General features: G+C 64.8%; 109 protein-coding genes, 2 tRNA genes, 1 other RNA gene, 2 pseudogenes and 1 riboswitch (2 of these 115 cut by a window edge). Of the genes and pseudogenes, 52 read left to right on the top strand and 62 right to left on the bottom strand.

Translation table 11 applies throughout. From position 1 onward, the window contains the following. The 3 genes from W911_RS08550 to W911_RS18355 all read right to left on the bottom strand — a co-directional run. On the bottom strand, window positions 1-1,128 hold the 5' portion of the coding sequence (locus W911_RS08550) for a TonB-dependent receptor (RefSeq protein ID WP_023787144.1). Its footprint begins 1,116 nt before the window's first position; 1,128 of the gene's 2,244 nt are visible here — the first part of the coding sequence; the start codon lies at window positions 1,126-1,128; its stop codon lies beyond the left edge, outside the window. A 64-nt stretch (window positions 1,129-1,192) separates the two neighbouring features. Further along, window positions 1,193-1,597, bottom strand: coding sequence for a DUF2946 family protein (locus tag W911_RS08545; RefSeq protein WP_023787143.1), 405 nt, complete (start codon window positions 1,595-1,597; stop codon window positions 1,193-1,195). Between the two features lie 464 nt (window positions 1,598-2,061). Beyond that, a complete protein-coding gene (locus W911_RS18355; protein WP_158412854.1) occupies window positions 2,062-2,229 on the bottom strand; it encodes a hypothetical protein in 168 nt (55 codons plus the stop codon). An 82-nt stretch (window positions 2,230-2,311) separates the two neighbouring features. On the opposite strand from W911_RS18355, the gene W911_RS08540 reads away from it, so the two are divergent. Then, window positions 2,312-3,058: a chitosanase gene (locus W911_RS08540; protein WP_158412853.1), complete on the top strand. Its 747-nt coding sequence runs from the start codon at window positions 2,312-2,314 to the stop codon at window positions 3,056-3,058. 239 nt (window positions 3,059-3,297) lie between these two features. On the opposite strand, the gene W911_RS08535 is transcribed toward W911_RS08540, so the two are convergent. The 3 genes from W911_RS08535 to recJ all read right to left on the bottom strand — a co-directional run bounded on the left by W911_RS08535 (window position 3,298) and on the right by recJ (window position 5,682). Then, entirely contained in the window at window positions 3,298-3,501 is a 204-nt protein-coding gene (locus W911_RS08535; protein WP_023787141.1) for a hypothetical protein, read from the bottom strand. A gap of 134 nt (window positions 3,502-3,635) precedes the next feature. Further along, window positions 3,636-3,710 (bottom strand) — tRNA-Glu (locus W911_RS08530). 109 nt (window positions 3,711-3,819) lie between these two features. Beyond that, window positions 3,820-5,682, bottom strand: coding sequence for a single-stranded-DNA-specific exonuclease RecJ (gene recJ / locus W911_RS08525; protein WP_023787140.1), 1,863 nt, complete (start codon window positions 5,680-5,682; stop codon window positions 3,820-3,822). A 168-nt stretch (window positions 5,683-5,850) separates the two neighbouring features. On the opposite strand from recJ, the gene W911_RS18900 reads away from it, so the two are divergent. Then, window positions 5,851-5,982, top strand: a complete 132-nt coding sequence (locus W911_RS18900) for a hypothetical protein (RefSeq protein ID WP_023787139.1) — start codon at window positions 5,851-5,853, stop codon at window positions 5,980-5,982. A gap of 310 nt (window positions 5,983-6,292) precedes the next feature. Here W911_RS18900 and glpX read toward each other — a convergent pair. From glpX to W911_RS08505, 3 genes and pseudogenes are all read right to left on the bottom strand, one after another. Beyond that, window positions 6,293-7,281: pseudogene (gene glpX / locus W911_RS08515) on the bottom strand (class II fructose-bisphosphatase). A 19-nt stretch (window positions 7,282-7,300) separates the two neighbouring features. Next, on the bottom strand, window positions 7,301-8,635 hold the full coding sequence (locus tag W911_RS08510; RefSeq protein WP_023787137.1) for a homoserine dehydrogenase: 1,335 nt from the start codon (window positions 8,633-8,635) through the stop codon (window positions 7,301-7,303). Between the two features lie 29 nt (window positions 8,636-8,664). Next, window positions 8,665-9,891 (bottom strand): LL-diaminopimelate aminotransferase, encoded by a 1,227-nt coding sequence (locus tag W911_RS08505; protein ID WP_023787136.1) that lies wholly within the window; start codon window positions 9,889-9,891, stop codon window positions 8,665-8,667. A gap of 285 nt (window positions 9,892-10,176) precedes the next feature. Between W911_RS08505 and W911_RS08500 the strand changes: the two genes are divergently transcribed. Beyond that, a complete protein-coding gene (locus tag W911_RS08500) occupies window positions 10,177-11,982 on the top strand; it encodes a PHA/PHB synthase family protein (protein WP_023787135.1) in 1,806 nt (601 codons plus the stop codon). A 22-nt stretch (window positions 11,983-12,004) separates the two neighbouring features. Here W911_RS08500 and W911_RS08495 read toward each other — a convergent pair whose 3' ends face one another. The 4 genes from W911_RS08495 to W911_RS08480 all read right to left on the bottom strand — a co-directional run bounded on the left by W911_RS08495 (window position 12,005) and on the right by W911_RS08480 (window position 16,919). Next, window positions 12,005-12,460 (bottom strand): YybH family protein, encoded by a 456-nt coding sequence (locus W911_RS08495; RefSeq protein ID WP_023787134.1) that lies wholly within the window; start codon window positions 12,458-12,460, stop codon window positions 12,005-12,007. Continuing rightward, window positions 12,457-12,726 carry a hypothetical protein gene (locus W911_RS08490; protein ID WP_023787133.1) on the bottom strand — a complete coding sequence of 90 codons (270 nt, stop codon included), beginning with the start codon at window positions 12,724-12,726 and terminating at the stop codon, window positions 12,457-12,459. The genes W911_RS08495 and W911_RS08490 overlap by 4 nt, the downstream gene beginning before the upstream one ends. A gap of 30 nt (window positions 12,727-12,756) precedes the next feature. Beyond that, on the bottom strand, window positions 12,757-16,014 hold the full coding sequence (locus W911_RS08485) for an autotransporter outer membrane beta-barrel domain-containing protein (RefSeq protein WP_023787132.1): 3,258 nt from the start codon (window positions 16,012-16,014) through the stop codon (window positions 12,757-12,759). Window positions 16,015-16,235: 221 nt separating this feature from the next. After that, on the bottom strand, window positions 16,236-16,919 hold the full coding sequence (locus tag W911_RS08480; RefSeq protein WP_023787131.1) for a methyltransferase family protein: 684 nt from the start codon (window positions 16,917-16,919) through the stop codon (window positions 16,236-16,238). A 199-nt stretch (window positions 16,920-17,118) separates the two neighbouring features. On the opposite strand from W911_RS08480, the gene rimO reads away from it, so the two are divergent. The 3 genes from rimO to W911_RS08465 all read left to right on the top strand — a co-directional run bounded on the left by rimO (window position 17,119) and on the right by W911_RS08465 (window position 21,677). Continuing rightward, the gene (gene rimO / locus W911_RS08475; protein WP_023787130.1) at window positions 17,119-18,486 is read left to right on the top strand and encodes a 30S ribosomal protein S12 methylthiotransferase RimO; all 1,368 of its coding nucleotides are present in this window, start codon (window positions 17,119-17,121) and stop codon (window positions 18,484-18,486) included. A 191-nt stretch (window positions 18,487-18,677) separates the two neighbouring features. After that, complete coding sequence (locus W911_RS08470; protein WP_023787129.1) at window positions 18,678-19,436, top strand: hypothetical protein; 759 nt, start codon at window positions 18,678-18,680, stop codon at window positions 19,434-19,436. A gap of 42 nt (window positions 19,437-19,478) precedes the next feature. After that, a complete protein-coding gene (locus W911_RS08465) occupies window positions 19,479-21,677 on the top strand; it encodes a CHASE2 domain-containing protein (protein ID WP_023787128.1) in 2,199 nt (732 codons plus the stop codon). 24 nt (window positions 21,678-21,701) lie between these two features. Here the strand turns inward: W911_RS08465 and W911_RS08460 are convergent, their stop codons facing one another. Then, complete coding sequence (locus tag W911_RS08460; RefSeq protein WP_041318092.1) at window positions 21,702-22,700, bottom strand: FecR family protein; 999 nt, start codon at window positions 22,698-22,700, stop codon at window positions 21,702-21,704. A 237-nt stretch (window positions 22,701-22,937) separates the two neighbouring features. After that, entirely contained in the window at window positions 22,938-23,861 is a 924-nt protein-coding gene (locus tag W911_RS08455) for a cation diffusion facilitator family transporter (RefSeq protein WP_081717838.1), read from the bottom strand. A 227-nt stretch (window positions 23,862-24,088) separates the two neighbouring features. Between W911_RS08455 and W911_RS08450 the strand changes: the two genes are divergently transcribed. After that, the gene (locus W911_RS08450; protein WP_023787125.1) at window positions 24,089-24,910 is read left to right on the top strand and encodes a metal-dependent hydrolase; all 822 of its coding nucleotides are present in this window, start codon (window positions 24,089-24,091) and stop codon (window positions 24,908-24,910) included. A gap of 332 nt (window positions 24,911-25,242) precedes the next feature. Here W911_RS08450 and W911_RS08445 read toward each other — a convergent pair whose 3' ends face one another. The 4 genes from W911_RS08445 to W911_RS08430 all read right to left on the bottom strand — a co-directional run bounded on the left by W911_RS08445 (window position 25,243) and on the right by W911_RS08430 (window position 27,660). Further along, the gene (locus W911_RS08445) at window positions 25,243-25,857 is read right to left on the bottom strand and encodes a TetR/AcrR family transcriptional regulator (protein ID WP_023787124.1); all 615 of its coding nucleotides are present in this window, start codon (window positions 25,855-25,857) and stop codon (window positions 25,243-25,245) included. Between the two features lie 208 nt (window positions 25,858-26,065). Then, window positions 26,066-26,734, bottom strand: a complete 669-nt coding sequence (locus tag W911_RS17330) for a TadE/TadG family type IV pilus assembly protein (protein ID WP_023787123.1) — start codon at window positions 26,732-26,734, stop codon at window positions 26,066-26,068. Next, a complete protein-coding gene (locus tag W911_RS17325) occupies window positions 26,734-27,279 on the bottom strand; it encodes a TadE/TadG family type IV pilus assembly protein (protein ID WP_158412852.1) in 546 nt (181 codons plus the stop codon). Before W911_RS17325 ends, W911_RS17330 begins: the two co-directional genes overlap by 1 nt. 296 nt (window positions 27,280-27,575) lie before the next feature. Beyond that, window positions 27,576-27,660: transfer RNA gene (locus W911_RS08430), tRNA-Leu, on the bottom strand. A gap of 176 nt (window positions 27,661-27,836) precedes the next feature. Here W911_RS08430 and lipB point away from each other — a divergent pair. Then, window positions 27,837-28,577 carry a lipoyl(octanoyl) transferase LipB gene (gene lipB, locus W911_RS08425; RefSeq protein WP_023787121.1) on the top strand — a complete coding sequence of 247 codons (741 nt, stop codon included), beginning with the start codon at window positions 27,837-27,839 and terminating at the stop codon, window positions 28,575-28,577. A 60-nt stretch (window positions 28,578-28,637) separates the two neighbouring features. On the opposite strand, the gene W911_RS08420 is transcribed toward lipB, so the two are convergent. Beyond that, entirely contained in the window at window positions 28,638-29,003 is a 366-nt protein-coding gene (locus W911_RS08420) for a hypothetical protein (protein ID WP_041318074.1), read from the bottom strand. 295 nt (window positions 29,004-29,298) lie between these two features. Here W911_RS08420 and W911_RS08415 point away from each other — a divergent pair, with 295 nt between their 5' ends. Beyond that, a complete protein-coding gene (locus tag W911_RS08415) occupies window positions 29,299-30,150 on the top strand; it encodes a LysR family transcriptional regulator (RefSeq protein ID WP_023787119.1) in 852 nt (283 codons plus the stop codon). On the opposite strand, the gene W911_RS08410 is transcribed toward W911_RS08415, so the two are convergent. From W911_RS08410 to W911_RS08395, 4 genes are all read right to left on the bottom strand, one after another. Next, window positions 30,147-30,467: an acylphosphatase gene (locus tag W911_RS08410; protein WP_023787118.1), complete on the bottom strand. Its 321-nt coding sequence runs from the start codon at window positions 30,465-30,467 to the stop codon at window positions 30,147-30,149. The two genes, W911_RS08415 and W911_RS08410, sit on opposite strands and share 4 nt — an antisense overlap. Window positions 30,468-30,484: 17 nt before the next feature. Then, window positions 30,485-30,877: a RidA family protein gene (locus tag W911_RS08405; RefSeq protein ID WP_023787117.1), complete on the bottom strand. Its 393-nt coding sequence runs from the start codon at window positions 30,875-30,877 to the stop codon at window positions 30,485-30,487. Between the two features lies 1 nt (window position 30,878). Then, the gene (locus W911_RS08400; RefSeq protein ID WP_023787116.1) at window positions 30,879-32,894 is read right to left on the bottom strand and encodes an acetyl-CoA carboxylase biotin carboxylase subunit; all 2,016 of its coding nucleotides are present in this window, start codon (window positions 32,892-32,894) and stop codon (window positions 30,879-30,881) included. Between the two features lie 211 nt (window positions 32,895-33,105). Continuing rightward, entirely contained in the window at window positions 33,106-34,077 is a 972-nt protein-coding gene (locus W911_RS08395) for a hypothetical protein (protein WP_144083565.1), read from the bottom strand. A 234-nt stretch (window positions 34,078-34,311) separates the two neighbouring features. Here W911_RS08395 and gltX point away from each other — a divergent pair, with 234 nt between their 5' ends. After that, entirely contained in the window at window positions 34,312-35,682 is a 1,371-nt protein-coding gene (gene gltX, locus W911_RS08390; RefSeq protein WP_041318068.1) for a glutamate--tRNA ligase, read from the top strand. Between the two features lie 73 nt (window positions 35,683-35,755). On the opposite strand, the gene W911_RS08385 is transcribed toward gltX, so the two are convergent. Further along, window positions 35,756-36,859, bottom strand: coding sequence for a DUF2865 domain-containing protein (locus W911_RS08385; RefSeq protein WP_023787113.1), 1,104 nt, complete (start codon window positions 36,857-36,859; stop codon window positions 35,756-35,758). A 461-nt stretch (window positions 36,860-37,320) separates the two neighbouring features. Between W911_RS08385 and cysS the strand changes: the two genes are divergently transcribed. The 16 genes and pseudogenes from cysS to W911_RS08305 all read left to right on the top strand — a co-directional run bounded on the left by cysS (window position 37,321) and on the right by W911_RS08305 (window position 53,197). Continuing rightward, window positions 37,321-38,742, top strand: coding sequence for a cysteine--tRNA ligase (cysS, locus tag W911_RS08380; RefSeq protein WP_023787112.1), 1,422 nt, complete (start codon window positions 37,321-37,323; stop codon window positions 38,740-38,742). After that, window positions 38,739-38,870 (top strand): hypothetical protein, encoded by a 132-nt coding sequence (locus W911_RS18895; protein WP_023787111.1) that lies wholly within the window; start codon window positions 38,739-38,741, stop codon window positions 38,868-38,870. The genes cysS and W911_RS18895 overlap by 4 nt, the downstream gene beginning before the upstream one ends. A gap of 12 nt (window positions 38,871-38,882) precedes the next feature. Beyond that, window positions 38,883-39,377 carry a GNAT family N-acetyltransferase gene (locus W911_RS08375; RefSeq protein WP_023787110.1) on the top strand — a complete coding sequence of 165 codons (495 nt, stop codon included), beginning with the start codon at window positions 38,883-38,885 and terminating at the stop codon, window positions 39,375-39,377. Between the two features lie 22 nt (window positions 39,378-39,399). Continuing rightward, the gene (gene cimA, locus W911_RS08370; protein ID WP_023787109.1) at window positions 39,400-41,010 is read left to right on the top strand and encodes a citramalate synthase; all 1,611 of its coding nucleotides are present in this window, start codon (window positions 39,400-39,402) and stop codon (window positions 41,008-41,010) included. Window positions 41,011-41,031: 21 nt separating this feature from the next. Further along, window positions 41,032-41,889, top strand: coding sequence for a pentapeptide repeat-containing protein (locus tag W911_RS08365; RefSeq protein WP_023787108.1), 858 nt, complete (start codon window positions 41,032-41,034; stop codon window positions 41,887-41,889). Window positions 41,890-41,993: 104 nt separating this feature from the next. Next, complete coding sequence (locus tag W911_RS08360; RefSeq protein ID WP_158412849.1) at window positions 41,994-42,887, top strand: pentapeptide repeat-containing protein; 894 nt, start codon at window positions 41,994-41,996, stop codon at window positions 42,885-42,887. A gap of 58 nt (window positions 42,888-42,945) precedes the next feature. Continuing rightward, window positions 42,946-43,308 (top strand): lysozyme inhibitor LprI family protein, encoded by a 363-nt coding sequence (locus tag W911_RS08355; protein WP_023787106.1) that lies wholly within the window; start codon window positions 42,946-42,948, stop codon window positions 43,306-43,308. 82 nt (window positions 43,309-43,390) lie between these two features. Next, a complete protein-coding gene (locus W911_RS08350) occupies window positions 43,391-44,611 on the top strand; it encodes an aminotransferase class I/II-fold pyridoxal phosphate-dependent enzyme (protein WP_023787105.1) in 1,221 nt (406 codons plus the stop codon). Between the two features lie 14 nt (window positions 44,612-44,625). After that, the gene (locus W911_RS08345) at window positions 44,626-47,367 is read left to right on the top strand and encodes a DNA translocase FtsK (protein WP_023787104.1); all 2,742 of its coding nucleotides are present in this window, start codon (window positions 44,626-44,628) and stop codon (window positions 47,365-47,367) included. 264 nt (window positions 47,368-47,631) lie between these two features. Beyond that, the gene (locus W911_RS08340; protein ID WP_244438642.1) at window positions 47,632-48,417 is read left to right on the top strand and encodes a LolA family protein; all 786 of its coding nucleotides are present in this window, start codon (window positions 47,632-47,634) and stop codon (window positions 48,415-48,417) included. Between the two features lie 490 nt (window positions 48,418-48,907). After that, complete coding sequence (locus tag W911_RS08335; RefSeq protein WP_023787102.1) at window positions 48,908-49,240, top strand: hypothetical protein; 333 nt, start codon at window positions 48,908-48,910, stop codon at window positions 49,238-49,240. 243 nt (window positions 49,241-49,483) lie between these two features. Continuing rightward, entirely contained in the window at window positions 49,484-49,750 is a 267-nt protein-coding gene (locus W911_RS08330; protein WP_023787101.1) for a hypothetical protein, read from the top strand. A 106-nt stretch (window positions 49,751-49,856) separates the two neighbouring features. After that, window positions 49,857-49,965, top strand: a riboswitch (TPP riboswitch). Between the two features lie 71 nt (window positions 49,966-50,036). After that, window positions 50,037-50,279, top strand: coding sequence for a hypothetical protein (locus tag W911_RS08325; RefSeq protein WP_023787100.1), 243 nt, complete (start codon window positions 50,037-50,039; stop codon window positions 50,277-50,279). Next, window positions 50,276-52,208 (top strand): annotated as a pseudogene (gene thiC, locus W911_RS08315) (phosphomethylpyrimidine synthase ThiC). The gene W911_RS08325 and the pseudogene thiC overlap by 4 nt, the downstream one beginning before the upstream one ends. Window positions 52,209-52,359: 151 nt before the next feature. Then, on the top strand, window positions 52,360-52,695 hold the full coding sequence (locus W911_RS08310; RefSeq protein ID WP_023787099.1) for a hypothetical protein: 336 nt from the start codon (window positions 52,360-52,362) through the stop codon (window positions 52,693-52,695). A gap of 73 nt (window positions 52,696-52,768) precedes the next feature. Further along, window positions 52,769-53,197, top strand: coding sequence for a hypothetical protein (locus W911_RS08305; RefSeq protein WP_023787098.1), 429 nt, complete (start codon window positions 52,769-52,771; stop codon window positions 53,195-53,197). 25 nt (window positions 53,198-53,222) lie between these two features. Here W911_RS08305 and W911_RS08300 read toward each other — a convergent pair whose 3' ends face one another. Then, window positions 53,223-53,813, bottom strand: coding sequence for a glutathione peroxidase (locus W911_RS08300; protein WP_041318050.1), 591 nt, complete (start codon window positions 53,811-53,813; stop codon window positions 53,223-53,225). A gap of 166 nt (window positions 53,814-53,979) precedes the next feature. Between W911_RS08300 and W911_RS08295 the strand changes: the two genes are divergently transcribed. Next, a complete protein-coding gene (locus W911_RS08295; protein WP_023787096.1) occupies window positions 53,980-55,107 on the top strand; it encodes an alkene reductase in 1,128 nt (375 codons plus the stop codon). A 329-nt stretch (window positions 55,108-55,436) separates the two neighbouring features. Here W911_RS08295 and W911_RS08290 read toward each other — a convergent pair whose 3' ends face one another. Then, complete coding sequence (locus W911_RS08290) at window positions 55,437-55,760, bottom strand: hypothetical protein (protein ID WP_023787095.1); 324 nt, start codon at window positions 55,758-55,760, stop codon at window positions 55,437-55,439. 126 nt (window positions 55,761-55,886) lie between these two features. Further along, window positions 55,887-56,306, bottom strand: a complete 420-nt coding sequence (locus W911_RS18345; protein ID WP_158412848.1) for a protease inhibitor I42 family protein — start codon at window positions 56,304-56,306, stop codon at window positions 55,887-55,889. Window positions 56,307-56,511: 205 nt separating this feature from the next. Between W911_RS18345 and W911_RS08280 the strand changes: the two genes are divergently transcribed. Then, a complete protein-coding gene (locus W911_RS08280) occupies window positions 56,512-56,913 on the top strand; it encodes a tautomerase family protein (RefSeq protein WP_023787093.1) in 402 nt (133 codons plus the stop codon). Between the two features lie 179 nt (window positions 56,914-57,092). After that, on the top strand, window positions 57,093-57,572 hold the full coding sequence (locus W911_RS08275) for a bactofilin family protein (protein ID WP_158412847.1): 480 nt from the start codon (window positions 57,093-57,095) through the stop codon (window positions 57,570-57,572). Window positions 57,573-57,655: 83 nt separating this feature from the next. Here the strand turns inward: W911_RS08275 and W911_RS08270 are convergent, their stop codons facing one another. Both W911_RS08270 and chrA read right to left on the bottom strand, forming a co-directional pair. Then, window positions 57,656-57,943, bottom strand: a complete 288-nt coding sequence (locus W911_RS08270) for a hypothetical protein (RefSeq protein WP_244438640.1) — start codon at window positions 57,941-57,943, stop codon at window positions 57,656-57,658. Between the two features lie 157 nt (window positions 57,944-58,100). Continuing rightward, window positions 58,101-59,402, bottom strand: a complete 1,302-nt coding sequence (gene chrA, locus W911_RS08265; RefSeq protein ID WP_023787090.1) for a chromate efflux transporter — start codon at window positions 59,400-59,402, stop codon at window positions 58,101-58,103. A 562-nt stretch (window positions 59,403-59,964) separates the two neighbouring features. On the opposite strand from chrA, the gene W911_RS08260 reads away from it, so the two are divergent. Further along, on the top strand, window positions 59,965-60,552 hold the full coding sequence (locus W911_RS08260; RefSeq protein WP_041318038.1) for a septal ring lytic transglycosylase RlpA family protein: 588 nt from the start codon (window positions 59,965-59,967) through the stop codon (window positions 60,550-60,552). A 191-nt stretch (window positions 60,553-60,743) separates the two neighbouring features. Continuing rightward, window positions 60,744-61,520, top strand: coding sequence for a helix-turn-helix domain-containing protein (locus W911_RS08255; RefSeq protein ID WP_023787088.1), 777 nt, complete (start codon window positions 60,744-60,746; stop codon window positions 61,518-61,520). A 13-nt stretch (window positions 61,521-61,533) separates the two neighbouring features. On the opposite strand, the gene W911_RS08250 is transcribed toward W911_RS08255, so the two are convergent. Continuing rightward, a complete protein-coding gene (locus W911_RS08250; protein ID WP_023787087.1) occupies window positions 61,534-62,628 on the bottom strand; it encodes a patatin-like phospholipase family protein in 1,095 nt (364 codons plus the stop codon). A gap of 239 nt (window positions 62,629-62,867) precedes the next feature. After that, window positions 62,868-63,779: a metallophosphoesterase family protein gene (locus W911_RS08245; protein WP_023787086.1), complete on the bottom strand. Its 912-nt coding sequence runs from the start codon at window positions 63,777-63,779 to the stop codon at window positions 62,868-62,870. 114 nt (window positions 63,780-63,893) lie between these two features. Between W911_RS08245 and W911_RS08240 the strand changes: the two genes are divergently transcribed. Both W911_RS08240 and W911_RS08235 read left to right on the top strand, forming a co-directional pair. Then, a complete protein-coding gene (locus W911_RS08240; protein ID WP_041318035.1) occupies window positions 63,894-64,367 on the top strand; it encodes an NUDIX domain-containing protein in 474 nt (157 codons plus the stop codon). A 174-nt stretch (window positions 64,368-64,541) separates the two neighbouring features. Beyond that, window positions 64,542-65,045, top strand: coding sequence for a GNAT family N-acetyltransferase (locus W911_RS08235; protein WP_023787084.1), 504 nt, complete (start codon window positions 64,542-64,544; stop codon window positions 65,043-65,045). A 139-nt stretch (window positions 65,046-65,184) separates the two neighbouring features. Here the strand turns inward: W911_RS08235 and W911_RS08230 are convergent, their stop codons facing one another. From W911_RS08230 to ruvB, 20 genes are all read right to left on the bottom strand, one after another. Further along, entirely contained in the window at window positions 65,185-66,477 is a 1,293-nt protein-coding gene (locus W911_RS08230) for an adenylosuccinate synthase (RefSeq protein WP_023787083.1), read from the bottom strand. 139 nt (window positions 66,478-66,616) lie between these two features. Continuing rightward, window positions 66,617-68,311, bottom strand: a complete 1,695-nt coding sequence (locus tag W911_RS08225; RefSeq protein WP_023787082.1) for a mucoidy inhibitor MuiA family protein — start codon at window positions 68,309-68,311, stop codon at window positions 66,617-66,619. A 271-nt stretch (window positions 68,312-68,582) separates the two neighbouring features. Further along, complete coding sequence (locus W911_RS08220; protein WP_023787081.1) at window positions 68,583-69,416, bottom strand: outer membrane protein; 834 nt, start codon at window positions 69,414-69,416, stop codon at window positions 68,583-68,585. Between the two features lie 213 nt (window positions 69,417-69,629). After that, complete coding sequence (gene glmM / locus W911_RS08215) at window positions 69,630-70,982, bottom strand: phosphoglucosamine mutase (protein WP_023787080.1); 1,353 nt, start codon at window positions 70,980-70,982, stop codon at window positions 69,630-69,632. A gap of 170 nt (window positions 70,983-71,152) precedes the next feature. Continuing rightward, window positions 71,153-72,259 carry a dihydropteroate synthase gene (gene folP / locus W911_RS08210; protein WP_041318029.1) on the bottom strand — a complete coding sequence of 369 codons (1,107 nt, stop codon included), beginning with the start codon at window positions 72,257-72,259 and terminating at the stop codon, window positions 71,153-71,155. Between the two features lie 77 nt (window positions 72,260-72,336). Next, window positions 72,337-74,268, bottom strand: coding sequence for an ATP-dependent zinc metalloprotease FtsH (ftsH, locus tag W911_RS08205; RefSeq protein WP_023787078.1), 1,932 nt, complete (start codon window positions 74,266-74,268; stop codon window positions 72,337-72,339). Window positions 74,269-74,442: 174 nt separating this feature from the next. Further along, window positions 74,443-75,846 carry a tRNA lysidine(34) synthetase TilS gene (gene tilS, locus W911_RS08200; protein WP_023787077.1) on the bottom strand — a complete coding sequence of 468 codons (1,404 nt, stop codon included), beginning with the start codon at window positions 75,844-75,846 and terminating at the stop codon, window positions 74,443-74,445. A 43-nt stretch (window positions 75,847-75,889) separates the two neighbouring features. Further along, the gene (gene ybgF / locus W911_RS08195) at window positions 75,890-76,951 is read right to left on the bottom strand and encodes a tol-pal system protein YbgF (protein WP_023787076.1); all 1,062 of its coding nucleotides are present in this window, start codon (window positions 76,949-76,951) and stop codon (window positions 75,890-75,892) included. Window positions 76,952-77,078: 127 nt separating this feature from the next. Next, the gene (locus W911_RS17320; RefSeq protein ID WP_023787075.1) at window positions 77,079-78,140 is read right to left on the bottom strand and encodes an OmpA family protein; all 1,062 of its coding nucleotides are present in this window, start codon (window positions 78,138-78,140) and stop codon (window positions 77,079-77,081) included. A gap of 253 nt (window positions 78,141-78,393) precedes the next feature. Further along, complete coding sequence (gene pal, locus W911_RS08185) at window positions 78,394-78,828, bottom strand: peptidoglycan-associated lipoprotein Pal (RefSeq protein WP_051388531.1); 435 nt, start codon at window positions 78,826-78,828, stop codon at window positions 78,394-78,396. Beyond that, on the bottom strand, window positions 78,768-78,899 hold the full coding sequence (locus W911_RS19025; RefSeq protein ID WP_425277586.1) for a hypothetical protein: 132 nt from the start codon (window positions 78,897-78,899) through the stop codon (window positions 78,768-78,770). The genes pal and W911_RS19025 overlap by 61 nt, the downstream gene beginning before the upstream one ends. A gap of 719 nt (window positions 78,900-79,618) precedes the next feature. Next, entirely contained in the window at window positions 79,619-79,753 is a 135-nt protein-coding gene (locus W911_RS18890) for a hypothetical protein (protein ID WP_023787074.1), read from the bottom strand. 271 nt (window positions 79,754-80,024) lie between these two features. After that, window positions 80,025-81,311 carry a Tol-Pal system beta propeller repeat protein TolB gene (gene tolB / locus W911_RS08180; protein ID WP_051388746.1) on the bottom strand — a complete coding sequence of 429 codons (1,287 nt, stop codon included), beginning with the start codon at window positions 81,309-81,311 and terminating at the stop codon, window positions 80,025-80,027. 324 nt (window positions 81,312-81,635) lie between these two features. Further along, window positions 81,636-82,712: a cell envelope integrity protein TolA gene (gene tolA / locus W911_RS08175; protein WP_041318012.1), complete on the bottom strand. Its 1,077-nt coding sequence runs from the start codon at window positions 82,710-82,712 to the stop codon at window positions 81,636-81,638. A 193-nt stretch (window positions 82,713-82,905) separates the two neighbouring features. Further along, entirely contained in the window at window positions 82,906-83,376 is a 471-nt protein-coding gene (tolR, locus tag W911_RS08170; protein ID WP_023787071.1) for a protein TolR, read from the bottom strand. A gap of 8 nt (window positions 83,377-83,384) precedes the next feature. After that, on the bottom strand, window positions 83,385-84,098 hold the full coding sequence (gene tolQ, locus W911_RS08165; RefSeq protein WP_023787070.1) for a protein TolQ: 714 nt from the start codon (window positions 84,096-84,098) through the stop codon (window positions 83,385-83,387). A gap of 268 nt (window positions 84,099-84,366) precedes the next feature. Continuing rightward, window positions 84,367-85,023 (bottom strand): carbonic anhydrase, encoded by a 657-nt coding sequence (locus W911_RS08155; protein WP_023787068.1) that lies wholly within the window; start codon window positions 85,021-85,023, stop codon window positions 84,367-84,369. A gap of 95 nt (window positions 85,024-85,118) precedes the next feature. After that, entirely contained in the window at window positions 85,119-85,643 is a 525-nt protein-coding gene (locus W911_RS08150; RefSeq protein ID WP_041318007.1) for a YbgC/FadM family acyl-CoA thioesterase, read from the bottom strand. A 34-nt stretch (window positions 85,644-85,677) separates the two neighbouring features. Beyond that, the gene (locus tag W911_RS08145; protein ID WP_023787066.1) at window positions 85,678-86,601 is read right to left on the bottom strand and encodes a metallophosphoesterase; all 924 of its coding nucleotides are present in this window, start codon (window positions 86,599-86,601) and stop codon (window positions 85,678-85,680) included. Window positions 86,602-86,721: 120 nt separating this feature from the next. Further along, window positions 86,722-87,762: a Holliday junction branch migration DNA helicase RuvB gene (ruvB, locus tag W911_RS08140; protein WP_023787065.1), complete on the bottom strand. Its 1,041-nt coding sequence runs from the start codon at window positions 87,760-87,762 to the stop codon at window positions 86,722-86,724. 314 nt (window positions 87,763-88,076) lie between these two features. On the opposite strand from ruvB, the gene W911_RS08135 reads away from it, so the two are divergent. Then, window positions 88,077-88,580: a GreA/GreB family elongation factor gene (locus W911_RS08135; RefSeq protein ID WP_051388530.1), complete on the top strand. Its 504-nt coding sequence runs from the start codon at window positions 88,077-88,079 to the stop codon at window positions 88,578-88,580. A gap of 60 nt (window positions 88,581-88,640) precedes the next feature. Here the strand turns inward: W911_RS08135 and W911_RS08130 are convergent, their stop codons facing one another. The 5 genes from W911_RS08130 to W911_RS08110 all read right to left on the bottom strand — a co-directional run bounded on the left by W911_RS08130 (window position 88,641) and on the right by W911_RS08110 (window position 91,332). Then, window positions 88,641-88,892, bottom strand: a complete 252-nt coding sequence (locus tag W911_RS08130) for a hypothetical protein (protein WP_023787063.1) — start codon at window positions 88,890-88,892, stop codon at window positions 88,641-88,643. Window positions 88,893-88,896: 4 nt separating this feature from the next. Next, window positions 88,897-89,409 (bottom strand): hypothetical protein, encoded by a 513-nt coding sequence (locus W911_RS08125; protein WP_023787062.1) that lies wholly within the window; start codon window positions 89,407-89,409, stop codon window positions 88,897-88,899. Between the two features lie 111 nt (window positions 89,410-89,520). Beyond that, window positions 89,521-90,144: a Holliday junction branch migration protein RuvA gene (gene ruvA / locus W911_RS08120; protein WP_023787061.1), complete on the bottom strand. Its 624-nt coding sequence runs from the start codon at window positions 90,142-90,144 to the stop codon at window positions 89,521-89,523. Then, a complete protein-coding gene (ruvC, locus tag W911_RS08115; protein WP_023787060.1) occupies window positions 90,141-90,671 on the bottom strand; it encodes a crossover junction endodeoxyribonuclease RuvC in 531 nt (176 codons plus the stop codon). Before ruvC ends, ruvA begins: the two co-directional genes overlap by 4 nt. A gap of 67 nt (window positions 90,672-90,738) precedes the next feature. Further along, complete coding sequence (locus tag W911_RS08110) at window positions 90,739-91,332, bottom strand: HdeD family acid-resistance protein (RefSeq protein ID WP_023787059.1); 594 nt, start codon at window positions 91,330-91,332, stop codon at window positions 90,739-90,741. 219 nt (window positions 91,333-91,551) lie between these two features. Between W911_RS08110 and W911_RS08105 the strand changes: the two genes are divergently transcribed. Together W911_RS08105 and W911_RS08100 are read left to right on the top strand one after the other, a co-directional pair. Further along, window positions 91,552-91,845 carry a GlsB/YeaQ/YmgE family stress response membrane protein gene (locus W911_RS08105; RefSeq protein WP_023787058.1) on the top strand — a complete coding sequence of 98 codons (294 nt, stop codon included), beginning with the start codon at window positions 91,552-91,554 and terminating at the stop codon, window positions 91,843-91,845. Between the two features lie 90 nt (window positions 91,846-91,935). Then, the gene (locus W911_RS08100; protein ID WP_144083563.1) at window positions 91,936-92,277 is read left to right on the top strand and encodes a hypothetical protein; all 342 of its coding nucleotides are present in this window, start codon (window positions 91,936-91,938) and stop codon (window positions 92,275-92,277) included. A gap of 63 nt (window positions 92,278-92,340) precedes the next feature. Here W911_RS08100 and gap read toward each other — a convergent pair whose 3' ends face one another. Beyond that, a complete protein-coding gene (gene gap / locus W911_RS08095; RefSeq protein ID WP_023787056.1) occupies window positions 92,341-93,348 on the bottom strand; it encodes a type I glyceraldehyde-3-phosphate dehydrogenase in 1,008 nt (335 codons plus the stop codon). A gap of 251 nt (window positions 93,349-93,599) precedes the next feature. On the opposite strand from gap, the gene W911_RS08090 reads away from it, so the two are divergent. The 6 genes from W911_RS08090 (at window position 93,600) to W911_RS08070 (ending at window position 97,862) form a co-directional block, all read left to right on the top strand. Next, the gene (locus W911_RS08090; RefSeq protein ID WP_023787055.1) at window positions 93,600-93,947 is read left to right on the top strand and encodes a DUF4164 family protein; all 348 of its coding nucleotides are present in this window, start codon (window positions 93,600-93,602) and stop codon (window positions 93,945-93,947) included. Between the two features lie 35 nt (window positions 93,948-93,982). Next, window positions 93,983-94,146, top strand: a non-coding RNA gene (ssrS, locus tag W911_RS17795) — 6S RNA. 53 nt (window positions 94,147-94,199) lie between these two features. Next, window positions 94,200-94,802, top strand: coding sequence for a 5-formyltetrahydrofolate cyclo-ligase (locus tag W911_RS08085; RefSeq protein ID WP_041318002.1), 603 nt, complete (start codon window positions 94,200-94,202; stop codon window positions 94,800-94,802). 19 nt (window positions 94,803-94,821) lie between these two features. Continuing rightward, a complete protein-coding gene (locus W911_RS08080) occupies window positions 94,822-95,646 on the top strand; it encodes a TIGR00282 family metallophosphoesterase (protein WP_023787053.1) in 825 nt (274 codons plus the stop codon). A gap of 378 nt (window positions 95,647-96,024) precedes the next feature. Next, window positions 96,025-96,774 (top strand): YebC/PmpR family DNA-binding transcriptional regulator, encoded by a 750-nt coding sequence (locus tag W911_RS08075; protein ID WP_023787052.1) that lies wholly within the window; start codon window positions 96,025-96,027, stop codon window positions 96,772-96,774. A 53-nt stretch (window positions 96,775-96,827) separates the two neighbouring features. Continuing rightward, on the top strand, window positions 96,828-97,862 hold the full coding sequence (locus W911_RS08070; RefSeq protein WP_023787051.1) for a class I fructose-bisphosphate aldolase: 1,035 nt from the start codon (window positions 96,828-96,830) through the stop codon (window positions 97,860-97,862). A 97-nt stretch (window positions 97,863-97,959) separates the two neighbouring features. Here the strand turns inward: W911_RS08070 and W911_RS08065 are convergent, their stop codons facing one another. Beyond that, window positions 97,960-100,284, bottom strand: coding sequence for a L,D-transpeptidase family protein (locus tag W911_RS08065; RefSeq protein ID WP_023787050.1), 2,325 nt, complete (start codon window positions 100,282-100,284; stop codon window positions 97,960-97,962). A gap of 467 nt (window positions 100,285-100,751) precedes the next feature. On the opposite strand from W911_RS08065, the gene W911_RS17315 reads away from it, so the two are divergent. From W911_RS17315 to W911_RS08040, 5 genes are all read left to right on the top strand, one after another. After that, complete coding sequence (locus W911_RS17315) at window positions 100,752-101,408, top strand: thiamine phosphate synthase (protein ID WP_023787049.1); 657 nt, start codon at window positions 100,752-100,754, stop codon at window positions 101,406-101,408. A 71-nt stretch (window positions 101,409-101,479) separates the two neighbouring features. After that, window positions 101,480-102,481 carry a tetratricopeptide repeat protein gene (locus W911_RS08055; RefSeq protein ID WP_023787048.1) on the top strand — a complete coding sequence of 334 codons (1,002 nt, stop codon included), beginning with the start codon at window positions 101,480-101,482 and terminating at the stop codon, window positions 102,479-102,481. A 163-nt stretch (window positions 102,482-102,644) separates the two neighbouring features. Beyond that, window positions 102,645-103,433 carry an inositol monophosphatase family protein gene (locus W911_RS08050; protein ID WP_023787047.1) on the top strand — a complete coding sequence of 263 codons (789 nt, stop codon included), beginning with the start codon at window positions 102,645-102,647 and terminating at the stop codon, window positions 103,431-103,433. 116 nt (window positions 103,434-103,549) lie between these two features. Next, the gene (locus tag W911_RS08045; protein ID WP_023787046.1) at window positions 103,550-105,448 is read left to right on the top strand and encodes an inverse autotransporter beta-barrel domain-containing protein; all 1,899 of its coding nucleotides are present in this window, start codon (window positions 103,550-103,552) and stop codon (window positions 105,446-105,448) included. A 65-nt stretch (window positions 105,449-105,513) separates the two neighbouring features. Then, entirely contained in the window at window positions 105,514-105,813 is a 300-nt protein-coding gene (locus tag W911_RS08040; RefSeq protein ID WP_023787045.1) for a hypothetical protein, read from the top strand. Window positions 105,814-105,830: 17 nt separating this feature from the next. Here W911_RS08040 and trpE read toward each other — a convergent pair whose 3' ends face one another. Both trpE and W911_RS08030 read right to left on the bottom strand, forming a co-directional pair. Next, window positions 105,831-107,384 (bottom strand): anthranilate synthase component I, encoded by a 1,554-nt coding sequence (gene trpE, locus W911_RS08035; RefSeq protein ID WP_023787044.1) that lies wholly within the window; start codon window positions 107,382-107,384, stop codon window positions 105,831-105,833. Window positions 107,385-107,399: 15 nt separating this feature from the next. Then, window positions 107,400-109,301, bottom strand: a complete 1,902-nt coding sequence (locus W911_RS08030; RefSeq protein WP_023787043.1) for a peptidyl-prolyl cis-trans isomerase — start codon at window positions 109,299-109,301, stop codon at window positions 107,400-107,402. A 255-nt stretch (window positions 109,302-109,556) separates the two neighbouring features. Between W911_RS08030 and tpiA the strand changes: the two genes are divergently transcribed. The 5 genes from tpiA (at window position 109,557) to W911_RS08005 (ending at window position 113,700) form a co-directional block, all read left to right on the top strand. Then, on the top strand, window positions 109,557-110,321 hold the full coding sequence (gene tpiA / locus W911_RS08025; protein ID WP_023787042.1) for a triose-phosphate isomerase: 765 nt from the start codon (window positions 109,557-109,559) through the stop codon (window positions 110,319-110,321). A 116-nt stretch (window positions 110,322-110,437) separates the two neighbouring features. Further along, window positions 110,438-110,857 (top strand): hypothetical protein, encoded by a 420-nt coding sequence (locus W911_RS08020; protein ID WP_023787041.1) that lies wholly within the window; start codon window positions 110,438-110,440, stop codon window positions 110,855-110,857. A gap of 105 nt (window positions 110,858-110,962) precedes the next feature. Next, window positions 110,963-111,319, top strand: coding sequence for a preprotein translocase subunit SecG (secG, locus tag W911_RS08015; RefSeq protein WP_023787040.1), 357 nt, complete (start codon window positions 110,963-110,965; stop codon window positions 111,317-111,319). 153 nt (window positions 111,320-111,472) lie between these two features. Further along, a complete protein-coding gene (locus W911_RS08010) occupies window positions 111,473-111,961 on the top strand; it encodes a hypothetical protein (RefSeq protein WP_023787039.1) in 489 nt (162 codons plus the stop codon). A gap of 110 nt (window positions 111,962-112,071) precedes the next feature. Then, entirely contained in the window at window positions 112,072-113,700 is a 1,629-nt protein-coding gene (locus tag W911_RS08005; RefSeq protein WP_023787038.1) for a CTP synthase, read from the top strand. Between the two features lie 4 nt (window positions 113,701-113,704). Here the strand turns inward: W911_RS08005 and W911_RS08000 are convergent, their stop codons facing one another. Beyond that, window positions 113,705-113,993: the end of a toll/interleukin-1 receptor domain-containing protein gene (locus W911_RS08000; protein WP_081717680.1), read on the bottom strand. 680 nt of this gene lie beyond the right edge of the window; the window shows 289 of its 969 coding nt (coding positions 681-969); its start codon lies off the right edge, out of view; its stop codon occupies window positions 113,705-113,707.

Here is a 113,993-nt window from a genome sequence, read left to right as displayed (position 1 = left end):
ATGATGGAACTCGTTTCCGATCCGCAGCAAATCCCGCTCCGACAGCGGGATCTCGGCCTTGAGCGAGTATCCTGCGTCCTGCCCTTCGGTCAGCATGGGCATATCGCCGGGCAGCTTATCCTTGAGGAAGTTCATCTCGTGGCGGGTGTTCTGATAGAACGCGCGCGCATCGACCTTGCCCCAACCGAGATCGGCGACATAACGCGAGTTCAGGAACCAGCCCTTGTTCTCGACCATGTCCATCGCTTGGTTCACATAGCCCTGATAGGGAATGTACTGCACGCCGCCCTGCACGATGAAGAGGTCGCCGCCGTTGCGCACAGCGACTTGCACGGAATGGTTCTGCGACTCGTATTCCGACGAGAGCACGTCGCGGCCGCGCCCGTCCTCGTAGTTATCGGAGCGCGTCCACGCGCCGGAGTAATTGACGCTGACGTTGTTGCTCGCCGCATGAGCGGTGGCGGCGGTTCCGACCCCGTTGCCGTTGCTGCGATAGAACGCGGAGATGCTGCCGGAGGTGTGCACGCCCTCTCCAGCGTCGGCGAAATGCGGCGGATGCGATTCTACGATCACGGTCCCGCCGAGGCTGTCGCCGCCTTTCGACACCGGCGTCACGCCCGACAGCACTTCGACATAAGCGATCTGCGAGGGATCGGCGTACGAGAGCGGCGGGTTCATCTGGTTGGCGCACGCGGACGAAACCACCATGCCGTTGAGCAGAACTTTGACGCGGTCGCCGTTGAGACCGTTGATGGCGGGCATCCCCGAAACCCCACCGGCCTGGAAGATGCTGACGCCTGGCGCGGATCGAAGCATCTCGGCGGTGTCGCTCGACTGGGGAAGACGAGACTGGATCTCGGCGCTGTCGATCTGCGTGGTCGAGAGCGGGACGGCGAGACCCGTCGTTGCGACGCTGGGAACCGGCGGAAGCACGGCCCCGCCTCTCTCGCCTTCACCGTCGATATCGTTTCCGGCGAAAGCTGCGCCCTGCGCGACACTCGGCTGTTCGACGACGATTTCCGGTAAGGCTTCTTGTGCGACCGCAGCCGAAAGCGTGGATACGGAAAGAATGGCAACCGACGAAAGCAGGTACGCCTTCGTCCGCGCGCTGTTAAGCGAGCAAAGCATGGTGGATACTCCCTGGATGGTCTGAGAGCGAGCAGCCGTCGTGGGCACTCGCGACAAGCGAACGTCAGACCGAAACGGGAGGCCCTCGCGGAGAGGAAGCGCCCGGCAGAGGCGTCAGGCTATACTGAATGCGCGCGAGCTTGTGCGCGACGGCCGCATAGCGAACCTCCGCCGCAAGCTCAGGCGGATCGTTCGCGAGCGCCGGTAGAGCCGACGCGGCAAACGGGCAGTCGAAGTCCTCGACGGACGACGGAAGCTGTTCGCGCTCGTCTTCGAGAGGAACGTGCTGCACGCCATGCGCCGTGCAGATCACTATCGTCACACCGCCGGCGTCTGCATGCGCCGGCGCAAGCATGAACCCGGCCGGAACGGCGGCCCGGATCAGCAGCACGAAGACGACGATGAAACCGACGGCGCGCACGAAAGCCACCTTGTTGCCTTCGGCAGAAATAGGGAAGAAAGCGGACATCGACAAAGCGCTAATCATCATCCACCTGGCGGAGCGGGAGATCCTGTTGCGGTTCGGTCACATTCCGGCAAGCCTTCGAGATCGCGCATAAGCCGCACCCTGTAGGTGCGGCAACCGCCGATCACTCGCGAACGCACGCGCCGACACAGTTGGCGATCAACGATCTCAGGTTACACGCGCATCTCAAGGGGTCACTTGACCGACGTCATATGACGTCGTCGGAGAATGGCGCCGGAGACACGCGCAGCGAGCCCATGTCCCAGGCTCGCCAACAACCCAGCGCTGGCCGCACTGGCACTGGCACTGGCACTGGCAAGACTGTGGCACCCCAGACACGTCCCTTGCGGCCACCCTCCACGAATTCCCCGTTAGCTGTGGACCGGACCGTCCGGCGTCTTGGCTTCCCCAAATAGCTGATCATTGTCGACGAGCGGTTGGGAACTTCATTTCCGCACCGCACGAACTCAAGCGGCAGCAGCATCGAGGTCACCCGGCTTCGCAACCCAGTGTGCGTATCCGACGCGTCCGGCCAGGTCTTCCAGGTCGGCGCATACGCGCAGCGGGGGCCGGATCGGAGCGGGAATGACGGCCGAAGCCTCGACGCAAGCGCGCGCGCAAAGCGGCGTGCGCATAAATCGTCGCCACATTTTTGTATTGTCCCTTGCATTTGGCGCCGCGCATATTGCGGACCGAAACATCGGGCGAGTCGCAGAGATGGCGCCGCACTCCGAGCGCACCGGGCTAAAGCCGCACCTCGACACGGCCATGGTCCAAAGGATCAAATCGATCTCGAACATTTTCGAGGTCGGCGCACCGCGGGCCGATTTCGGCTACATCGAAGACCTCGGCGACGGCCGCGGCTACACGATCACACAATATGGATTTGTCACGAACGAGCTCGAAACCGGCTGGATCATCGAACGCTATACGGACCTCGCGGCCGCCAACAGCCTGACGCCATTTCTCGCACAGCTCCCGCCGAAAGCCTCTGGAACGGATTCCGCAAAATTGGCTGGCTTCGCGAAAGCCTGGGGCCGCGAACTTGCCCGCGGGCCGTTTCTTCAGCAGGCATGTGACGAGGTCGCCGACCGCTTGTACTTCAACCCTGCGATGGAAGCAGCCCGCACTCTCGGCGTCACCCTCCCCGTCGGGCGGCTTATACTCTACGATACGATCCTCCAGCACGGCGGCGGCGAGGATCCCGATTCCTTCGGAGCCATATTGGAGCGCGCACGGAAAACCGTTGCCGCGCACGAGGAAGACGGGGAAGTAGAATTTCTCAACGCATTTCTGAAGGTACGCCGGCGCGTGCTCGCAGATCCCGCCAATAGCGAGACCGCGGATGTCTGGCGTCAGTCGGTGGGGCGTGTCGATGCGCTATCGGGCCTCCTCGCGCACAATCCTGGCCTCGAACCGCCCGTGCTCGTGATGAGCGACGACTTCAACGCCGAAGTGGCATAAAACGCCAAAATGGGCACCGCGATGCGAAACGCACCGCGGCTGCAATCCCGTATCCAGACTAAGCTGTCGTCAACCGAGCTGTGTTCCCGAACGGCAAGGCACGGGGACATCCACGCGCAAGCAACACGCTCGCGCCGGACAGAACGCACATCCCCGAGACGGGGCTTAGCAGTGCCGCTGCCTTGGCGAGGATGCCGTCAACGTCGAGGGACGTGTCACTCAAGGCGTCACTCCGTTTGCTAGGATCTGGACGTAATTTCGCCCGCAGCGCGGTCGGCGCCGTGGATCCGGCAGAGCTTCGCGCACGTGTCGCGCTCGTCCTGCAGAGCCTTGATGATTGCGTTCTGTAGATCGACTTGCTCTTTCAGAGTTGCGGCCATGCCGAGATTAGGCTTGCCGAAGACCTTTTCAACGATCTCGCCCGCGACGCGCTCGTAACTCATAGCGTCTCTCCGTATTCAGAAGAATGGGCCTCAGTCGGACGCGATCCGGCGTCCGATTGAAAAATAGTCGGACGTTCTAGTATAGTTCGCTTGAAGGATGCGTCACAACGCACTGATATAGAATGATAAATAAATGGCGGTCCCTACGGGAGTCGAACCCGTCTTTTCAGATTGAAAATCTGACGTCCTAACCGATAGACGAAGGGACCGGGCGGCGGGGCAGAGGCCGGCACGCCGCAGCAGGGCGTGGTATAGGGAGGTTTGGCGGAAGACGCAAGCGCGCCAAGAGCGCGCGGGGCCCCTCTTCCTCGGCCGAAATTATGCCTCCTGCGCCCGGGGATCGGCCGCGTCCTCGATCTGAAGCTCGATCCGGTTGCGCCCGCCCCACGTGTCGCGCCGAAGCTGCCCGGCCACGTGAACGGGAAGCCCCCCCGCCGAGGCCATCAGAAGCTCGCCCAGAGGCTGTCCGGCCGCCCGGAAAGCCACCGCGTCGAGCCGCGAGCCGTCGCCAGCCTCAAGCACGCAGCGAATGTGCGCCGTCCCAACCGGCTTCGCAAACTTCACCCGGTGCGCCGGAAACACGAAGCGCGGCTGCGGATTGCCCTGCCCGTAAGGTCCCGCCCGCTCCAGGAGATCGATGAGCGCTTCGTTCACGGCCGAGGGCACAAGCGCCCCATCGACCGACAGCGACGCACGCGCGGCCAGCCGCGCCGCAGATCCGGAAAGCTCGGCCGCAAAAAAAACCTGAAGCGCCGCGAGCCTCTCCTTCTCGACGGTCAGCCCCGCCGCCATCGCGTGTCCGCCACCCTTGAGAAGCAATCCGGCCGCCACCGCGCGGCGCACCGATCCTCCGATGTCGATCCCCGCAACCGACCGCAGCGATCCGGTCCCGTTCACGCCGCCGCCGCGCGCCGCCTCGTCCCAGGAGATCACGCACGAGGGCCGCTTGAAACGCTCGGTCAGGCGGCTGGCGATGAGACCGACGACACCGCGATGCCACTCGGGCGAGCCGACAATCAGAATGCCGAGATCCGGCGTCTCGTCGATCATGCGGTCCGCCATCGCCGTCGCCTCTTCGAGCGCGGCCTGCTCGATCTCCTTGCGCTCCTTGTTGAGACGGTCGAGCAGCGCCGCGATCCGCGCAGCCTCCGTGTCATCCTCCGTCGAGAGCAGCCGCGCGCCGAGGCCCGCATCCCCGATGCGTCCGCCCGCATTGATGCGCGGCCCAAGAATGAAACCGAGATGGTAGGCGGACGGCGCTTCTCCGAGACCCGCCGCATCCTGCAGCGCGCGAAGCCCCACGTTGTCGCGCGCGCGCATCACTTGGAGGCCCTTGGTGACATAGGCGCGGTTGAGCCCCTTCAGCGGCACCACGTCCGCCACCGTCGCCAACGCAACGAGATCGAGTTCGCTCATCAGCGGCGGCTCGCCCTGCTTCGCGCCGTAATATCCGCGCTGCCTGAGTTCGCGCGCGGTCGCGACGAGCACCAGGAACACGACACCCGCCGCGCAGAGATGCCCCTGCCCGGATATGTCGTCCAGCCGGTTCGGATTGACCAGCGCGTGCACCGCAGGCAGCCGCTCGTCCGCCTGATGGTGATCGACCACCAGCACATCGACGCCGCGCGCCGTCGCGCCGTCGAGCACATCCACGCTGGTCGTCCCGCAGTCCACCGTCACGATGAGCTTCGCGCCTTCGCCGATGAGTTGATCGATCGCGGCCGCGTTCGGTCCATAGCCCTCGGTCAGACGGTCGGGAATGTAGATCCGCCGCGGCACGTCGTGATGAGCGAGGAACCGCGCGACCAGCGCCGACGAGGCGGCCCCGTCCACATCGTAATCGCCGAAGATGGCGACCGGCTCCCGCCGCACGACCGCGTCCGCAAGGCGGCGCGCGGCCTTGTCCATGTCGGTCAGCGAGGAGGGGTCGGGCATCAGCGCCCGGATCGTCGGATCGAGAAAAACGGGAACCTCGTCGAGCCGCACGCCCCGCGCCGCAAGAACACGGCCGAGCAACTCCGGCAGCCCGTGCTGCTGGCTGATCGCAAGCGCCTCGTTGGCGCGCTGCGGCTCTAGCGTCTCCTGCCAGCGGTAGCCGCGCGCGGATTGCGTCACGCCGAGAAACGCCGCTCCAGAGCCCTCGCCGACGGACGCTGCCCGCACCTTCCGAAGTGCCGTCATAAGAGAGATCCCCGCCCGATTCGCACCAAGCCCCAGGGTTTCAGGAGATCGCGCCAGAGACGAGCCCGGCGCGGACCGATGGCGCTTTTATCAACAACCGCGGCACGGCTTGTCGGGACTCGGGCCTTGTGGCAGACGTGCACGCACAACGCTCAACATGGGTGCCCCATGAACAACTCGAAGAACGTGCTGATTCTGGTGCTGGTCGCCGCCGTGGCCATCCTGGGCTACCTCTATTACGAGAGCCAGCAGTCGGCCGTCGTCATCGACGCGCCGGGCTTCAAGCTCGAAGCGCGCTAGGCTCCAAACTCAATCAGGATGGCCTCACGACGCGAGGGCTTTTGTTCGGCTGGCAGGAGCGAGGTTGCAGCAAACCTCATGGTTTGCAAGACCTTGCGACGCATCAGACGTACAAAAGGACCGCGCGGCTCCGCCGTGAGGCGAGATGGGCCGATGGCGGCGTCGTGCTGGAAGCACGCCTCCGGCATGAAGCGCTCGACCGATGCGAAGGCATCGCTCGTCGCACTTCTCCTGGCCCTCGGCCCATCTCGTCTCATCGTGACGCCATCCTGATTGAGTTTGGAGCCTAGGACCACACGCGCTTAAGGCCCTATCCCTCGATGGCATGATGCGCGTTACGGAACCGGCTTTTAATGCGCCGCACCGTGCCGCTCTTCGAGCGCATGACGATGGTTTCCGTCTCGGCTGTGCCGTTGCTGAAGCGCACGCCGTCGAGCAGCGAGCCGTCGGTGACGCCCGTCGCCGCGAAGATCACGTCCGGAGACGCCATGTCTTCGAGCAGGAATTTCCGGTTGATGTCGGTGATGCCCATCTTCTGGGCCCGCACGCGCTCCTCGTCGTTCGAGGGCACGAGCCGTCCCTGGATCTGCCCGCCGATGCAGCGCAGCGCAGCCGCAGCCAGCACGCCCTCCGGCGCTCCGCCCGATCCGAGATAGATATCGACGCCCGTCTCGGCCGGATCGGTCGTCCAGATGACGCCGGCAATGTCGCCATCCGGAATGAGCTGCACGCCCGCGCCTGCATCCCGCACCGCCTTGATCAGATCCGCATGACGCGAACGGTCGAGAATGCACGCGGTGATGTCGGAGACCGCCACGCCCTTCGCCTTGGCGAGAGCCGCGAGGTTTTCTTCCACCGGCGCGTCGAGATCCACGACACCGTCCGGATAGCCCGGCCCGATGGCGATCTTGTTCATGTACATATCGGGCGCGTGCAACAGCCCGCCGCGCTCGGAAATGGCGAGAACCGCAAGCGCGTTCGGCATCGCCTTGGCGCAGATCGTCGTGCCCTCCAGCGGATCGACGGCGATATCGACTTCCGGCCCCGTGCCGTTGCCGACCGTCTCGCCGATGTAGAGCATCGGCGCCTCGTCCATCTCCCCCTCGCCGATCACGACCGTGCCGCGGAACGACACCTTGCCGAGTTCGTGCCGCATGGCGTCCACCGCGGCCTTGTCGGCGGCCTTCTCGTTGCCCCGCCCCTCAGCCGTGCCGCGGCGATGGCCGCAACTTCGGTGACCCGCGCAACTTCGAGTACGAGCACGCGGTCGAGCCCGCCGTTGCCGTTATCCTTTGCCATGGCGTCCTCGCCTGTCTCTCTAAAGCTCTTCGATGCGGATCATCTGCGGCGGCTCGGCCACCTTACCATCCTTTTCGATGGCCTGGAGCACGGCCCGGATCGCCGCCTCCGTCGTATCGTGGGTCAGAATGATGACGGTCACCGCCGCCTCGGCCGCGCCGGGAGGCGGCTCATCCGGCTGACCGGGATGAACCGCGCCGGGACGGCGTTGGACGATGCTTTCGAGCGAAACGTTCTCGTCGCTCATGCGCCGCGTGATGGCCGCCATCGCGCCCGGCCGGTCGTAAACCGACAGACGGATGTAGTAGTTGCCCTGGTGCGACGTAAGGTTCATGGGCGCAATCGGCGCCAGCCGGTCCGTCGGGCGGATGAACGGCGGCATCACGATCCCGCGCGCGATGTCGACGATATCGCTCGCAACGGCAGAAGCCGTAGGCTTCCCGCCGGCCCCGGGCCCCACCAGCAGCAGATTGCCGACGAAGTCCGCGTCGATCCCGACGCAGTTCGTCACGCCCGAAACTTCGGCCAGCGGCGATTCTTCGTTCACCAGCACCGGCGTCACCCGCGCTTCGATCCCGTCCGCACTCTGAACGGCCACGCCGAGCAGCTTGATGCAATAGCCAAGCTCGGCGGCCGCCTCGATGTCGGCCCGCGTAATCGTCTCGATCCCCTCGACATGGATCTCGTCGCAAGCGACCGTCGTTCCGAACGCGAGGCAGGTGAGCAACGCAAGCTTGTGCGCTGCATCGAAGCCGCCGATGTCGAACGAGGGGTCGGCTTCCGCGTAGCCCTTCTCCTGCGCCTCGCGGAGCGCCTCGGAAAAGTCCCGCTTCTCGTCCGTCATTTCGGACAGGATATAGTTGCAGGTGCCGTTCAGAATGCCGTAGACACGCCGGACGCCGTTCGCGACCAGCGTTTCGCGCAGCGTCTTGATAACCGGAATAGCCCCCGCGACGGCCGCCTCGAAGTTGAGCGCAACGCCATGCGCTTCCGCAAGCCGCGCGAGCGCCGTCCCATGGCGCGCAAGCAGCGCCTTGTTGGCCGTCACGACGTGCTTACCGGCCTTCAGCGCCGCTTCGACGGCGTCCTTGGCGGGCCCCTCCTCGCCGCCAATCAGCTCGACGAACACGGCATTGGACGGGTCCTGCGCAAGCGCCACCGGATCGTCGAACCACTGGGCGTCGCCGATCAGTGCGTCACGCGCCTTCCCGCGCGAGCGGGCGGACACGCCCGTGACGCGGATCGGCCGCCCCAGCGTCTTTTCCAAGCGCTCGGCGTGGGCTTCAAGCAATTGAATGAGACCCATGCCGACGGTGCCGAGACCGGCAACGCCGAGGGTCAGAGGCTCTGACATGGCGAATTGTATGGCTTGGCTAGCTTTTATTAACGGCTGGCTGTCTGCGGGATGGGGATGACGTTATGCATGGTTTCAGGGGACTGGGCGAGGAACTTTTTGATCGACCGGGCCGCCTGCCGAATACGGTGCTCGTTCTCCACCAGCGCAATCCGCACATATCCCTCGCCATATTCGCCGAAACCGAGCCCCGGCGACACGGCCACGTCGGCTTTCTCGATCAAAAGCTTGGCGAATTCAACCGATCCCAGCGCCCGGAACGGCTCGGGGATCGGACACCACGCGAACATGGTGGCCGGCGGCGGGGGGATCGGGAACCCTGCCCGTCCGAAGCTCTCGACCAGGCAATCCCGCCGGCTCTGATAGACGCGGCGGATCTCGGACACGCAATCCTGCGACCCGTTGAGGGCTGCGGCTGCCGCCACCTGGATCGGCGTGAAGGCGCCGTAATCGAGATAGCTCTTGACCCGCGCAAGCGCCCCGATCAGCCGCTCGTTGCCGACCGCAAACCCCATGCGCCATCCGGGCATGTTGTAGGTCTTTGAGAGCGAGCCGAACTCGACCGTAATGTCGACGGCACCCGGCACCTCCAGCACCGAGTGCGGTGGGTTGTCGTCGAAGTAGATCTCGGAATACGCGAGATCCGACAGGATGATGAGGTCGAGTTTCTTCGCCAGCGCCACGGCTTCCTTGTAGAAGTCGAGCGAGGCCGTCATCGCCGTCGGGTTCGACGGATACGACAGCACCACCGCAATCGGCTTCGGAATCGAATGGCGGCACGCGTGCTCGACCGCGCGCAGGAAGTCGTCGCCGTTGCCGGCCTGCACATGGCGCATCGAAGCGCCCGAGATCAGAAACCCGAACTCGTGGATCGGATAGGTCGGGTTCGGCACAATGATCACATCGCCCGGCGCCGTGATCGCCTGCGCCATGTTGGCGAAGCCCTCTTTGGAGCCGAGCGTCGCCACCACCTGTGTCTCGGGATCGAGCTTCACGCCGAAGCGGCGCTCGTAGTAGGCCGCCTGGGCGCGCCTCAGCCCCGGAATACCCTTCGATGCGGAATAGCGATGCGTGCGTGGCTTAGAAACCGTCTCCACCAGCTTGTCGACGATGTGCTGGGGCGTCGGCAGATCCGGATTGCCCATCCCGAGATCGATGATATCCGCCCCGCGCGCTCGCGCTGTGGCCTTGAGGCGGTTCACCTCGGCGAACACATAAGGCGGCAGACGCTTGATGCGGTGGAATTCCTCGATCACGGGCGGCTCTCGATCACGGACGATTTCTGGGCGTTTGTGCAGTCCGGCATGGACATATTGTCCGGTGACACCCCGCCATCTTCGGCGGGGGCACGCGATCAGCTAAGCATCCGGCACCCAACAAGCCCCTAGGTTTACGCTAAGCGGGCCTCGAACGTCCAGAGGCAGGGACAGCAGGGCACGACGTGCCGCGTGCAGGCCTTGTCCACATCTCTGCCTTAAGTCCTCGCGCCTATGCTTTTCTCCTACTAGGCGTTGTCACACGAAGAGCCTATCTTTGAAGCCATGACCAAGCCGTTCTCCACATCCGCCACCCCCTACAGGATCGAGAACCCGGAGGAGTTCGCAAAGAACATCCTGCGCGTCTTCGAAGAGGGCGGCCGCGCGATGGGCGAGCTCCTGGAACGGCCCGACGCCAAAATCACCCCCTTTTCGGCTGCGAGCGAAGCGAACGAAGCGACAAAGACGCTCACCGAAATCGCCCGCCTCTGGATGGCCGACCCGGCAAAGCTGGTCGAAGCCCAGGGCGCCCTCGTCCGCTCCTATATCGATCTGTGGAACGCCTCGATCCGCCGCGCCCTCGGCGAAACCGTGGAGCCCATCGTCGAGCCCCCGCCGTCCGACAACCGCTTCAAGGACCCCGAGTGGTCCACGAACCCCTATTTCGACTTCTGGAAGCAAGCGTATCTCCTCACGACCCAATGGGCCGAGGACGTGCTTGAGCAGACCGAAGGGCTCGACGAGGCGTCGCGCCAGAAAGCGGAGTTCTATCTCCGCATGCTGTCGAGCGCGCTCTCGCCGTCGAACTTCCCGTTGACGAACCCTGAAGTCGTCCGCGAAACGTTCGCGACCAACGCGCAGAACCTCGTCCAGGGCATGGAGCACCTGGCGCGCGACATGGAGCGCTCGGGCGATCTCCTGAAGATCAGCCAGACGGATACGGAAGCGTTCGAAGTCGGCAAGAACCTCGCGACGACGCCAGGCAAGGTCGTCTTCCAGAACGACATCTTCCAGCTCATCCAGTATTCGCCAACGACCGACGAAGTGCGCGAGGTTCCGCTCCTCGTCGTTCCGCCGTGGATCAACAAATATTACATCCTCGACCTCACGCCCGCGAAGAGCTTCCTCAAGTTCGCCGTCGATCAAGGCTTCACCGTCTTCGTCGTCTCATGGGTGAACCCGGATCATCGCCTCGCTCATAAGACCTTCGAGGACTACATGCTCGAAGGCATCCTGACGGCGGCGGACGCCGTCAAGCGCGAGACCGGAGTCGAGAAGTGCAACGTCACGGGCTACTGCGTCGGCGGCACGCTCTTGGGCGCAACGCTCGCTTACTGTGCGGCACGCGGCGAGGAGCCGTTCCGCGCGGTGACGTTCCTCACCACCCAGCTCGACTTCACGAAAGCGGGCGACCTGCTGCTCTTCACCAACGACGACCAGCTCGCCGCGCTTGAAAAGATGATGGGCGAGCGGGGCTTCCTCGACGGCTCGCGCATGGCCAACGTGTTCAACCTGATGCGCCCGCGTGATCTGATCTGGCCCTACATCGTCAACAATTACCTGCTGGGCAAAAAGCCGTTCCCGTTCGACCTGCTCTATTGGAATCAGGATTCGACGCGCATGGCGGCGGCCAACCACAACTTCTACCTGCGCGAATTCTATAACGAGAACAAGCTGGCCAAGGGCGAGATGTCGCTCGCCGGCGTCAAGCTCGACCTCAAGAAGGTGAAGCTGCCGGTCTTCGAAGTGGCCACGAAAGAAGACCACATCGCGCCCGCCCGCTCGGTCTTCATCGGCTCCAAACTGCTGGGCGGCCCCGTCGAGTTCGTGCTCGCGGGGTCCGGGCACATCGCCGGCGTCGTCAATCCGCCCGACAAGATGAAATATCAGTACTGGACAGCGCCGAAGGCCGCCGCCGACACGCTCGACGAATGGATCGGCATGGCCAAGGACCATCCCGGCTCCTGGTGGCCGCATTGGGTGGAATGGCTCACGAAATACGCAGGCGACTGGGTCGCGCCGCGCGAGCCGGGCGAAAAGCTCGGCGTCATCGAGGATGCACCGGGAAGCTACGTGAAGGCGAAGCCCTGAGGCTCACGTTGCCAACGCCGTCTCAACGCGATGGCAGCGTCTGCAGCATGTCCGCACTGATCTGCCAGCCGCTGTCGCTCCGCACCATGTAGACCATGGAGCGCCCGTCCATGCGGACAACCTCCGCCCCCTCGCGCGCGATTTCCGAAGTCCAGTGCCAAACCACAAGCGCGCGGTTCTCCGCCTGGTCGATCTTGACGTCGAAGAACCGGATCGTGCTGCGGCCGGCGCTCAAGTGGCGCTCGTAAACGCCGCGGATTGCGTCACGCCCGCTTATCATGGGCGAATCCGGGGCGAGATAAACGGCGTTGGGCGTATAGAGCGCCGCGACGGCATTCACATCGCCCGTCAGCATTCCGCGCATGAGAACGTCGGCGGCATCCCGCGGATGCGCGACCCCATCCGCATGCGCACCCATCGGCATTCCAACGAAGGCAACCGCCACGGCAATAACTTTGAGCAGATAGCCGCGTCTCAAATCATGCCTTCCATGTAGAGAGCGAAGACGATCAACGGCGCGAACCCGATCGGAACGAACAGCAGGTGGAGATTCATCTTGCGCCGCAGCCGCTGCGTTTCCGCGTCCCGCGCCACGCCGATGTTGAGCGCAACAGGAAACAGATTGGCGTACTGCGGCCCGTTCTTAACTCCCGAGCGCGCCTCGATCGCATAGCACAAGCGGATAGCCACGATCAGGTTACCGATCATGGCGGCGCCCCATACCAACGTCACGAACTGGGCCAAGCCTTCGCCTCTCGTCCACACGCTTCGGAACTAAAACGGTACGCTGCCCTTGAGGCTGACGCTGTTCTGGCTCGATGTGCTGCCGAAGCTCCCGTCGTATTGCGCGCGAAGCACCGCACCGTCGGCCCCGATCACGTCGACGCCCGCGCTAATGTCGAACAGCACGTCATCCACCTCCGTCACGATCTGGAAGCCCGGCACGCCGGGTGCGGCCGCGAAAGCCGCATGCGTAACCAAATTGTCTTGGTCACGCCACGTCACGCCCGCGCGCACGAACGGCCGCCAGACGGCGAGCGCATCGAAACGAAACTCCGTCCCGACTTCCAGCGCAGGCGACACGCTGAACATCGTATCGCGTGCTCCCGCAATCACGAGCCCGAGCCCGCCACCGCCGGTTTCCCGCGCGCCCGAAAAATCGAGTTCGGTCATCCGCGCTTCGACGAGCGGCTTCAAATACCAACGTCCCAGATCGGCGAGATACGCGGCGTGAAGCCAGCCGGTGACGTAATCCGTATCGCTTTTCGATGTCGCGGTTGCGGCAAAACCTCCAAAGGCCATTCGCCGATCCGTTTCGAACGTTCCCCAACCTACAGCCGCACCCGCAGCCAAGAGGTACGGGCCAGGGTTATACTTCACCACCGCGCCGATGTTCGTGCGATCGCCGTCTGTGGACGCGCCGCTCTGCGTCGAACGCGACACGAGATCGTAACCCAGCGCAACGCCGATCCGCCAATCGGCCGCCATCGCGACCTGAAGACCGGCTGCGAACGACCCCACCCGACTGTTCGAGCCGACATTCGTCGCCGAGCCGTCAACATTGATATCGGTCGCGCGCGCCCGTGCCCAGAGGCACTCGCCCTCGCGGATCGCCGCATTCGGTCCGCCCGCCTCACGGCAACTCATGAGCGTGTTCGAGAAGTCCGCCGAAGCGCTTTGTCCCTCAGCCTGCTGCTGCCCCGCCGCACCCGGCAAAGCCTGATTGTACGCGCGCGCAAGATCCGCGGTCGTCGGCAGGTTCATCAAGGCCGCAAAAGCAGGCGCCATGGCCGCAGGCGCTCCGTACGAGTGGATGCTGTTCAGCATACGGCCGACCCCGGTCTGATTCGCGTTGAGGCCGCCACGACCGCTGAAATCGATGGCAGCGCCAAGGTAGACGTCTTGCCCGTTTGGATCGAAAAGCACGGTGTAATCGACGACCGCAGTATCTTGCGCAGTCAGCCCGTCCGGAACTACACCACCGGCAGCATGCAGGATATGAAACTGATGGTTGAAAACGGCGGCTGGAAGCCCCTCGATCGCATGCGCCACCACCGTTCCGGCAAGCGTCGCCGTGCCTGAAATTCCAAGTCGGTCCGAACCCAGCGTCGCGTAGTCGAGATCGACCGCAAAGCGCCCGCTCTCCGTCTGCACGACATCCCCGTCCACCGCCGTGGTCTGCAAAAGCCCGGCACCACCGGGCGTGAGCAGGCCCGCATTCGTCAGCGTGCCGGACCCGAGAAGAACGATATCGCCTGATACGAACACGCCCGGCGTGTAGTTATGGAATTCGTTGTCGCCGAAGCCGACATCGATACTGCCGATGATCGTGCCCCAGTTCTCGATCACCTCGTCGCCGCCGCCGCCAACCACCGCGAACAGGCCGGAAATCGTGCCGAAGTTCGCAAGCCCATTGTCGCCTTCGCTTGCAAAGAAAATCGCAGCGACGTCGGCCGTGACCGATCCGGACGCCACATGAATGGAAACGTCACCCTGCTCCGCGGTATCGGCGTTCGCCATACCGCCTGCCATAATGCCGAATGAGTTGGCCCCAGCGACGGAAACCGTGCCCGTCGTTTTCACGAGGATATCGCCACCATACGCCGCACTTGAACCGTCGAGGCTTGATGATGACACCATGTTGACGGCCATAATACCCACGCTGTCATCCCCGTTCACAAAGACGTCGTGGGCATTGATTGTGACGTTGGGACCGTGAGCTTGCGCACCGCTGGCGCTGTCGGCCTGTACCGTCTTGTAGACCGAGATACCCGAAACGCCATATCCGGAGGCCCGCACCTCGTGACTGTTCACAGTAACGCCATCCGCGATGGCGACAGCTGCAGCGGTCGCACCCAATGTGTCTGCCGTGATGTACCCTGTGACGAGAATGCCGGAAGACGTATCGCCGCGAACGTCGATCAGGCCCTCGTTGTTGATTTCGACAGCGCCCGCTCTCGCATACGCGGCGGCGTTATCGCTCACCGCGACAAAGTCCGACGACACGACAATGCCATCTGCCGCCTCGCCCCATGTTGTCACGCGTCCCAAGTTGGTCACGGATATTTCACGGCCAAGGATCGTCGCAACGTCTACGGCATCCGCATACCCGAACACCACTGCCAAGAGGCCGTTGGCAAAGTCGCCGAAAGTCTCGACAGTCTCGCTTTCGATCGTGATCGCAGCCGCGCTCCCCGAGGCATTGCCCCCCTGCAACCACGCCGTCGAGGAAACGCCCACACCTGTCGCATACACACCGCGCGTGGTCACGATGCCCGAGCTGACGGCCAAATGCCCTCCCGTAGACGTCGCCAACACGTCACCGATCGCCGAAAGGTTCTGACGGAGAAACACGCCTTTAGCTTCGTCGCCGAATGTCTGCACGCGATTGGCTCGAACCGTCACGTCGCCGCCCACCACGGCGGCCTGGCTCCCGGGCATGGTGGCTGAGGCGGACACCGCGGTAAACGCGTCGATCCCGTGAGCGAACTCGCCGTATGTCGAGATACGGCCCGTACTCGTCGCGTTGATGCTGGCCCCGGTCGCGGAGACATCCGCGGTCGCAGTCGCTTCGACAATGGCGGTCACGACATCGAACCCGATGCCGTAACTCTCCTCGCCCGTTGTCACGATCGTATCGTCGCTGAAAACGACCACATCGGCCGACGTGAAACTGTGCGCTCCGTTGATGATGGTCACGCGGGAAGCGACCTCGATTCCCGGCGCGTCGTCGCCGGTCGTAGAAACGCCGAACGGCCCCGTACTGCTGCGCAGCGTCATGGGCTGGCCGTTGGTCACGAAATAGATGCCCGACAGACTGGACGTCTCAATCGCCCCGCTGAGAGAATTTACGAGCAGCGTCTCGAACGCGCCGCTCCACTCCGCCACACCGTCCGACTGATCGCCGCTGCAGGTGAGCGTCGTGCCGTTCGCAACGCACGGGTCGTTGGCGCGGACGCCCGCAGCACCGGCCGAAAGCATCACGCTTCCAGCAAAGAAGAACAGAACCGCTTGCCGCGTCGGACGCCCCATAACCCCGCCTGATAAATTGCGCGCCTAAATCGCGAGCGGCGCACCGAGCCTGCAAACGCGAAATCTCGCGGCCAATGGACCGCACAGCGCAAACCTAAGGAAAAACCCCGAGGACAAGCGGCACGCCTATCTTCAGCCTTCGTCTCAAAGAGAGGGAAACGCGATTCGCGTTGGGGGGTAAACCTTTGAAGGGACGAATGAGAAAGCCGCAGCAGAGCTTATCAACGGCCAAAACGCTGCCGTATCGCGTTCCGGCGCGCGGGCACCCGGGATCTCCGCGCACCCGTTGCGTCGAGCGCTGCGTGGCGGAGAACCGCGCGCGCTTTCCGCCGCGCGCTTCGCCCAAGCGAGCGCACGCGGCGCACGTTGTAGAAGCGAGAGACGCGCTGCCGGTACGCATCGAACGATGCCCCGTACGTCTCTTTCAGCCATCGGTCTTCCAGCATCGCCATCTGGAAGAAGACGAGCGACACGACAGCCGCCAGAACCAATGCTTCCACCGTTCCGGCCGCCACAGAACCCGCGAGATAGCCGGGGATCGCCGTCGCATATTGCGGATTGCGGCTCCAGCGGTAGATGCCGCGCACCTTGAGGCCCGCCGAGCCGCAGTAGAGATTTTCGCGCCCGAGTTCCAGACACGCAAAGAGATAAAAGCCGGAGCATACGATGCCGAAGGCCGCCGCCGCGATCCGCACCGGGACCTCGAACAGCCCCGGCGTAATCCCGAAGAGAATGATCGCAAGCGCGGCAACGTTGGTCACGCGAAAGAGCGTCCAAAAACTCACCTGCTCCGCGCTCCACGTTTCGGGGCACGGCCAGATTTGAAGCCGGCTGAAGCGCGTAACCACGAGCAGCGCGTTCAAAACAACGCCTGCCACCAGACCGATCGAGAAAATGACGTCCATGGGCTCCTCCCTTGCCGGAGCGAGCGCACGCCCGAGGGCTTGCCGGACGCGCGTATCCGGCAGAATTTTCACTGTTCCGTAACAGCCGTATGAAATTCGCGAGGCCAAAATGACCGGACCGGCCGCCTGCGTCAGCAAGAGGGCTCCACGCCCCCCGCTCCTGTGCTAGAAGGCCGTTTTTCGGCAACCAAGGCCCCAGATGACCGCCCGATCCCAATCTCCCGGCGATCCGACCGCCACAGCCCCGCGCTCCGTCAAGCCCGCCCCCAAGGTCGGCTTCGTCTCGCTCGGCTGCCCAAAAGCGCTGGTCGACAGCGAGCGCATCATCACCAAGCTTCGCTCCGAGGGCTATCAGGTCGCCCCCGACTACGCGAACGCCGACGTGGTCGTCGTCAACACCTGCGGCTTCCTCGACAGCGCCAAGCAGGAAAGCCTGGATGCCATCGGCGAAGCGATGGCCGAGAACGGCCGCGTGATCGTCACGGGCTGCATGGGCGTCGAGGAAGGCCGCATCCGCGAGGTGCACCCCGGTGTTCTCGCCGTCACCGGCCCGCACCAGTACGAGCAGGTCGTCACCGCCGTGCACGACGCGGCGCCCCCGCTCCACGATCCCTACATCGACCTCGTACCCCCCGAGGGCCTGCGCCTCACGCCGCGCCACTACGCCTATTTGAAGATCTCGGAAGGCTGCAACCATCGTTGCAGCTTCTGCATCATTCCAAGCCTGCGCGGCGATCTCGCGAGCCGCCCCGTGAACCACGTCATGACGGAAGCCGAGCGCCTCGTGAAAGCGGGCGTGAAAGAACTCCTCGTCATCAGCCAGGACACGAGCGCCTACGGCCTCGACATCAAATACGCCGAAGCCCCGTGGAAGGGCGCGCCGCTCAAGGCCCGCTTCCTCGATCTCACGCGCGCGCTCGGAGACCTCGGCGCCTGGGTGCGGCTCCACTACGTCTATCCCTATCCGCACGTGGACGACGTCATTCCGCTGATGGCGGAGGGGCGCATCCTCCCCTACCTCGACATCCCCTTCCAACACGCTTCGCCCGCCGTGTTGAAAGCCATGCGCCGCCCGGCTCACCAGGAGAAGACAGCCGAGCGCATCGCCCGCTGGCGCGAGATCTGCCCCGACCTCGCCATCCGCTCCACCTTCATCGTCGGCTTCCCCGGCGAGACCGAGGAAGATTTCTCGATGCTGCTCGACTGGCTGCGCGAGACCCGCCTCAACCGCATCGGCTGCTTCAAGTACGAAGCCGTCGAAGGCGCCCCCGCGAACGCACTGCCGGGCGCCGTGCCCGAGGAAGTCAAGGAGGAGCGCTGGCACCGCTTCATGGAAGCCCAACAGGAAATTTCGGCGGAGATCCAGGTCGCCCGCGTCGGCAGCGAGATCGACGTCATCGTCGACGAAGTCGGCCCTGATGGCGCCATCGGCCGCTCCAAGTGGGACGCGCCCGAGATCGACGGCACCGTGTTCCTGGAAAGCGCACGCACGCTGAAGCCCGGCGACATCGTAAAGGCCCGCGTCACCGGCGCCGACGACTACGACCTCTTCGCAACGGTGGACTGACCGTTAACCGTCGCCCATTCGGCCCGCGTTGACAGTTGTCATACGGCGGTGCGACAGTCCGGCCGCAGACCATGATCGCTTCAGGCCCTACCAGCCTGAAACGTGAATCATTGGTCTCACCTAAGAGACAGAGCGTGATCCCGATTCAATCGAAACTGATCACGCTCTGGGGATAAGGGGGGAAGGCCCGCATGGTCACACCGTCCGATCAGTCCGCCGCGCCCGCACCACAGGGCAGCCCGGAAATTCGCATCTATTCGCACTCCCCCATCGTCTATTGGTGGGTCGTCTGGGCCTACGGATATTTCTGCGCGGCCTTCACCTACTTCCAGGGCGAACGGGTGAACTTCAGCGCCGGCATCAAACCGCTCTTCATCCATCCAAGCGCATGGGTCGGCCTCTCGTTCACGCTGGTGCTTCTCGTCGTCATCGTCGCCACGACCGTCCGCGCGCGCGGCGTCAACGCGATCCTGCTGCTGCTCCTCATGGGCGCTGCTGCGGCGGGCACATATTTCGTCATGGACACGCGGGAATTCTGGGCCGAACCGCCAGCCCTCCTCGTGCACATGAACCTCGCGTTCTACATGCTCGTGTCGTCGGTCCTGTTCGCCGTCTGGTTCGTGATCGTCTTCATCGTGGACCGCCTCTCTTACTGGCGCTTCCGCGGCACGCAGGTGGAGCGCGTGCAACGCTTTTCGAGCATCCTCGGCCGCGCGCCCGAGAGCTGGTCGGTCATGCACATCCGTCTCACCCGCAACAGCGACGACCTGATCGCGCATAAAATCCTCGGCCTCGGCTTTCTCGGTCTCGGCACCAGCGACATCGACGCCAAGCTGACGATCTTCGGCGGCGGCCACGAGCAGTTCCGCATCGAGAACGTGTGGCGCGCATCCGCGCCGCTGCGCGCGATCCAGCAGGCGATGGGCCAGAAGGCCACCGTCGTCGTCTGACGACGCGGGCAGGAGACATCGGCGCGCGGGAGGGGGAGCACCATGAAACGTCGGCTCCCCTGCCTCTCGCTCCATTTCATCCTCACCGCAACCGTGCTCGCGCTTGCCGTTGCGCTACGCATTCTCGATCCCGACCCCGTCGCACGCCTCCGGCTCTCCGTCTTCGACACCTACCTCAACCTCAAGCCGCGCGAAGCCGACCCCACATTTCCCGTCCGCATCGTCGACATCGACGAAGCCTCCCTCGCAAAAATCGGCCAATGGCCCTGGCCACGTTCCGAACTCGCCCGCATCGTCGAACGCCTGGCCAACTCCGGCGCGAAAACCGTCGCCATCGACCTCATCCTTGCGGAGCCCGACCGCCTCTCGCCGGCTGCCCTCGCCCGACAGGCAGAGACCCGCCGCGAACTCGCACCCATCGTCGCGGAACTCGCAGCGCTTCCGTCCAACGACACCCTCCTCGCCAGCGCGATGACGAAACTGCCGGTCGTACTGGGCTTCGCAGGCGACATCGCGCGCGCGAACGCACTTCGCACACCCAAAGTGGCCTTGGTCACCGCGGGAGACGATCCGCGTACCTTCGTCCCGCGCTTTCCCGGCGCCATTGAGCCGCTGCCCGAGCTTGCCGCAGCAGCAGCCGGCGAAGGCGCCGTCAACTGGCTTCCCGCCCGCGACCAGATCGTCCGCTCCGTCCCGCTCCTCGTCTCCGCAGGCGACACGCTCGCGCCCACCCTCGTGCTCGAAGCGCTCCGCACCGGCATGGGCGAAACGACGGCATTCGTGCGCGCCTCGGGCGGAAGCGGCGTGCTGGCATTCGGACAGGAGACAGGCGTCGAAACGGTCCGCATCGGCGCGACCGTGCTCCCCACCACGAGCGACGGCCAGCTCTGGCTCAACTTCGCCCGCGCCGATCCCCGACGCTATCTCTCCGCGCATACGATCCTGGACGGAACCTTCACACCCGAAGAGGTCCGCAGCCGCCACATCCTCATCGGCGCGAGCGCAACGGGCCTGCTCGATCTGCGCGCAACACCGCTCGCCGCCTCCGTACCGGGCGTCGAGATCCACGCCCAAGCCATCGAACAGATGCTGGCGGGGACGCATCTCACGCGCGCCCCATTCGCCACCGGCGCCGAGATCGTCTTTCTCCTTCTGGCAGGCGTGCTCGTCTCGGTCGCCATCCATCGATCGGGCGCGCTCGCAGCAGCCGTCATCGGCGCAAGCGCCGTCGCAGCCGTCGCGACGGGCTCGTGGCTCGCATTCTCGGAAGGCGGCTATCTGCTCGACCCGGTTTATCCCGCGCTCGCCCTCGTCGGAGTCTATCTCACCGGCTCGCTTCTCTCCTACATCCGCACGGAAACCGACCGCGCCCGCGTCAAACGCGCGTTCGGCCACTACGTCGCCGCCCCACTTTTGGAACAGCTCGCGCAAGACCCGTCGCGCCTCAAGCTCGGCGGCGAAATGCGCGACGTCACCCTCCTCTTCGCGGACGTCCGCGGCTTCTCGCGGCTTTCGGAAGGCATGGACGCAGAAACGCTGATCCGCTTCGTCAACCGGCTCTTCACGCCGCTCTCCGAGATCATCCTCGCCGGGCGCGGCACCATCGATAAATTCATGGGCGACGCGGTGATGGCCTTCTGGAACGCACCCGTTCCCGATCCCGGCCACGCCGCCGCGGCCTGCCGAGCCGCCCTCGCCATGCAGCACGAGATGCGCCGCCTCAACCGCGAGGACGCCGCCCGAAACGCCGCCGAGGGCTTGCCCCACACGCCCATCCGCATCGGCATCGGCCTGAACACGGGGGCCTGCTGCGTCGGCAACGTCGGCTCGCCCGAACGGTTCGATTATTCGGTGCTAGGTGACGCGGTGAACGTCGCGTCCCGCATCGAGAGTGCGACGAAGCTCTACGGCGTCCCGATCCTCGCAGGCGAGAGAACGGTTCAAGAAGCGCCCGGCTTCGCATTCCTCGAAATCGACGCTACGGCGCAACTCTCCGGCAAGGATCGCCCCGAACGCCTCTTCGCGCTCGCAGGCGACGAACGGATCGCGCAATCGGCCGAGTTCCGCAAATTCGCGGCCTGTTATGCAGCCCTCAAATCGGCCGCCGCCGCCGATGGCGAAACGATGCAAGACAAGCGCACCGCCTGCCGCGCGGCTTTGGCCGCCCTCGCATCCGCTCATCCCGCCGCCATGTCGCTCGACGGCATGCTCGAAGCGCTTGCGACCGGCCCAAACACGTAAAGCGGCCTCCCCGGGTGGGTCCCGTCAATGGGGCGCACGGCCGCCACGTCCATACGAACCGCCTCCGGGACGGCCGCCGCTGTAGCCTCCGCCACCCTTACGGCCACCGCCGCCGATCCGGCCAATCCCAATCCCGACGCCGATCCCGATGGCCGTGCCGAGAAATTCGGACCCATCCGATCCGCTCCGCTTCGCCTGGCGCCGCGGCTTCTTCTTCGTCTTCGACGGCACGGCCGCCCGCTTGCGCGATGTCTTCGACGGCGATTTCGTCTCCGCCTTCTTCCGTGTTTCGGGTCTGGTCTTCGGCTTATCGGGCTTGGGCAACGCGGCCAGCATGATGGCTTCGCGCGTCAGTACGGGCTTGGCGTCGAAAGCGGGCCCGCTCGTGACGAACGGAAACGCATCGTCGAACGGAACGCGATCGTTGCCTTCGAGAGACGCCCATCTGACGGGCGGGCCGACGTCTCCGTCGTCGTCGATCCGGATCAGCTTCCCGGGCTCGTCGAGGTCGCGGCACTGGCCGCGCATATTGCAAACCTGCACCGCGCCTTCGTGCAGCAACAGCCACGCGAGGCCAGCCTCCTCGACATACACATCGAAGATCGTGCCCCGCACGGTAATCGCGGCCGCGGGCGTCTTGATGACATACGTCGGCTTCTCGGCCACGCCCGTCACGAACCGAAACGCGCCCTTGACGAGATCGAGCACGATCGAACCCTTGGACTTCTCGGGATCGTAGACGAACTTGTCGAGCGTCAGCCGCGAACCCGGCCCCAGCGCGAGTTTCGTATTGTCCTCAAGCTCGATTTCGCTGAGCGCATCGAGGCCGACCTCGATGATCTCGTTCTGGCGCACCTCGTCTCCCGCCGAGAGACTGCGCGTATCGCGGTTGAAGGCTGCCGTCACGAGATTGACGACAACGAGCGTTTCGCCGACCGCCTGCTGGGCCGAAGCCGCAGAGACCGACATCGCGAGAAGCGCGAAAGAAAAGGTAAGGCTCGAAAGAAACGAAGGACTTTTCATCGTGGCCATCCTTCCGTGAAGGCGCACGGATGCGAACGCGCTCCGCGCATGACCTCAGACCATGATCATTTCAGGCCCTATCAGCCTGAAATGTGAATCATAGGTCTCATCAAAGATGATAGAGCGTGATCTCGATTCAATCGAAACTGATCACGCTCTAGACGCAGCACACTATCAGATACCAAGCCCTTCCCGAAAGCTGTCCCGCAGGGAACAGCCTGGCCGCGCCAAGCCCCGTCAGAGCTGGATAGCGCCCGTCGTCCGCGCCTCGGCCTTATGCTCAGGCTCGACATGGATCACGACGTCCGACCCCTCGATCTCGGCCTCCAGCGCTGCCTCCAGCCGGTCGCAGATCTCGTGCGCCTCGTGCACGCTCATGGCGCCGGGAACGACGAGATGAAACTCGATGAACACCACCGGCCCCGCGATGCGCGTGCGCACACCGTGCGCTTCGAGCGCACCGCCCCCGCCTTCCTTGATCGCGGCACGAATGCGGGCCTGGATATCGGCATCTGCCGCCTCGTCGAGTAGCCCGCTCAGAGACGCCATGGCGATCTTGGACCCGCTCCAGAGAATATAGGCGGCCACCGCAACGGCGAGCAGCGGATCGAGCAGCGCGATCCCCGTTGCTTTCGCGAGAAGAAGCCCCGCGATCACGCCGACGGAGGTCAGCACGTCGGTGAGAAGGTGCCAGCCGTCGGCCACTAGCGCAGGCGAACGATACCGACGGCCGCGCCGGATAAGAAACGCGGCCCACACCCCGTTGAGGGCCGTCGCCACGGCGCTGAGCCCCATGCCGAGACCGAAGGCCTCGATATCTCGCGGGGAGAGCAGCGCGTCGTACGCCTCCCGGAAGATCAGAAGCGCCGCCACGATGATCAACGCGCCTTCGAGCACCGCCGAGAAATATTCCGCCTTGTGATGCCCGAACGGGTGCTCCTTGTCGGCCGGGCGCGCACCGAAGGTGATCGCGAGGAGTGCCGCAACCGCCGCCACGAGATTGACGATGCTCTCAAGCGCGTCCGAATAGAGCGCGACCGACCCCGTCACGAGATAAGCGGCGTACTTGAGCGCCATAACGGCAAGCGCCACGACGATGCTCGCCGCGCCGATGAACTGGACGGTTGAAAATTTGCGCGGTTTGCTCGGCCGAGGATCCATGCCTGCTCCTTCATCGGTCATCTGCGACCGGCGAGCCCCCTCCTGCCAGAGAAGGCTGCGAGGCGCCAGCCTTCCGCGACCATTCCCCACGCGGGCGAAGCCGCCCGTTATCCACAGCCGGACGAGCCGCAGCGCTCCCCGCGCGCGCACGAATCTGGTCCCAAGGACAACACGGGCGCCGCAGGGCGGGAAACGGCGCGAGCATCCGGCTCGGGGAGCGCATCGTCATGGCCAACTTCACCACCCACATCGCCACCGGAACGGTGGTTGCCGGCGCGCTGGCGACGCTGACGCTCGCCGCCGACGTCATCGCACCGGAAAACCTGATCCCGGTCACGCTGGCGGGCGTCGTAGGCTCCATCCTGCCGGACATCGATCTCCGCGTCAGCCGCCCCAGCCGCGCCCTTTTCTCGGGCTTCGCGATCTTCTTCTCGTTCGCGGTCCTGTTCGCCGCCGCCGACCACTTCTCGATCGCGGAACTGTGGCTGCTCTGGCTCGGCACGCTCCTCTTCGTCCGCTACGGGCTCCACACGATCTTCCACAACTCCACCATTCACCGCGGCACATGGCACTCGCTTCTCGCGGCCCTGTTCGCCGCGGCGGCAACGGCGGTGATTTTCGGCAACCTGTTGGACCGGCACGCGGGCGTCGCGTGGCTCGCGGGCGGCTTCATGCTGGTCGGCTATCTCGTCCACCTCACGCTCGACGAAATCTCGTCCGTAGACATGATCGACAGAAGGGTGAAGGCATCCTTCGGCACGGCCCTCAAGGTCTACGACCGGCGTTATCCCCTCGGCACGGCGGGCATGGCGGCCGCACTCGCGCTCGCCATCTGGCTTGCGCCCTCGCCCCACACGTTCTGGAGCGGCATCTCCTCACGCGACATGTGGGCCGGGCTCAACGAACGCCTTTTGCCCAAGGAGAGCTGGTTCGGCATCATGGATGTACCGAGCCGCTTCGCAGACACGCCCCCGGCACCTAACGGCATCACGACCGGCACACTGCCCGAGACGAAGTCGGCCGCCCCCGAACCGTCATCGGCTCCCTAGAGTCGTTCTGACTTAGGACCTCGGGGTGACGTTACGGATATAGCTGCCGATTTTTGCCTTTCATTCCGTCATCCCGGCGAAGGCCGGGATCCAGATACGCACGTTGAACGAGGCGCCCAATAGGTCTCGCAACAGCTCCCGGCGGGGAGAGGTCGGATACCGAGCAGTGCGAGGAATCCGGATGAGGGACAGCGCCGTTCCATCTTAATCGGAACGGCGTTAGCGCATTTTTCGACGAAATCGATACCCGGCTCGCCGCAAGAAAATGCGGCCGATCCCAAAAACCTGGAGCGTCCGAGGCCGCACGTCATGACGCGGCGATAGGCGGCCGGTTAGCCCGCCGTAGAACACCGTGCTTCGAGGCCGGCGAGATAGGTTCCAACGAGGTTTCGCATCAAAACCGGGGCCTCCTCGGCCGAGACGATCGAAAGCTTATCCGCCACCGCAAGCGACGAGATCCCGTGCACACTGGACCACAAAACGCGTGCCGAACGCCGCGCCTCGTCGTCCCCGAGCCCCTTCGATAACGGCCGAAGCACCTGCTCGAACCTGCTCGCGAGCGCATCGAGCTTTTGACGATACCAGTCGGGAAGGGTCTGCGAGACGGGGATGTGATGCTCGAACAGAAGGTTCCACAACCGAGGATTGCCGCCGGCAAAATTCAGATAGCAATCCGCCATACGATAGACGCGCTCATGCGCCTCGCTGTCCCCCGGCACGGTATCCAACTCGTCGAGAAGCCGATCGAGGAGGCGGCCTTCGATCGTGAGAATGAGATCGTCGAGGTTGTCGAACGAATTGTAGAGCGTGCCCGGCGAATAATCGATGCGCCGCGCAATCTCCCGCGCCGACAAGCCGACCAGGCCGCTCTCATGGATCAAGTCCGTCGAGGCCTGAACGATCAGCTCACGCAGCTCATCTGCCGTATGAAGGGACCGGCGGCCCATGAAGCTCCATCCCGCAAAGTTCGAACGAATCCGAAAAGGCAATCGATACGAAAGTAGGATGCGGGAGAGGTTGCACCTCTGTCAAATCGATGTACCGCTCGAAACGCTGCAGCTTCGCATCCCGCGCGGCAGTGTACTGAAGATTATCGCACACCGCAATCTTCATTGCCGCATCCCGATCACGGAAAAATACCGGCAGAACGGCGTATTAAGTGCAGGCGCTACGACACGAATCGGGGCCTTCGAAATCCACGCAGCTCTGCTTGCGGGGCTTGGCGAAAGATTGCTCCTCCCACTGAGCACTATTCATGATCATTCCTACGAACATCGGCTTGTAGGCATAGGAGGCCTTGACGACGATCACGCTGTCGGCCGCATCCGCCACCGGATCGATCAGTCCGGCTGCGATCGGTACCGCCTGACACTTCCCGGGTTGCGCACCGCCATTGAACGACGGCACGTTTTTCGGCGCGACGTAGGCAACCGTATCGCCCTTTCGCCCTTTCACCGGGACGATCGAAATGCTGAGCGGCCCGGCATCGAATGGGCTCATGATCTGCGCGACGATGTCGTAGATCGCATTAACGTCCTGCGCGGTGAGCTGTTCCTCGCGGCTGACGAGATCCGCGACCGTCGCCGTAACCACGCTGAGCCGTCGATCGATGGAAATCGCGCGTGTGGCCTCCACCGCGCCAAGCAGCATGACGAGCATGACCGGCGCGATGAACGCGAACTCCACGGCCGCAACCCCGCGTGCGCACCGCCCGAACCGATAGGCCGTGAGCGCGGCCCTGCGCTTCAACCAGCGCCGAAGACGCGGACGGCCGGCGCGATGCTTCCTCTCGCCCGGCCCGATGCCGGCAAACGGCTCCCGCATCACTTGTAGGGCTCCGTTTGAAAGACAGTCGCCGCCGAGAGGATGATCTTGCCGCTTCCCGTCGTTGGCGTTGGCGAAATCAAGCCCCAGATCGACTGCCAGAGCTGCATGCCCATGACCCAATCGTAGCAAATGTTGACAACGACCTTTCGGTCTTCCTCGCCGACGGCCGTCACGAGACTGTCGTCGCCGGCTCCCGAAGGCGGCGCGAGACCGTCATCCACAATACAGCTCGGCATCGGCACCAGATCCCGGAAGCGCTCCGCGCTCCTGAAATGAACCACGAGCCTGCTGTCGCAAGCGATGGTGGAGCCAGCCTCGTCACAAACCATTTTCCGGAAATCGTCGACGGTCATCCCGGCCTTCTGCGCCTGCCCGGTCCGGATCTGGCGGGATGCCTCGCCCACGGCGTGCTCCAGAGAATGCAACGCCAGATATTGCATCCCGACCGTCATGATCCCCATCATCAGGAGAAAGAACGGGGTCGCGACGAGTGCAAACTCGACAGCCGTCGTCCCGCGCGTATCGCCACGGAATCTCCGCACGACGCACGCAGCCCGGATCAGAGTGTTGAGAGGATGCAATTCACCTGGACGCATTTGATTCGCACGCGCGAGACCCCGAGATAAGGCTCCACGTTAAGGATCACTGCTCTACGAATGGTTGATGGACTGAAGGACCCGGCGGGAGGGTAAAGACATCCTTACGGCTCCCCGTCTCCGAGAGGGGTGAACCAAGGGGCCAGCGCCCAATGCGGCCGCCACCCGGCGCGCCGCGTCCGAGCGCCGCCAAACGCTGCGCCGGACAATGTCTTCGATTGGGAAAATCGAACAAAGGCAAATGGTGCGGTCGAGAAGACTCGAACTTCCACGGGTCGCCCCGCTACCACCTCAAGGTAGTGCGTCTACCAATTCCGCCACGACCGCATCATGACCAGAAGCGCCCCCATATAGCCAACTCACGCGGCCGGAACAAGGGGGACACCGAGCGTCCGCGGAACTAACAGAGCCTACCCCTGAAGGCAAGGGCTCAAAAAGCGCAGGAGGCGCTTTTGCCAGCCTCGATGCTGCCGAAGCACCGGAAAAATGATAGAGATCCGCGCATGAACGATTTCGACGGTTGCTCCATGAATGCCCGCCTCCCGCAGACCTCCAACGTGTCCTGGCGCACGAGCCCGGGCCTCACGCCCTATCCTCTTGCCGTCGAAACGATGGAACGGCGGGCCGCCGACATCCGCGATGGCAAGCAGCCCGAGTTGGTCTGGCTCCTGGAGCATCCGCCTCTCTACACGGCCGGCACCAGCGCTCGTCCCGCCGACCTCAGAGATCCCGATAGTCTGCCGGTCTTCTCCACGGGCCGCGGCGGGCAATTCACCTATCATGGGCCCGGCCAGCGCATCGCGTACGTCATGCTCGACGTTCAGCGCCGCTTCGGCGCCGATGTGAGGGCCTTCGTAGGCGCGCTTGAGCGCTGGCTCATCGCCGCGCTATCCGACGTAGGCGTACGGGGGGAGACGCGCGAAGGCCGTGTCGGCATCTGGATCGCCGACCCAGGTCCTCCGCCCTCTGAGAACAAGATTGCCGCTCTCGGCATTCGCATCCGCCGCGGCGTGAGCTTCCATGGCATCAGCCTCAACGTCGCGCCCGATCTCTCCCACTATGCGGGCATCGTCCCGTGCGGCATTGCCGAGCACGGCGTGACGAGCCTGGGCGACCTTGGATGCCAGGCATCGACGAAAGATGTGGACATCGCTCTGCGGCAGCAGTTCGAAGCCCTGTTCGGCCCTACGGCGGACGACGTGCCGCTGGCCGAAACCGGCGCTCTCTCCGCGGCCGCCAAATGAAAACCCGGCCCCGCGACAGGCGGAGCCGGGTACAAATTCGCACACCGAAGCCTTTCGTTGCTACGGACGTGGCGCGGGCTGAGAAGGCTGGGCGTCAGGTCCTGAACCGGACACTCCGGAACCGGAGACTGTCGGCGCCACCGCACCGTCGTCGTAGAGCTGGCCATCCTCGATCGACGTGACATCCGAGCTTTCGAGCTCGAACGGGTCTTCTCGACTGTCGTCGATCCTGATCAAGCATCCCACCTTGCAAATCCCATCGATCGCCTCGTTCGGCTTGAGAACCAGGGTCTTTGGGGTGCTTCCCTCGATGATGGTGACCTTGCGGTCCCGATCGTCCCGATTTGTGATCGAAGCCGGCAGAGCGGCCGAGGGAAAAAGGAGGACTGCGATCAGAAGCCCCGATATGACGCGATCAAGAACCACAGCCGGCAACAAGCGCTCCAATTGAAACTGATTACTTCTTCTTCGCCTTCTTCGCCGCAGGCTTCTTCGCGGCGGGCTTCTTAGCGGCAGGTTTCTTAGCAGCTTTAGCCATAGTCGTTAGTCCTTCCATTGAACACCCGGCACACACCGGGCTCGATTCGACCCGACTCGTCGGCGGGTCTTTTCGCAATGTGAGGAGAATCATTTCCTCCTTCAAACGGAAATTTCCGGTGACGCCTATCGAAGTTTTCGATAGATAGTTTGGTGCTTTTTAAGTGCGCGTTATGAGCAATAAATGGACATCAATCTCGCGCGAACGTTCCTGATGGTCGCGGAGACCGGCAGCTTCATCGAAGCCGCCGTGAAGCTCAACATCACGCAGTCCACCGTCTCCGCCCGCATCAAAGGCCTTGAGGATCTCCTCGGCTGTTCGCTGTTCCATCGCTCCAAGTCCGGCGCGGACCTCACGGCCGCGGGCGAGCAGTTCCGCAAACACGCGCTCGCGCTCGTCCGCGTCTGGCAGCGCGCGCAGCTCGAAGTCAGCCTGGTGGATCAGCACAGCGACCACCTCGCGGTCGGCGCCTCTCAAGGTCTGTGGCAGGGCTTCCTGTTGAAATGGGTGGCACGCCTCCGCGCGACCAACTCCGATATCGCGGTCTCGGCCTTCTCGGCGGCATCGCCCGTGCTCACCCAGCGCCTCATCGAGGGCACGCTCGATCTCGCGGTGATGTACCGCCCCATCCAGCCTCCGGGCCACGTGGTCGAGCACCTGTTCGACGAGGAATTCGTGCTGGTGACGAGCGGGAAGGCCCCGCCCGGCAAGCGCGAGCCCGGCGAATACGTGCTGGTGGATTGGGGTCCGGACTTCCAGCAGGATCACGCCGCCGCCTACCCGGAGCTCACGAACCCTGGGCTGCGGCTCGATCTCGGCTCCGTCGGGCTCGATTACCTGCTCGCGACGGAAGCCTCGGCCTACTTCCCGGCCCGCATCGTAAAGCCCTACGTCACCCGTGGCCGCCTGCATCAGCCCAAGCGCGCGCGCCGCTTCGTCTATCCGGTCTACATGGTTTATCCGGAAGCCCGCGACGAGGAAACGTACGAGCTGATCATCCAGGGCCTGCGCCGCGCCGCCGCCCGCCTGGGCTAGCAGAGGTTCTGGTCCGAGCCGGTATCCGCCGCCGCTGTCGCCCTGACCTCGAACCCCTCGAAGGTGCCCATGACCTCCTCGCCGAGAATCTCGACCTGTTTCACGACGGCCCCTTGAGGCCCGCGCCCGCAGCGGGAGATCATCTCCGCGACGCTCTCGTTCTCACCCTGGAACACGGCCTCGCCCGCGCCATCCGCCAGATTGCGCACCCAGCCTGTGAGCTTAAGCTCGGTCGCCACCCTCTGCGTCCAGGCACGGTATCCCACCTTCTGCACGAGACCTTCAATTCTGACGTGCGCGGTGCGGGTGCCTATCATCGAATGTCCTGCAGGGGTCAATCCGGCTTCAGCGCCGTGACCTCGATCTCGATCTTCATCGCAGGATCGACCAGACCTGCGATAATCAGCGTCGCAGCCGGCCTCACCTCGCCGAAATAGGTCTTCATCACCGGAAGACACGGCTTGAAGTCCTGAGGGCTGGTAAAAATGTACTTCACCCGCACGACGTCGGCGAGGCTCGCGCCCGCCTGCTCCAGCGCCTTGGCGATGTTGCGGAAGCACTGGTCGGCCTGCGCGGTCACGTCCTCCGAAATCGACATGGTCTCGTAATTGAAACCCGTCGTACCGGAGACGAACACCCAGCGCCCGTCCACGACAGCGCGCGAGTAGCCCATCTCAAGCTCGAACGGAGATCCGGACGAGATGAGTTTGCGCGGCGCGTTCGTCATCTCACGCGAACTCCAGGATCACGGCATCGACGGCCAGGCTGTCGCCGGCTTTCGCGTTGACCTTCTTGACCACGCCGTCGCGCTCGGCCCGGAGAATGTTCTCCATCTTCATGGCCTCGACGACCGCCAGCGCATCGCCCGCCTTCACTTCCGCGCCCTCGCTGGTGTGGATCGCCTTGACGAGACCCGGCATCGGGCACAGCAGGAATTTGCTCATGTCGGCCGCGGCCTTCACCGGCATCAACGACACCAGCTCCGCCTCGCGCTCGGTATACACGTAGACCGGGCTCTGAATGCCGCGATAGGAGAGCGTCACGCCGTTGAGGATCGGGCGCACCTGCACCGACACCGCCTTGCCGCCGACGCTGCCCCGCCAAACCGGATCACCGGCCTTCCAGTCGGACTTCACCGCGAGCGACTGCTCGACGGCCCCGTCCGTACCGAGGAAGCCGACCGTCAAATCCTCGTCGGTCGCGGTCACCTCGATCGTCTGGCGCTCGCCGCCGATATCGACCACGCGGCGCTTGGCGAACGTCACCGAGCCGTTGGTCATCTGGCCGTCGATCAGACGACGGCGCGCATTATGCTGGTGATCGATCGCCGCCGCGACCGCGGACAGCTCCTTGCGATCTTCGCCCTCGGCGACGCGAGGCGAGAAGCCCTCGGGATATTCTTCGGCGATGAAGCCCGTCGAGAGGCGTCCCTCGCGCCAGCGCGGATGATGCATCAGCGCGGAGACGAACGGCACGTTATGCTGGATGCCGTCGATATAGAACGCGTCGAGCGCGTCGGCCTGCGCATCGATGGCCGCGATGCGTGTCGGCCCGTGCGTCACGAGCTTCGCGATCATCGGGTCGTAGAACATCGAGATCTCGCCGCCTTCCTCGACGCCGGTATCGTTGCGCACCGTGATGCCGTCGTGCGTCCCCTCCTCGGGCGGGCGATACTTCACGAGCCGCCCGATCGAGGGCAGGAAGTTGCGGAACGGGTCTTCGGCGTAGACGCGGCTCTCGACCGCCCAGCCGGTGAGCTTCACGTCCGACTGCTTCATCGGGAGCTTTTCGCCCGCGGCCGAGCGGATCATCAGCTCCACGAGATCGACGCCCGTGATGAGCTCCGTCACCGGATGCTCGACCTGGAGGCGCGTATTCATTTCCAGGAAGTAGAAGCTCTTGTCCTGGCCCGCCACGAACTCCACCGTACCGGCGGAATCGTAGCCTACGGCCTGCGCGAGCGCGACGGCCTGCTCGCCCATGGCGCGGCGCGTCTTCTCGTCGAGCAGCGGCGACGGGGCCTCTTCGATGACCTTCTGGTTGCGGCGCTGGATCGAGCACTCGCGCTCGCCCAGATAGACCACGTTGCCGTGCTTGTCGCCGATGAGCTGGATCTCGATGTGGCGCGGATCGACGATGAACTTCTCGATGAACATCCGGTCGTCGCCGAACGACGCCTTGGCTTCCGAGCGGGCCAGCGGGAAGCCTTCTTCCACTTCGCGGCGATTGTGGGCGATACGCATGCCCTTGCCGCCGCCACCGGCGGACGCCTTCATCATCACGGGATAGCCGATCTCCTCGGCAATCTTCACCGCGTGCTTCTCGTCGGCGATCTCGCCCATGTAGCCCGGCACGGTCGAAACCTTGGCCGCGGCCGCCGCCTTCTTGCTCTCGATCTTGTCGCCCATGGCCGCGATGGCCTTGGGGTTCGGACCGATGAACACGACGCCGGCTTTCGCGAGCGCGACCGGGAATGACTCGCGCTCCGAGAGGAAGCCGTATCCGGGGTGAACCGCCTCCGCGCCCGTCTTCTTGCAGGCATCGACGATCTTATCGATCAGCAGGTAGGATTCGGCAGCGGGCGGAGGACCGAGGTGCACGGCCTCATCCGCCATCTCGACGTGCAGCGCGTCGCGATCCGCATCGGAAAAGACGGCCACCGTCTTGATGCCCATCTTGCGCGCGGTCTTGATCACACGGCAGGCGATTTCGCCGCGATTGGCAATGAGGATTTTCTTGAACATTATCCCTGGGCGCCCTGTCTCGATGTCGGGGAGTTGATCGGTCAGCTTTCTAGACGAATTCTATGAACCGCGTAAACCGCGATAAATCGCGGCGGGCGAGCACGGCGTGACGGAATTATGAACGGCTAGGCCCGGGCCAAGCCTCACGCCGCGGCGAAAGCGGCGTTCTCAACCCCGCCGCATCGGCAAACCCTTTAAAAGCCGTGATATTTCAGGCGGCCCGGCCGTCCCGCACGGTCGCGCCGATCAGGCGTTCCCGGCGCAGATGCGCAGCCACCGCCGCCGCCACCGGAGAGCGCGGCTCTTCGGCATCGAGCCGCGCCGAGAGCCAGCCCTGCTCGTCCGTGACCAGCCGTTCCCCGGTCACGATCTCGATCCTCTGCCGTTCGAGACGCGCCAGCGCCCGCTCTTCGCTCGACGGCAGGTGATAGTCGTGCGTCAAAAAGCCGAGGGCAGCGGCCACCTGCCGGTCGAGTGGCAAAGGCTGCCCCGCCGACACGCGCGGCCGAAGCGCTACGGAACGCGGCGGCACGGCATAGCCTTGCTCTGCCAACAGCACGTTCGACATCGCCTTCGCGAACAGATCCACCCACGCGGGCGGCACCGGCCGGGCCGACACGGCCTCGTCGATGGCGATCAGGATCTCTGCCTCGGCCCGCGTGAGCGCGAGCGCACTGTCGCCCGCGAATGCATTGAGGATCGTGCGGATCAGCGCGATATCCTGCTCGCCGATGGTGCCGGGCACCGGCGGCTGGCCTTGCCCCGAGCGCAACGGACCGAATCCATGGATCGCGGCCCCCGCCACCTGCGCGAGCGCAAACGTCGCGAGACTGAGCGGGAACCAGCGCGCCTTCCCGAGGATCGCAACCAGCAGATCCAGTTCCGCACGGTTGGCGATCCACCCATCCGTAGAAAGCCGTGAGATGAGCCAATCGCTCTTCTCCGCCGTGATGTAGCCTTCGGGGCCGCTCTGGTTGAGAATGTAGTCGCCGATCAGATCGCCCAGGAACCCGCCCCAGGAGGGCGCCTGCACCGGGCACGTGCGGTTGAGCCGGAGCAGCGTCTCGGCTTCGTCCTCGTGAATGTCGGGATCGTCCTGGAACGCTGCCCTGAGGCGCGCGACGTCGCCATCCTTGATGCTGCCGCGGGACTCGAATTCCTCAACGGATACAGACTTAACCACGCACATGCCACTTCCCCGCCCCGACGCTCCCGTGGATGTCCAAGCTAGGCGAGCATCCTTACCAATCGCCTAATGTCCGCACCGCTTCGACGCAGGCAAAAACTTCAGCACACGGCAGGTGTGGCCGCCGTGCCGCACGGAAATCTCGCCGCAACCGAAGCCGGGAGATCGAGTGTCGCGCACCCTTCACGACCCCTTGAGTTCTCCCGATCGCTCTATAGGGTGGCGCGCATCATGAACCCCACCGTCCGCTTCGCGCCGAGCCCCACCGGCACGCTCCATATCGGCAACATCCGCACCGCGGTGTTGAACGCGCTCCTCGCCCGCAAGGACGGGGGCACGTTCATGCTCCGCCTCGACGATACGGATCGCGAGCGCTCCACCGAGGAATTCGCGGAGGCCATCCGCACGGACCTCCGCTGGCTCGGCCTCGACTGGGAGCGCGAGGAGCGCCAGTCCGACCGCCTCGGCCGCTACGCTGAAGTTGCAGAGACCCTCAAAGCCAGCGGCCATCTCTATGCCTGCTACGAGACGGAAGCCGAACTCGACCTCAAGCGGAAACGTCTGCGCGCCCGCGGCCTGCCGCCGATCTACGACCGCACGGGCTTGCGCCTTTCCGACGAGGACCGCGCGAAACTCGAAGCCGAAGGCCGCCGGCCGCACTGGCGCTTCCGCCTCCCCAATTCCGGCCCGGAAAGCGGCCTCAGCCCCCTCCCCACCGTCGTCTCCTGGAACGACATGATCCGTGGCGACCAGACGGTGGATCTGGGTTCGCTCTCCGATCCCGTCCTGATCCGCGAGGATGGCTCGCCGCTCTACACGTTCACGAGCGTCGTCGACGACATCGACTTCTCGGTCACGCACATCGTGCGCGGCGAGGACCACGTCACCAACTCCGGCGTGCAGATTGCGATCTTCGAAGCCCTCGGCGCGGAGCCGCCCGCGTTCGGCCACCACGGCCTCCTGATCAGCGCCGACGGCACCGCCCTCTCGAAGCGCACCGGCTCGCTCTCGATCGGCTCGTTCCGCGACGCAGGGCTCGAACCGATGGCCGTCCTGAGCTACGCCGCGCTGATCGGCACCTCCGACGCCATCGAGCCACACGGCGCCATAGAAGACCTCGCCGCCCTCTTCGATCTCGGCAAGGTCTCCACCACGCCCGCCCGCTTCGACGCGGCAGAACTCAGAAACCTGAACGCGAAGCTCCTCCACAAAACGACCTTCGACGCCGTAGCGGACCGCCTCGCTGCGTTCGGCGTCGGCGGCAGCGCCGAATTCTGGGAGGCCGTCCGCGGCAATGTCGCCGTACTGGAAGACGCACGCGACTGGTGGCAGGTCGCCACGAGCGACATCGACCCGGTGATCGAAAACAAGGATCTCACCGACACGGCCGCCACGCTGCTGCCATCCGAGCCGTGGGATGGCGACACCTGGAAGACCCTGACAGCCGCGGTTTCGAGCGCCACCGGCCTCAAGGGCCGCGCCCTCTTCCACCCGCTCCGCCTCGCCCTCACCGGCCGCGACGCAGGCCCGGAGTTGAAAGCCCTGCTGCCCTTCATCGGCCGCACGCGCGCCGAAGCCCGCCTAAAAGGTCTAATAGGTTAGGCAAAACGGCATCCTCGCTTCGCGCACCTTGAGCGAAGACCCATACCCTCGTCGGTGATGTAAAAATAAAGCCCTACTGCGTCGTCGTCGACCAGGGCAGCTCTTCCTGTCCGCCGCCGAAGGCCGGCTGGCCCGGATCGACGCCTGCCGGCGCGCCTTCGGTCGCCCAACCGCCCGCCGCACCCGCTGCGGCTCCATGCGGAGGAAGCGTACCCTCCGGAGGCTGGTATTCCGCCACCTTGCAGGAACAGCCCTTCACATACTCCTTGCGGTAGCGGAAAGCCGTCTTGAGCTGCGAATAGGCCTCGTTGGTGCTGGCCGCCACGGCCTGCTCCATGCCCGCGCCGGGGTTCTGGTGATAGTAGAGCGCCGCCGGCGACGCGCACCGCGACTGGCACACGTCCTCGTCGCGCTGGAAGTGGTTCGGCAACGTCGAGAAGCTCACCGGGAAATAGTAGCCGTCGCAAAGGCGGACGCACACCGTCCGGTAGGTGGCATACGGCAAGGAGCCGAAACCCGACCGGCCCGCGGTGCCGCTGCTTTCCTGGTCTTCCCAGAAGCCGAACGACCCGCTGTCCTGCCGCCGCGCCTGCTGCTGGTAGGTGGCCCCGCAATTGTTGCGAGCAAGCTCGCGGACGATCTCGTCCTGATACGAGCGGCCCGACGACGCCTGAAGCTGATGCAGGCGCGATTCGATTTCGTCCATCCGCCGGCGCCCCGCCTCCACCTGATTGGAAAGGTCGATGCACTTGCGTGTCCGCCTGAGCGTTTTCGAGAACAGGAAATACTCGTAGCAGTCGCTGCGTTCGAGCTGCTGGCGTTGCGTGCGATAGCTCCGCTCCACGTCGCGAAGCTCGGCCTCAAGCTGGGGTACGACGTTGGCGCTGCCGCGCTGGCCTTCCTGCACGAGCCGCCGCTCCAGATCCAGGCAGATCGGGCTTCGCCCCGGCTGCGCCCCATGAGAGGGCGGCGGCGGCTCGTTATAAGGATCGGTGTAGGGATCGTTGTAGACCGGCTCGCGCGGCGTCGGCGGCGGTCGCTCTTGCTGCTCGCCCCCGCCGCTCCACGGCCACCAGCCCTGCGCGAGCGCGGGCACAGCAAATCCGGTCGCCAGAGCAGCCGCAACCACAAAACCGAGCACGGCATTCTTGCCGGCTTTGGACACAGACGTATCCATGGCCTTCGCTGCGAGGCGTGAGGTCCGGCTGAGACAGCCGCTATTGCGAGACGTTGTCATCGATCCATCGAATGTCGGGGACCGAAGCATCCCCTGAAAAAGCAATCGCTTTCACCATATCATGCGAGCCGGATAAGGGGTCAATGCGGGAGAAATGCGGCGTCTCCCCACGTCTCCGCTTTTCCCCCGTCATTTCCCCTAGGTCCGCGGATTCGGAGAAGCCCGACGGCGCTTGACGCCCCGCAAGGCGCCCCGCATAACTCGCCCCATGATCGCCACGCTGCGCAAACCTGCCGTTATCGATTGCGGCGACATTATCATTTCGGGCTAGCTCCTCCCGCTGGCGCGCGGCCTCGTTCTTTGCCTCATCACAAGACAGAGAAACGCCCCGCCGGACGGAGGACGGGCCCGCGTATCGCGCAGCACGTGGCGGGGACGCGGGGAAGCATGAGGAGGACCGGGTGTCTCTGACGCTCTATAATACGCTGACGCGCCGCAAGGAGACATTCGAGCCCTTGGATGCCGAAAACGTGCGCATGTACGTCTGCGGCCCCACGGTCTACGACTACGCCCACATCGGCAACGCGCGCCCCGTGATCGTCTTCGACGTGCTGTTCCGGCTCCTGCGCCACACCTACGGCGCGGGCCACGTCACCTATGTCCGCAACATCACGGACGTGGACGACAAGATCAACGCGCGCGCGGCAACGGAATTCCCGGACCTTCCGCTGAACGAGGCCATCCGCCGCGTCACCGAAGCGACCGAAAAGCAATTCCACGACGACATCGCCGCCCTCGGCGTTCTTCCGCCCACCGTCGAGCCGCGCGCCACCGAGCACATCGAGGAGATGCGCCGCCTCATCGACGCCCTCGTCGCCAACGGTCACGCCTACGTCGCCGAAGATCATGTCCTCTTCGACGTCGCCTCGATGCCCGATTACGGCCGCCTCTCCAACCGCTCGCTCGAAGAGATGGAGGCAGGCGCCCGCGTCGAGGTCGCGCCTTACAAGAAAGGCGCGATGGACTTCGTGCTCTGGAAGCCGTCGAAACCGGGCGAACCGTCATGGCCCTCGCCCGCTGGCATCGCCACACCCGGCCGCCCCGGCTGGCACATCGAATGCTCGGCCATGTCGGAGCGCCACCTCGGCCCCGTCTTCGACATTCACGGCGGCGGCATCGACCTGGTGTTCCCCCACCACGAAAACGAGATCGCGCAATCGCGCTGCGCCCACGGCACGCCCGCGATGGCGAAGGTGTGGATGCACAACGGCTTCCTGCAGGTGGAAGGCGAGAAGATGTCGAAGTCGCTCGGCAACTTCATCACCATCAACGAATTGCTCGCCACGAAGAAGTTCGGCGCCAACCAATGGCACGGCCGCGTCGTCCGCCTCGCCATGCTCGGCACGCATTACCGCCAGCCCATCGACTGGACGGCCGACCGCCTGCTCCAGGCCCGCGCGACGCTGCTCGACTTCGCCGATCTTCTCACGGGCGTTAAAGCGGCCGATGCACCGAGCGCCGACGTCGTCGCCGCGCTTTCGGACGACCTCAACACGCCGAGCGCCCTTTCGATCATCCACGGCCTCGCCAAGTCCGCCCGCCGCAATCCCGAGACAGCCGCCGAACTCAAAGCGACGCTCGAATTCCTCGGCGTCTACGGCGGCGAAACGCGCGACGAATTGAACGTCGGCGTCGAAGCCGTCGCCGTCGACGAAGCGAAAGTGGACGAACTCGTCACCGCCCGCCTCGCCGCCCGCCGCGCGAAGGACTTCAAGGAAAGCGACCGGCTGCGCGACGAACTGGCCGCCATGGGCGTGGCCGTAAAAGACGCCAAAGACCCCGCGACAGGCGACATCGTCACCACCTGGGAGATCGCACGATGAGCGACGACTGGAAGAAAGACACGCCGTTTCCGAAACACTGGCTGTTTTACGTCGTGGTCAAGGTCGGGATCGTCGTCATGGCGGTGATCCTGTCCTACTATCTCGCCCACAGCCAAGGCTGGATCTGAACCGTGGCACGCATGAAACCGGCCTATCCGCTGCGTCCGTTTCTCATCCCCGATACGGCAGGGCTACAAGACCTGTTCGCCCAGTCGATCGAGGAACTGACGGCCGACGACTACAACGAGGACCAGCGCCTCGCGTGGGTCTCGACCGCAGCCGACGCGGAAGCCTTTGCCGAGCGTCTCGCAGGCATGGTCACGCTCCTGATCCAGGTGGACGGAGAGTATGCGGGCTTCGGGTCTCTCAAGGACAACAAGACGCTGGAGATGCTCTACGTGCATCCCTACTACGCGGGCCAGGGTATCGGCACCGCACTCGCGGACGCGCTCGAACGCATCGCGGCAGGGCGCGGCGCAACCGAGATCGCGGTCGACGCGAGCGACACCGCCGTACCCTTCTTCGAGGCGCGCGGCTACGCGGGCACCCAACGCAACATGATGCCCCTCGACGACCAATGGCTTCCCAACACCACGATGAAGAAGCCGCTCGGCAAAAAGCAGGACGACGCCTGACGCGACCGGAACGGGACGGACGATGACCAAGGAACGCCTCTACCTGTTCGACACAACTCTCCGTGACGGAGCGCAGACGACGGGAGTCGATTTCTCGATCGATGACAAGCGGCGCATCGCGACCCTGCTCGACGGCCTGGGCCTCGACTACATCGAAGGCGGCTATCCCGGCGCCAACGACACCGACACGGCGTTCTTTGCGTCGAAGCCCGCGTTCAGGCGCGCCCGTTTCACCGCGTTCGGCATGGTGAAACGCGCCGGACGCTCCGTCTCGAACGATCCAGGCCTCCAGGCTCTCCTGGCATCCGCCGCCGACAGCATCTGTCTGGTCGCAAAGGCGTGGGACTATCATGTCCGCGTCGCGCTCGGCATCACGAACGAAGAGAACCTCGCGTCCATCGCGGACAGCATTGCCGCCGTCGTCGCGACGGGCCGCGAAGCGATGCTCGACTGCGAGCACTTCTTCGACGGTTACAAGGCCAACCCGGCCTACGCCCTCGAAGTTGCGCGCACCGCGCTCGATGCGGGCGCCCGCTGGGTCGTTCTCTGCGACACCAACGGCGGCACGCTTCCCCACGAAGTCGAACGCATCGTCGGCGAAGTGACGAACCAGCTCCCCGGCGACCGCCTCGGCATCCACACCCACGACGACACGGGAAACGCGGTTGCTAACACGCTCGCCGCCGTGCGCCAGGGCGTCCGCCAGATCCAGGGTACATTGAACGGCCTCGGCGAGCGCTGCGGCAACGCCAACATGACGACGCTGATCCCGACGCTGCTGCTCAAGAGCGATTTCGCCACACGCTTCGAAACCGGCGTCACGCCCGAAGCGCTGCGCACGCTCACCCACGCGAGCCGCGTGCTCGACGACCTCCTGAACGAAGCCCCGCGCCGCCAGGCCCCTTACGTGGGCGAAGCGGCCTTCGCCACCAAGGCCGGCATCCACGCGTCCGCGATCCTGAAGGACCCGGAGACCTACGAGCACGTGCCGCCCGAAGCCGTCGGCAATCAGCGCCGTCTGCTGGTCTCCAAGCAGGCCGGCCGCTCGAACGTACTGGCGTCGCTCGAACGCCTCGGCCTCGCCGCCGATAAGGACGACCCGCGCATCCAGACCCTGCTCGACGAGGTCAAGGCACGCGAGAGCGCGGGCTATGCCTATGAAGCCGCCGAAGCCTCGTTCGAATTGCTTGCCCGCCGCCACCTTTCGGGTGTCCCGCGCTATTTTTCGGTCGACAGCTTTCGCGTCATGGTGGAGCGCCGCCACAACGCGGTGGGCGAACTCGTCACCGTCTCGGAGGCGACCGTCAAAGTCTTCGTCAACGGCGAGACCGATGCGCTGTGGTCGGCCGCCGAAGGCAACGGCCCGGTGAACGCTCTCGATGGCGCGCTCCGAAAGGATCTCGGCCGCTACCAGAAGCACATCGATAGCATCGAGCTGGTCGACTATAAGGTGCGCATCCTGACGGGCGGCACGGAAGCGGTGACACGCGTTCTCGTCGAAACCATGGACCACGCCACCGGCGAGCGCTGGCTGACGGTTGGCGTGTCCCCGAACATCATCGACGCGAGCTTCGAAGCGCTCCTCGATTCCATCAACTATAAGCTCCTGAAGTCGGGAGCCGTTGCGGCATAGACCGCCGCGCGGGAGGCCATCATGCGCATTCTGGTCCCTTCGGTACTGCTGGCAGCGCTCGCGGCAATCGCATCCTACACCGCGGCCAGCGCCGACGACGTCCCGAGCTACGCCGCGCCGACCGCTCCGGCCGCGTCTGCACCCGAAACCCTCACCGCGCGCGACGTGATTTCCCTGCTGTTCAAGACGGCGCCCGACACCGCGCCCGACCTCAGAAACCGTGACCTCGCGAACCTCGACCTCGCCGAGCTCGACTTCAAGCAGGCGAACCTCTCGGAGACCAACCTGTACGGCGCCGACCTCTCGCGTACGAACCTCAGCGGCGCAAATCTGCGAGGCGCCCGCCTCGACCGCGCGAAAGTCACCTCCGCCGACTTTACAGGCGCAGACCTCACCGACGCCCGCATCCTGCGCCCCACGATCTTCACGACCCTCGATGCCGCAAAGGCGGAAGCCCCGCGCTTCACCGGCGCGCGTCTCGTCCGCGTCCGCTCCGACGGCTGGCTCGACGGCACGGACTTCTCGGGCGCCGATCTCACGGGAGCCGTCTTCGGCGGCGGCCACGCGCACGAGCAAACGCTGTTCTCGCCGACTAGCCTGATCGGCGCGAACTTTACGGGCGCCATCCTGAAGGAAGCGAAGTTCCCAAGCGCGCATTTGAAATATGCGCGTTTCGTCGATGCGGATCTTTCGGACGCCAACCTGCGCGGCGCGCATCTTCTGGGCGCCGATTTTACGCGCGCAAACCTCTCAGGCGCGGACCTGACCGGTGCCAACCTCGACGGCGCGGATCTCCGCACCGCCCGCGGCCTCGACAAAGTGATCGGCCTCGAAGACACCCTCAACTTCGATGCCGCGCGCTTGGCGGGCAGCCGTTGATCTCTTCGCACTTCGGGATATTTCCCTTGAAAGCCCAGGCGCAACCGGCAAAACAGAACCGGAAGGTGCGCGCCCGCGTATCCCAAGGCATGGGACAAATCTTCATGCGGTACGGAAATCACCGTGCAGGCCGCTTCCAATCGGCCGCCCTCCTGGTTGCTCTCGCGGCATCCGCCGTATCGTTGTGCAACGCTGCCGCCGCCGGAGATGTGCCGAGCTATTTCGGATCCGGGTCCGAAGAGCGAGACGCCGGCACGCGTCTCACCGCCCGCAGCGTCTTCGAGCGGATTTTCCAGGCACCGCCCGAAACGCGTCCCGATCTCCAGAAGGCGGACATGACCCGCCTCGATCTGGCCGAACTCGATTTCAAGGCCGCCCTTCTCGCAGGTTCGGACCTTTACGGCACCGATCTCTCCCGCGCCACCCTGGCGGGCGCGTCCCTCGTCGGCGCGAAGCTCGACCGCGCGACCATCACCGCAACCGACTTCTCCAACGCGGACCTCACCGACGCGCGCATCATCCGCCCCACGGTCTTCACCACGCTTGATGTCGCATCCGGCGAGGTCCCGAAGTTCACGGGCGCCAAACTCGTCCGCTTCCGCTCCGACGGCCATTTCGACCGCGCAGATTTCACCGGCGCCGATTTGACCGGCGCCGTCCTCGGCCGCACCGCCGTGCGCGAGTCTTCGGTAAATGCCCCCGCCAGCCTCGTCAGCGCCAACTTCACCCGCGCCATCCTGAAAGACGCAACGCTGGCGAACACGTCCCTCAAGTATGCCCGCTTCGTGAACGCGGACCTCAGAGGTGCGAACCTGAAAGGCGCCGACCTGATCCAGGCAGACTTCACCGGCGCCGATCTGACAGGCGCGGACCTCACGGGCGCCAACCTTTACGAAGTGGATCTTCGCACCGCCCGCGGCCTCGACACGGTGATCGGCCTTAAGGAGACGCAGAACTTCGAAACCGCCCGCTTCGCCCATAGTTTGGACGACAATTAACCTCCGCTTGGCAAATCCGGCCTAGGGTCGCCGTTCGTCTCTATTCGGAGTTCCCGCGATGTCTCGCCGTTTCGCGTTAGTGCTTTGCACTGTCGCTTTCGCTCCAGCACACGTTTATGCGGACACACATCACGACTGCAACGACAGAGAGAGCACCGTCGACATCACCCAATGCCTTGCGGACACGGCGGACAAGCTGGATGGCATCATCGACTCGCTCGTGGGAAAAGCGGAATCCGGTGCCGCGCCGGATGTCGCCGAAGCCATGAAAGCTGCCCAGAACGCATGGCTGAAATACCGTGATGCCGCGTGTCTCGTGCATCGCCTGGGCGAGGGCAGCATCGCCGCAATCGAAGCTGCAGAATGCCGCGTACGTCTAACAGGCCAGCGCCTCGGTGAGCTCAGGCACGTCAGCGAGTAAGCGTCGCCAAGCCGCCTGTTCTTGATCTTTGCCCGCAGGAGTGGAAAACAGCGGCCAACGATGTCCTGACCCTGGGCCGCCAATGTCCGTTTCCCTCAATTTCTCCTCGCTCGCCGACGGCACCATCGTCTCGCCGTTCTCGCGCCTGCGCACGCTGCTCGACGGCATCCCGCCCGGCCATGAGCGCGCCATCGACCTGACGCTCGGCGAGCCGCGCGAGACGATGCCCCCGTTCGTCGGGGCCAAGCTTGCCGAGGCCGAAGCGCTTCTCGCCAAGTATCCCGCAATCAAGGGCTCCGACGACCTCCGCCAGGCCATCGCCGATTGGATCGGCCGTCGCTACGGCCTCCCAGGCTTCGTCGACCCTGCCCGCGAGATCCTGCCCTGCAACGGCTCGCGCGAAGGGTTGTTCTATGCCGCCTTCCCCGCCGTCGCCCGCAAGGATTTGAACGGCCGCCGCCCGGCGATCCTGATGTGCAATCCCTACTATCAGGCCTATCTCGGCGGCGCCCTCGCGACCGGCGCGGAACCCGTCTTCCTCGATGCCACGCAGGAAACCGGCCACCTGCCCGACCTCGCGGCCCTCGAAGCCGACGGCGACCTCCTCGCTCGCACCGCCGCAATCTATCTCTGCTCGCCCGCCAACCCTCAGGGCGCGGTGGCGGACGAAACCTACATCGCCTGCGCGCTTCGCATCGCCCGCGATCACGACATCATGCTCTTCTTCGACGAATGCTATTCGGAGATCTATTCCGGCGCGCCGCCCGCAGGCGCGCTCGAAGTTGCAGCCAAAACACCCGAACGCTTCCGCAACCTCGTCGTCTTCAACTCGCTCTCGAAGCGCTCGAATCTACCGGGCCTGCGCTCGGGCTTTATGGCGGGCGACGCCAAATTTCTCGAAAACCTGTTCGAAGTCCGCAATCTGATCGGCCCGCAGATGCCGGGCCCGGTGCAGCACGTCTCGGCCGCCGTGTGGGCGGACGAAGCGCACGTCGCCGCCAACCGGCGCGCCTACGTCGAAAAATACGACGTTGCCGACGCCGTCCTCGGCACCCGTTTCGGCTACCGGCGCCCGCCCGGCGGCTTTTTCCTTTGGCTCGACACGAGTCAAATTGGGAACGGCGCTCACTTCGCCCTAACCTTATGGAAACGTTTCGGAGTCAAGGTCATCCCTGGTGCCTACCTGGCTCAGGCCGGCTCTCGTGGAACCAATCCGGGCGAAACCTACGTGCGGGTTGCGCTCGTTCACGATGCCGGAACGATCAGGGAGGCGCTCGAACGCTTCGTCCATGTTTCTGCGTAAGAGACGTTCGGCCCATGCCGTCCACTATCGGTTCCAATTCCCAGCGCCTTCTCCCGGCTTCCCTTGAGGCACGCCTCATCGGAACGCTCGGCCGTGGCTTGGGCGTGGTCCTGCTTTTGGTGCTCGCAGCCGTCTGGGCGAGCCTCGTCTCATGGTCCGTCACCGACCCGAGCCTCAGCCACGCCACCGGCGGCCCCATCCGCAACGCGCTCGGCGCGCCGGGCGCCATCGTCGCCGATCTCCTTCTGCAGACGCTCGGCCTTGCGGCCGCGATTGCGCTGCTGCCGCCCATGATCTGGGCCTTCGAGATGACGCTGTCCGAGCGCATCCCGGCCCTTTCGACGAGGCTCACGTTCTATCCGCTCGCCATCCTCGCGCTCGCAGGCACCGTTTCGGCGCTGCCCGCCACCGCATCCTGGCCGATCACGCATGGCCTCGGCGGCATCCTGGGCGACGTCATCTTCGACGCGCTTTCGAGCGTTCTCCGTCTTTTCAGCACCGGCAGCGCCTCGGCCGCGACCTGCATCCTTCTCGGCGGAGTAGGCTTTGCAGCCCTCTCGCGCTCCGCAGGCTTCGCCGGTACCTCTCTTCTGCGCTGGCCCGCCAAGCGGCACGACGCCCGCCCCGCGGCACGAGGCACCGCATGGAGCGCTCAGCACGAACCCGTGTGGTCCACGGCGCCCGCGCGCGCGAAGAGCCTCGTCACCGCACTCGGTGCGCTACGCCCATCGAGCTTCAAGAGCGAGCCCGCCAGCCGTCCCGTGTCCGACGCCCGTGAACCCATTCTTCCTGGCGCCGCATTCGCGAACCGCGCGCAACCCGCTCGGCCCAGCTTCGACGACACCGCGGCAGAATTCGACCACGACCTGGGCGACGATTTTGCGAACGACGAGCCGGAGCCCGAAATCCACGCGCTCGATCCCGACTTCGACAATTTGAGCCGCGCCATCGCCGAACGGTTCGCGCCCGCGGGCGCGCGCCCGGTCCCGCGCGAAGCGGTCGAACGCGCACCGGCGCAACAACGCGAGCCAGCCGCCGCCGCACCAGGCAACCACGAAGATCTGCCGCGCTTCATGCGTGGCCAGGCGCCGCGCCCCGATGCGCAGTCCGCCGAGGCACCTGCCGCGCAAACGCCGCCTGCTGCGAGCAAGCGCGGCGAGCCCCAGCGCGGCCCCGCGTCGAGAGGAATGGGCTCAAGCCTCCTGCGTGCCGTCGCCCAGCGCCGCTCCGCACCCGCATTCCGCCCGCCCGCGCCGTCACTGCTCAAGAAGAGCCCGCCCTCGAAATCCGGCAACGCCTTCTCGCAGACGGTGCTACGCGGCACCGCCCGCCTGCTCGAAGACGTGCTCGCCGACTTCGGCGTGAAGGGCGAAGTGCGTGACGTAAAGCCCGGCCCGGTCGTGACGCTCTATGAGCTTGAACCCGCGCGCGGCACCAAGGCGACGCGCATCATGGCGCTCGCCGATGATATTGCCCGCTCGATGAGCGCCGCATCCGCCCGCGTGGCCGTCATCCCCGGCCGCAACGTCATCGGCATTGAGCTTCCCAACGCGCGCCGCGAGACCGTCGGCCTGCGCGAGCTGATCGAAAGCCCCGACTTCGCCGCCGCCGAAGGCGCGCTTCCGCTGACACTCGGCCGCTCCATCGGCGGCGAGCCCGTCGTCGCGGACCTCGCGCGCATGCCCCACCTGCTCGTCGCCGGCACCACCGGCTCCGGCAAGTCGGTCGGCGTCAACGCGATGATCCTGTCGATCCTCTATCGTCACACGCCCGACGAATGCCGCTTCCTGATGATCGACCCGAAGATGCTGGAGCTGTCCGTCTACAACGGCATCCCTCATCTGCTGACGCCCGTCGTGACCGAGCCCGAAAAGGCCGTCGGCGCGCTCAACTGGGTCGTGAGCGAAATGGAAGAGCGCTACAAGCGCATGGCGCAGCTCTCCGTCCGCAACATCGAAGCGTTCAACACCCGCGTGAAGACCGCCCGCGCCGATGGCCAGACGCTCGGGCGCACGGTGCAGACGGGGTTCGATCCCGAAACCGGCCAGCCCATCTACGAGCGCGAGGAAATGGACCTCGAACCGATGCCCTACATCGTCGTTGTGGTGGACGAGTTCGCGGATCTCATGATCACCGCCGGCAAGGACATCGAGACCGCCGTGCAGCGCCTCGCCCAGAAGGCGCGCGCCTCCGGCATCCACCTTATCATGGCCACGCAGCGCCCGTCGGTCGACATCATCACCGGCACCATCAAGGCCAACTTCCCGACCCGCATCGGCTTCCGCGTGGCGTCGAAGATCGACAGCCGCACGATCCTGAACGAGCAGGGCGCCGAGCAGCTCCTGGGCGCAGGCGACATGCTGTTCACCTCCGGCGCCGGACAGCTTCTCCGTGTCCACGGCCCGTTCGTTTCCGACGAGGAAGTCGAAGCCGTCGCCGATCACCTCCGCCAGCAAGGCGCACCACGCTATGTCGAAGGCGTCGCCGAAGCCCGGCCGTCGGCTGCGGATCGTGGCGAGGGCAGCGACGCGGCAGGCCGCGACAGCGGCGACAGCCTCTACGACCGCGCCGTCGCCCTCGTGCTCCGCGACCGGAAAGCGTCCACCAGCTACGTCCAGCGCCGGCTTTCCATCGGCTACAACCGCGCCGCCGACCTCATCGAGCGCATGGAGCGCGAAGGCCTGATCAGCGCGCCGAACCACACCGGCCGCCGCGAGATCCTTGTCGGCGATGCCTCCGGCCGCGACGTCGCCTGACATCTGCGCAGTGAAAACGCACCTTCGCTGTGAAAACCGAGGATCGCGTGCCGGGAAAGCTGGCTTTGCCCTCTCCTAGCCGCTAAATCTGACATATGGATTGTAGAGGGTCGCGTCGGAGCGGCGCGGCGGCCCGAAACCCGGACCTCGCCAACGTCTGGACCCCGTAAACGCGCGGTCACGCCAATTTGTGGTCGCAATGTTCGGTGAGACAATCCGATGCCGTCTCCGCAGGGAGAAGGCAGGGGCCCAATGGGACGGAACATGAAGAAATTCAACCTGATTGCCGCGGCAAGCCTTGCGCTTGCGCTCGTCAGCACTCCTGCCCTTGCCCAGGACGCCCCCGAAAACGCAGTCGCGCCGCCCGCGCCCGTCCCTGCCGCGCGCCCAAGCACCGATCCTGCTACGGCCCCTGACGCATCGCCCGCCGCAGAAGCCGCAGCGACTGGGTGGGACACCGAAGTCGCGACGCCCGGCAGTAGCGCAGGCGGGCTCTCCGACGCCCAAACCGCCGCGATCAAACAGGTCGATTCCTACTTTAACACCCTCGGCGATCTCAAAGGCGCGTTCGTGCAGACGACCGCCGACAACAAGCGGATGCGCGGCAAGTTCATGATGAAGCGCCCCGGCCGCTTCCGCTTCGATTATGCGCGCCCCTCGCGCCAGATCATCATTTCGGACGGCAAATATCTGGCCATCCAGGATCTCGACCTCAACAACGAGGATCGCGTCTCGCTCGACCAGACGCCGTTCCGGCTGCTCCTGCGCAAGGACGTCGATCTGATTCGCGACGCAAACATCGTCGAAATCCGCGAAAACGCGACCGCGATCGAGCTTGCGCTGCGCGACAAGAGCCCCGACGCTCCTGGCCAGATCCGTCTCACGCTCACCCGAGAGCCCGAACTCGCGATCAAGGAATGGATCACGACCGACGCGCAGGGCCTCGACACCCACGTCCAGGTTTCCGAACTCGTCACCGACGAGACCCTCGACGCCAAGCTGTTCCGGATCGAAACCGTCACGTTTTCGGGGTTCCATCCCGGCCAGTGACCTCGACCGAAGCCCTGGCCTGCAAGGGAATGTTTTGCAAGGCGAGCCGGATCGGCAAGCGAACGATCCAGGCAGATTTGGCGCTTTGCGCCGGCCGAATCACGGCACCATGGGGATATCGGGCATAAGTCAATCACTTTTTTGTGAGACGTGCCCTGCCCCCCTATTGAAAGCTGGCGTGTTGCGCTTATGTCAGCCTCATACAGGCGAGACCAAACTCATCGGTAGCTCCCCCGTCTAACCGAGGTCATCGCCTGGGACGCCGGCTTCCCTCCCGGCGTTATGCGCGAGAGCGCTAATACGCCCAGCCCCGCCCCCCGGGGTTGGGCGTTTCTCTGTCTGGAGCATATTCCCGCCGCCGAAGGCGTCATCCCAAGATGAACGCCGCCTGAAGCCCGTGTTCAGGACGGGTTCAAAGCGGCATCTCTAAAACTCATGCCATCACGCCGGCAACAGCCGGACGGTTTGCAAGACAAACGGAGATGGCAAGATGATCCGCACAACCGCATTCGCCCTCGCTGCCCTGATTGCGCTTCCCACCGTCGCCTCCGCGCACGGCAACGACGCCCGCATGACAGAGCAGGCCGGCATGATCGAACGCGGCCGCCAGGATGGCTCGATCACCTGGACCGAGGGCCTCAAGCTGCGTCAGGAGCAGCGCCAGATCGCCCGCGTCTACGAAGATTTCATGTCCGATGGCCGCGTCACCGCGAAGGAGCGGCGCATTGTCCACCGCTTACAGAACGAAGCCGAGCGCAACATATTCCGCGCCGCCGACAACAACCGGCAGCGCTTGAGTGTCCTCCCCCGCGTCGGCCGCTGATCGCAACCGGCATCCACACCCGCACGCCCACGACCTCCTGTCCTTCTTCCCTCCCACTGGGCCGATCGCAAGATCGGCCCTTTTTTCATGGGCCGACACGCACGAGCCCCACAAACCGCAACATGAACGAAAGCTGTCGAAGCCGTTCAAAACCGGTTCAAGCGCACGCTGTCATTCTCTTGTCTGAAGCCGGATGAATGCGGAGCCCGCAGTCCGGAGCATCTCGACCAAGGGAGACACCGCATGAAATTCTCAACGCTCACCAAGCTGTCGCTCGCCGCCGCAGCCGCAACGATGCTGACCCTCACGCCCGCACTTGCACACGGCAGCCGCTCGCATCACGGACACGGCTATCATGGCCACAACTACCATCACGGCGGGCATGGCTATCACGGCAAGCACAAGTACAGCCGCCACTACAAGCGCAATCGTCATTACGGCCACGGCGGCCGTCATTGGAAGCCGCGCTTCTACAACGCCTGGCGCTATGGCCACCGTCACGGCTGGTAAGCGCGCCGCCGGCCTTCCTCTCCTGTGCCACCTTGGGCCGGTCGAAAGACCGGCCCCTTCTTTCGTCCAGGTCCCTTGCAAGCTGGGGCCGATAGCGCCATGCTCCACACGTTCCAAGGGGCGCCGGTAGACCGGCTGAGATCGTTGTTCGCCAACGAGCACCCTCCGAACCTGATCCGGCTCGTACCGGCGAAGGGATGGACGCTGTTTTCCCATGCCTAGCCATGCCTACGCCTACGCGCGTGCGGATCGTCTCGCCATTCGAGCAAACTCGAAGAGAGATCGCATGGATACGTCGGTTTATCTCGCACGCCTGTCAGGTCCGGTGCTCGCCATAACCGGCATCGGCATCCTGATCTGCCCGAACAAATCCGCAGCCTGGCTGCTGCTTCCGAGTGAAATGCGCAACCTCCGGGCACCGCTCCTTTCGGAGACGCTGCTGCTGATCTCGGCGCTGGTCGTGCTCGCCGCCGCCGTCCCTTGTTTCTTCGGTTACATCGCCAACACCCGCACGGGAGACCGCTCATGAACGTCCACGATCCGAAATCGGTGCGCCCCGAGGTCACCACCGGCCCGCTTCCCGCATCGCGAAAAATCTATATCTCGCCGGCTGAGGCGCCCGACCTTCGCATCCCCTTGCGCGAAATCGCGCTCTCGCCGGAAAGCGGCGAGCCGCCCGTCCGCATCTACGATCCGTCCGGTCCCTACACCGATCCGGATATCGCCATTGACGTCGACAGCGGCCTCTCCCGCCATCGCCGGGCGTGGGTCGAGGAACGCGGCGGCGTCGAAGCCTACGAAGGCCGCACCATAAAACCCGAGGACAACGGCTCCGTCAGCGGACGTCATGCCGCGCGCACGTTCCCACCGTGCACACCCCGCTCCGCGCCCGCACTTCCCTCCCCCTTCGTGGGGAGGTCGGGAGGGGGGACGCCCGCACGTCTGCTGTCGAGCTTCCCCCACCCCTAACCCCTCCCCACAAGGGGGAGGGGAACTTCTCACCCAGCTCGAATACGCCCGCGCCGGCATCGTCACGAATGAGATGATTTACGTCGCCCACCGCGAGAACCTGGGTCGCGCCGCAGCGCTCGATCGTGCCAACGCCGCCCTCGCCGACGGCGAAAGCTTCGGCGCGGCGATCCCCGCCCACATCACGCCCGAGTTCGTACGCGACGAGATCGCCCGTGGCCGCGCCATCATCCCGGCCAACATCAACCACGTCGAACTTGAGCCGATGATCATCGGCCGCAACTTCCTCGTGAAGATCAACGCCAACATCGGCAACTCCGCCGTCACGTCGTCCGTGGAGGAAGAAGTCGAGAAGATGGTGTGGGCCATCCGCTGGGGCGCCGACACCGTGATGGATCTCTCGACCGGCCGCAACATCCACACCACGCGCGAATGGATCATCAGGAACGCCCCCGTGCCCATCGGAACGGTGCCGATCTACCAGGCGCTCGAAAAGGTCGGCGGCGATCCCGTCAAACTCACCTGGGAGCTTTATCGCGACACGCTGATCGAGCAATGCGAGCAGGGCGTCGATTACTTCACCATCCACGCCGGCGTGCGCCTCCCCTACGTGCCCCTGACGGCCAGCCGCGTGACCGGCATCGTCTCGCGCGGCGGCTCCATCATGGCCAAGTGGTGCCTCGCCCATCACAAGGAGAGCTTCCTCTACGAGCGCTTCGACGAGATCTGCGACATCATGCGGGCCTACGACGTGTCGTTCTCCCTCGGAGACGGCCTGCGCCCCGGCTCCATCGCGGATGCCAACGACCGCGCGCAGTTCGCCGAACTCGAAACGCTGGGCGAACTCACGAAAATCGCGTGGGACAAAGGCTGCCAGGTGATGATCGAAGGCCCCGGCCACGTGCCGATGCACAAGATCAAGGTCAACATGGAAAAGCAGCTCGCCCTCTGCGGCGAGGCGCCGTTCTACACGCTTGGGCCCCTCGTCACCGACATCGCACCCGGCTACGACCACATCACGAGCGGCATCGGCGCCGCCATGATCGGCTGGTTCGGAACGTCGATGCTCTGCTACGTCACGCCGAAGGAGCACCTCGGCCTGCCGAACCGCGACGATGTGAAAACCGGCGTCGTCACCTACAAAATCGCAGCCCACGCCGCCGATCTCGCCAAGGGTCATCCGGCCGCCCAGCTCCGCGATGACGCGCTCTCCCGCGCTCGTTTCGGCTTCCGCTGGGAGGACCAGTTCAACCTCGGTCTCGACCCTGACACGGCCCGCGCCTTCCACGACGAAACGCTGCCGAAGGACGCGCACAAGGTGGCGCATTTCTGTTCCATGTGCGGGCCCAAGTTCTGCTCGATGGAGATCACCCGCGAGGTCCGCGACTACGCCGCACGCCTGAACGAGCGCCAGGACGGCATGGACCAGATGAGCGAGCGGTTCCGCGAGATGGGCGCCGAGGTCTACGTCCCTGCGGACAAACCGTAGCCCGAACCCGCTAACCGTTTCTGCGTACGAAGCGGTAACGAAAACAGGAAAAAGGACGCTCCAGGGCGGAACAATACGGCCGAATCCGGTGTAGGATTGCTGATCTTCAGCCGAAGCACACTCTCGCAAACACAGAACGAGGGGTGAGCCGATGACCGCGATCCGATCCACTGCCGCCCTGGGGCTCTTAGCCTCCGCGTTGCTCTTTTCCTCACCCGACAGCGCACTCGCTGCCGATCCCGCCGTCTCCAAGGACGTCATCGCCGTCCAGCTCCGCAAGCAGGGGTTCGAGTGCAAGAACCCCGAGAGCGCGGAGCGGGAAAAGCACGACAGCAAGCCCGACGAGGCGGTCTGGCTGCTCACCTGCGAAGGCGCGCGCTACAAGGTGCAGCTCATCCCCAAGATGGCCGCCAAGGTCGAGCGCATTGCGGAAGAGCCCACCGGAGCAAGCCAACCCGCCACGCCACCAGCCGAGCAGCAGCCCTGATCGGGTTCCAATCCCATCGACCACGGCAAACGGGCACGCTAACGTCTTCTCCGTCAACGGAAGGGGAAGATCCATGCGTCTTAAGGGCTATCAGATCGGCGAACTCGTCGGCATCGCATTCCTGCTGGCATCCACCGCCACGCAGCTGTTCTACGTCGAGCCCTTGAAGCGCGAGATCGAATGGCGGCTCGTCGCCTTCAACAACCAGCAGCAGTCGCAAATTCAGCTCAAGGCGCTCTACGACAATCAGGTGACGCTGCTCCAGCAGCTGAACGCACCCGCCGAACGCATTGCCGACGCCGAAGAACGGCGTGAAAAAATCCTCAACGCCTATAAGAACTCCGACGCCGACGTCGCCGAGCTGGTGATCGGGCACCAGGAGATCGAAGGCTACCTGCAGATCGTCGTCATCGGACTGTTCGCAATCGGCTCGCTGCTCGCCGGCATCGGCCGCGTCCTCGAAATGCACACCGCCCGCCGCGCCGCGGGAAGCGAGGTTTGATTAGTCCGCCGCGATCGCCATCGCGCTAATCCAGCGCCGCCTGATCCTTCGCCTTCGCGAGTTCGGCTTCCACGGCGCGGATCACCTTCTCCGACTCCGGCGTCGTCTGCGAGAAGAAGCTCGTCACCAGCGCCCCGTCACGCCCGACAAGATACTTGTGGAAGTTCCACTTCGGCGCGTTCAGCCAGCCCAGTTCCTCGCGCGCCCACGCATAGAAGGGATGCGCCTCACTCCCCGTGACTTCGGACTTGTCGGTCATGGGAAACGTGACGCCGAACGTCGTCTCGCAGAAATCCTTGATCTCACCCGCCGCCTTCGGTTCCTGCGAGCCGAAATCGTTCGACGGCACGCCAACCACCTTAAAGCCCTGCGCTTCGTATTTCTCGTGCAGGGCCTGCAGCCCTGAATATTGCTTCGTGAACCCGCACATCGACGCGGTGTTCACAACCAGCAGCACCTGCCCGCGGTAGTCCGCAAGCGGCATCGGCTGACCGTCAATGGACGTGAACTCGAAATCCCAAGCGGTCTTCGACACGGCATCGTCGCCCGATGCGGCCCCGGCAGCGAGCCCCAACGGCGCAGCGATGAGCGCGGCAAGGGTTACGAGCTTTTTCATTTGCTTATCGCTCCTTCCGATTGGATCGCAGGCTGCCTTGTACTGTAGGCTCTCGGGCACACGCACGAAACCCCCGCCTTGCACCTTGTGCGCAGCACCCCCAAATGCGGGAAGCGTTTCGTCCATCCCTCCTTCTCCAATCCCACCAGCACACTGGAAAATTCCCATGTCTATCGAACCTATCCCGCAGGCCGCCGCCGGCACCGATCTCTTCAACCCCGTGCCGCTCGGCCCTTACACGCTCTCGAACCGCATCGTGATGGCGCCGCTCACCCGCTCGCGCGCCGATGAAAACGGTGTCCCCGGCGAGCTCCAGGCGACATATTACGCCCAGCGCGCCAGCGCCGGTCTCTTGATCGCGGAAGCGACCAACATCTCCCCCACCGCCAAAGGCTACGTCCTGACGCCGGGCATCTGGACGGCCGAGCAAGCCGAGGGCTGGAAGCTCACGACCAAGGCCGTGCACGACAAGGGCGGCCGCATCTTCCTCCAGCTCTGGCACGTGGGCCGTATCTCGCATCCCGACATCCAGCCGAACGGCGCGCTCCCCGTCGCACCGAGTGCCGTGCGCCCGGAGGGCCAGGCTTTCACGAATGACGGCTTCAAGCCGCACGTCACGCCCCGCGCGCTGGAGACGGATGAGATCGCGGGCATCGTCGCCGACTATGCGCACGCAGCCCAGCTCGCGAAAGATGCGGGCTTCGACGGCGTCGAGATCCACGCCGCCAACGGCTACCTCCTGCAGCAATTCCTCGCCGACAAGTCGAACCAGCGCACGGACCGCTACGGCGGCTCCATCGAAAACCGCACACGCATCGTGGTCGAGGTCACCGAAGCCGTCACCAAGGTCTGGGGCGGAGATCGCGTCGGCATTCGCCTCTCGCCGCTCACGACCTTCGGCGACACAGGCGACTCGAACCCCGAGCCGGTTTATCTCTCGCTGATCGACCAGCTCAATCCGTTCGGCCTCGCCTACGTGCACGTCATCGAAGGCGACACCGGCGGCACGCGCACGCCGGAGGGCGGCTTCGACTTGCAGAAGCTCCGCAAAGCCTTCAACGGCACCTACATGGTCAACAACGGCTACGACCTCGATCTCGCGCTCGAAGCGCGCCGCGAGAACTTGGCGGATCTCATCTGCTTCGGCCGTCCGTTCATCGCCAATCCCGATCTTGTCGAGCGTCTCCGCAACGGCGCACCGCTGGCCGAGGGCGATCAGGCCACCTTCTACGGCGGCGATGCGGGCGGCTACATCGACTACCCGCGTTGGGACGGAACCGTCACCGCGGCGTGAATCCGGCCCGCCAAACGGTTGCGGAAGCTATCCAAATCGTAACTTTGCATTTCCCGCGAAGCATGGCAGGCTTCCTCCATCGTTCAACAACTGGAAGGAGGTGATCCGATGTCGAGTGGGATCTTGAGGACGGCGATGTCGCGGTCACTTGGGTCGAAGCCGGATCAGCCTCTGGGCGCCGCTTAGGCACAAGCGACAAGCGGCTCCGGCGCCACAACCGCCGGCACACGCCGCCGAAATCTCACGAGGGGCTGCCTTAGGCAGCCCCTTTTGATTTTTGAGAACAAGAGACGAGCAGACCAGCGCGGACAGCGCTGCGCGGTCCGGTCTCAATTGAGAACGTCGATAGAGGCGCGGAACGTCTTCGGCCCACTGCGAAACACGAGCTCGACTTGGCCGGTCTTGAGCCCGCGCACCACGAACCGCGACGCACCCGATCCTCCGGCTTTCCGAACGGCCACGAGGCCCGCATTCCGCCCCGTGCCTTTGTCGAGCGCCCAGCCATCACCGTCGAGAACCAGTTCCGTTGCTTCCCCCACGTGCACGATCTGCCCGTCGCCCGCACGGCCCGGAGCCGCGAGCGCAAGCATGAGCGCCACCACGATCAGCCACACAACGAAGAATGAGCGGAAACCGAAACCCGTCGAGGTCATGGCAGCGCGAAGAACTCCAAATCACCTGCACCACAGCAGGCATGAGAGTCGTCGCATAAGGAGGCGATCCCCGGCAATCCATCCGGGCGCAACGTCCGGAAACAGCCGGTAAGCCGCGATTTCGCCCTATTCGTTTCCGCCGATCACTTCGACGAGAAACTCTTGTGTCTTGCTCGGCGCTTCGTCGCCCGATCTCACGTAATAGAACACGAGCATCGCTTCCCCGGACGCGACGCCGGTGACCTGAAACCGCTGCTTGGACGGCGCCCCGAGCACCGGCCGCTTGCCCGGTTCCGTCGCAGGCTTTGCATAACCCGCGTCCTCAACCGTCACGATTTCGGTGTTTTCGCTCGCAGCCACGTCGAGAACCCAGCGATAGCCGGTCGAAGGATTGCCGTCGAGTTCGAGCGTCGTCGTCGCGCCGACAGAGACCTGCGGATTTTCGTCGTTCGCGGCATGGGCCACGAAGGCAAACGTCATGAGCACCGCCGCCATGGCAGCGCATACGGTCGGGCGGCCAGTTCGTGAAACGCCAGTGCTGAACATGGTGCCTCCAGCCAAGCGTAAAGACGGTGCAGTCTGTCGACTGCATATCGCACGCCCCCGAACGCGCGTCCATCGGATTAGCAGCGGGCACCAGCTCCGGACCGCAACGGATCGACCAAAGCCCGATTGCCCCGCGACCGTCTCGCGACTAGGCGTTAAGCTCGCGATACCCGATCCTCTCATCCCCCCACAGGAAGGCGCGCCCATGCCCCTGCTTCGCTTCGACCTCATCGAGGGCCGCTCCGACGCCGAGCTTCAAATGCTGCTCGACGCCGCGCACCGCGCCATGCTCGCCGCCTTCAAGGTGCCCGGGCGCGACCGCTACCAGATCGTCCACGAGCATAAGCCCTCGCGGCTCATCGTCGAGGACACCGGGCTTGGCATCTCCCGCACGGAAAAGGTCGTATTTCTGCAGGTCACGAGCCGCCCGCGCGGGCGCGAAGCGAAGGAAACGTTCTATCGTCTGCTTGCGGAGGAACTAGAGAAAAGTTGCGGCATCGCGCCGGCCGACCTCGTTGTCTCGATGATCGAAAATACAGACGAGGACTGGTCCTTCGGACACGGCCGCGCCCAGTTCCTGACCGGAGAGCTGGGGGCAAAAGAGTAGCCCCAACGCCGCCGCTCGCCGTGGCCATGCCGCGACAGCGCGTCTGTCATAAAGCGATTAACGACAAATTTCCTCTACGTAGCCGTAATTGGCTCCATAGTGCTAACCCGTTGCCTGCGTATCAGGGGAGATTTAGCGTGTTCAGTCGCGGCTCAAATTCGGAACTGCCGAAGCCACCGTTGCCACCCACCGCCACGGAGTTGGCGCCACCCCCGCCTCCTGTCGTTCCGAACGGCAACGGCCGGGCATCTCCCTTCGGTCCTGCAACGACGCTCGGCCAGTCGGTCATCGGCACGGATCTCGCGATACTTGGCCAGAAGATCATCATCGTCTCGCAGAACAAGTTGCAGATCGACGGTGACGTGCGCGGCGACGTAAACGGCAAGGAAGTCGTCATCGGCGAGGAAGGGTCCGTCATCGGCACCGTCTCCGCCGACGCCATCGAGGTCCGCGGCGGCGTCCGCGGCGCCATCAAGGCGCGCAACGTCATCCTCCACCCCACCGCCCAGGTCGAAGGCGACATCTTCCACCAGTCGCTCGCGATCTCCGAAGGCGCCATGTTCGACGGCCGCGTGCGCCGCGCGCGCGACGTCTCGGAAGTCACGCCCAATCTGGACGTCGAGAGCTACGCCAATACGACCGACCAGACGAACGGCTGATCCGGCCGCACAGTCTCTTCCAATCGATCGCACGCGCGCGGAAGCACCCTCCGCGCGCGTTTACATTTGAGGAACGCCGCGGATCAGAAGCGCCGCCGCCCCATGCTGTTGGCGTCGATACACGCGAGCTGAATTCGGATGTCGCGCCCTACGAAACGGCACACGTCGCGCTTCACATGTGGGTTGTTGCGAACCGCAGAGCCCGACACCTTCATGCCGCGCTCGCGCGCCACCTGCGCCACGAGTTCGTCCTGGCAATAGGGCGTCGCGAGCGGCGCCCCTTGCACGATCTGGTTTCCGTTCACGCACTTGATGCGCGCGTCCGCAGGTCCCGCCCAGGCGAACGCGGCGAGCACCGCTGGAAGGCCCATGAAGGCGCTCCTTCCGGTCGGGTAGGCAAAGGCCATGGTACGATCCTCCTGACAGCAGCGGTGACCCCGGCACGCGCCGTCCTCCCAGAAAGCTAGGCAGCGGGCACGTCGTTTCAAGCCGAAAACGGAATTCCGCGCGAAACGTCGTGAACACGCGTTACGGGATGAGCGACCATCCGAGGCTCAGAAGCGCGCAAACGGCCAACGTCTCGACGAGGCCGCGCCTTCGGCCGATCAGCAGAACCGCTGCCAGAACACACAGAACCGCCGGCACGGCATTAAGCGAAGTGAGATCGGGAACGCCCACCGAGAGCAGCCCGGCTTCCACGCGCTCGACGCGCGAAAAAAGCACGTGAATGGCGAACCAGAGCGCCAGGTTGAAGATGACGCCGACAACCGCAGCCGTAACCGCGCGCAGCCCACCGGCAAGGCGCGGCTCGTGCGTAATCCGTTCGATGTAAGGCGCGCCTGCGAAGATCCAGAGGAAGCACGGCACGAACGTCGCCCACAACGCCACTGCCGCGCCCAGAAATCCCATCAGCATGGGCGGCCCGCCGCCATGGCGCCACGCGGCGAGCAGACCCACGAACTCACCCACAAGGATCAGCGGCCCCGGCGTCGTCTCCGCAAGCCCGAGCGCATCCAGCATCTCGCCCGCCGAGAGCCATCCGTAACCCTCCACGATCTGTTGCGACATGAACGTGAGCACCGCGTAAGCGCCGCCGAACGTCACCACCGCGAGTTTCGAATAGAGCCACGCGAGCGTCGTCAGCACGTGCGTCGGCCCGAACGCCAGCGCAACCCCCACCAGCGGCAAAATCCAGATCGCAAGCCAGACCGCAACCGTCCGGAGCGTCTGCGAAAGCGGGACCGTCGGCGGCGGCGCGCCAAGCGCAACGGCCTCCGTCCGATCCGCCGTCACGAACCCGATGAGAAAGGCGGCAGCCACGATGATCGGAAAAGGCACGGCAAACAGAAAGAGCCCGGCAAACGCCGCGCCCGCGAGAAACCAGTCGAGCGGACCGACCAGAGATCGGCGCGCCACACGGGCCAGCGCTTGCAGCACGATAGCCAGAACGGCGGCTTTGATCCCGAGAAACAACGCCTCAACCGACGGTGCCTGCCCGAAAGCGGCATAGCCGAAACCCAACACCAGGATGAGCAGCGCTCCGGGCAGCACGAACAGCAGCCCGGCCGCGAGCCCGCCCGCGACGCCGTGCAGGCGCCACCCTGCATAGGTCGCGAGTTGCATGGCCTCGGGGCCCGGCAGCAGCATGCAGAAATTGAGAGCGGAGAGATAACTCTTCTCGTCGAGCCAACGCCTCGTCTCGACCAACTCCCGATGCATAAGAGCGATCTGTCCGGCCGGGCCGCCGAACGAGAGCCAGCCGATGCGGTGAAAAACACGGATCATCTCGCCCATCGACGGGCGGGCGGATGTCCGCGTGCCGTTCGTCATGCCACGCTCCCGGAAGCTGAAACCGTCCGAGAATGCCGCATCGCATCGTCGGGGACGCATCGATTATCGCACGAGCGCAACGTTTTCGTGTGAACCAAGCGTTCCATATTGCGCCGTTTCACGAACACATATTCGCCACACTATTCATGGGCTTGCGAGGGGTTCGTTAGTTACCATCTTGTGCGGCGTGCCGTCGCAGATGCCCCGCTTTTGAGAAAAATCGAAAGCGAAATCAACGCCCCCAAAACAGCGTTCGAACACCGTTCATCAAATAGCGTTGATTCTGCCCAAATCGGCTGGTCAGGTGCCGCCACCAGAACGGGGGGCCGCCAATGGTCGTCCGGATTTACGAGGAGACAGGACAGGTTCTGGAGTTGCGCTAAGGCTCGTTTTTCACTTGGAAGCTCGCAAACACGTTCGACCCGAGGCGCCGCGAAATCGGCCCTGGGCATGTCGGCCAAACCGGCCCGCAGCAGTGTCGCTAAGGGACCTGCCATCGAACGCGAGCATCACTCCGCTTGAGCCGCGGCACTGTCGCCCGAGGGATATGGAGATATCGAAGATGCGTTTTCTTGCACTCGCCGCTTTGGCGGCTCTCACGCTTGGCGTGATGGACATTCGCCCCGCTGACGCCTCCCGCGCAAAGGAAGCCAAGCAGACCAGCAGCCATTACAAAGCCCACAAGAAGGCCGAGCGCCGGGCCAAAGCCGAGCGCCGCGCCGCAAAGCGCGCCGCCCGCCATCACGACCGCCACGCCACGTCGCGCCGCGCGACGAAGCACACGGCCACCACCCGTCGCGCTGCCAAGCGCCCGGCCGCCGTCAAGCGCCGCGCCAAGACCTCGGGAACCCTCAGCTCGGGCGGCGGCTCCCACGGCATCGCCTCCTACTACTGGCAGCCCCAGAAGGTCGCCTCGGGCGGCTACTTCAACCCCAACGCCCTCACGGCCGCACACCGCTCGCTGCCCTTCGGCACGAAGGTGCGCGTCACCAACAAGCGCAACGGCAAATCGGTCGTCGTCACGATCAACGACCGTGGCCCCTTCATCAAGGGTCGCATCATCGACCTTTCAAAGCGCGCCGCCGGCGTGATCGGAATGCAGGGCGCAGGCCTCGCGCCGGTGTCCGTCGAGGTCGTCGGCCGCGGCTAAGCCAAGCCACGATTGCAGACTGGAAGACGAAGCAGGCCGCGTGCAAATGCGGCCTGCTTTTTTGCGGACACACCTTTGGCGAACCCCGCCGGGACGAAGCTTAACGACGCGATGCTCTTCCCTCTTGGGAGAACGGCAAAATCCGATATATTGCGAAAGTTGTTATCCCGCACCAAGGGCCGCCTGCCGCCATGAAACGGACCACCAGCACGAGAGAGCGGGACGCTGCCGTCCAGCTCATGCGCACCGCCATGGTCGAGAAGAAGCTCACCCAGGCCGAACTGGCGGACGCCGCCGACTGCCACGAGAAAACGATCCAGAACCTGCTGCACGGCAAGCCCGTCCGCGAACAGACGCTGTTCGACGTGGCGATGGTGCTCGGCCTCGATTACCAGCGGCTCAAGGAAGCCTGGTTCGGCACCATGCAGACCGCGCACCCGATGGACCTGCGCGGCGAGGGCGGCGTCGTGGCTCCGGTCTATATGGGCGCCTACACGCGTGCCGCCGTCGATCACTACATCGGCAGCTTCCTCACCGTCCGCCCCTCGTTCACGAAGCCCGACGTCATCGTCGCCTACCGCACGGACATCGTCTGGGACCCGGAATGGCCGAGCCTTCTGTTCGAAGAGCGCGAGCGCCCCGACGCGCCCTTCAGCCACCGGGGGCGCATCTACGTGCCGGCCTCCTCCATGTACGTTCACCTCGTGTCGCTGACCAAAGGCGCCATGCGCATGGTGCTCGTCTCGCAACTCGACCAGATGGGCGAGATGCGCGGCCTCATCACCACGCTCAATAAGCAGCGCGCAATGTACGTGCCGGTCTCGTCTCCCATCGTTTACGTGAAGCGGCAGGAATTCAAATCGACCGCGCTCGGGGAGCTGACGCCGAAAAGCGCGGGCTACGATCAGCTCAAGGTCCTGCTCGAAACGTCTCTGGAAGAAGGCTACGCCCGCCTCGTCGGCCCGTAACGGCCCGCCACCGTCACGCGCGCTTGGACGCCACGGCTTCTGCGTCGTCCGTCTCCCCTGCGCTCTCCTCATCGGAAACCGGCTCCCGGTTCAAAAGAAACCGCTCGGTGAAATCCACCGTCTCGCGCCGCCCCACGGACGCGAGGTTCTGCGCAAGCCACTTGTGGGCCTGCATCCGGCCCGCCGAATGAAGATATGTGAGAAGTCCGAGATCCGGTTTCATCTTGCTGTCGTCGGAGAGCGACGACGTATATCGCCCCGCCTCGATCATGTGAAACCGATGCCGCGCGAGCGCCCCATACCGTCCGCGTCCCTTGCCGCCGAAGCGGCGCGTACCCACCGCCTCCCGCACCGCAAGAATGTGCTCTACGTCCCGCAACAGCGGCGCATTGAACGTCAGACGGTTGACGGTGCCCGCGATCTCGCGCGCGCCCTTCGGAAGCTCGCGCCGCACCAGTGGATTGATCTGCACGATCAGCGTATCCCTGACCGGGCTTTCCGAACCGACCATGATCAGGTCCGGGTTCTTCGAAAACCCGCCGTCCCAATACCCGGCCCCGTCGATCTCTACCGTCCGGTGCAGCGTCGGGAGACACGCGGAGGCGAGCACCGCGTCGAGCGTAATCTCCTCACGCCGAAACAGCCGCGCCCGCCCCGTCGAAACTTCCGTCGCGGCTATGATCAGCTCGACGGGCGCTTTCTCACGCACGCTCTCGAAATCGATGGTGTCCGCCAACAGCGCACGCAGAGGATCGAAGCCGAGCGGGTTGAACTCGTAAGGCGAGAGCAAGGTCGTCATCTGCGCGAGCGTGGTGACGTTGGTCAGTCCGAACAGAAACGGATTGAGACGCAGAAGATCCGGCACGCCCGCCTTGTGCACGCCTTCCCACACCTCGCGCAGTTTCGCTTGCGCCCCTTTGCGGCCGCCCTGCGCAAGTCCCGCTGCCAGCGCCACGGCGTTCACCGCACCCGCGCTCGTGCCCGAAATCCAGCCGAACGAAAGCGCCTCTTCGTCGAGAAGGCGATCCAGCACGCCCCACGTGAAGGCCCCGTGCGCGCCGCCACCTTGCAAGGCCAGATTGATCCTGAGCGGGCGTCTGAAGCGCAAAATATTGCAGTCCTGCTAGACCATGATTGGTTCGGACCCTAGCACGAAGCCCTGTCGCGTATGCGCCTCAATCGGCCGCATTGCGCGCCATCGACACGACACATGCACACAAGACGTGCAAAAAGCCGGCGCGCAAGCGCCCGGGAGCAAGGCGACCCGCGGCAAGTGCCGCGGCCCTCTACAAAGCACCACGCCCCTTGAGCGAAGCTTCCCGCAGCTTGTGTCCGAAAGCAAAAAAATCAGAGATCGCGCCGGTCGAGCGTCACGATCTCGCCATCGGGCGAGGAAAGCCCGCGCGTCTCGCAATGAATGCGCACCACGCCATCCTCGCGGCGCAAGCGCAGCAGATTGTAACGCGCAAGCGGCTCGCTCTTGTGCGCATGCGCCGCCGAGGCCGACGCGACACCGAGCACCGGCACGCCTCGCCCCGCATGCGTCCGCCACTCCAGCATGTCGCGATGATTGTGACCGTGCAGAACGAGCTCGGCGCCAGCCCGTTCCAGCACATCCGCGAACGCCGCCGCGTCCTGAAGTCCACGTCGCCACGGCGCCTGTCCCGGCAAGGGCGGATGATGGATCAGCACGACACGGATGAACCCGGCGTCTCCCAGTCGCGCGAGCGCCGCTTCGAATTGCGCGAGCTGCGCATCCCCGAGCCGCCCCGACGCGACGAACGGCGGCGTCGGCACCGCCGAATTCAATCCGATCAGCGCAACCTCGCGCTTGATCTGGACAAAGGGAAAGCGAACCGGCTCCGCCTCCCGCCACGACTCGCTGTTCTGCATGTAGGGGGCCCAGGTCTGAAGGCATGACGCGCCCCCAAGCCGGCCCGTGTAGATATCGTGGTTGCCCGGCACCACCGACACGCGCTCCGGATCGCCCAGCGCCTGAAGCCACGCGTATGCGGCCGCGTATTCACCGGGGAGTCCGAGGTTCGCGAGATCCCCTGTCACCGCGATGTGGTCGGGGGCTTGGCGAAGCGCATCCGCCGCGATCCGGTCCGCCACGCGTCTCTGGTGGACACGCACGCGCCCGCGCTGCCAGTTGATGTAACCGAGCGCACGCTTGACGTTCCAGTATCTCGGATGAAACCCTGAGATCGGCCCCAGATGAACATCGGAAAGATGGACAAGGGTAAAGCTGTCGGTCATAGCCCCTCAAACACGTCTGCCGCCATGAGAGCGCCGCCCCCTCGATGCACGACGTCGTCTCGATGTAGGATGCCTCCCCCGAAGCAGAATGTCTCTCACGGTATGATTGGACGCATGTTCCCTGAACGGATGATCCACAAAGCTCTGCAACGCTACTGGCGCTACTCTCGCGGTCTTACGCTCGGCGCGCAAGGCGTGGTGCTCGATCGCTCGGGCAACACCGTTCTCCTCATCCGTCACACATATCGATCGGGCTGGCATTTTCCGGGCGGCGGCGTGGAGCGTGGAGAAACGGCGGAAGACGCAATGTCACGAGAGCTTCACGAAGAGGCGGGCGTGGAGCTTCAGGGCCCACCCGAGTTTTTCGGCCTCTACGCCAACCACGTCCTCTTTCCCGGCGATCACATCGCGCTATTCGTCGTCCGGGCGTGGCACCAGCCCCAAATCCCGCCCCCCAACCGCGAGATCGCCGAGCAGGGCTTCTTCCCGCTCGATGCCTTGCCTCCCGGCACGAGCGAGCCCACCCGCAACCGGCTGGAAGAAATCATGGGCCTCCGCCCGCGCGCGGCGCACTGGTCGGCTCCTTAACGACAGCCCCACGCCGCACCTCGGAGGCGCTGGACCGCTAGTTTCCGCCATGCTAAAGGCCCGCGCCATGACGAACCGATCCACGAGCCAGAGACCGATGCCGCTGCGATGCGTGCACGCCGCGCGTTGCCCGCGCTGACGTGCTTACCCGAACTCGGTCCAGGATCTACCGTCATGCTCTCGCCCATCGTCACCCGGCCCGTTACGCCGGAGGATGTTCCCCACATCTCCGCCCTGCATGACCGCGTGTTCGGCCCCGGCCGTTTCGCGCGGACGGCCTACCGCGTGCGCGAGGGATTGTCGGATGGCGACGCGTCGCGCTATTGCCGCTGCGCCATGGACGGCGACCGCCTCATCGCAGCCCTTCGCATGTCGGAGATCGCCATCGGCGGCACTTCGGGGGCCCTTCTCCTCGGCCCGCTCGTCGTGGCACCGGAATACGGCGGCCGCGGCTACGGTCACGGCCTGATACGCGAAGCAATCGCGGCCGCACGCGCAGACGGCCTCAAGCTGATCGTTCTGATCGGAGACGAGCCGTATTACGGCCGGCTCGGTTTCCGCCCAGTGCCGCCCGGCACGATGACATTCCCCGGCCCCGTCGATCCGAACCGCATCCTCGCGCTCGAACTCCAAGACGGCGCCCTCGCGCAATACTCCGGCGCCATTTCCGGCCGCTGACAAACACCTCTCTCAGCTTAAGTCGACCGCGAAAAAACAGCGCGCAGCGCTCGGGGCGCGACTGCGCCCCCGCGCCAAGTGCCGCGGCCATCCACAAAGCACCACGCTCCTTGAGCGAAGCTTCTCTCAGCTTGAGTCATTAATCCTCAAAAGGATCCTTCATCAGGATCGTGTCGTCGCGCTCGGGGCTGGTCGAGAGCAGCGTCACCGGGCACTCGATCAGTTCCTCGATGTGGCGGACGTACTTGACCGCCTGCGCCGGCAGATCCTTCCACCGCCGCGCACCCGCCGTCGATTGCGACCAGCCCTCGAACGTCTCCCAGATCGGCTCGACCCGCTTCTGCGCGTTGAGCCCCGTCGGAAGCCGGTTGAACCGCTCGCCGTCGAGCCTATAGCCGACGCACACCTTGATCTCGGAGAAGCCGTCGAGAACGTCGAGCTTGGTGAGCGCGATGCCGTCGATCCCAGCCACTTTCGCCACCTGCCGGACGAGCACCGCGTCGAACCAGCCACAGCGCCGCTTGCGTCCCGTCACCGTGCCGAACTCGTGCCCGCGCTGGCCGATCGTCTCACCGATCTCGTCGTTGAGTTCGGTCGGAAACGGCCCCGCGCCGACGCGCGTCGTGTACGCCTTCGCGATGCCGAGCACGAAGCCGAGCGAACCGGGGCCCGTGCCCGAGCCCGTCGCGGCCTGTGCGGCCACCGTGTTGGACGACGTGACGAACGGATACGTTCCGTGGTCGATATCGAGCAGCGCGCCCTGCGCACCCTCGAACAGAATGCGCCGTCCCGCCTTGCGCTCCTGGTCGAGCAACTCCCATGTCACGTCGAGGTAAGGCACGACCTTGGGCGCGATCGCATTCAACTCTGCGATCAGCGCGTCCTTGCTCACTTCCTCGCGGCCAAGCCCGCGCCGGATCGCGTTGTGATGCAGCAGCAGGCGGTCCACCTTGACGCCGAGCGTCGCCGGATTGCGCAGGTCCTGCGCACGGATGGCGCGCCGCCCCACTTTGTCCTCGTACGCCGGACCGATGCCGCGTCCCGTGGTGCCGATCTTGCCGTCTCCGGCCGCCTCCTCGCGGATCTGATCGAGATCACGATGGCACGGCAAAATGAGCGTCGCGTTCTCCGCAATGCGGAGGTTCTCGCGCGTGATGGCAACGCCCTGTCCCGCAAGCTTCTCGATTTCCGCAACCAGCGCCCAAGGATCGACGACCACGCCGTTGCCGATGATCGCGAGCTTGCCCGGCCGCACGACGCCCGAGGGCAGCAGCGAAAGCTTGTAAACCTTGTCGCCGATGACGAGCGTATGGCCGGCATTGTGGCCGCCCTGGAACCGCACCACGACGTCCGCCCGCTCCGAGAGCCAGTCGACGATCTTGCCTTTACCCTCGTCGCCCCACTGCGCGCCGACGACGACTACGTTAGCCATTCCTACCACCACGTGTCATGAAATGGCCCCGGCTGATCGAGCCGGGGCCGGAACGATAAGATCTAGGTTTAGCGCCAGGGCCCGCCCTGGCCAACACCTAACCTGAGGCTTGCCCTGGCAACCCGGTTAAATCGCGGCCCTACCTATAGATAACCGATTTGGCCGACGGCCAGGACACCCGATAGCCGAACTCGACCGTCTGCTCCTGATCTGGCTCCAGCGTCCCCTCCCAGACCAGCACGCCGCGCTTGTCGTCCACGTCCTGGCGAGAGGGGGCCGTCCGCCCCGTCAGCTCCACCTTGATATCCTGGTGCGCCGAAACCGGGACCTGGTCGAACACGGCAAGCGAGATCGGCCGCTCGTGCATGCTCTTGACCGAGAGCAGATAGTGCCGGCTATCCGTTCGCGACGTCGAGATCAGCCCCGTCTCGCCGCGCTTCTGCTCCGAGACCGCATGGCGCACGCGCACGAGATCGTCGATCCCGAAGCCCATTTCATGCTCCTCGTCCGGCGAGAGCAGCGGCAAATGCCCAGAGCCCACGAACGTCCCGTCCCGGAACAGCGCAGCCGCGCCCGGAAGCAGCGGTGCGCCCTTCGGCACCGTGAGCTTCGCGTAAAGATACGCCTTGGCATCGACCTTCGGCACCGTGCGAATGGTCAGCGCCGGCTCCAGCGTGTCGCTGCCGAGCTGGACGCGCTTCATCTCCCCCGTATCGGGAATTGAGGTCCGCCCGGGCACCGCGAACAGCGCATGGAACGGCGCTTGGACGACCTCCGCCGCGCGCTCCTCCACGATCACGGGCTCAGGCGCCGGTGCCGCCGCCACCATATCCTGCGCTTCGTATTGGCCGACGATCCCACCCGCCTGAGGCGCCGCCTGACGCTCACCGGAAAAGCGACGTGTCGTGGCAAGCGGAGGCGGTGGCGGCATCTCGGGCTCGAAGTCGACGATCATCGTCTCAAGCTCCGGCGCGGACGCCCCCGCCGTCGGCCGCGTGGTCGAAAGCACCAGCTCGATATTGTCCCAGGCTTCACCGCTTCTCTGGCTGATGGCAGCGCGCCGCGTGAGATCGAGGGTCGGCGCAACCGTCTTGGATCCCGTCGCGAGACGCACGTCGTAGAGCGGCGTCCAGGAGGCGTGCGCCACCTGATAGCGTACCGTGATGTCCGCATCGAGCGGCGCGTGTGCAACCACGAAAACGCGCGCTTCCGTCCGCTCCGTTCGCTCCGGCGCGATCTCGCGCAGCTGCTTTTCGATGTCTTCGATCCTGCGGTCCGTATCGCGAATTTTGATCTGTGCGGATTGAAGCACCCGCTGCGCATCGGCCGAAGCGGATGTGATCAGCGCAAGCACGGCCTGCCAGTTTTCCTCCGCAGCGTTCCCCGCAGCGGGAGCCGGGCGCGTCGGAAGCTGTGCGAGATTTCCGATCAACTCCTTTTGCGTTTCCGCACTCTGCGCCTCGGCCTCGTAGCTTGCGCGCTGATCGCGCAAGCGTTCGATCTCGTTTTCGAGACGCCGCCTCTCGCTGGCGGACGCTTGCGCATCCGCGCGCGGCACGAACAGGCGGCGCGTATCGACCGACCCGATTTCGAGCCGTCCCGTGGCGTTCCCCTCGACCCGGATCGATCCCTCGACGGCGCCCGCCGGCAGATCGCGGAAGACGATTGTGTGCTCACCCTTATTGACGGCGACCCTGGCGACGCGCGTGACTTCGGCACCGACCGGAAACACGGTGACGGACTCGATCCGCGATGGCGCTTCGATCTCGTCCGCGTATGCCGCACCCACGCCCACAGACAGAATGAGAAGCGCGAAACCGAGAGCCTGCTTCACGGGGAAACCTTCTTTGCTGGTGTTGATTGATCGCCGATTGACGGCATAGACTCGAGCGAATGCTTCGCCAAGGCGACACGCGTCCGATGGCTCGTGTGCGGCCGTTTCGCGACCAAATTAAGGCCGCGCGCCGACGCATTCGCTTCTGTCCCGAAAAGCGAAACGGGGCCGGCCAAGGCCAGCCCCGCAGGGGGGTATCTTTCGATCCCACGAAGACGCAGCGCGCAACGAAACACGAGAGGCGGCCGCGCCTTCTGTTCTTTTAATGTCCTTACTTGAAGGCCACCGGATACATCGGCTCGTTACCGCCGAGACGATAGCGAGCGGTCAGCAGCAGATCGTGCGAGGTGATGTCGCGGATCTCCAGACCGCGCGCCGCCGGAGCGCTGCCGTCGAACGGCACGACCGAGCCCGTATAGACGCTACCGAGATCGGTGTAGCGATAGCCGAAGTCTAGCGTGAGCTGCGGGGTCACGTCGTAGGCGAGCCCCGCGTAGAGCGCCCACGCGAAGTTCGTGGTCGTCTTGTCATTTTCGGCGAACCAGACGCTGTTCCGCGGAACGTTGACGTCCTTGTAACCCATCGTCGTAATCGACGCGAAACCGATACCGCCGCCGACATACGGCGTCACGCCATGCCAGGTGCCGAGGTCGACATAGGCGTTCGCAAGACCCAGCCAGCTCTTGAGGTTGGCCGTGTGCTCGTTCGTGCCGCAACCCCATCCGGGACAGGGACCGCCATTGTTGTAGGAATCGTGTGCAACGAAGAGCTGCTTGCCGCGATATTCGCCGGTCAGGTCGAAGCGCAGCCAGCGGCTGTGCTCGATACCGATACCGAAGCCGTAAAGCGTCGAGCTCTTGATGTCCTTGTGATGAACGTTGAAAGCGCCGGTGGCGTATTCATCCGCCCAGATCGAGCCCGGCTCCGGGTTCTTCATGCCGATGGTGCCGCGCAGATACCAGGCGCGCCCGGAGGGAGCGGGCGGCGGAATGTCCTTCACGCTGCCATAGCCCAGATCTGCAGCGCTTGCCGGCATGGCCGACAACGTCAGGAGCGCTGCGCTGGCGACTGCGCCGAGCAAAGCGCAAACGCTTGTGGTTTTCATAACTGTCCCTTTCGAAATCTGTCCCGAGCGCGAGGACGGGACTCTGAAAACAAACGCAGCACTGACTTCAAAGGGGACTGTGTCGGACAACGCTTAATAGACGTTTAAATGACGTGCCGTTTCGCGCCGCTCGCCTCCTAAGGCGAGCGGCCATGGCACGCGCGCCACACTCCGGGCGCGCATGGAAAGGTTTCGTTAAGAAATGGAGAAGCCTTAAGCGGCGTGCGCGGCCGCCTCGACCGCTTCGACGATATCGCCCACTACGGTATTCACGAGACCCTCGTCGTCGCCTTCCGCCATCACGCGGATCACAGGCTCCGTCCCCGACGGACGGATCACGAGACGCCCGGCATCACCCAGCTTCTCCTTCGCGCCTTCGATGGCGCGGCGCACACGCGTATCGTCGAGCGGCTGACCGTTGGCATAGCGCACGTTCTTGAGAACCTGCGGCAGCGGCGTAAAGCGCGCGCACACTTCGGAAACGGGCTTGCCCGTCGCCACAGCGCAAGCCAGAACCTGCAGCGAGGACACGAGCCCGTCACCCGTCGTCGTGAAATCCGACAGCACGATGTGCCCCGACTGCTCGCCACCCACGTTGTAGCCGTGCCGGCGCATATGCTCGACCACGTAGCGGTCGCCCACCGGCGTGCGCACGAGCGAAAGCCCCTGATCCTTCAGGTAGCGTTCGAGGCCGAGATTGCTCATCACCGTCGCCACAACGCCGCCCGCCGACAGCTTCCCGCGCCGCTGCCAGCTCTCCGCGATCACCGCCATCAACTGATCGCCATCGACGATCCGCCCCTTCTCGTCGACGATCACGACACGGTCGGCATCGCCGTCGAGCGCAATGCCGATGTCAGCACGCACTTCGCGCACCTTGTCGATCAGCGCCTGCGGTGCCGTGGAGCCGCACTTGTTGTTGATGTTGCGCCCGTCGGGATCGACGCCGATCGCGACCACGTCCGCGCCCAGTTCCCAAAGCGCCGCCGGCGCCACCTTGTAGGCCGCGCCGTGCGCGCAATCGATGACGATACGAAGATCGTTGAGACGCAGGTTCTTCGGCAGCGTGCGCTTCGCGAACTCGATGTAGCGCTCCTGCGCGCTGTCGACGCGCGTCGCGCGGCCGATGCGGTCGGCCGACACGAGCAGATCCTCGCTCGGCCCGTCGATCAGCCGCTCGATTGCAAGCTCCGTGTCGTCGGAGAGCTTATAGCCGTCCGGATCGAACAGCTTGATGCCGTTGTCGTCGTAGCGGTTGTGCGAGGCGGAGATCATCACCCCGAGATCCGCGCGCAGGCTCCGCGTCAGCATCGCGACGGCGGGCGTCGGCATCGGCCCCAGGAGAAACACGTCCATGCCGACCGACGTGAAGCCGCTCATCAACGCCGCTTCCAGCATATAGCCGGAAAGGCGCGTATCCTTGCCGATCACCACGCGATGGCGATGCGAGCCGTTCTGAAACAGATGCCCCGCCGCCATGCCGACCTTAAGCGCAACCTCCGAGGTCATCGGATGCTTGTTGGCGAGCCCCCGGATTCCGTCCGTTCCAAAATAGCGGCGTGTCATCTGTCCCTCGCGCAAGGCAATTGATAGCGATTTTAGGCCTCTTCCCGGCCCGCGCCAAGGCGCGGCGCAAGAAGTAACCGTTGGAGCCTTGGGATACCCAAAGCCAATTTAAGCTCAATCGGGAGCCTAAACCCGACGGGAGGGCCCACTGTAAACGATGTCGTGTGGCGTCAAGCCAACCGAGCCTCAGACCCGGCCTGCGCCGCCTCCCACACGGCGATGGCCTGGCGCGTCTCCGCCACGTCGTGAACGCGCACGATCTGAACTCCCTGCGCGATGCCGAATAGCGCCGCCGCGATGGAGCCCGGCACGCGGTCTTGCGGCGCCTCCACGTTGCAGATCTGCCCGATCAGCTTTTTCCGGCTGGCACCGAGCAGAAGCGGCACGCCAAGACCGTGGTAAAGACTAAGCGCATTCAGAACCGCCACATTGTGATGAAGATGCTTGCCGAAACCGATTCCCGGATCGGCAATCAGCCGCGACTTGGGGATGCCCGCCGCCACGCACTCGCGAATCCGCCCCTCCAGATAATCGAAAACGTCGAGCACGACATCGCTGTACTGCGGGTCGTCGTTCATCGTCTTGGGGTCGCCCTGGGCGTGCATCAGCATGACGGGAAGCCCGCTCTCCGCCGCCACGTCGAGCGCCTTGGGGTCGTGCGTCAGCGCCGACACGTCGTTGAGAATATCCGCGCCCGCCGCCGCTGCCCGCCGCATCACCTCGGCCTTGCGCGTATCGATGGAGATCAGCTTATCCGTCTTCGCCCTCAAGCCCTCGATAACCGGGATAACGCGCCGAAGTTCGTCGTCGAGCGCAACAGCGTCCGAGCCTGGCCGGGTCGACTCGCCGCCGATGTCGAGAATCTCGGCGCCCTCGTCCGCGAGCTTCAGTCCATGCGCGATCGCCGCCGCCGCCTCATCGTGACGACCGCCGTCCGAGAAGCTGTCGGGCGTCACGTTGACAATGCCCATGATGCGTGGCCGGTCGAGGGGAAGCCCCGCGAGCCGCGGCCGCGGCGAGCGGACCGCCTCTAGAAGATCGGCCGCTGCCAGCGTATTGCGGCCCCAGTCGCGCTCGAACACGTCGCCGAGCCCGATCGTCCGCCGCTGCGTGCCCCGCGCGCTCCGCTCCAGCACTTCGAGCGCCGAAAACGCGAGCCGCCCGCCCGCAAGCGGCAGCCCGCCCCACATCTGGCCGGAACCGTCATCCTGCGCATCGTGTGCGCCAGGCGCGGCACCGAAAATACCGAGCGGGCGGATGTAGATCGAGCGCTGCATCGCGGATGTGAACTCCAAAAGAAAACGGCCGCGCTCAAAGCGCGACCGTTCCCTTTAGCGTCAGCAGGTGGCCCGGATCAACCCTGTGGCTGAGGCTCCATGCCGCCCACACCCGGACCCGGCTCGTCGCGCGGACGCGCACGGCCGGCCGTCGGCACGGCGGACGACTGAGCCCCTTTCGAGGAATCGTCATCGTTGCGCACGATCTTCTCGCCGCGCAGGATCGCCGAAACCTCTTCGCCCGAGATCGTCTCGTAATCGAGCAGAGCCTGCGCCACAGCGTGGAGCTTGTCCACGTTGTCGGTCAGGATCTTGCGTGCCTTGGCCTCGCCCGTCTGCACGAGGTTACGGATTTCCTCGTCGATCAGCTTCGCGGTCTCGTCCGAGATGTTGGTGGTCTGGGTCACGGAATGCCCGAGGAACACCTCCTGCTCGTTGCCGTTGTAGCGCACGCGTCCGAGCTTGTCGGACATGCCCCACTCCATGACCATCGCGCGGCCAAGCTGCGTCGCCATCTGGATGTCGCCGGTTGCGCCGTTGGTCACGTTGTCGGGACCGCCGAGAATGATTTCCGCTTCGCGCCCGCCGAACAGCACCGCCATGCGCGCCTCGCACCACTGGCGCGTGCGGCTGTAGCGGTCGCCTTCCGGCAGGTTCATCGTCACGCCGAGCGCTCGTCCCCGCGGAATGATCGTCACCTTGTGCAGCGGATCGTAGGGAACGGAGAGGCCGACGATGGCGTGGCCCGCCTCGTGATAGGCCGTGTTGCGCCGCTCTTCCTCGCTCATCACCATGGAACGCCGCTCGGCGCCCATCATGACCTTGTCCTTCGCGTCCTCGAACTCGGTCTGCGTCACGAGCCGCTTGTTACGGCGCGCGGCAAGCAGCGCGGCTTCGTTGACGAGGTTCGCGAGATCCGCGCCCGAGAAGCCCGGCGTGCCGCGCGCGATCACCTTGGGATCGACGTCGGGCGCGATCGGGCTCTTCTTCATATGGACTTTAAGGATCTTCTCGCGGCCCGCGACATCCGGGTTCGGCACCACGATCTGCCGGTCGAAACGGCCGGGACGCAGAAGCGCGGGGTCGAGCACGTCGGGCCGGTTGGTGGCCGCGATGATGATGATCCCTTCGTTCGCTTCGAAACCGTCCATCTCGACGAGAAGCTGGTTGAGCGTCTGCTCGCGCTCGTCGTTGCCGCCGCCGAGGCCCGCGCCACGGTGCCGGCCGACGGCGTCGATCTCGTCGATGAAGATGATGCACGGCGCGTTCTTCTTCGCCTGCTCGAACATGTCGCGCACGCGGCTCGCACCGACACCGACGAACATTTCGACGAAGTCGGAACCGGAGATCGTAAAGAACGGCACATTCGCTTCGCCCGCGACCGCGCGAGCGATCAGCGTCTTACCCGTACCCGGAGGACCGACGAGCAGCGCGCCGCGCGGAATGCGCCCGCCGAGCCGCTGGAACTTCTGCGGATCGCGCAGGAACTCGACGATCTCTTCAAGGTCGGACTTCGCTTCGTCCACGCCCGCGACGTCCTCGAACGTCACCCGGCCCTGCCGCTCCGTGAGGAGCTTCGCCCGGCTCTTGCCGAACCCCATCGCGCGGCCCGAGCCCGACTGCATCTGGCGCATGAAGAAGATCCACACCGCGATGAGCAGCAGCATGGGGAACCAGTTGAGAAGAACCGAGAGGATGGATGGCACATCCTCGTCGGACGGGCGCGCCTTGAACTTCACGTCCTTCGTCTTGAGGCGCTCCACCAGTTGAGGGTCGGAGGGCGCATAGCTGGTGAACGGCTGGGCGCTGTCGCGCATCGTGCCGTAGATACGGTTGCCTGCCAGCGTCACGTCCGACACCGTGCCCGCCTCGACCGCGGCCAGGAAGTCGGAGTAGCTGATTTCGGCGCCGCGCCGGGCCTGCTGGGGACTGTTGAACAGATTGAAGAGCGCTGCGAGCAGAACGAACACTGCCACCCAGACCGCAAGCTTCTGAAAATTCGGATTCATCTCTTTTCCCGAAAAGCCGACGCCTGGAGCGGCGCCGGGGGCGATCCGCACCCACGTCAGGGTGTAAGATAGGTGCGCGTCCGGTCTTTGCCAAGTTCATTGGCTGCGGAGGTAACGCCATTCCGCCGCACCAAGTCGTTTGCCGCAAAGGCCTTTTCCGGACGCCCCGTCGCATCACGCAGCGCGATCAAACCCCAGAAACGTAAAGATAAACCGCCCATCCGTCAGCGGCGCGCCGGGAAGCCCCGCGACCGCGAGCAGGCGGTCGTCCCGCCAAACGGACGGCATCGTCGCAGCCGCCCGCGCAGGAGGCCGATCCGTATCGTTCAGCGCATCCCTAAGGGTTGCATAAGCGGCAAGCCCGAGCGGACGTACGGAAACCGGGCGCGCCTCCGCGTCGCCCTCCTCGGGGACGCGGTAGGCGACGCGAAAGCGGCGATCCCAGAGGATCTCCCGGCCCGGCTCCAGCACCGCGTCGGCGAGCGCCTGCCGTCCCGGTTCGCGATAGAGCCGGAGCGTCGTCCATCCTTGCGAGATCATGCAGCCCCCGAGCGTCTGCGCGATTGGCCGCCCCTCCGCCAGCACCTCTTCAAGCGCCTCGATTTGCGAGAGCTGCGCCGGCCGCGCGAACCCTCCGAAGGTATCGAGCAGACGGGCCAGCAGCCGCACCCTGATCTCGGCAGGCTCGGCAATCCAGGCCTGCCGGATCAGCGAAGCGTAACTGCCCCCATGCACGTCGACGAGCCCGGCAAGTTTCTCCTGCGTCAACGCCTCAAGCGCTTGCCGCGCGCGCGCGAGCCGCCGCGCACTGAGCGCAAGCTTGGCGTTGGACAACCCGAGCGCTTCGAGATGCGCTTCCGCCGCCCTGAGCCGCACGCGCTCGAAATCGAGGCGATCGTTGCTCGGATCGTCGAGCCACGTCCCGCCCGCGCGGACCAGGAGGCCCTGCAGCGCTGACTTGGACAACGAAAGCAGCGGCCGCACCAGCACCACCGAACTGTCGGGCATCAGGGGCCGCGCAGGCGACATGCCCGAGAGCCCGTCGAGACCACTGCCGCGTCCGAGCCGCATGATCAGCGTTTCCGCCTGATCGTCGGCCGTATGCCCGGTCACGATAGCCGCCGGCTGCGGTCCAGCTTGCGCATGGGCCGTCAGCAGCGCATAGCGCGCCGCGCGCGCTTCCTCCTGCACGGCGCTTTGGGGCTTCTCGCCGCTCCAGGCCAGCGTAGTATGGCGAAAGCCGAGCGCACGCGCGCGCTCCGCAACCCAATCCGCCTCCCGCACAGACTCGGCCCGCAACCCGTGATCGACCGTCGCGACCTCGATGAGCATATCCGGCGGCACACGTCCCGAGGCGACCCATCGCGAGACCAGCACCATCAGCGCCATACTGTCCGAGCCGCCCGAAACGGCCAGCACCACCCGCCGGAAGGGCGCGAGCGGATGGCCGATAAGCGCATCGAGATCGCGGTCCTGAACCGACCGTTCGTCGACGATGTGGCCCGGGCTTGAGCGCGACGGCGTGCTTGGCCGCAAGAGCGGCTGCCGCGCCGGATCGGAAGGGCGCGGCTCCGTCATGGCCGGGCACCGGAGCGAACGTCCCCGATGTTCCGGCGAGGGGTCACGGGCAACCGATCCTTTGCCGCTCGCTGTCGGCGCGCGCTTTGAGCTGCGGCGGTGCGTTCGGGTATTTGCGCGCAACGCCTCCAAGGCTCGCGCACGCATCCTTTTGCTTGCCGAGCTGCGCAAGCGACATCCCGTGCTTGAGCTGAGCATCGGCGGCCTTGCCGCTCTTGCCGTACGACGAGATGACGAGATCGAACGCTTCGGCCGCGTCGGAGTAGTTGCGCTGCACGTAATGCGCTTCACCCAGCCAGTAGAGCGCAGAGGGCGCCAGCGGATCCTGCGGATGGCTGCGCAGAAAATTGCTGAACCCCGCCTGAGCCGAACCGTAGTCCTGCTGCAAAAGATGCCCGTAAGCGGTTTCGTAAAGCTGCTTCGCGTTTCCGCCACCCGCCGCGCCGCCGCCCATCGGATCGGCCGCCGCAACCTGATCGCCACCGAGCGAGGGCAACGCCTCCGAGCCATAGGTCGTCGGAGCCTGCTGCGCCACGGGCGCCTGCCCGAAACCGGAAGTGGGCGCTTGCCCGAAGCTGGGATCGGCCGCCAACGCGCCGATCGGATCGGCATTCTCGGCCGACGTCACCGTCGTCGATCCAAAACTCCTCGTCTCGATGCCGTCGTGCCCGAACCCGGACGGCGCCACGGCGTCGGAGCGGCGCTGCATCTGGCTCTGGCGCAGTTCGTTGGCAAGCTGCTCGACCTGCGCCGTCAGCGCGCGAATCTGCGTTTCCATACTGTCGAGGCGCGCGCTGTCGCCGACCATCCCGCCACTGGCCTCGGAGCGCACCGGCGCCGCCGCCACGCCGCCCGTGCGCGCCAGCGACTCGAGCGTCCCGATCACCACCTGCAAATCGACGAGTTGGCCTTCGAGCTGCTCCACACGCTGGCGCAAGGCGGACTCACCCCCGCCCTTCGCCTGCGCGCCGCCTTCCGCCTGGGCGAACGCCGCGACCGGCCACGCGAGCGCAAGAACCAGCACGCCAGCCACAACCCGCGAGACGCCGCGCCCGCTTACAGAGCGACCCTCTGGCCGGAACGAACGGTAGGGCAGAAATTGCATGGGCGAGACGCCCTCCTTCACAAGTCGATCTCTTGCACCTTAGAACCCGCAGCGCGCAAACACCACACGGAGGCCCAACGGGTCAGGTCTGTTTCGCCTGCTTTTCCGCGGCTCTTTTCAGGATCCCTCACTGGGATGCAGGAACGTCCGCGGAGTGCGGCGCGCCCTGCCGTGCCTGGCGCGCAGGCGTGTGACCCAAGCGGCGCGGCCCGTCAAGAAGGATCGTGATCGCCCGCCTGTTCTGGGCCATGCACTCGGCCGCCGGACAGTCCGCCACGCGCTCCTCCACACCGCGGCCGAACACGGCGAGCCGGTCTTCCGCCACACCTTCCGCCACGAGTTGATCGCGCACCGCCTGGGCGCGAGCACCGGAAAGCTTCACGAGTTCATCCTCCGACAGCGCCCCGTCGTCGGCATGGCCTTCGACCACGGCGGACAGCGCGGGACGCTGCATGAGGAAACGCGCCTGCGCCCGGATCACGCCCTGCGCGCGCATTCCGAGTTCCGCGCTTCCGGAGCTGAAGAAAACGCGGTCGCCCGCATCGGCCAGAAACGCCTCATCGACAACACGCGAAACGCGTGCTTCGAGCAGCACCGAGCGCGGCACTGCGGGCGGCTGAGAAAAGGACGTGGACGCCGCCTCGGCCTCTTGCGCGGCGCCCCACGGCAACGTCTCGGCATCCGGGCCCGCCGTCACATTGACGTCGCTCCCTCCGCTCGTCGCCTTCTCGCTGTAAATCCGGCCCAGATGCTGCCGCGCCTCGGAGGCCAGCTTGCTGTTGGGCGCATCTCCGATCAGTGCCTCGAACAGGCGCTGCGCCTCGGCGGTCTTGCCGCCGTCCAGCGCTTTCTTCGCCTCGTCGAAGCGGCTCTGCGCGGAATCAGCGGGCGAAACGCTTCTCCAACTCCGGAAAAACCAACGCCCGCTTCCTTCGTCCGCATTTCCGCGCCGCGTATCGGAAAGCCCGTCAGGCGGCTCGACAATGGAAAAACCGCGATGCCCGCTGCCCGGCGCGCCGAGACCGAACGCGCTCGATGCCTTGTCGTCCGGCGCGAGTCCGAGTTCCTGCGCCGACGCGGCACCCTGCACGAGTCCACAGCCGATCGTCACCACACTCGCCAACACGAGGCATCGCGAAATCGGCGTCACCGCAGCAACCCTGAAGGTCGAAGCATTGCCCGCAGTCATAGAACCCCGAAAATCAAGTTAATCCCGACACACTGAAAAAAATTTCTGCGCTCCCAATGAGGCCAAACTTTGCTTCGCCATCCCGCTGCCGCCCCAAAGAAAATCCGGCGTGCGCACCGGCAACAGCCGGCCTGGGCCCAAATCGACACAAAAGTGAGTCGGCACCAAAGAGAGCGCGGATACAAAAAAACCGGCCCCAAACAGGAGCCGGCTTTCATGAACCGGATGCGGCAAGCTTCGGCGAAGCCGCGCCCTACGATGCGACGCGCGTATTGAGCACGGTCTGAGCGCGGCGGTTCTGCGACCAGCACGAAATATCGTTACACACCGCGACGGGCCGCTCCTTGCCGTAGGAGATCGTGCGCACGCGATTGGCCTGCACGCCATTCTGCGCCAGGTAGTTGCGCACCGAAGCCGCACGCCGCGCACCGAGTGCGATGTTATATTCCCGCGTGCCGCGCTCGTCGGCATGGCCTTCGACGGTGATGGTGTACTGCGGATACTGCGCGAGCCACCGCGACTGCTTTTGCAGCGTGGCCTGTGCCTCGGGCGTCAGATCCGAGCTGTCGGACGAGAAGTAGACGAGATCGCCGACGTTGACGCTGAAATCGCGCTGCGTACCCGGCGTCACCGGCCCCGGCCGTCCGGTCCGAGCTGGGCCGAAGGATCGTTTTGGTTGTTGGCGCAGCCGCCCGCTACGGCCGCGAACACGACGAGCACAGCACCTGCAATGTGCGAGGCTCGCAAAACCAGCGCCATGAAATCATCCTTTCATCGGCTCGACGGCGACCTTCGCTGCGCCGGAACCCTGATAATCCCCGTGAATGCCCCGGATATCCGAGGCATCGTACGAAAATGTGGCCACCCGCCTGTACCTACCGAAAACTCCGATCGATCACTCCCATGAGGCGAACGACGGGACGACGCGAAAGCACATGTGAGCTTAGAGAACATCGACACGAGAGAAACGTTCGGCAATTCGCACCGTTTTCCCTGAATTTCTCGCCGGTCCTCCGCTGCCGCTGAGTCGGATCGCGGTGCGGGCCACCGGATACGCTCGATGCTCTAACCGCTGACGATCGAGCACCTGCAAGCAAAATGAGTGATCCACATCAGGCCAGCAAGCCGCGATTGGACGCGGAACCGATTCCCCTGGGGAAAGCGGCAAAGTGGCCGCACATCGAGCCTCGGACATGGAACCGCCGCAGCAAAGCGAACGATTCCCAAAATAAGAAAAGCTGCCGCAGCCGAAGCTACGACAGCTTTAAATCCTAAGCAGGGTCGGACTCAGCATCCAACCCGACTTTGAATTCTTTAGCGGACTTCCGTCACTGCCGGAGCGTCAACGCCGAGCTTCAGAGGCACAGCCTCTTCACGACGGCAAGCGCCGAGGGCAACAGCCACAACGGCAGCAGTGAGAACGATAGCGCCCTTCATAGTAGTATCTCCTGTGTGTGTCCCAATAGTCGTTTCGGACGTTAGCGAGCCACTTCCGTGGCAGTCGGAACCTCAGCGCCGAGCTTCAACGGCACTGCTTCCTCACGACGGCACGCACCGAGCGCAACAGCGACAACGGCAGCCGACATAACAATCAGCCCCTTCACACCCTGCATGGTTTATCTCCTGATGCTTTCGGCAACGAGCCGAATATTTGGGTACTGGCCCAGCATGATTTGTTCAAGAACAGAGGGATGAGCGACACTGTTTTCCACCCCTGTTGATGCGAAAATGCCACGCCGATCATTGGGCTTCGCAAAGCAATATCCGCCCTTCAGGGGGAACAGATAACCCTCTGAATCGAAAAGCCAATTCTCAACGCCGCATTACATGCGCGCCGACACGAAACAATAACAATGCCTGGTTAATTGGCCGTTAAACTCTGGCTCAATTCAGGAGCGATGACCAAGCCGGATCCGACGCGAATGAAGGCGTCTTCACGACTCGCTCGTTATACCCCGTGAGATCGACCGAATAGATTCGCGGACCGGCCCCGTCGCCCCGCCCTTCACGGAAGAACATGAGCACGCGGCCGTTGGGCGCCCAGGTCGGCCCTTCGTTATGGTACCCCTCGGTCAGAATACGCTCGCCCGACCCGTCGGGCCGCATCACGCCGATCAGGAATCGGCCCGCAAGCAGCTTCGTGAAGGCGATATAGTCGCCGCGCGGAGACCAGACCGGCGTCGAATAGCGCCCCTGCCCCATGCTGATGCGGCGCGCGTTCGAGCCGTCGGAATTCATCACGTAGATCTGCTGCGTCCCCTCGCGATCCGATTCGAACACGATCTGCCGCCCGTCGGGCGCGTAGGACGGGCTCGTATCCAGCGAACCGGCCCCCGTGAGCTGGCGCGGCTGGCGGCTCCTCAAATCCATTTCGAAAATGTTGGAATCGCTTCCGCTCTGCAGGCTCATCACCACGCGCTGCCCGTCGGGTGAAAACCGCGGCGCGAATGTCATCCCCGGAAACTCGCCCACCATCTCGCGCTTTCCGGTTTCGAGGTTCATGAGAAAGACCTGCGGCTGGTCCTTGGTGTAGGCCATGAACGCAATCTCGTTCGCCGCCGGATTGAAGCGCGGCGTCAGCACCAGCTCCTGCCCCTGCGTAAGCAGGCGCACGTTCTCGCCGTCCTGATCCATGATCGCGAGCCGCTTGACGCGCTTCTCGCGCGAGCCCGTCTCGTCGACGAACACGACACGTGTGTCGAAGTAGCCGACTTCGCCCGTCAACCGCTCGTAGACCTGGTCGGCCACGAGATGCGCGAGCCGCCGCCAGTTCTGTCCGCCGACCGTGAACCGCTGCCCGGCGAGCTGCTTGCCGGTCGCGACATCCCACAGCCGGAATTCGGCGCTGAGACGGCCATCGTCACCACGCGTGACGCGGCCCACCGTGAGCGCTTCCGCGCCGATCTGCCGCCAATCCGGAAAGCGCGGCAACGCATTGACATCACGAATATTTTCAAGGAACGAGGCCTGATCCAGCGGCTGGAACAGGCCCGTCCGTTCGAGGTCGGCCATCACCACGTGCGCCACATCCGCGGCAAGCCCCGGATCGTCGCCGACGAACGTCGGAATGGCAATCGGGATCGGCGCAACGGTACCCTGCCGCTGCGTGCCGCGAAGGCCGCCCTCGGCCGAGAAGCCGTCCGCGCCGTACTGCCCGCCGCCGCCATCCATGCCGCCCTGCGGCGGCGGCCCCGGCGGCCCCTGAAAATCGCCCTGCGGAGGCGGGGGCACGTCGAACCCGCCTTGCCGAAGCTGCTGCTCGAAGCTCCCGCCACCGCCCGCTCCGGCCGGCGGACGATAGGCATCGTCCACTTGAGCGACCGCCGCGAACGGAACGAGAAGCACCATCAGCGCGAACGCGGCCATGAGCGGAACGACAAACGCCGAAAACGACGCGCGAAGATCGGCCAGGCCGCGGAAGGGGGAACGGAGGTCGGTCATGGTCCTCATCTTCGGTTGGTTTGTGGCCTTATCACGCAAAACGCGACGCAAGCCTTACATCATCTCGCGCGGATCGAAATCCCACGTCAGCGAACGCCACGCCCAATATCTGTCGGGCGGAAGCTGGAATGGCGAACACATGCGCACGGCCCGGATAGCTGCCTCCGCCGCGATCTGGAACACCATACCTTGCCGCGGCGCCTCCACCATCGGCTCCCCGTCGAGCGAGCCGTCCTGCCTGAGCCGCCAGCGCAGCGTCACAACCGTCGTCTCGATGCCGCCGCCACCGCCCGGAAGCTTCCAGCAACTCCTGAGCTGCGCGCTGATCTGCGCGCGCAAGAGATCCTGCTCGCGCACCGAAAGCACCGGCGCGTCTCCCATCTGCGCGCCCGCCGTCGGCCCCGAGTAGTCCGTCGGATTCATCGGGTCCGTCGCGTAGTTGGAAGCCCCCTGGCGCGTCGGGTCCTTATCGAGCAACGCGGCGAGCCGGTCGGCCTGTTGCTGCTTTTTCTTCTTCTCGGCTTCCTTGCGCTTCTGCTCCGCCTGCTTTTTCTTCTGCGCGTCGGCCTTTTTCTTCGCGTCCGCCTTCTTCTTGGCGTCGGCAGCGGCCTTCTTCTTCGCCTCTTCTGCCGCTTTTTGCTTCGCTTCTTCCGCAGCCTTTATCTTGGCTTCCTCGGCCAGCCGTTCGGTCTCAGCCTTTTCGGCCGCGGCCTTCTCGTCGGCGGCTTTCTTGGCGAGTTCCTCGGGCGTGGGTCCTGGGGGCGGCAACTCCGCAAGCTTCTCCGCAATCGGGTCGGCCTGAGGCTCCGGCGGCGGAGGCGGCGGCTCGACTTTCGTCTCTTTCGGCGCGGGCTCGGGTTCGGGAGCGGGCTCGGGCGCGATAATCGGCTTCGAATCCGCCTGCACCTTGCTCTGATCGTCCGGCTTGGCGTCTTCGTTTTTCTTGGCTTCGAGCTCGGTCGAGGTCTCGCTGCCCTTCTTGAGCGCGAGGAACTCCGACGGCGTAACCAGCGCCACCATGATCGGCTCTGGCTCCGGCGCCTTCAACGGCTCGGTCCACAACATGGCGAGGAGCGCCCACGCCATGAAGCTGCCGTGCAGGAATACCGAAAGCGTCAGTCCGAGCCGCACCGGCAAACCCCATTCCGGTTCATGGAGACCTGAAATCCTGCACGCGGCGAAGCGTGGCAAGCATTCGGCAACCCTGCGGCGGTGTGCATGTCAGCACGGCTCCCCCGCATCGCCCTCATCGCTCGCCTCGTCTCGATCATGCCGTTGTCCTCGCCCGGAATCGCCTCTCCGGGCGATCGAACCCTGACGGGCCTCATTGCGCGGTCGGGCTCGCCCCGTCCTCCAATTCCGTCACCAGCGACACCTTCTTGAACCCGCCGGCGCTGATTCGGCCCATCACACGCATCACCGTGCCGTAATTGATGCCCTGATCGCCACGCACGAAAATCTGCTCGTCCACACCGTTCTTCGCGATGGCCTTGAGCTTCTCGGGCAATTCGTCGAGCGGCACCGCCGTCTCGCCGATGAAAACGTCGCCGTTCGCCGAAACCGAGATCGTGAGTGGTTCGCTGGCCGCCGTTTCGAGTTGTTTGCCCTGAGACTGCGGCAGCTCGATGGGCACGCCGACGGTCAAAAGCGGCGCCGCCACCATGAAGATGATGAGCAGCACCAGCATGACGTCCACGAACGGCGTGACGTTGATTTCGCTCATCGGCGCGGCGCGGCGGCGCCGTCCTCTGCGCCGTCCCCCGCCCCCGCCGCCGGTATTGAGACTTGCCCCCATCGACCCCGTCAGCTCCTCACGTCGATCTGACGCGAGACGATCGCGGCGAACTCATCCGCAAACGCTTCGAGCCGCTGGCTGATCTGGGCCGAATCGGCCTGAAATTTGTTGTAGAAAACCACCGCCGGGATGGCGGCCATGAGGCCGAGCGCGGTCGCGAACAGCGCTTCTGCGATACCCGGCGCCACCACGGCAAGGTTCGTATTCTTCGACACCGCGATGGCTTGGAACGCCGTCATGATCCCCCATACGGTGCCGAACAGGCCGACGAACGGCGCCGTCGAGCCCACGGTTGCAAGGAACAGCAGCCGCCGGTCCAGCCGTTCCATCTCACGGCTGATGGTGACGTCCATCACCTTCTCGACGCGAAGCTGAATGCCGCCCAGCGCCCGGATATTGCCTTCCACGGAACGCTTCCATTCACGCATCGCCGCGACGAATAAGGCCGCCATCGTGATCGTGTGCCCGCGGGAAAGCCCGTTGTAGAGTTCGTCCAGCGATTGGCCGGACCAGAACGTCTGCTCGAAGCGGTCGGCTTCGATGCGTGCGCGGCGAAACGCGAACAGCTTTTCGATGATGATCGCCCACGACCAGATGGACGCGAGCAACAGCCCGGCCATAACGGCCTGGACCATGGGCGACGCCATGAGGAAGAGTTCGATGAAGGATACGCCATGCGCACTGGGCGCAAGAGCTTGTTGCGTGACGTCTTCCGGATTCATGTCGTCAACCGTCTTTAGAGGCTCGGACCGTGGTCGTCCCGGGCGGCATAGCCCGACACGTAACCCCCCGTTCCCATATGTGAGCGGGCGGCCACGTGCCTCGTAAAGATGTTGGTGCCCGATTCGGCAAGCGGCTCGATCGCGGATTGAACGTGCACTGGCACGTACGCGCCATCAAGGCCCTTGTTGCCGCGCAATATGACAAAACAAGGGCCGGGAGCGGCGCCTCTCGCGCCCTTTAGACGAAGCGGAGAACAAATCCCCCACACTACCGTCCCGTCATCTCCAACAGCCCGCGCCACGTCCCCGTCGCGCCGTCGTAGGCTTGGATCTCGCCTTCCGTCATGTCGTACAGCCAGCCGTGAACACCGACACGCCCTTCGCGCACGCCCGTCGCCACGATCTCGTAGCTCATGAGGTTGTCGAGTTGGAACTGGATGTGCGCGCGTACCGTCGCGAGCGCGCGGTCTTCCTCGGCCACGCCAGCCGCCGCGATCAGCCGGTGCGCAGGCCGCGTGTACTCCACCCAGCGACCGAGATGCGCCTCCTGCTGCGGCGGGATCGGCTCTGACAGCGCCTGGATGCCTCCGCATCCGGTGTGTCCGCACACCACGATGTCGTCGATGCCGAGATGGCCGACCGCATACTCGATGGCCGCCCCGACGGTATCGTCGCCTGCCCACGCGGGCGGCACGCAGTTGGCGATATTGCGCACTTCGAACAGCTCGCCCGGATCGGCCTGCGTGATCTGCGACGGCACCACCCGGCTGTCCGAACACCCGATCCAGAGCAGCCGTGGCTTTTGCCGCGCGACGGCAAGGCTTTTGAAGAACGTCCGGTCACGCTCGAATTCGAGCCGGAACCGCTCGTAACCTTCGATGGCATCCCGAATATCCGGATCGAGCCCATCGCGATCGTTCGTCATGGCATCCCCCAAGTGATCGTTTCCGTCCCCTGGGCCGCATCATTCCCGCATGGCGATGACTTGTCTATGCGCGTCAAGCAGACAGGGCCGCTCGCTCAGCCGTTCCCGGCTCCCGGCCCCAGCACCTTGGCCGTGTCCGCCCCGCCGAACGCCCCGCGGATCGCGGTCGAGAGCCGGAGCGGCTTACCGGATACTGCAACCAGCACCACCGTGACCTCGGCTTCGAACACGCGCCGTCCGTCGGGCCCGATCACCGTCTGGATCAGCGTCACGCTCGCCCCGCCGAGTTCCTTCACGCGCGTCTCGACGACGAGAACGTCATCCATGCGCGTCGGCCGGACAAAATCGCAGGTCATCCGCCGGACGACGAACGCCGCAGGTTCCACGCTCGCCGAACCGTCGATGAGGCGGCGCGCATCCGTGCCGAGCAGACGCAGAAAGTCCGTCCGTCCTCGCTCGCACCAGCGGATGTAGGAGGCGTGATAGGCAATGCCGCCCGCATCCGTATCCTCGAAATAGACGCGGACCGGCAGCACGTGCCAGCGACCCATCTCGTCGTCGACGAGACGGCCCGCAAGATCGGGCCAGGATTGCGCAGTCGTTGGGGCTTTGTCGCTCATGCCGTTTTGAAAGCCGATTACGCCCGCTTTGTCATCAGCCAATCGCGGGCCCGGAGCCAAGTTCGATCAGGACGATCTCGGGCGGCACGCCGAAGCGGATCGGCAGAGACGAGCATCCAAGCCCGCCCGACACCACAAGATGGCGTCCCTCCTCCACGATATGTCCCTGCAAATAACGCTGGCCGAACCGCGAGGGCACGATGGGCGCATACCCCGCGAACCGCACCTGCCCGCCATGCGTATGCCCGGCAACCGTCAGCGCAACGCGATCCGGAACCTCCGGAAAGATGTCGGGCTCGTGCACCATCAGCACCACCGGCGCGTCGTCTGTGATCTTGGCAAGCGTCCCCGGCAGATCGTCGACACCCTCATAGGCATGAACGCCGCCGACCTTTTTCTTGCGGTCTCTCGGCCAGAACGCCCACTGGTCACCAAGACCCGCGAGCCAGAACGGTTGTCCGTTCTTCTCGAAACGAATGGCATCGTTCTCGTAAACCGGAATTCCGGCGTCCTCCAGCGCGACACCGACAGGAGTGGGCCCCCGTCGTGTCATTTGGATTTCGCGCTTTTCCCACCAGTCGTGGTTGCCCAAAACGGCGTGGGTGCCGAACGGGGCTTTGAGGCCAGCGAGCACCCGCGCCCAGTCCTTGTGTGGAATAGGGCGGCCCAGACGCGGCCCCGCCACGAAATCTCCGAGCAGGAGAACCGCGTCGGCATTGAGCGCATTCGCGCGCTCGACGACGCCCTCCAGCCGGTCAAGGCTGAACCACGGATCGCAGATATGGAAATCGGTCAGCACAGCGAGCTTGAGCGCGAACCCTTGCGGCCACGCAGAGGGCGAGATGGCATAGCGGCTCACGCCGAGGCGGAACGGCTCCGCCAATGCGTAACCTCCCAAGCTCATGGACCCGACGCCGGTGACAACCAGCCCTTTGATGACCTGTCGACGAGAAAACACGCGAGCTCCTTGGCAGCCACGAATTATGCGGAGAGTTTGCTAACGGTGCGTCAAGAAATTCGGAACGAGCCCAAACGCCCGCGCCTGTCGTTGGCGCAAACCGGGCCACCGCTCACGATCCTACTCCTCACCCTCTTCGAAAATCGGCAACTCTGGCGTTGCCGCCCGCGCGGGCCCCGAAAGCCCGAGGTGCCGATATGTCTTCAGCGTCGCCACGCGCCCGCGCGGCGTACGCCCGATGAAACCCTGCTGCAACAGAAACGGCTCGACGATCTCTTCGAGCGCATCCCGCGGCTCGGACAGCGCGGCCGCCAGCGTCTCGATGCCGACGGGGCCGCCCTCGTAGTTGTGCACGATGCACGCGAGATAGCGGTGATCGAGCGAATCGAGCCCGGCCTGATCGACTTCGAGCGCACTCAGCGCCTTATCCGCCACACGTGCATCGATGATGGGCGCGCCCGCGACCGCCGCGAAATCCCGCACGCGCCGAAGCAGACGGCCCGCGATCCTGGGCGTACCCCGCGCGCGCCGCGCGATCTCGACCGCACCGTCCGGCGAAATCGCAGCGCCCAGCACGCGCGCGCCTCGCGTGATCACGCTCTCCAGTTCCTCGACCGTGTAGAAGTTGAGCCGCACCGGAATGCCGAAGCGGTCGCGTAGCGGCGTCGTCAGCAGACCGAGCCGCGTCGTCGCACCGACCAGCGTAAACTTCGCAAGATCGATCCGGACCGACCGCGCGCTCGGCCCCTCGCCGATGATGAGATCGAGTTGGAAGTCTTCGAGTGCGGGATAAAGGATTTCCTCCACCGCCGGCGTCAGGCGATGGATCTCGTCGATGAACAGCACATCGCGCTCTTCGAGATTGGTGAGCAGAGCCGCAAGATCGCCCGCTTTCGAAATCACGGGGCCCGACGTCGCGCGGAACCCGACGCCAAGCTCCTTAGCGACGATTTGCGCAAGCGTCGTCTTGCCGAGCCCTGGCGGGCCGGCGAACAGCACGTGGTCGAGCGCGTCGCCCCGCGACTTGGCGGCCTCGATGAACACGCGCAGGTTCGCGCGCGCCTGCTCCTGGCCCACGAATTCGGTGAGCGAACGCGGCCGGATCGACGTCTCGTAGACGTCCGCCTCGCGTTTCGCTCCGCTGATGAGGCGGTCGGTCATGTTTTGTTCGTGGCGCTATTCGTCACCTTCGTCAAGCGCGGCACCGCAACACCGGGCGCACTCTCTGCCGGGGCACTCCGCCCCTCCCTTAAAACGGAATGATCTGGTATCTATATGGTTTGACGTAGCTCCGTTTGAGATAGAAGCGCCGTGGCCAGACCGCAAAAATCCCGCACAGGTTTTCTCGTCGCAGGACCGTAGCCCTGGTTCGGCAAGCCCTTTGGCCGGCCGAGCCAGGGTTAAGCCTTTCACATCCTCAAAACCCGAATTCGTTCGTCCCGGCCGCCATGCGCACCGGGCCACCGGAGCTTGCGATGTCATCGATCCAAAACCACATTACCGCAAAAGATTCCGCCTACCTGCAGTCGCTTTTGAACTCCAAGGACCAGGACGAGGATTATCTCGCCCTCCTGCGGGGGAAGCTCGAAAACGCCAATCTGCTCCTCGACCACACCGTCGACCGCCGTGTCGCGACCATCGACAGCCGCGTCGAGATCAGCATCGGCGGCGGCTTCACCGAGGAGCGCATCCTGACCCGCGACGAGAAGGCATCGAACCCCGGCAACGCACTTCCCATCACGACGCCTCGCGGCCTCGCGCTGCTGGGCCTGAAGGAGGGTGACGTGTTTCCGCTGCGCAAGCCGAACGGGATCATCGAGCCGATCAAGCTGATCAAGGTTGTCTATCAGCCCGAAGCCGCGAAGCGCGGCGAGGAAGCGGGTGCCGTCGTCCAGTTCCAGCCGCACTGGAAAAAGTCGCTGGGCACCGACGCGGACATGGCGTCCGACAACGACGATCCCGGCCCCGGCGCCGCCTGATCCGGCCATCGACAGACAAACGCGCCCGGGATGCAAACATCCCGGGCGCGTCTTTCGCCGTCAAGTCCGGCTACGGGACCGGCAAACGAGCCGGCCGAACAGAAGCGCGATCAGCGGCGGCACGGCAGCCAGCGCACCGAAGAACAACGCGTGCCTGAGCGTGGCAGCGTTCAGCGCTTCGATGGTGCCAGGATCGTTGGCGGAAATGTCGAGCGGCACGTAGGGCGCGTTCATGAACCCGTAATAGGCCACAAGGCCCGTCCAGATCAGCGACAGCACGAGCCACACGGGAAACGAGAACAGCTTGCACATCGGATCAATCCCGTTGAACTTGAACGTTGGTACACCGCCCGGCGAGGTTTTGATAATGAATGCTTTTCAAGCCCGCTTCGAATTCCTGACGCGCGGCTGTGGCCGGTTCGTAATCGTAGATCGAGATCGTAATCGGCTCCTGGTGAAACCCGGCAGCCGTATTATCGACGACCCTGATCTCTGAACTCAATTGCGAAGGATGGACCGAACCGTCGAACGCCCACTCCGGGAACGGCGGCTGCTTCGCATCCACTGAGCGTTCCGATCCATTCAGCTCGATGAGATAGAGCTGCCGGAAATGAAGGCGCTCTTCGCGGTCGACGTTGAACAGGAATTCCACCCGCGGCTCCTTCCCCGACAAGCGAAAGAAAACGCAATAAAGCTGGGGTTTGGTTGCGACGATTTCCGGCGCGGACGCGGTCTCGCGTTTTTCTCCGCCGTCAAAGAGCAGGGCGTAGCCCGCCACGATCGACACAGCCAGCAGTCCGACAGCCACGACAACAGCAGACGTGCGCAAAACAGCCCCCGCGATAAAAAGAGGAATTCAGTTTGCCGTAAGGTTAGCCGCAGGGGTTCCCTTTGCAAGGCTTCCGAAACGCGCCCGTCGCGTTCGCCCGCGGCGACAAGACTACCGCGCCAGTTCCTTCAAGCCGCGCCGGATCAGCTTCGCCGTGTCGGCTTCCACCCCAAGCTCCGTCACCGCCGCGGCCACCGCGGCGGACGCCTGCGCCGGATTGTAACCGAGATTGGTGAGGGCCGAGATGGCCTCCGCCGCCGCCTGCCCCTCGACCGGCACGTCGGATGCACCTGCGCTCGGCCCCGTCTGCGGCACGTTGAGCCCCGCAACCGACAGTGCCGGCGCCTTGTCCTTGAGCTCCGTCACGATCCGCTGCGCGAGCTTCTTGCCGACGCCCGGCGCCTGCTCCACCGCCGCGAAATTCCCGAGCGCCACCGCGTTCGCAAGCTCCTGCGTGCTCATCACGCCAAGCACGCCCAGCGCCACCTTGGAGCCCACGCCCTGCACGTTCTGGAGCGTGCGGAACCAGCTCCGCTCGACTTCGCTCTTGAAGCCGAACAGCCGGATCGCATCCTCGCGCACGTGCGTATCGATGGTCAGCACCACCTCCTCGCCGAGCTTGAGATTGCGCAGCGTGCGCGTCGAAAGCTGCACCTCGTAGCCGACCCCGCCCACATCGATGATGGCGTGCGCTTCGCCGATGGCGTCCACCTTGCCCCTGAGCTGGCCGATCATCCGCGCGCCTCCACTTTCGCGATCCGTTTGGCGAGCGACGCCGCGCCGCGATGGTTCGCGTGGCAGATCGCAATCGCGAGCGCATCCGCTTCGTCCGCGCTGTCGAAGCGCGCTTTCGGTAACAGGAAGCCGATCATCGCCTGCACCTGCCGCTTCTCGGCATGCCCGGTGCCGACGACAGCTTTCTTGATCAGGTTCGGCGCATATTCAGCAATCGCGAGCCCGCGCATGGCGGGCGCGAGCAGCGCCATGCCGCGCGCCTGCCCGAGCTTCAGCGTCGCGCGCGCGTTCTCGTTCACGAACGTCTCTTCGACGGCCGCTTCCCGCGCGCCCGATGCCGCGATGACGCTCGTCAGCCCCTCGAACAATTCGCGCAGCCGGTAGGCGAGATCCTCGTCCGAAGTCGACGTGACGAGCCCCGACGAGACATAGCTCAGCCGGACGCCATCCGTTTCGATGACGCCCCAGCCGGTGCGCCGAAGCCCCGGGTCGATGCCGATGATTCTGATTTGTGCCTGCCCCCGCATAGCCACGCCATATCACGGCCGCGACTGATTCGTCGTCGCGGCCGTGCGCGCGCCTTCGCCCAATGCGTTAAATGCGGACCGCTGCGTGCTTGCGTAGCCTCAGCGCGAAGCCGATCAACAGCCCGCCGAAAATGATCGCGAACGAGCCGATCACGAGCACCATGGCGAGCGCGCCCGCGCCCGGCCATGCGACGAGCAAGCCGCCGAAGACCACGGAAAGAACGCCGCTCGCGACAAGCCACCATTCGCCCTCGATCTCATGCCGGAGCTTGATCGCGCCGTATATCTGCAGAATACCCGTCACGACCGCCCACGCAGCAATGAACATCAGCAGCACAAGGCCGGTGATCTGCGGATAGAAAATTGTAAGAACGCCGACGCCGATGCCCATCACGCCGACAAGCGCCAGCCACCATCGGGGCGTTGGCGTCCCGCCGCGCACGGCTGCGATCAGCGACAGCGCACCGTCCGCGAACGCAAACCCGGCATAGAGCAAAATCAGCGTGAGCAGCGTAATGCCCGGCCAGATGAAGGCCAGCACACCGAACAGAATGGCCAGCACGCCGCGCAGCATGATGACCCACCAGTTTCTGGCAAGCGCATCGAGCATGGGACGCATCCGAACGGCGCCCGGCGGATAGGTCGTGGGTGAAGCCTGCATGACCAAACTCCTGGTTGGTCGAAAAAAGCCAATCCCCCACTGGACCAATCTATACCGCAAGCTCGCACCTCACCAGGGCCGCCGAGCATGCGGTCAACAATCCCTGAACGGTTCACGTTAACAAAAACACAGGACAGAGGTTCCGGCACCCTATCGGCTCGTCCGTGATAGGCTCATTCTCCGAAGGTTCGCTTCGCAACACCTCATCGGGAGGTCGCCATGTCCGTTACCCTGGATCACATCGTCGTTTGGATCATCGTAGGGCTCATCGCCGGCAGCCTCGCAGGGCTCGTCGCCAAGGGCGAAAAGCGCGGCTTCGGCCTCTGGAAGAATCTGGGCCTTGGGCTCGCCGGCGCGCTTGTGGGCGGTCTCCTGTTCCGGTTGCTCAACCTGCTGCCCGGCCTCGAACGCGTAACGATCTCGCTCAGGGATGTCGTCGCCGCCTTCGCGGGATCGCTCCTCGTGTTGCTCATCCTCTGGTGGCGGGGAAAATCCACACCCACCTCGCCCTGATCCTGTTGACCGCCGTCCCGTCTCGCATCATCCCTTCGCGAGGGCCGTGATCCGACGCGCCCGGAGGCGACGTTCGGAGAGCATATGGTCATGCCAACAGAGCTCGGCACAGGCGAATGGACGATGATCTGGGGCGCGGGCGTCATGCTCGTCGCGCTCTTCGTTTTGTGGCGCGTCTCGCGCTACGATCTCGTCGGCGCCGCCTGGGACAGCGCCTGGCATGTCGCGAGAGGCAAGCGTTCGACCGAAAGCCCGACAGCCCTCGAAGAAAAATATCGCGACATCGCGGGGCAAGCCTCCGTCACGGGCAAGGCGCGCCGCGCCGCGGGCACCGTCATCGGCCACTTCATCGCGAAGGTCCTGAGCGTCGTCGCAACCGTCGCACTCCTGATCGGCCTCGCCCTCATCGGCCTCGGCTGGTACTGGCTGTAAAAGAAACACCCCTCTCTCCCGGTGGAGAAAGGGGCGTTTCAAAAGCCGAGGGATCGTTTCCGCTTAGAGCAGCTTGCCCATCGCAACGGCCGTATCCGACATGCGGTTCGAGAAGCCCCACTCGTTGTCGTACCACGCGAGCACGCGCACCAGCGTGCCATCCAGCACCTTGGTCTGATCGAGGTGGAAGATCGACGAGCGCGGATCGTGGTTGAAGTCGATCGACACGTTCGGCTGATCCGTCACGCCCAGCACGCCCTTGAGGTGCTGAGACGCCGCCGCCTTGATCGCCGCGTTGATTTCGTCCTTGCTGGTCTCGTTCTTGGCCACGAACTTGAAGTCCACCACCGACACGTTCGGCGTCGGCACGCGGATCGAGGTGCCGTCGAGGCGGCCGTTGAGCTCCGGCAGCACGAGGCCTACGGCCTTCGCGGCCCCCGTCGTCGTCGGGATCATGGCGAGCGCGGCAGCACGCGCGCGGTAGAGATCCTTGTGCAGCGTATCGAGCGTCGGCTGATCGCCCGTGTAGCTGTGGATCGTCGTCATGAAGCCGCGCTCGATGCCGACGAAATCGTTGAGCACCTTGGCCACCGGCGCGAGACAGTTCGTCGTGCACGACGCGTTCGAGACCACGAGGTGGTCCTTCGTGAGCTTGTCGTGGTTCACGCCGTAAACGACGGTCAGATCCGCTCCGTCCGCAGGCGCCGAAACGAGTACGCGCTTGGCGCCGGCCGTGAGATGGGCGGACGCCTTCTCCTTGCTCGCGAAAATGCCGGTGCACTCGAACGCGATGTCGACGCCGAGTTCCTTATGCGGAAGCTCCGCCGGGTTCTTCACCGCCGTGACCTTGATGGGGCCACGGCCGAGATCGAGCGAATCGCCCTTGACCGTCACTTCGCCGGGAAACCGCCCGTGCACGCTGTCGAAGCGCAAGAGATGCGCATTGGTCTCGACGGGACCGAGGTCGTTGATCGCCACCACCTCGACGTCGGTGCGGCCCGACTCGTAGATCGCGCGCAAGACATTGCGGCCGATGCGGCCAAATCCATTGATCGCGACCTTGATAGCCATAAGGGATCCTCCAATCGGGGTGTGTTCGTCTCGGGCGGCTGGAAAAGAGGGCCGAAGCGCCTGAAAAGCCGCCGGGCGGGCGCCATTAAGTTGGCGCGCCCCCGCCCTGTCAATGCTGCGCGCCGCCACACGGGGTTTTCCGCCCTAAAGTAGGACCTCGCTAACGCTCCGGCAGGGTCGTTTCTTGCACCGCCTGATTGGATTTCCTATGGTGAGGCGGGCCCGAGGGGACCCGGCCAAAACTGGCCGCATTGAGGGAGTTAGGCGGGGAAGATCATGGCTCCACGAGCGAAGGAGAAGGTGAAGCGCGCAACAAGCCGCACCCGCTCCAAGACACCTGCCGCCTCCAAGGCGCCGGCAGCACCAAAGATTGCAGCACCGAAGGCGGCCGCGGCATCCAAGCGGGCGGATACGGGCGCCCCCCTGCGCGCCTCGAAACACGGATCAAATCGCTGGAGCAGGAACGCGACCGCCTCAAATCGGATCTTGAGGCCGCACACATGCGCATTGCCGCTCTCGAAGAAAGCCGCAGCGCCGTCGCCAACCGTATCGATTGGGTGATCGAGCGCCTCGGCGGCGTCGTCGAGCGTGGCGACTGATCCTCTCGCTTTTTCCCGAGGCTGCGCTTACATAGCTAGTGCTGCGGGGTTCGTCAGGAACACATGAATCTCCAGGGCCTATAAGATCTGCCTGGGAGCTGTCCCTGGCCGGGGCCGTGGCCCCGGACATATGGCGCCCACCTTACATTTGTAGGGACCCGGCGAGATCAACCGTTCCAACGGCCACCGCGGCACTTTGCTTCTTTGCCAGCCCACATGCCCGAAACGCCCTATTCCCGAAACGATCGCGCCTTGACTGATCTCACGCCATCCCCGTCCGTCGACGAGCTCAAGAAGGATCTGCGCCGCCGCGCCAAGGCCGTGCGCAGCGAAGCCTTTGCGAAAGCGGGCGCAGCCACCGCCGAGACCATCGCAGGGCACGGCATCGCTTTTGCCGGGCGGAACGCACCGGCCATCGTGTCGGGCTTTCTCGGCATCGGCGACGAAATCGACCTCACACCGCTGATGACACGGCTCGAAAGCGAAGGCTACCGGCTCGCGCTTCCCGTCATGGAAGGCAAAGGCAAGCCCCTCGTGTTCCGCGCCTGGTCGCCGGGCGAGCCGCTTGGCGAGACCATGTGGGGCATCCGCGAGCCCCTTCCGACGGCTGAAACCGTCGACCCCGATATCGTCCTCGGCCCCCTTCTCGCGTTCGATTCTCGCGGCTACCGGCTGGGCTACGGCGGCGGCTTCTACGACCGCACACTCGCCCGCCTCCGCGCGCTGAAACCGATCGTTTCCATTGGCATTGCCTTCGACGAGCAGCGGGTCGACGCCGTCCCCCACGTGGATTATGACGAACGCCTCGATTGGATACTGACCCCCTCAGGCCCGCTGAAGTGCGAAGCCGCATGACAATCAAAGGCCACCTCTGATGCGCCTGCTCTTCCTCGGCGACATCGTGGGCCGTGCGGGCCGCCGCGCCGCAATCGAGGCGATCCCTCGTCTCCGCAAACGCTACAAGCTCGATTTCCTCGTCATCAACGGCGAGAACGCAGCTGGCGGCTTCGGCATCACAGAGAGCATCCACGAAGAACTGATCGACGCGGGCGCCGATGCCGTAACCCTTGGCAACCACGCCTTCGACCAGAAGGAAACGCTCGTCTACATCGCGCGCCAGGAGCGCCTGATCCGCCCGCTCAACTTTCCGCCCGGCACCCCCGGACGCGGTGCAGCCCTCATCCGCGCAAAGAACGGCGCCGACGTGCTCGTCATCAACGCCATGGGCCGCGTGTTCATGACGGAGATCGATTGCCCGTTCCGCGCTATCGACCGCGAGCTCACCGCCTGCGCATTGAAATCCGGCGCCGATGCGATCCTGATCGACTTCCACGCCGAAGCGACAAGCGAAAAGCAGGCGCTCGGCCATTTCGTCGACGGCCGCGCGAGTCTCGTTGTCGGCACCCACACGCACACGCCGACATCCGACGAGCGCATCCTTCCCGGCGGCACGGCCTACATGTCGGACGCGGGCATGTGCGGAGACTACAATTCGGTACTGGGCATGGACACCGAGGAACCCCTGAACCGCTTCCTCACCCGTCTCCCGCGCGAGCGCTTCGAGCCTGCGCTCGGCCCCGCGACGGTCTCGGGCCTCGCGGTCGAGACGGACGACGCGACCGGCCTCGCCGTGCGCGTAAAAAGCTTGCGGCTCGGTGGCGTTCTGGAGCCTACCGAGCCGCTCTTCTGGGTCGAGTGAGAGAGAGAGTTTATGGCAACCACGTGAGGATGGGGTCTTCCCCTCCCTCAGCGTAAGTGGTGAGCATGCTCACCCTGTCCGCGATTGGGCATTGGCGGTATGAGCCCAGATTAGGCGATTCTGACCCCCTTCGCGAGGCTCTCGCAAGGGTGCCTCCGCAACGCAAGAAGCTCATTTCAGGGCAAGAAGCTCGCTAAAACAACGGCGTAGATTGTTTCGGGGCATGAACGAAACGCCGAAAAACTCTCGGGATTGCGGCCCTTTCGGCACACCCGGGGCTTGACCCGCGACAGGCCCCAGCCCAATAAAACGGGCATCCTGCAGCCTTTCGCAGGGTTGCTCCACCAACAGCCTAGAGACGGACGAGCTTCGGACAAAATGGCCGGACATTCAGCGTTTAAGAACATCATGCACAAGAAGGGCCGCAAAGACGCGGCCCGCGCCAAGATGTTCGCCAAACTGGCGCGAGAGATCACGGTCGCGGCCAAATCCGGAATGCCCGACCCGGACAAGAACCCCCGGCTCCGACTCGCCGTCCAGGCCGCACGCGCCGAAAACATGCCGAAAGACAACATCGAGCGCGCCATCAAGAAAGCGGTCGGCGGCGATACTGAAACCTACGAAGAGATCCGCTACGAAGGCTACGCCGCAGGCGGCGTCGCCGTCATCGCCGAAGCCCTGACAGATAACCGCAACCGCACCGGCGGCGCGGTGCGCGCCGTGTTCACGAAGCACGGCGGAAATCTCGCCGCAACGGGCTCGGTGGCGCATATGTTCCAGCACGTGGGCGAGATCCGCTTCAAGCCGGACGCAGGCTCGGCCGATACGGTGCTCGAAGCCGCAATCGAAGCTGGCGCTGACGACGCCGTCTCCGACGACACCGGCCATCTCGTGACGTGCTCGTTCGATAGCCTCGGCACCATCGCCGCCGCCCTTGAAGAAAAGCTCGGCGAACCGCAAAGCGTCAAAGCCGTTTGGAAACCGAACCTCACGACCGACGTCGACGAGGACAACGCGCAAGCCATCATGAAGCTGATCGCCGCGCTGGAAGACGACGACGACGTACAGAACGTTTTTGCCAACTTCGAAGTTTCTGAAGAGGTCCTGAGCAAACTGACGGCTGCGTGAGCCGAGGCTCGGACCAATCCCCCCGATAAATAGAACACGAGGACGAGAGGCCCATGACCGAAAAGCTCGAAGACATCGCCCAGGCAATGGTCGCACCCGGCAAGGGCATCCTCGCAGCCGACGAAAGCACCGCGACCATCAAGAAGCGGTTCGACAGCATCGGCGCCGCCTCCACCGAGGATCTGCGCCGCGACTACCGCGAAATGCTGTTCCGCTCCACCGACGCCATGAAGAACTACGTCTCCGGCGTCATCCTCTACGACGAGACGATCCGCCAGAAGGCAAAGGACGGCACCACCCTCGTCGAGATCATGAAAGCCGCGGGCGCGATCCCCGGCATCAAGGTCGACACCGGCGCCAAGCCGCTTGCAGGCCCGACGTCCAAAATCGAAACCGTCACCGAAGGCCTCGACGGTCTGCGCGAACGCCTTGCCGAGTATTACGACCTCGGCGCACGCTTCGCGAAATGGCGCGCCGTCATCACCATCGCGGATGGCCTGCCGAGCTGGGGCTGCATCAAGGCCAATGCCCACGCTCTCGCCCGCTACGCCGCGCTCTGCCAGGAAGCGAACATCGTCCCCATCGTGGAACCTGAAGTCCTCATGGACGGCGCACACGCCGGCCACGACATCGACGAATGCTACCGCGTCACCGAGTGGACACTGCGCACCGTGTTCCGCGAGCTGTATGACGCCCGCGTGTCGCTCGAAGGCATGGTGCTGAAGCCCAACATGGTCATCGCTGGCCAGAAGAGCGCGCACCAGTCCTCGCCGGAAGAAGTCGCCGAGAAAACGATCCGCTGCCTCAAGTCCACGGTGCCGTCCGCCGTGCCCGGCATCGCCTTCCTCTCGGGCGGCCAGTCGGACGAACTTGCCACCAAGCACCTCTCGCTGATGAATGCTGCGGGCAACCTTCCCTGGGCACTCACCTTCTCGTACGGCCGCGCGCTTCAGGCCGCAGCCCTCAAGGCGTGGGGCGGCAAATCGGAGAACGTCGCCGCCGGCCAACGCGCCTTCGCACACCGCGCGCGCATGAACAGCCTCGCTGCCCTCGGCAAGTGGGACGACAAGCTCGAACAGGCCGCCTGAGGCCGAGCTTCCGAACACTCCACCGAAACGAAAAACGGAGGCGATCGCGAGATCGCCTCCGTTTCCTTTTCCCACGCCACGAATGTGACGGACAGCCTCAGTTCAGCCAGAAGCCCGTAATCGCGTCGGAGAGCGTCTGCGGCGCCTTGTACTTCGACGACGACTTGCTGACACCCTTCTGTCCCGCGCGCGGCCGCTGCTGCACGGGCTCCGTCGAAGCCGTCTCAACGCTTGCCGGATCGCGCGGAAGCGCACGGCCAAGCAGCGCCGACGAGATGCGCCCGTCGAGGCCGTACACGTCGGAGAACGTCGACACCTTTCCGTTTTCGTCTGCCTGCGCGGTGAAGTAGACCATGTGCACCGGAATACGGTTCGTATGACGGATCTCCCCGCCGCCACGAATGGCCCGCTGCACACCGCCCTCATCCAGCCCGTTGCCCTCACGCAGCATAATGGCCGCGAACTCCATCGGGTTCTGCACACGGATGCAGCCGTTCGAAAGCGCGCGGTTCGAGCTTGAGAACAGGCCCGGCTCGATCGTGTCGTGCATGTAGACGTCGTGCTTGTTGCGGTAGATGAACTTCACCTGGCCGAGCGGGTTCTTCGGCCCCGGCGGCTGCACGAAGCTGAAGTTCTGCACGTTGGCCCGGCTCCAATCGACGCTATCCGGATTGATCTGCCGCCCGTTCTGGAAAACGTTGAGGCCATAGGCACGGATCACATCCGAGGGCGAAGGCCCCGAGCTGAAAAACAGGAAGCCGCCGCCGCTCTCGGCCGCGCGCCGAAGCCGCGGCGCAAGCTCGCGCTGCTTGATGCCGTTCGGCATGCCCCACGTCGGATTGAAGCCCACGAAGTCCATGTCGGCCGAGAACACCGGCGTCGCAGTGTTCGGCTTGCCGACAATGATCTTCTCCCTGAAGATCACCTCGTCGCCCTTGTAAACGCGCGTGACGTACTCAGGGATATTGTTCCAGACGTGCACGTCGCCGAGGTCCTCCGGCAGCCACCGCCAGCGCTCCATGTTAAGCTCGATGAGTTGGACCATGCGTCCGGGATCGGGGCCGCGCTGCCCGTCCACCTCGCGATTGAGCGCGCGCCGCGTGCCGTTGCCCAAGAGGCCGTCCACCGAGATCTGCTGTTCCACCTGGAACGCCTTGAGCGCGATTTCGAGCTCCTCGTCGAACATCGTCTCCGAGGCACCGGCTTCCGCAGGCACCTTGAGCCGCTTGCGAAGCTGCACGATCTCAGGATCGTCGCTGCCGAGCCTCAGCACGCCGGGGCGCTCCGGCAGCCGGATCAGCAGCGCAGGATCGACTTCGACATCCGCTTTCGACGGACCGCGCGCCTTCAGCAGCGCCTTATGCAGCAGCTTGAAGCCTTCATGCTGCGGATGCAGCCCCTTCAGATAACGGTCGGGCGCGTCGCTCTTCGCCAGCTCCGCGATGACCGTGTTCGGATCTCGCACCGGCGGCGTGACGTCGAGCAGCATGCTCACCGACGAGGGCGTGATGCGCCCGCCGCGGGCGTGCCGCGCGTACTTCAAGAGTTCGAGGCTGAGACGGGCTTCCGCTTCCGCGAGCGCACCCGGAGACGGCTCGGAAACGTTGAACCGCGGCAGCGCGAACGCATCCGGCGAAAGCCCCCACTCGGCAGCCTTGTTCAATTCGTTGAGCGCGGTTTTACCCTTCGCCGTAAAGCCCTTGGCATCGACCCACAGAGGCGCCTCCGTCCGCGCGCCGTAGAATGCCGTCACGGCATCCAGGTCCGCTTTATCCGCCGTCACCTTGCTGGACGCATCGGCAAGCCAGGTGCGCACGATCTCGACGACGGGATCGGCGCGCACCGGCGCAGGCGTCGCGACCTCAGTCGCAGGCTGCTCGACGGCATCGACGGCGGCAACCTCAGGGGTGTCCTCGGTCTTCGCTTCTTCGGATGCGGTTTGTGCTGGCGCGCTGGCGGGCGGAGCCTCGGGAGAGGCGATATCCTGTTCGGCCGCCTCGGCCTCGTTGCGATGACGCTCGGCAATCTCGTCCACGACAGCATCGGTCTGAGCCCTGTCGGGCGCGCCCGACGCCGCAGCACGCGCCTCGGATGCGCTCTCTTTCGAAGCGCTGTCTTTCACGGCCGTATCTTTGGAAGCAGGCTTTGCCGCAGCGGCAGCCGCCTCGGTTTTCGGGGCCGTCTTCTGCTCGCTCGCAGCCAACGCATCGAGCGCCCGTTTCTGAGCTTCGATGGCCGCACGCGTCATCGCCTGCGCCCGCTTCCGATGCTCCTCGTCCGCCTCACGCCGCGCGGCATCCGCCGTCGCCGCCTTCGCTGCGGGAGCTGCCCGATCCGGCACGGGGTCCGCCCACGCGCCCGACGCGGGAAGCGTAAGAACGGCGGCAAGCACGGCAGCGGGCAGGGAAACGGTTCTGAGCATCAATTCGGCTCCGTCTAACGGGGACGCGGCACCCTTCGTTTCAAGTCGGTCTCTTCAAGTCCGGGCGGCGTGAAGTCCTGGCTCTAGCGGTTTGCACAAATGCAGGCACAAGCGTGGCCATTTCGTGCCGCCGACCCATTTTCTCAAGACACCCAATGTCGTGCGCTCCCCCGCCCCGTCGAAAAGCGACATCGAACGAGAAACGGCAGCCGTTGCATCTCACATCCGGAGGGAACGGGCCTGAGGGGAGCCAACTGTCTCCGGAATCAACACTTTCCGGACGAATCGCTCGGGCTCGACGATAACGGGAAAGCCTTCCCGGGCCTAGGTCGCAGGAACCGGCCCCTGCGGCTTTCTCACTAACGTTGCACAATGGCCCGCGGTGTCTCTTTTCCGCCAGCTTTGGGACGGATAGGCTCGCGGCCAACGCCAATCCCGCCTCCGCGACCGGAAAGCCATCGACGGACATGACCGACAAAGCCCCCGTGAAACCCCGCACCAAGCTGTGCCTCGTCGCGGAAACGCGCAGCGATCCCGAGTGGTGCGCCATCGTGGCCGCCGCGTTGGAGACGACAGCGGCCGTCACCCTCGTGCTGATGCCCCCGAGCGGTGCGTCCGGCATCGCCGCAGACGACGCGCGCCCACTCGTCGAGCTGGCGCAGAAGCGCGATTGCGCAGCCCTCCTGGTGGACGATGTTGCAACGGCCCGCGATGTCGACGCAGACGGCGTGCATCTCACATGGCGTCCGGACATCGAAACCGCTTATGGCATCGCGCGCGGAGAACTCGGCGCCCGCAGCATCGTCGGCGTCGAAGCCGGCACCTCGCGTCACGATGCCATGACGCTCGGCGAGGCCGGCGCCGATTATGTCGCCTTTACGCTCGCATCCACCGAGGAGACCGCTCTCGACGCCCAAGCGGATCTCATCGCATGGTGGTCGGACGTGTTCGTCGTACCGGCCGTCGCGTTCGCGCCCGGGCCGGCGGAGCAAACGGCCCGCCTCGCCCAAAGCGGGGCCGATTTCATCGCCCTCCACCTGCCCGCTGGACTTGCGCCGGATGCAATCGAGGACTGGGCCAGGTCCGCGGTCGCCGCCATCCGGCTCGAAGCCGATGCCGCCTAGACCGATGGTTCAGGCATCAGGCTGACAGGGCCTGAAGCGTGAACCATCGATCTCATGAAAGATGATAGAGCGTGAAGACAGGTCATTTCATCCTTCTGGGTTGCGTTGGTCTCGTGTTCGGCGTGGTGGGCGGGCTCGCCATCAGCGGCATGCTCCCGCCGCTGCCCTTTTCATGGGGCACAAGCCAAGCGCCCTCCCCTAAGCTTCAGAGCACGCCGGACGCTCTGCCGGAGGACGACGCCGCCTATGCGGCCTTCGACCAGGGCAAGTATCTCACCGCGCTCAAGCTTGCGGAGGAAGCCGCGGCGCGCAACGACCCACAGGCACACACGCTGATCGGCCGGATCTACGCCGACGGCCTCGGCATCGCGCGCGACGAGAGCGTCGCCGCCCGGTGGTACGCGCGCGGCGCAGAACTCGGCGACGTCCAGGCCATGCTGGCGCTCGGCACCATGCTGGCCGAGGGACGCGGCGTCGACAAGGACATGGGACTGGCGGCGGAAATGTTCGAAAAAGCCGCGATCACCGGCGATCCGCTCGCGAATTACAATCTGGGTCTCATGTTCCTCCGGGGCACCGGCAAACCCGAAAACCCGCATCGCGCGGCCCAGCACATCCAGTACGCCGCAGAGCGCGGCATTGCCGCCGCTCAGTACGACCTCGCCGTGCTCTACATCGACGGACGCGGCGTGCCCCACGACGGCCTGGAGGCTGCCCGCTGGAGCGCCCGCGCCGCCGAGCAGGGCCTGCCCGCCGCCGAGTACGACTACGCCGTCATGCTTCTCCAGGGGCGCGGCCTCAAAGCCGACGAGGCGAAGGCCGTAAAGTACCTCTCGTCCGCCGCCGAAAAAGGCGTGGCAGGCGCGCAGAACCGGCTGGGCCATGTGTACGCGGAAGGAGCCGGCGTCGATGCAAGCGCCGTCCAGGCCGCCAAATGGCGGCTGATCGCCAAGGCCGCCGGCGTCGAGGACGAAAGGCTCGACCAGTTCGTCGCAGCTCTCTCGGAAGACGAGCGCACGGAAGCCGAAAAAGCCGCCGAAGATTGGCAAACGCGCAAGCAGATCATGCCCTGACGCATCCTGCGCAGAGCGGCGGAACGACACCGGACACAGCGAAAAGGCTGAAAGGGGTTGACCTTCCCGGCGGAACCCTTAGAGCCTCGCCAGGGGCGCCGCCCTGCTTGCGCCTCGTCGATCCTCGATCCTTTTCAACCCTGTTCGGACATCGCACCCGCTTATGGCCGCTTCTGCCCTGATGAACGTGATGATGGCCGCCGCACGCAAGGCGGGCCGCTCGCTCGCGCGCGATTTCGGCGAGGTGGAGCAGCTTCAGGTCTCCGTGAAGGGACCGGGCAACTTCGTCTCCGCCGCCGACCATCGGGCCGAAGAGATCATCTTCAACGAGTTGTCCAAGGCCCGGCCGGGCTACAGCTTCCTGATGGAAGAGCGCGGCCTGATCGAAGGCGTCGACAAGACCCATCGCTGGATCGTCGACCCGCTCGACGGCACGACGAACTTCCTGCACGGCATTCCGCACTTCGCGATTTCGATAGGCCTTGAGCGCGAAGGCGTGCTCGTCGCAGGCCTCGTCTACAATCCCGCGACCGACGAGGTGTTCGCTGCCGAAAAGGGCAAGGGCGCGTTCCTGAACGATCGCCGCCGCCTGCGCGTCGCGGCACGCAAGTCGCTCGGCGACGCCGTCGTCGTGACCGGCATTCCCCATCGTGGACGCCCAGGTCATCCGCATTTCATCACCGAACTGCAGTCCGTCATGATGGAAGTCGCGGGCCTGCGCCGCTCGGGCTCGGCCGCCCTCGATCTCGCCTACGTCGCCGCCGGCCGCTACGACGGCTACTGGGAACGCGCGCTGAAGCCTTGGGATCTCGCAGCCGGAATCGTGCTCGTGCGCGAGGCGGGCGGCCTCGTCACCGACATCAACGGCGCCGACACCGCGCTTGAGAGCGGCAACATCCTGGCCGGCAACAGCGCCATCACCAAAGCGCTCCAGCCGCTGCTCGCGCGCTAGCTCCGGGAACATACGTCAGTAAGCGGTCTTTATTTTGCGCGTACCCGCATCTTCTGTAGGCTTCGTGATGATTCGCCGTGCGTGACGCACAACGAAGGCACGAGGGGACAAACGACATGCCGATCATTCCGGCCAAGCGCGTTGGTCGAGCGGCAGCCGCAGTCGTTGCCGCAACGTTGACGCTTACCCCTGCCGCCGCCCAGGATCTGTCCGACCCCAAATGGACACCGTGGCTCGAACTCGGCGGCTTCTACGGCTCGAACGACACCAGCCGCGGCGAAGCGGTTCTCTGGGTGCCTCTCGCACAAAGCCACAACTCCGTCCTGTTCGGCGAAGCGCGCGGCAAGCTGTTCGAGGACGACATGCGCGAAGGCAACTTCGCGTTCGGTTATCGCCAGATGCAGGCGAACGGCTGGAACGTCGGGTTCTGGGGCGGCTACGACATCCGCGAAAGCCAGTTCGGCAACGCCTTCCACCAGCTCGCGGGCGGCATCGAGGCCCTCTCCGACCGCTGGGATGTCCGCGCCAACGCCTATCTTCCGCTCAACGATAGCGAGACGTTGTCCTCTTTCACATCTCTTGCCTCGTTCCATGCAGTGGAGATCAACGGCCCCAACATCGGATTGGTCACGACAACCACCGTAACCAATACCGTGATCGACGAACTCGCGCTTCGCGGTTTCGATGCCGAGATCGGCGCCAAGATCTTCTCGACCCCGTTGGATCTTTCAGGCCCTAGCCACGAACTCCGCCTCTACGCGGGCGCGTTTCACTTCGACCATGCGGACCTGCCAAACTCCGTCACCGGCCCGCGCGTCCGCGCAGAGTGGCGGATGGACGACATCATCGACCAATGGGCCGGGTCGCGCCTGACGCTCGAAGCCGAATACTCCCACGACCAACTCCGCGACGACCGCGTGGAAGTCGGCGCACGCCTGCGGCTTCCGTTCGGCGACAGCGGCACGCGCGTCGCCTCCCGCTCGCTCACAGCGCAAGAGCGGCGCATGTCGGAAGGTCTGGAGCGCGACACCGACATCGTCACCAACACCGCGACAACCCAGACAACAACCGCCGGGACCGCCACCGAAGCCGTCGAGGACGCCAAAACCGGCGTGCGCTTCGACCGCGTCGCCACTGTCGACGGAACCGGCGATCTCACCACCACGTCGAGCGCTGCAGGCGGAAACTCCCTCATCATCGCGGACGGGAGCGCGGGTGACATCGTGGGCGCGCAAACGCTTCAAGGCGATCAGACGCTCCAGGGCGGCGGCGCGACCATCCAGGTGCGCGGCGTAACGTCCGGCATCGTCGTGGACTTCACGGCGCCAGGCGCGCGTCCGACGCTTGCCAGAGGCGCCCGTGACGAAATCTTGAGGATTTCGGCTTCGAACACGCACATCGCCGGTGTGGACCTGGTTGGCGACGGCACGGTCGTGCCATTCAGCAACAACGACGGCATCTACATTCACTCCGGCGCGACCAACGTGAAAATCGACGCCGTTACCATCACCAACGCTGGCGAGCATGGAATTTATCTAACAAGGCACGCATCAGCCGACATCTCGAACAGTCTGATCACCCAAACAGGGCGGCAAGCCGTATATGGCGTCGGAAACAACACCTTCACTGTGTCGAACACGAACATCGTCGACGCCAGCGGCGGCATCCGTATTGGCGAGCAAAGCGATGTGACTGTGAGCGACGTCGAATTGCGAAATGCTCCATGGGACGGCCTGACTATTTTCAGGGAAAGCACCGTGCGCGTTTCTCGCATGAGTTTTGAGAACGGCGGTCACGGAATCTTCATCGATGACCAAGGTGTCGATTTCAGCCTAACGGACTCGGCTCTAAGGGGCACATTCACCTTTGCGGGAATCCGGAACATGGGGACGAACGTCACGTTCAGCGGAACCGGCAACACGGTCGACGCTGGCGCCACGTTCGGTCTGGGGTTCTGCCACCTCGTGGTGCCTGTAACGGGCACGGTGGTGTTCGATACCGGCAATTGCCCGTAACCCCACCGGAAACCCGCGAGACGGTGGCGCGTTTCCAACTCACCACGTCATGAGGTGAGAACGCCATGGCCAATCCGGCAAAAATTCTCGTCCTGCGCACAGGAGCGGACGATCCCTTCAAATTCCTGGTCGAGGTGCGCGATCCCGACGGCAAAAGCCACCATGACGTGACGCTTCGGCACGAGACCTACCGCCGTCTGAGCGGCGAAAAATTCGCACCCGAGACGTGCGTCGAGGCCGCGTTCCTCTTCCTGCTGGACCGCGAGCCGAAAGGCTCGATCTTGTCGAAATTCCAGATCGAGCAGATATCAGACTATTTTCCTGAGTTCGAGCAAGCCATGCCCGGATACTTCCCGACCGTTTGAACGCCAGACGGCGCGCCTCAGCGCTTCGCCTTGCCGCCGCCCTTCGCCGCGAACCGCACCGCCTCCTCGGCCGCGCGCACAACGGCCATGGATTTGTTGATGCACTCCTGCTGCTCTTTTTCCGGCACGCTATCATAGACGATGCCCGCGCCCGCCTGCACGTGCAGCATCCCATCCTTGACCAGCCCCGTGCGCAGCACGATGCACGTGTCCATCTCGCCGTCCGCCGTGAAGTAGCCGACGCAGCCCGCGTAAGGTCCGCGCTTCGACTTCTCCAGTTCGTCGATGATCTCCATCGATCGCACCTTCGGCGCGCCCGACACGGTGCCCGCCGGAAACCCCGCCATCAGCGCATCGATGGCGTCGTGCTTCTTCGAGAGCTTGCCGATCACGTTCGAGACGATGTGCATCACGTGGCTGTAGCGCTCGATGACGAACTGCGCCGTCACGTCCACCGTGCCGACCTCCGCCACGCGCCCGACGTCGTTGCGCCCGAGATCGAGCAACATCAGGTGTTCGCTGCGCTCCTTCGGATCGCGGATCAGCGCATCGGCAAACGCTTTGTCTTCCGCCTCCGTCGCACCGCGCGGCGCCGTGCCCGCAATCGGCCGGATCGTCACCTCGCCGTCGCGCAAGCGCACGAGGATCTCGGGACTCGACCCGACGAGCGCGAAGCCTCCGAGATCGAGGTGAAACAGAAACGGCGACGGGTTCGTGCGCCGAAGCGCGCGATAGAGAGCAAACGACGGCAACGCGAACGGCATCGAGAACCGCTGCGACAGCACCACCTGGAAGATGTCGCCCGCGCGGATGTACTCCTTCGCCTTCTCCACCATGCTCTTGTAGGCGCGCGGCGTCGTATTCGAACGCGGCGCAGGCTGCACGAGCTTCTTCGCAGACAAAACCCCGCCATGCGGCAACGGCGCGTCGAGCGCGGCAACGGCGGTCTTCAGCCGCTTCAGCGCCGCCTTGTACGCTTTCTCTGCACTCGTCTTGCCGTCGGGCCGCACGGGCGTGACGAGGCTGATCTCATCCTTCACGGAATCGAAGATCACGATCACGGTCGGGCGCATCAGGATGGCATCCGGCACGCCAAGCTCGTCGGGCTGGTCTGCCGGAAGCGTCTCGATCAGCCGCACCGTGTCGTAGCCCATATAGCCGAACACGCCCGCCGCCATCGGCGGAAGCTCCTCCGGCAGATCGAGCCGCGAGTCCTTGAGGAGTGCGCGCAGAGACTCGAGCGTGGGCCGCCCATCGGCACGGAACGCGTCCGGCTTTTTCTGCGGCGAGAGGTTGATCTCCGCCTCATTGCCGTTCGCGCGCCAGACGAGATCCGGTAGAAGCCCGATCACCGAATAGCGCCCGCGCGAGGCGCCGCCCTCGACGGATTCGAGCAGAAACGAGAAACGCCGCTCGCTCGCGAGCTTGAGATAGACGGAGACCGGCGTTTCGAGGTCGGCGACGAGGCGTGTCCAAACCACCTGCACCGTGCCGGCCTCATAGCGCCGGGCGAACGAGTCGAAGGATGGCAACGCCGAGAGGCCGTGGGCTCTCTCAGAAAGCGTGCTCAAGAGACCGCACTCCCTTTACTGGTCGGTCTCGCTCGCGCCGGTCGCGCGCGCAAGCTCCGTCTCGTTGATCGAAACGCTGAGATCGGACCGGAGAGCCGAGATGTAAGCGAGGACATCGTCGTTCGCGAGATCGCGCGCCAACTCCGCGGTGATCCTGTTCGTTTCTTCCTCGGTGGGCGCCGCTGCCGGCGTGATCTCCCGCACCTGGAACACGACCCGGCTCTCTCGATCGCTGCTCTCGGAAAATCCTGCGCCGCCCTTGGCCAGCGAGAACGCAAGCCGCACGGCATCCGTCGTCAGCCCGGGCGGCGAATGGTTCCGCTTGACCGCTTCCGCATGCTCGGCGTTGCCGCCCGCATCTGCCGCAACCTTGGCGAACGCCTCGCCCGCTTTCAGCCTGTCGACGAGTTTGCCGGCCAGTTCGTCGAGCAGACGGCGCTTCTCGGCGGCGATGTGCGCCGTCTTGACGTCGTCGCGCACCTCGTCGAACGGCCGCTGCTTGCGGTCCGTCACGGAAAGCACGTCGTACCAGGCAAAGGCGCCGCCCGGCATCTCCACCGGCTCGGTATCCATACCCGGCGTCGCCGCAAACATCGCGCGCAACGCGGTCGCGGCGTCCGGAATGTCGATTGCGGGCTTGCCATCGGCGTTCAGGTTGTCGGCGGTGACGGCGTCGGCTGCGATATAGCGCAGCTTCAGTTCTTCGCCGATCTCCTCAAGCGTCTTGCCGGCATTGCGACCCTCTTCCACAAGATCGAAGTGCTCCTGGATCTTGCTCTGCGCCTGCTCGCCCGCCATCCGGTCGCGCGCTTGGTCCTTCACCTCGGCGAACGTGCTTTCCTTGCCCTCGGAGATTTCGTTCACGCGCACCAGCACGGTCGCAAAACGGCCTTCCACGGGCTCGGAGATGGCGTCGCGTTCGAGCTTGAAGGCCGCGTCCGCGATGATGGGATCGAGCATCTGGTCGCGCGAAAGCAGACCCAGGTTGATGTCGTTCTCGGTCGCGCCCTGCTCTTTGGCCACGTCGATGAAATTCTTCGTCCCAGCGACGAGCTCTTCGCGCGCCTTCGCAGCCGTCGCCTTGTCCGGGAAGGCAATCTGCTGGATGCGGCGGCGTTCGGGCCGGTCGTACGACGCCTTATGATCCTTGTAATAGGACTCGAGTTCGGCATCCGAGATCTCGATCCCGCCCTTGAGCTCGTTGGCCGAGAGCAGAAGCAGCGCCACGTTGCGATATTCGGGCGTCATGAATTCGGCCGCGCGCTGCTCGTACGTCGTCTTGAGCGCGGCTTCGTCCGGCTCCGCCACCGTCACCTTGCTGGGATCGACGCGGACGTGATCGAGCGTGCGCGTCTCCTCGCGCCACGCGTGCAGATCGTTGATCATCGGCTTCGGCACTGCGGTCGAGCCGAGCAGCACGTCAGAGATGATCCGGCGCAGCTCGTCGTCACGGCGAAGCGCGATGAAGCCCTGCTCGTTCAGCCCCATCTGGCGCAGCAGCGCGTCGAAGCCCTGCCGCGAGAAGCTGCCGTCCGGTCCGGCGAAATCGGGATCCGCCCGAACGCCTTCCACAATGACCTCGTCCGAAAGCGCAAGACCCAGCCGATCGGCATGAGTGCGCACGGCCGTCTGCGCGATGAGCGTGTCGAGCGCTTGGCGGTCGAGCCCAAGCATCAGGCCCTGCTCCGCGGTTAGCCGGCCACCGTCTTCGAGTTGCATGGAGCGCAGTTGGCTCTGGAACGCGCGCTGGAATTCCGGCACCGCAATTTCGGTCTCGCCGACTTTGGCGACGGAACCGCGTCCCGCTCCCTGGAACACATCGGCGACGTTCCAAAAAACGCCGAAACTGATGATGAGGACGGCGAACAGGATCTTGGCCGGCCAAGTCTGGGCGCCGCGTTGCAGGGCGTCGAGCATCGGAATTGATCTTCCTATCAGATACGGCACACGGGGAGAGCGCTCGGATTCGGGCTCCGCCGCCGCGGCTTGCAGAAAAGTCTCATCCCGTCCATGTGACGGGACGCACGGGCCTGATATGAAGCGCAGCACGGGCCCGATTGCAAGGCCGGGCTGCGGGCCGGGCTAAATGCCCGCCAGACCCCAGGGATATGGTCCCAGCGCGGGCTCGCAAGAGACCCGGCCGAGACCCCAGACGAGGAGCGAGCACGACGAATGACCGCCACCGCCAAACAGATTCGCCCCCTCATCGCCGGAAACTGGAAAATGAACGGGCTGAAATCAGCCCTCGCCGAGGCCACGGCGATCCGCGATGCGCTTACCACCGATCCCGGCGCGCCCGAGGTCATGATCTGCCCGCCCGCGACGCTGCTCGCCCCCTTGGCCGACCTGACACAGGGCTCCCCGCTCGCGGTCGGCGCACAGGATTGCCACGCCGCACCCTCAGGCGCCCACACCGGCGACATATCGGCCGAAATGCTCCGCGACACGGGCGCGACGGCCGTGATCGTCGGCCATTCCGAGCGCCGCGCCGACCACGGCGAGATCGACCGTATCGTCCTCGGCAAGGCCACAGCCGCCCACCGCGCCGGCCTCACCGCCATCGTCTGCATCGGCGAGACACGGGGCCAGCGCGAAGCGGGTCTCACGCTCGACGTCGTCGGCCGCCAACTCGCGGCTTCCCTTCCCGAGGGCGCGGGCGACACCAACACTGTCGTCGCCTACGAACCCGTCTGGGCCATCGGCACCGGCCTCACGCCAAGCAACGACGACGTCGCCGAGGTCCATGCCCTCATCCGCCGCGACCTCGAAGCACGCTTCGGCGCGGCAGGCAGCCGGATCCGCATCCTTTACGGCGGCTCGGTGAAACCGACCAACGCCCGTGAGTTGCTGGCGCTCCCGAATGTCAACGGCGCCCTCGTCGGCGGCGCGAGCCTGAAGGCAGCGGATTTCCTCGCCATCGTCCGCGCCACAGCCTGACGCCAGGAAAGCGTGACAAACCGTGACTAAGTAGTTCACCCCGTATTGCAGCCGAGCGGCGCTGGCGCGATGAAGGCATGAGAATGCGACGCACAGGGGCGGAGAAAGGGAGAGCAATGCGACTGTCGGCGCCCCGTCACGTCACGGCTCTCGTTACAGCCCTGCTGCTCGCGGCCGCCTCGGCCAGCGCCGCCCCGCTCGATCCGGCCGAATGCAAAACCCTGAAATCGGAGCACGAAACGCTGCTCGCAGGCGGCGCCAAGAGAGACATGGCCAAAGGCCCCGAATGGGCCAAAACCAATCTCAAGACCGACCGGCTTGACAAGATTGCCCGCCTCATCGCCGTGGAGGAGAAGCTCTCCTTCCGCTGCGGCCAAATGGTCACCGCCTCTCCCCAACTGAGAGAGCCGCCGCCCGAGGCCACCGCGAAAGCAAGTCCGGCAGGCAAGGGTTTCAGCCGGATTCCGCTCCCGATCAAGAAGAGCGAGGCCGCCCCGCGCCAGAATGCGAAGACCAAGAACGCGAAAAAGAAGTAGCCACACCCGCAATCTCCCTATCTAGCCCTCGCGCGCGAGGTGGTGTAGAAGCCCTCCCCAACTCCCCCCATTCGCCCCTAGCCGGGCCTGGAGCTTCTGAGCGTCATGACAACAGTTGTTCTCGTCATCCACATCATGGTTGCAGCCGCACTCGTGGCCGTCATCCTCTGGCAGCGTTCCGAAGGCGGCGCGCTCGGGATCGGCGGCGGTGGCGGCGGTGGCGGCGGCTTCCTCACCGGCCGTGGCACGGCCAACCTGCTCACGCGGACGACGGCGATCCTCGCGCTCTGCTTCTTCGTCACCAGCATCCTGCTGACCTTCATGTCCCAGCAGCGCGCCGGTCCCTCGGGCTCGGCCTTCGACAGACCGGCCGCGACCGCTCCCGCCGCCCCGTCGTCTGACGCGCCCGCCTCCGCGCCGGCTGAAGCCCCCCGTGGCGGCATCCTGGACCGCCTGCAGTAAGCAGCTTTTCGCGCACGAAATTCTGCGGAGTGGCCAGCACGCAACTGGCCACTCTCCTTGGCTGTTGCTAGCCTGTCGCAGGTTCACCGGGGGGCGCGACGGCACATGCAGCCATCATATTGGCGACGGAAGGCCCTGGCGCTTGCCCACGCGGTGAGCACCCTCCTCCTCGCAGCCTGCTCCGCCGGAAACGACGGCATCGGCGCCGTCGGCAGCCTCGGCCTGCCGGCCTCCGTCCCCTACCAGCACTCGAACGCCATCGCCCCCGCAGGCTTCCGGGAAAGCCAGCTCGCCCCGAACCAGTACCGCATCGAGGTCACAGGCTCGGCCAACGCCTCCCAAGCGCGCCTCGAAAAAATTGCCGCCACCCGCGCCGCCGAAATCGGGCGCGACAACCGTCTCCGCTATTTCAAGCTCGACAATCTCCAGCATACGACGCGCTGCACGCCCAAGCGCTCCACCTACCGCGGCGGCGGCCACGGCGAGTTGAACTACCGTGTGCTGACGGCCGACGTCGCCTACGCGCCGACGCCTCCCGACGCGACCTACCTCGAATCCCGCCGCGCCTTCGACCAGCTCCGCGCCGAGCTGGACCTGCCCGAAGCCCCGTCCGAAACCGCCCCCTTCGCCTGCCCTGGCTGAGCCCGCACGCCCCCATCTCCACCTTCCGTTCACCGAACCTGACGAAGCACGGTGGATGAGACAAGAAAACCACTTCGAATCGGAGCGCTTGCGCACTAGTGTTAAAGCCCATGCAACGGTACATCTTCATTACCGGCGGCGTGGTCTCCTCCCTTGGAAAAGGTCTCGCTTCCGCCGCCCTCGGCGCGCTCCTGCAGTCTCGCGGGTACAGCGTCCGTCTCCGCAAGCTCGACCCGTATCTAAACGTCGACCCGGGAACCATGAGCCCTTACCAGCACGGTGAGGTGTTCGTAACCGACGACGGCGCGGAGACGGACCTCGACCTAGGCCACTACGAGCGCTTCACCGGCGTCCCGGCGAAGAAGTCGGACAACATCACCACGGGCCGCATCTATCAGGACATCCTCGCGCGCGAGCGCCGCGGCGATTACCTGGGCGGCACCGTGCAGGTGATCCCGCACGTCACCGACGCCATCAAGGACTTCGTCCTCTCCGGCAATGACGGCATCGACTTCGTGCTCGTCGAGATCGGCGGCACGGTGGGCGACATCGAGGGCCTGCCCTTCTTCGAGGCCATCCGCCAGCTCGGCAACGAGCTGCCCCGCGGCGCATCGATCTTCATTCACCTTACGCTGCTGCCGTACATCCCGTCCGCGGGCGAACTCAAAACCAAGCCCACGCAGCACTCTGTGAAAGAGCTGCGCTCCATCGGCATCCAGCCCGACATCCTGCTCTGCCGCTCCGACCGCGAAGTGCCGAAGAGCGAGAGGAAGAAAATCGCGCTCTTCTGCAACGTGCGCGAGGAAGCCGTCATCCAGGCCCTCGACGCCGCCTCCATCTACGATGTGCCGCTCGCCTATCACCGCGAAGGCCTCGACAGCGAAGTGCTGGCCGCCTTCGGCATCACCGGCGCGCCGCAGCCCGATCTCACACGCTGGGAGAACATCTCGCGCAACATCGCCGCCCCCGAAGGCGAGGTGACGATCGCCATCGTCGGCAAGTACACCGGCCTCAAGGACGCGTACAAATCGCTGATCGAAGCGCTTCAGCACGGCGGCATCGCCAACCGCGTGAAGGTCAAGCTCGACTGGATCGAGAGCGAGGTGTTCGAGGGCGAAGACGCAGCCCCCTATCTCGAAGGCGTGCACGGCATCCTCGTGCCCGGCGGCTTCGGCGAGCGCGGCTCGGAAGGCAAAATCCTCGCCGCCAAGTTCGCGCGCGAACGCCACGTGCCCTACTTCGGCATTTGTTTCGGAATGCAGATGGCCACCCTCGAAGCGGCCCGCAACCTGTGCGGCATCGCGAACGCGGGCTCGACCGAGTTCGGCGCCAGCGACGAGCCCGTCGTCGGCCTCATGACGGAATGGATGCAGGGCAACGAGCTGGAGCAGCGCCGCCAGGGCGGCGACCTCGGCGGCACGATGCGCCTCGGCGCATTCCCGGCTGCCCTCTCGAACGGCAGCCGCATCTCGGAAATCTACGGCGCGACCGAAATCTCCGAACGCCACCGCCACCGCTACGAGGTGAACACCCAGTACCGCGAACGCCTCGAAGCCGCCGGCCTCAAGTTCGCCGGCACGTCGCCTGACGGCTTGCTGCCCGAAACGGTCGAATACCCGAACCACCCCTGGTTCATCGGCGTCCAGTTCCACCCGGAACTGAAATCGCGCCCCTTCGACCCGCACCCGCTATTCAAAAGCTTTATCGCAGCCGCGGTCGAGCAGAGCCGGTTGGTATAAACCATTACCACAACCATTCTACCACCAGACGACTGCCAACTGGCATTGGAGCAATCTCGACAGAAACATGTCTATCATCCACAAAAAGCTTATCACTCACATCCCGTTCTATACCCCGATGTATCAACGTCGCGACACATTTCAAAATACGCCTTTTGGCTGGCACAGTCATAGAAAAGACGCCGCGCCGAATCGTCTGAAGAGCATTCAAGCCAAAGAATTCTTTTGCCGATGAAAACGACCCTACACAATTGAACGCTACCTCAGCCTGAACGACGGAGCCAACAGCAGGG

Source organism: Hyphomicrobium nitrativorans NL23, from assembly GCF_000503895.1.
Taxonomy (GTDB): domain Bacteria; phylum Pseudomonadota; class Alphaproteobacteria; order Rhizobiales; family Hyphomicrobiaceae; genus Hyphomicrobium_C; species Hyphomicrobium_C nitrativorans.
The sequence above is the reverse complement of the archived record's forward strand: the minus strand, read 5'-3'. Positions and strand labels throughout refer to the sequence as shown.

Excerpts from the sequence above, each read along its gene's own strand:
- W911_RS08545 (WP_023787143.1), bottom strand. The coding sequence starts at position 1,597 with ATGTCCGCTTTCTTCCCTATTTCTGCCGAAGGCAACAAGGTGGCTTTC.
- W911_RS18355 (WP_158412854.1), bottom strand. The coding sequence starts at position 2,229 with ATGCGCACGCCGCTTTGCGCGCGCGCTTGCGTCGAGGCTTCGGCCGTC.
- W911_RS08540 (WP_158412853.1), top strand. The coding sequence starts at position 2,312 with ATGGCGCCGCACTCCGAGCGCACCGGGCTAAAGCCGCACCTCGACACG.
- W911_RS08535 (WP_023787141.1), bottom strand. The coding sequence starts at position 3,501 with ATGAGTTACGAGCGCGTCGCGGGCGAGATCGTTGAAAAGGTCTTCGGC.
- recJ (WP_023787140.1), bottom strand. The coding sequence starts at position 5,682 with ATGACGGCACTTCGGAAGGTGCGGGCAGCGTCCGTCGGCGAGGGCTCT.
- W911_RS18900 (WP_023787139.1), top strand. The coding sequence starts at position 5,851 with ATGAACAACTCGAAGAACGTGCTGATTCTGGTGCTGGTCGCCGCCGTG.
- W911_RS08510 (WP_023787137.1), bottom strand. The coding sequence starts at position 8,635 with ATGTCAGAGCCTCTGACCCTCGGCGTTGCCGGTCTCGGCACCGTCGGC.
- W911_RS08500 (WP_023787135.1), top strand. The coding sequence starts at position 10,177 with ATGACCAAGCCGTTCTCCACATCCGCCACCCCCTACAGGATCGAGAAC.
- W911_RS08485 (WP_023787132.1), bottom strand. The coding sequence starts at position 16,014 with ATGGGGCGTCCGACGCGGCAAGCGGTTCTGTTCTTCTTTGCTGGAAGC.
- W911_RS08480 (WP_023787131.1), bottom strand. The coding sequence starts at position 16,919 with ATGGACGTCATTTTCTCGATCGGTCTGGTGGCAGGCGTTGTTTTGAAC.
- rimO (WP_023787130.1), top strand. The coding sequence starts at position 17,119 with ATGACCGCCCGATCCCAATCTCCCGGCGATCCGACCGCCACAGCCCCG.
- W911_RS08470 (WP_023787129.1), top strand. The coding sequence starts at position 18,678 with ATGGTCACACCGTCCGATCAGTCCGCCGCGCCCGCACCACAGGGCAGC.
- W911_RS08465 (WP_023787128.1), top strand. The coding sequence starts at position 19,479 with ATGAAACGTCGGCTCCCCTGCCTCTCGCTCCATTTCATCCTCACCGCA.
- W911_RS08460 (WP_041318092.1), bottom strand. The coding sequence starts at position 22,700 with ATGAAAAGTCCTTCGTTTCTTTCGAGCCTTACCTTTTCTTTCGCGCTT.
- W911_RS08455 (WP_081717838.1), bottom strand. The coding sequence starts at position 23,861 with ATGGATCCTCGGCCGAGCAAACCGCGCAAATTTTCAACCGTCCAGTTC.
- W911_RS08450 (WP_023787125.1), top strand. The coding sequence starts at position 24,089 with ATGGCCAACTTCACCACCCACATCGCCACCGGAACGGTGGTTGCCGGC.
- W911_RS08445 (WP_023787124.1), bottom strand. The coding sequence starts at position 25,857 with ATGGGCCGCCGGTCCCTTCATACGGCAGATGAGCTGCGTGAGCTGATC.
- W911_RS17330 (WP_023787123.1), bottom strand. The coding sequence starts at position 26,734 with ATGCGGGAGCCGTTTGCCGGCATCGGGCCGGGCGAGAGGAAGCATCGC.
- lipB (WP_023787121.1), top strand. The coding sequence starts at position 27,837 with ATGAACGATTTCGACGGTTGCTCCATGAATGCCCGCCTCCCGCAGACC.
- W911_RS08415 (WP_023787119.1), top strand. The coding sequence starts at position 29,299 with ATGGACATCAATCTCGCGCGAACGTTCCTGATGGTCGCGGAGACCGGC.
- W911_RS08410 (WP_023787118.1), bottom strand. The coding sequence starts at position 30,467 with ATGATAGGCACCCGCACCGCGCACGTCAGAATTGAAGGTCTCGTGCAG.
- W911_RS08405 (WP_023787117.1), bottom strand. The coding sequence starts at position 30,877 with ATGACGAACGCGCCGCGCAAACTCATCTCGTCCGGATCTCCGTTCGAG.
- W911_RS08400 (WP_023787116.1), bottom strand. The coding sequence starts at position 32,894 with ATGTTCAAGAAAATCCTCATTGCCAATCGCGGCGAAATCGCCTGCCGT.
- gltX (WP_041318068.1), top strand. The coding sequence starts at position 34,312 with ATGAACCCCACCGTCCGCTTCGCGCCGAGCCCCACCGGCACGCTCCAT.
- W911_RS08385 (WP_023787113.1), bottom strand. The coding sequence starts at position 36,859 with ATGGATACGTCTGTGTCCAAAGCCGGCAAGAATGCCGTGCTCGGTTTT.
- W911_RS18895 (WP_023787111.1), top strand. The coding sequence starts at position 38,739 with ATGAGCGACGACTGGAAGAAAGACACGCCGTTTCCGAAACACTGGCTG.
- W911_RS08375 (WP_023787110.1), top strand. The coding sequence starts at position 38,883 with ATGAAACCGGCCTATCCGCTGCGTCCGTTTCTCATCCCCGATACGGCA.
- cimA (WP_023787109.1), top strand. The coding sequence starts at position 39,400 with ATGACCAAGGAACGCCTCTACCTGTTCGACACAACTCTCCGTGACGGA.
- W911_RS08365 (WP_023787108.1), top strand. The coding sequence starts at position 41,032 with ATGCGCATTCTGGTCCCTTCGGTACTGCTGGCAGCGCTCGCGGCAATC.
- W911_RS08360 (WP_158412849.1), top strand. The coding sequence starts at position 41,994 with ATGCGGTACGGAAATCACCGTGCAGGCCGCTTCCAATCGGCCGCCCTC.
- W911_RS08355 (WP_023787106.1), top strand. The coding sequence starts at position 42,946 with ATGTCTCGCCGTTTCGCGTTAGTGCTTTGCACTGTCGCTTTCGCTCCA.
- W911_RS08350 (WP_023787105.1), top strand. The coding sequence starts at position 43,391 with ATGTCCGTTTCCCTCAATTTCTCCTCGCTCGCCGACGGCACCATCGTC.
- W911_RS08345 (WP_023787104.1), top strand. The coding sequence starts at position 44,626 with ATGCCGTCCACTATCGGTTCCAATTCCCAGCGCCTTCTCCCGGCTTCC.
- W911_RS08340 (WP_244438642.1), top strand. The coding sequence starts at position 47,632 with ATGAAGAAATTCAACCTGATTGCCGCGGCAAGCCTTGCGCTTGCGCTC.
- W911_RS08335 (WP_023787102.1), top strand. The coding sequence starts at position 48,908 with ATGATCCGCACAACCGCATTCGCCCTCGCTGCCCTGATTGCGCTTCCC.
- W911_RS08330 (WP_023787101.1), top strand. The coding sequence starts at position 49,484 with ATGAAATTCTCAACGCTCACCAAGCTGTCGCTCGCCGCCGCAGCCGCA.
- W911_RS08325 (WP_023787100.1), top strand. The coding sequence starts at position 50,037 with ATGGATACGTCGGTTTATCTCGCACGCCTGTCAGGTCCGGTGCTCGCC.
- W911_RS08310 (WP_023787099.1), top strand. The coding sequence starts at position 52,360 with ATGACCGCGATCCGATCCACTGCCGCCCTGGGGCTCTTAGCCTCCGCG.
- W911_RS08305 (WP_023787098.1), top strand. The coding sequence starts at position 52,769 with ATGCGTCTTAAGGGCTATCAGATCGGCGAACTCGTCGGCATCGCATTC.
- W911_RS08300 (WP_041318050.1), bottom strand. The coding sequence starts at position 53,813 with ATGAAAAAGCTCGTAACCCTTGCCGCGCTCATCGCTGCGCCGTTGGGG.
- W911_RS08295 (WP_023787096.1), top strand. The coding sequence starts at position 53,980 with ATGTCTATCGAACCTATCCCGCAGGCCGCCGCCGGCACCGATCTCTTC.
- W911_RS08290 (WP_023787095.1), bottom strand. The coding sequence starts at position 55,760 with ATGACCTCGACGGGTTTCGGTTTCCGCTCATTCTTCGTTGTGTGGCTG.
- W911_RS18345 (WP_158412848.1), bottom strand. The coding sequence starts at position 56,306 with ATGTTCAGCACTGGCGTTTCACGAACTGGCCGCCCGACCGTATGCGCT.
- W911_RS08280 (WP_023787093.1), top strand. The coding sequence starts at position 56,512 with ATGCCCCTGCTTCGCTTCGACCTCATCGAGGGCCGCTCCGACGCCGAG.
- W911_RS08270 (WP_244438640.1), bottom strand. The coding sequence starts at position 57,943 with ATGGGCCTTCCAGCGGTGCTCGCCGCGTTCGCCTGGGCGGGACCTGCG.
- chrA (WP_023787090.1), bottom strand. The coding sequence starts at position 59,402 with ATGACGAACGGCACGCGGACATCCGCCCGCCCGTCGATGGGCGAGATG.
- W911_RS08260 (WP_041318038.1), top strand. The coding sequence starts at position 59,965 with ATGCGTTTTCTTGCACTCGCCGCTTTGGCGGCTCTCACGCTTGGCGTG.
- W911_RS08255 (WP_023787088.1), top strand. The coding sequence starts at position 60,744 with ATGAAACGGACCACCAGCACGAGAGAGCGGGACGCTGCCGTCCAGCTC.
- W911_RS08245 (WP_023787086.1), bottom strand. The coding sequence starts at position 63,779 with ATGACCGACAGCTTTACCCTTGTCCATCTTTCCGATGTTCATCTGGGG.
- W911_RS08240 (WP_041318035.1), top strand. The coding sequence starts at position 63,894 with ATGTTCCCTGAACGGATGATCCACAAAGCTCTGCAACGCTACTGGCGC.
- W911_RS08235 (WP_023787084.1), top strand. The coding sequence starts at position 64,542 with ATGCTCTCGCCCATCGTCACCCGGCCCGTTACGCCGGAGGATGTTCCC.
- W911_RS08230 (WP_023787083.1), bottom strand. The coding sequence starts at position 66,477 with ATGGCTAACGTAGTCGTCGTCGGCGCGCAGTGGGGCGACGAGGGTAAA.
- W911_RS08220 (WP_023787081.1), bottom strand. The coding sequence starts at position 69,416 with ATGAAAACCACAAGCGTTTGCGCTTTGCTCGGCGCAGTCGCCAGCGCA.
- glmM (WP_023787080.1), bottom strand. The coding sequence starts at position 70,982 with ATGACACGCCGCTATTTTGGAACGGACGGAATCCGGGGGCTCGCCAAC.
- folP (WP_041318029.1), bottom strand. The coding sequence starts at position 72,259 with ATGCAGCGCTCGATCTACATCCGCCCGCTCGGTATTTTCGGTGCCGCG.
- ftsH (WP_023787078.1), bottom strand. The coding sequence starts at position 74,268 with ATGAATCCGAATTTTCAGAAGCTTGCGGTCTGGGTGGCAGTGTTCGTT.
- tilS (WP_023787077.1), bottom strand. The coding sequence starts at position 75,846 with ATGACGGAGCCGCGCCCTTCCGATCCGGCGCGGCAGCCGCTCTTGCGG.
- ybgF (WP_023787076.1), bottom strand. The coding sequence starts at position 76,951 with ATGCAATTTCTGCCCTACCGTTCGTTCCGGCCAGAGGGTCGCTCTGTA.
- W911_RS17320 (WP_023787075.1), bottom strand. The coding sequence starts at position 78,140 with ATGACTGCGGGCAATGCTTCGACCTTCAGGGTTGCTGCGGTGACGCCG.
- W911_RS19025 (WP_425277586.1), bottom strand. The coding sequence starts at position 78,899 with ATGGCGCTGGTTTTGCGAGCCTCGCACATTGCAGGTGCTGTGCTCGTC.
- W911_RS18890 (WP_023787074.1), bottom strand. The coding sequence starts at position 79,753 with ATGCAGGGTGTGAAGGGGCTGATTGTTATGTCGGCTGCCGTTGTCGCT.
- tolB (WP_051388746.1), bottom strand. The coding sequence starts at position 81,311 with ATGGATGGCGGCGGCGGGCAGTACGGCGCGGACGGCTTCTCGGCCGAG.
- tolR (WP_023787071.1), bottom strand. The coding sequence starts at position 83,376 with ATGGGGGCAAGTCTCAATACCGGCGGCGGGGGCGGGGGACGGCGCAGA.
- tolQ (WP_023787070.1), bottom strand. The coding sequence starts at position 84,098 with ATGAATCCGGAAGACGTCACGCAACAAGCTCTTGCGCCCAGTGCGCAT.
- W911_RS08155 (WP_023787068.1), bottom strand. The coding sequence starts at position 85,023 with ATGACGAACGATCGCGATGGGCTCGATCCGGATATTCGGGATGCCATC.
- W911_RS08150 (WP_041318007.1), bottom strand. The coding sequence starts at position 85,643 with ATGAGCGACAAAGCCCCAACGACTGCGCAATCCTGGCCCGATCTTGCG.
- ruvB (WP_023787065.1), bottom strand. The coding sequence starts at position 87,762 with ATGACCGACCGCCTCATCAGCGGAGCGAAACGCGAGGCGGACGTCTAC.
- W911_RS08135 (WP_051388530.1), top strand. The coding sequence starts at position 88,077 with ATGTCATCGATCCAAAACCACATTACCGCAAAAGATTCCGCCTACCTG.
- W911_RS08130 (WP_023787063.1), bottom strand. The coding sequence starts at position 88,892 with ATGTGCAAGCTGTTCTCGTTTCCCGTGTGGCTCGTGCTGTCGCTGATC.
- ruvA (WP_023787061.1), bottom strand. The coding sequence starts at position 90,144 with ATGATCGGCCAGCTCAGGGGCAAGGTGGACGCCATCGGCGAAGCGCAC.
- ruvC (WP_023787060.1), bottom strand. The coding sequence starts at position 90,671 with ATGCGGGGGCAGGCACAAATCAGAATCATCGGCATCGACCCGGGGCTT.
- W911_RS08110 (WP_023787059.1), bottom strand. The coding sequence starts at position 91,332 with ATGCAGGCTTCACCCACGACCTATCCGCCGGGCGCCGTTCGGATGCGT.
- W911_RS08105 (WP_023787058.1), top strand. The coding sequence starts at position 91,552 with ATGTCCGTTACCCTGGATCACATCGTCGTTTGGATCATCGTAGGGCTC.
- W911_RS08100 (WP_144083563.1), top strand. The coding sequence starts at position 91,936 with ATGCCAACAGAGCTCGGCACAGGCGAATGGACGATGATCTGGGGCGCG.
- gap (WP_023787056.1), bottom strand. The coding sequence starts at position 93,348 with ATGGCTATCAAGGTCGCGATCAATGGATTTGGCCGCATCGGCCGCAAT.
- W911_RS08080 (WP_023787053.1), top strand. The coding sequence starts at position 94,822 with ATGCGCCTGCTCTTCCTCGGCGACATCGTGGGCCGTGCGGGCCGCCGC.
- W911_RS08075 (WP_023787052.1), top strand. The coding sequence starts at position 96,025 with ATGGCCGGACATTCAGCGTTTAAGAACATCATGCACAAGAAGGGCCGC.
- W911_RS08070 (WP_023787051.1), top strand. The coding sequence starts at position 96,828 with ATGACCGAAAAGCTCGAAGACATCGCCCAGGCAATGGTCGCACCCGGC.
- W911_RS08065 (WP_023787050.1), bottom strand. The coding sequence starts at position 100,284 with ATGCTCAGAACCGTTTCCCTGCCCGCTGCCGTGCTTGCCGCCGTTCTT.
- W911_RS17315 (WP_023787049.1), top strand. The coding sequence starts at position 100,752 with ATGACCGACAAAGCCCCCGTGAAACCCCGCACCAAGCTGTGCCTCGTC.
- W911_RS08050 (WP_023787047.1), top strand. The coding sequence starts at position 102,645 with ATGGCCGCTTCTGCCCTGATGAACGTGATGATGGCCGCCGCACGCAAG.
- W911_RS08045 (WP_023787046.1), top strand. The coding sequence starts at position 103,550 with ATGCCGATCATTCCGGCCAAGCGCGTTGGTCGAGCGGCAGCCGCAGTC.
- W911_RS08040 (WP_023787045.1), top strand. The coding sequence starts at position 105,514 with ATGGCCAATCCGGCAAAAATTCTCGTCCTGCGCACAGGAGCGGACGAT.
- W911_RS08030 (WP_023787043.1), bottom strand. The coding sequence starts at position 109,301 with ATGCTCGACGCCCTGCAACGCGGCGCCCAGACTTGGCCGGCCAAGATC.
- tpiA (WP_023787042.1), top strand. The coding sequence starts at position 109,557 with ATGACCGCCACCGCCAAACAGATTCGCCCCCTCATCGCCGGAAACTGG.
- W911_RS08020 (WP_023787041.1), top strand. The coding sequence starts at position 110,438 with ATGCGACTGTCGGCGCCCCGTCACGTCACGGCTCTCGTTACAGCCCTG.
- secG (WP_023787040.1), top strand. The coding sequence starts at position 110,963 with ATGACAACAGTTGTTCTCGTCATCCACATCATGGTTGCAGCCGCACTC.
- W911_RS08005 (WP_023787038.1), top strand. The coding sequence starts at position 112,072 with ATGCAACGGTACATCTTCATTACCGGCGGCGTGGTCTCCTCCCTTGGA.